Genomic DNA, 110,566 nt, shown 5'->3' with positions numbered 1-110,566 from the left:
CCGGGCGATGGCCGAAATGGAGCTGCAGCCGCTGTTCGAACAGCATGCCGGGACGCTGAACTGGTACTGCCTGGACTTCTGGAGCCGCGAGCTGCGCCTGCCGATCCGCGAGCTGAAGCGGGAGATCGCCGAGCTGATCGCCTTGAAGCCGGATGCCGACACCTTCCTCGCCGCCATCCGCAAGGCTGGCAAGCGGGTGGTGATGATCACCAATGCGCACCGCGACTCGCTGTCGCTGAAACTGGAGCGGGTGGAACTGGCGCCGTATTTCGAGCGGTTGATCAGCTCGCACGACTACGGGTATCCGAAGGAAAGCCCGCAGTTCTGGGACGCGTTGCAGGCGGACATCGGTTTTGAACCGGCGCGCAGCCTGTTCATCGATGACACTTTGGCGATTCTGCGCAGTGCCCGGCGGTTCGGGGTGGGGCACTTGCTGGCGGTGCGCCAACCGGATAGTCGGGCCGAGCCTCGGGATACCCAGGAGTTTGCGGCGGTCGAGGATTACCGGGAGTTACTGGTTGGTCTGTGAGGGCCTCTTCGCGGGTAAACCCGCTCCCACAGGATGCAGTGCAGTTACCTGTGGGAGCGGGTTTACCCGCGAAAGGGCCGGATCAGGCGATGATGATCAATCCGGAATACGCAGCACCTGCCCCGGATAGATCTTGTCCGGGTGCTTGAGCATCGGCTTGTTGGCCTCGAAGATCTTGTTGTACTTGTTGGGGTCGCCATACACCTTCTTGGAAATGGCGCTGAGGGTGTCGCCTTTCTCGACCGTGACGAACCGCGCCGCCTGGGCAATCGGCCCGGTGACGACGATCTGGTCATCCACCGACGCCACACCGGCAATGTTGCCGGCCGCCAGGATGATCTTCTCCTTCTCTTCCTGGCTGCTGACCTCGCCCTTGAGGATGACCTTGTCTCCCTCTACAGTGGCCGAGATGTTCGGGTTGCCCAGGCCAACGCTTTCGACGTGTTTCTTCAACTGCTCCTCGGCATTGGCATTGCCCGGGGTCAGCAGGTCGATCAACTTCTCACCGGCTTCCTTCACGAAACTGAACAGGCTCATGTGGCGCTCCTTTGAGGGTGAATCCGTGGAAGCAGGAGTCTAGGCCAATATCCCTCCCCCCGCCCCCGTGCGACCAATCGACGCGGTCTATCACGGCATAGACGCTAGCGATTAGACGCCACCTGCCCGGCGGCCTAGGCTTGTGGCATCAAACTGCCGCCGGTATTCGCCCCGATGAACAGCAAACCTCCGGTCTGCGCGGCGCCCTCGTCCTTCGATCTGCCCGCCGCCAGCAACACCTACGACTACCTCGAGCTCACCGATGCTGCGCGTGACAGCACGCCGCTGGCCGAGGAAGTGGCACTGGCCATCGTCTACAACGGCCTCAACCAGGCAGTGATGCTGGTCAGCCCCACCGACCTTGAAGACTTCGCGGTCGGTTTCAGCGTCGGCAGCGGCATCGTCAGCGGCACTGACGAAATCTACGATGTGAAACTCTCCGGCAGCGGCTCGGCCTTGTATGCCGACCTGGAAATTTCCAGCCGCGCCTTCTGGGACTTGAAGAACCAGCGCCGGCAGATGGCCGGCACCAGCGGCTGCGGCCTGTGCGGTGTCGAAGCCCTGGAGCAGGCGCTGCCCGAACTGAAGACACTGCCCGGGGCCCCCTTGCCCCCGGCCCATTGGCTCAAGGACCTGCGCCAGCGCATCGATGCCTTCCAACCCCTCGGCCAGCACTGCGGTGCGGTGCACGCCGCGCTGTTCATGGACCGCGACGGCCAGCTGCTGCTGGGCCGCGAGGACATCGGCCGGCACAACGCCCTGGACAAGCTGATCGGCGCCCTGCTGCGCCAGCGCATCGACACCACGGGTGGCCTGGCCATCGTCACCAGCCGTTGCAGCCTGGAACTGATCCAGAAGGTACTGCGCGCCGGCATCCAGACCCTGGTCAGCCTCTCGGCGCCCACGGGCCTTGCCCTGCAATGGGCACGCAAGCACAACCTCAACCTTATCCATCTGCCCAAACACAGCGCACCGCGGGTATTCAGCCCAGCGGCGGAGTAGTAACAGCCGTGACCTCGTACGAAAAACTCCCGGACAACGCCCCTGCCTCTTCCCCTCGCTACAAGCCTTACCCCGGCCCCGCCGGTGGCTGGGGCGCGCTGCGCAGCGTGGCCAAGGCCTGGGTCGGCAGCGACAACGCCCTGAAGAACCTGCGCGCCCTGCTCAAGACCAACCAGAACGGCGGCTTCGACTGCCCCGGTTGCGCCTGGGGCGACTCCCCCGAGAGCGGCATGGTCAAGTTCTGCGAGAACGGCGCCAAGGCGGTCAACTGGGAAGCCACCAAGCGCCGTGTCGATGCGGCTTTCTTCGCCCGCTACAGCGTCAGCGCGCTGCGCCAGCAAAGCGACTACTGGCTTGAATACCAGGGCCGGTTGACCGAACCGATGGTCTACGACCCGGTCACCGACCGCTACCAGCCGATCGAATGGGACGCGGCCTTCGCCTTGATCGCCCGCCACCTGAACAACCTGGCCAGCCCCGACCAGGCCGAGTTCTATACCTCCGGCCGGGCCAGCAACGAGGCGGCGTACCTCTACCAGTTGTTCGTGCGTGCCTACGGCACCAACAATTTCCCCGACTGCTCGAACATGTGCCACGAGGCCAGCGGCGTTGCCCTGAGCCAGAGCGTTGGCGTGGGCAAGGGCACGGTCACCTACGACGACTTCGAACACGCCGACGCGATCTTCGTCTGGGGCCAGAACCCCGGCACCAACCACCCGCGCATGCTCGACCCGTTGCGTGACGCGGTGAAGCGCGGCGCCCAGGTGGTGTGCATCAACCCGCTCAAAGAGCGTGGCCTGGAACGCTTCCAGCACCCGCAGAACCCGCTGGAGATGCTGACCAACAGCGATCGCCCGACCAACACTGCGTTCTTCCGCCCGGCCCTGGGCGGCGACATGGCACTGCTGCGCGGCATGGCCAAGTTCCTGCTGCAGTGGGAGCGCGAGGCGCAGGCCAAGGGCGAACCGGCGATCTTCGACCACGCCTTCATCGCCGAGCACGGCCATGGCGTGGACGAGTACCTGGCGGTGGTGGATGCCACGCCCTGGGAGCAGATCGAGGCGCAGTCCGGCCTTGCCCTGGCCGACATCGAACTGTCGGCGCGCATGTACTGCAAAGGCAAGCGGGTGATCATGTGCTGGGCCATGGGCATCACCCAGCACCGTCACTCGGTGCCGACCATCCAGGAAATCGTCAACCTGATGCTGCTGCGCGGCAACCTCGGCGCACCCGGCGCAGGCCTGTGCCCGGTACGCGGCCACAGCAACGTGCAGGGTGACCGCACCATGGGCATCAACGAACTCCCACCGGTGTTCCTGCTCGACGCCATCGAAAAGCGCTTCGGCTTCAGCGTGCCGCGCCACAACGGCCATAACACCGTCGAGGCGATCCACGCCATGCTCGAAGGCCGGGCCAAGGTGTTCATCGGGCTGGGCGGCAACTTCGCCCAGGCCACCCCGGACACCGAACGCACCGCCCAGGCCCTGCGCAATTGCGAGCTGACCGTGCAGATCAGCACCAAGCTCAACCGCAGCCACCTGGTCCATGGCAAGCAAGCGCTGATCCTGCCGTGCCTGGGCCGCACCGATATCGACCTGCAAAGCGATGGCCCGCAGGCGGTCACGGTGGAGGACTCGTTCAGCATGGTCCATGCCTCCAACGGCCAGCTCAAGCCGCTGTCCAGGCAGATGCGCTCCGAGCCCGCCGTGGTCGCCGGCATCGCCGCTGCCACCCTGGGCAAGCAGCCGGTGGACTGGCACTGGCTGGTGGCCGATTACGATCGCATCCGCGCGCTGATCGCCGACACCATCCCGGGCTTTGCCGACTTCAATGAGCGCCTGCGCCTGCCGGGCGGTTTCTACCTGGGCAACAGCGCCGCCAGCCGCCAGTGGAAAACCGCCACCGGCCGCGCCAACTTCAAGGCCAACCTGCTGCCCGACAGCCTGCTCGACGAGCGGGTGCGCGCCAGCGGCCAGCGGCCGGACCTGATCATGCAGTCGATGCGCTCGCACGATCAGTACAACACCACCATCTATGGCATGGACGACCGCTACCGCGGCGTGCGCGGCCAGCGCGACGTACTGTTCGCCAACGAAGCCGACATCGTCCGCCTGGGCTTCCAGCCGGGGCAGAAGGTCGACATCGTGTCGCTGTGGGGGGATGAGCATGTGCGCCGGGTGCAGGGCTTCACCCTGTTGGCGTTCGACATTCCTGCCGGGCAGGCGGCGGCCTATTACCCCGAGGTGAACCCGCTGGTGCCGCTGGAGAGCATTGGCGAAGGTAGCCATACGCCGACGTCCAAGTTCATTGCCATCAAGCTGGAGCGAGCGCGGGACGACGGGCGGATCATCTAGTGCTTGCCAGGGTGGGCCTTGTGGGAGCGGGCTCGCCCCGCGATAGGCTCTACCTGTCAACCTCGTCCAGCCGGCAGGCCCTATCGCGGGGCAAGCCCGCTCCCACGCTGGAATCTGCACTCTTAACTCTGCGCAGTCTCTTTTCACCCAGGCGACACCCACAAAAAAAGCCCTGTCCGCAACGGATCAGGGCTTTGTCATAAAGGCCTCAGACCACCGAAATTCGAGAAAGTTTCATACATAATTCAATAACTTAGAGAATTGTGTACAACTCGTGCTACTCGTCGGATTTCCATTGCCAGCCGCCTCGCCGAGCCTCAAATTCCGCCTCGTCATCCCTCTGAGGCTCTCTTGATGAAGAAGTACTCCTCGATTCTGTTGTTGTCTTTCAGCTTGCTCAGCGGCGTGGCCATGGCAGGCGGCACCACCGAGGCCGGCATTGGCGGCGCATTGGGTGGGGTACTGGGCTCCGTGGTGGGCAACTCCATCGGTGGTAGCACCGGCGGCGCCATCGGTGCCGGCCTGGGCGGCGCTGCCGGCGGTGCCCTGGGTGCCGACAAGCGCCAGCGTGGCGAAGCGGCCATCGGTGGCGCGCTGGGCGCAGCCGGCGGCAACGTGGTCGGTCGCTCCATGGGCGGCACCACCGGCAGCTACATCGGTGCGGCAGCCGGCGGCGGCGCCGGTGGCGCATTGGGTAACTACATGGGCAACAAGGCCGACGAAGACGAGCGCCACGATTCGCGCCGCTATCGCCGCGACTACGATGATCGCCGTTACTACGACCGCGGCCACCACTACGGCCACCGCAAGCACAAGCGCCACTGGCGCGACTGATCGCCAGGCTTAAGCCTTGCGCCTAGGCCCCGCCCTCATCGGCGGGGCCTTTTCGTTTGCGCCAATGCCCGAGGATTAGGGGCCGCCCCGATATGGAGGCCAGTAGCCACTAGTTATCATTCCCTGCTTCCACCTTGAACAGGACGCAGGGAATGCGCGTGATCAGCCTCCCCTTCATCTGCTCGCCTCCAGCCCCAGGAGGTTGAAGCATGCCCACCCGCACTCGCCCGCCACTGCTCAGCGAAGCCAGCTTTGCACGCATTCGCCAACGGGTTGTGCAGGCGACCGGCGTGCATCTGGCCGACGACCGCCGGGCAGTGGTTGCAGCGCGCTTGCACAAGCGCCTGAAAGCCCATCGCCTGGCAGACTTCGAGCACTATCTGGCCCTGCTCGACAGCGAACATGGCGCAACAGAACACGAGCACCTGTTACGCCTGCTGGTCGCCCGCGACAGCTACTTCTTCCGCGAACACCGCCATTTCGAATGGCTGGCCGGCTGGCTGGCTGAACATCAGCACCCTGTGCGCCTGTGGAGCGCCGCCTGCGCCACTGGCGAAGAAGCCTGGAGCCTGGCCATGGTCGCCGCCGAAAACGCCCGCCACCCAGGCTGGCAGGTGCTGGCCAGCGATTTCGATCCGCAGGTGCTGGAGCACGCAGCCGCCGGCATTTACGACATTGCCCAGGCCCGCTACTTCCCGGAAGGCTGGCTGGCCCGCCACTGCCTGTGCGGGGTAGGTGAAATGGCCGGGCGACTGCGCGTCGCCCCCGCCCTGCGCGGGCAGGTAGGCTTCGAGGCGATCAACCTGATTCAACCCCTGCCGGAGCGGCTCGGCCAGTTCGACGCCATCCTGCTGCGCAACCTGCTGTCCAGCCTCGCCCCGACCTACAAGCGCGAGGTGCTGCGCCGCGTGCTGGCACAACTGCGCCCTGGCGGCTTGCTGATCATCGGGCACAGCGAGAGCATCCACGAATTGGACCTGCCCCTGCGCCCGTTGCTGCCCTCGGTGTTCGAGCGCTTATGATCAGATGCACTGACTGCGCCCCCGGCGCCGCAGTGCCCTTGCGGATCGAGCCGGCCTGCCGCCCCCCTTTCCCTTGCGAAACAGGCCTTGACCCATGCCTTGCCGTATCCTGCTTGCCGACGATTCGCCGCTCTTTCGCGCCGGCCTGCGCGCCCTGCTTGAACAGAAAAAGGACTTCGCCGTAGTCGGCGACACCGACGATGCCATGGCCGCCGTAAACCTCGCCGAGAAGCTCAAGCCGAATATCGTGGTGCTCGACATGAGCGGTGAGCTGGACAACCAGCAAGCCCTGCAGGAACTGTTCATTCGCGCCCCGGCCAGCCGTGTGCTGATGTTTTCCGCGCGCTCCGAGCTGGAACACGTGCTCAACTGCCTGCAGCTCGGCGCCCATGGCTTCCTGCTCAAGAATGCCTCGGTGGGTGAGCTGGAGCAGGCCCTGCAGACCCTGCGCCACGGCGGCCAGTACCTGTCATCGGCGGTGCTGCCGATGGTCATCGACCAGGCCCTCAAGCACAGCCGCAAACGCCCGGCAGGTCAGGTGCAGACGCCGCTGACCACCCGCCAGCTGGAGATCCTGCGGCTGATCGCCCGTGGCGAAACCACCCGCTCCATCGCCGATGGCCTGGGCCTGAGCATCAAGACGGTGGAGGCGCACCGCTCGCAGATCATGCATCGCCTGCAGATCCACGACGTGCCGGGGCTGGTGCTGTTTGCCGTACGCGAAGGGATCATCCGCCTCAACGATTGAGCGACAGCCCGGCGAGGATCAGCTGCAGCGTCTCTGGCAATGCCGCCGGGCGCCCCGAAGCACGCTCGACGAACACCTGCACCAAGGTACCTGCCGCGCAGGCTTCGGCCTCGCCAGGGCGGAACAGCGCCAGGCGATACTCCACCGTGCTGCCCGCAAGGCGCGTGATGCCCAGGCCCACTTCGAGCACGTCGGGGAAGCCAGGCAGCGCGAAGAAGTCTGCCGCCGAACTGACCACGAAGCCGGCCAGTTCGCCGTCACGCAGGTCCAGCTCGGCCTGTTCGACGAGGAACGCCTGGATGGCCGTCTCGAAGAAGCCGTGCACGGTGGAGCCGGCGAGGTGGCCGTTGAGGTCGTTGTCCTGGGGACGGGTGAGGATGGGATGGAAATGGGAGAAGGCGGTGCGCTGAGGGGATTCGGTCATTGGACTTGCCCGGTTTCGATATTCAGATGCCCTAAGTGAAACAGAATATTCGAGCTGGAGTGTGCCTTTCTCGCCTCTTCATCGCCCGCCGTGAAAGCCAGCACAAAACTATCAGACACAAAAAAGCCGCCCTAAAGGGCGGCTTTCTCGTTCGAACCGGCAGCCGCTTACAGCTGCGGGCCAGCGCCTTTGATGGCGTCGGAAACTTCGAACTTCTTGAAGTTTTCGATGAACAGCTTGGCCAGGCCCTTGGCGGCTTCGTCGTAGGCAGCCTTGTCAGCCCAGGTGTTGCGCGGGTTGAGCAGCTCGGTCTCGACGCCCGGAACGGCCTTCGGCACGTCCAGGTTGATGATGTCCAGGTGCTCGGTCTCGGCACCCACCAGAGCGCCGCTCTGGATGGCAGCGATCACGCCACGGGTGGTCGGGATGCTGAAGCGCTTGCCAACGCCGTAGCCGCCGCCGGTCCAGCCGGTGTTGACCAGGTAGACCTTGGAGCCGAACGCCTTGATGCGCTTGATCAGCAGCTCGGCGTAAACGCCAGCCGGGCGCGGGAAGAACGGCGCGCCGAAGCAGGTGGAGAAGGTCGACTTGATGCCGCCGCCCGAACCCATTTCGGTGGAACCGACCAGCGCGGTGTAGCCGGACAGGAAGTGGTAGGCCGCCTGCTCGTTGTTGAGGATCGACACGGGCGGCAGTACGCCGGTCAGGTCGCAGGTCAGGAAGATGACCGCGTTCGGCTCGCCGCCCAGGTTCTCTGCCGAGACCTTCTCGACATGCGCCAGCGGGTAGGCGGCACGGCTGTTCTGGGTCAGGCTCACGTCGGCGTAGTCGGCGTGCTTGTTGGCGTCGATCACGACGTTTTCCAGCACCGCGCCGTGCTTGATGGCTTTCCAGATGACCGGCTCGTTCTTCTCGGAGAGGTCGATGCACTTGGCATAGCAACCGCCTTCGATGTTGAAGACCACGCCCTCACCCCAGCCGTGCTCGTCGTCACCGATCAGGTAACGGCTTTCGTCGGCCGACAGGGTGGTCTTGCCGGTGCCGGACAGGCCGAAGAACAGGGTGACGTCACCCTCTTCGCCGATGTTGGCGGCGCAGTGCATCGGCAGCACGTCGGCGGCCGGCAGCAGGAAGTTCTGCACCGAGAACATGGCTTTCTTCATTTCACCGGCGTAACGCATGCCGGCGATCAGCACCTTCTTCTGGGCGAAGTTGATGATCACGCAGCCATCGGAGTTGGTGCCGTCACGCTCAGGCACGCACTCGAAGTTGGCGACGTTGAGGATCTGCCACTCACCACGGCCAGCCGGGTTGTACTGCTCGGGGTTGATGAACAGGCAACGGCCGAACAGGTTCTGCCAGGCGGTCTGGGTGGTCATCTTGACCGGCAGGTAGTGCTCGGCCGCAGCGCCTACGTGAACGTAGGAAACGAAGTGATCCTGGGCGTTGTTGAACGCCTCCACGCGGTCCCACAGGGCATCGAACTTGTCGGCCGGGAACTTGCGGTTGATCGGGCCCCAGCCAATCTGGTCCTGGGTGGAAGGTTCTTCGACGATGAAACGGTCAGCCGGCGAACGGCCAGTACGGTGACCGGTTTCGACAACCAGCGCGCCAGTATCGGCCAGCACGCCTTCACCGCGTTGCAGCGCTTCTTCAACCAGCTTATCGACGCTCAGGTCGGTGTACACGGTGTTGTTGGCTTGCGTCATGAGATACCCCATCCGGCCCGAGGCCGAGTGCTCCAAACGTTTTGTAGTTGTCTCGAAAAAACTACTACAGCGAAAAAAGTGGCCGGATTATGCCAGAAACGCCCAAAAAAAGTAGGCCCCTCCTGTCAGAACTGCGCTTTTGCGCAATTCGACAGGAGAAAGCCCTGTAGTTAACCGTTTCAGTGCTGAGTTTCTGATGGTGCGTCGGTGCCACCACCGGCAAACAATTGCTCTACATCGCTTGCATCGAAGAAATAGCGCTCATTGCAGAACTGGCAATCGATCTCGACCTTGCCGCCGCATTCGACCACCAGCGCCTTGGCATCGGGTTCGCCGAGACTGATCAGGGCGTTGCCGGAACGCTCGCGCGAGCAGCTGCAGCGGAAGCGTAGCGGCTGGATATCGAACAGGCGAACCGCGTCCTCGTGGTACAGGCGGTGCAGCACGGTTTCGTTGTCCAGGCCGAGCAGCTCTTCGGCCTTCACGGTGCTGGCCAGCGCCTTGACGTGGGCCCAGCTTTCGTCGCGCTCCTCGCTGTCCTTGTGGATCTCGGCCGGCAGTTGCTGCACCAGCAGGCCGCGGGCGCGCACGCCATCGGCGACCAGGGAGATGCTGGTATTCACCTGCTGCGACATGACGAAGTAGTTGGTGAAGCACTCCGACAGGTTCTTGCCATCCAGCTCGACGGTGCCCTGATAGCGCTGGCCCTTGACCGGAATGATGGTCAGCACCAGGTGGCCGCCGGGCATCAGGTCGGCAAGGGTCGCATCGTCGTTGATCTGCTCGGCTTCATAGCGCGCCAGCCCGCGGATCTCGTGCTCGCTGGTGTATTCGATGGCCAGCAGCGGCACCGGGCCCTGGGACTGAGCCTGGAGCACCAGCAGCCCATCGAACTTCAACGAACCCACCAGCAGCGCAGCGGCGCCCATCAGCTCGCCCAGCAAATGCTGGACCGGGCGCGGGTACTCGTGCCTGGCCAGCACCTCGGCGTAGCTGCGTTCCAGCGCGACCATCTCGCCGCGCACGTCGCGGTCGTCGAACAGGAAGCGTTGGGTGAAATCTGTATCTGGCAAGTCGCTCATGGTTGTCTGGCTATCTGAAAATGATGTCAAAATAATTACAGGAGGCTGAGAGGCCCGTCATAGAGCGCTCAAAACGCGCTAATTCCCGCTGGAGATCGAGGTATTTTATGGATAATCGACCACTGTTCCAAGCAAGGTGGTCCTGGGGACCCTTGGCGGCCTGCACGCTGCTGCCCATCGCACTACTGTGTTTCTGGTTATGGCCCGTTGGCCAGAACCTGTGCCTGACTTTCGACGAGTGGCTGTTCCACAGCCTTAACGCCCCGCTGGCCGACCATGTGCTCTGGCGCTCCATCTGGGCCGTCGGCAGCCTTCGCCCGTTCGACCTCCTGGTCGGGGTGATCATGCTGTCGCTGCTGATCCGCGGCGACTGGGTATTCAAGGCAATTCAGGTGCGCCAGGCGTTTTTCGGCTTCCTGGTGACCCTTTTACTCTTAGTGGTGATTCGTGCGCTGTTTTCCAAGTGGGTCGCTGCAATGGGTTGGCAACACAAAAGCCCGTCGATGGTCCTCGACAACGCCATTCACCTGAGCGATCTCTACCCGCACCTGGAAGCCAAGTGGGAGCTCAAGGACCGTTCCGGCCAGAGCTTCCCGGGTGACCATGCCTCGGTGCTGCTGGTCTGGGCGCTGTTCATGAGCCTGTTCAGCCGCCGCTTGCTGCAGCACCTGGTGATCTGGGCGCTGGCCTGCCTGTTCATGCTGCCGCGCCTGGTGGCGGGTGCGCACTGGGGGCAGGACGACTACATCGGCGGGTTGCTGATGGCGGTGCTGGCATTGGGTTGGAGCTGCCACACGCCGCTGGCGGCCAAGGCCAGTGCGGCGCTGGTGCGCTGGACGGCGCCGTTGTTCAGCCTGCTGGGCAGGTTGCCGTTGGTCGGGCGAATGAGCGTGTTGCGCACCGCCTGACCTCCCGCATCGCGGGGCAAGCCCGCTCCCACGACTTGCCCCGCGAATGCATTATTCGAAACTGCCATGCAGCTGGTGAATCTGCCGGCGCTGCTTCTTGTTCGGCCGCCCGTCGGTGGTCACGCCCATCGCCCCGGCCTTGCGCAGCTCGGCCGCCTGCTCGCGGCGCTTCACGCTCTCGGCGGTTTCTTCATACAGCGTCTGCGCTTCCGGCGCGCCACGGCGTACCGCCGACAACGCCTTGACCACCACGGTGCGCTCGTCGAAGCCGGTGCGCAGCAGGAATTCGTCGCCCACCCGTGGCTCCTTGCCCGGCTTGCAACGCTCACCGCGGCAGTGCACCTTGCCGCTCTCGATGGCCGCCTTGGCCAGCGCACGGGTCTTGTAGAAGCGCGCCGCCCACAGCCATTTGTCCAGGCGGACCTTGTCATCGTCTTCAGGCTTTTGTGCCATGGTTTTTCCTCGAATTCTGTCTTTCACGGAACTGTACTACCGTGACTGACGGATGCAAAAAGTCCGTGCCGTCATTACAGTTCACCACCTTATCCGCAGGGCACGCTCCGTGAAGACATTTGACCACCTGACTGTGATCGGCCTGCGCGAGTGGGTCGCCCTGCCCGACCTCGGCCTGGCCGGCCTGCGCGCCAAGATCGACACCGGCGCCAGCACCTCGAGCCTGCACGCCACCGACGTCGAACCCTTCGAGCGCGACGGCCAGCCCTGGGTGCGTTTCACCGCGCACCTGGGCTCGGTGGTGCAACTGCGCCACCGCCGCTGCGAGGCGCCGCTGGTGACCATGAAAAGCATCAAGAGCTCCAACGGCCAGGCCCAGGCCCGCTACGTGATCCGCACCACCCTGGCACTGGGCGACCGGGTCTGGGAAGTGGAGTTCACCCTGGCCTGCCGCAAGAACATGCGTTATCGGCTGCTGCTGGGCTCCAAGGCGCTCATCCACGGCCAGTTGGTCGTCAACCCCGGCCTCAAGTACGTCCAGGACAAACCGGCCTTCCCGGCCACCCTTTCCCCTGTCACAGGTGCTGCATGAAGATCGCTGTGCTGTCGCGCAATCCGCGTCTGTATTCCACCCGCCGCCTGGTCGAGGCCGGTACCCAGCGGGGCCATGAAGTGGTGGTGGTCGACACGCTCCGGGCCTACATGAACATTGCCAGCCACAAGCCGCAGATCCACTACCGCGGCAAGCCGCTGGAAGGCTTCGATGCGGTGATTCCGCGCATCGGTGCCTCGGTCACCTTCTACGGCTGCGCGGTGCTGCGCCAGTTCGAGATGATGGGTGTCTACCCGCTCAACGAATCGGTGGCCATCGCCCGTTCGCGGGACAAGCTGCGCTCGCTGCAGCTGCTGTCACGCCGTGGCATCGGCCTGCCGATCACAGGCTTTGCCCACTCGCCGGACGACATTCCCGACCTGATCCAGATGGTCAACGGCGCACCTCTGGTGATCAAGGTGCTCGAAGGCACCCAGGGCATCGGCGTGGTGCTGTGCGAAACCACCAAGGCCGCCGAGTCGGTGATCGAGGCGTTCATGGGCCTGAAGCAGAACATCATGGTCCAGGAATACATCAAGGAGGCCGGCGGCGCCGACATCCGCTGCTTCGTGGTCGGCGACAAGGTGATCGCCTCGATGAAGCGCCAGGCCAAGCCCGGCGAATTCCGCTCCAACCTGCACCGCGGTGGCGTGGCCAGCCTGATCAAGATCACCCCCGAGGAACGCATGACGGCGATCCGCGCGGCCAAGGTGATGGGGTTGAGCGTGGCGGGTGTGGATATCCTGCGCTCCAACCACGGGCCGCTGGTGATGGAGGTGAATTCGTCACCGGGGCTGGAAGGGATCGAGGTGACCACCGGCAAGGATGTGGCCGGGATGATCATCGAGCATCTGGAGAAGAATGGCGGGCCGAATCAGACCCGGACCAAGGGCAAAGGCTGAAATCGATCGCGGGGCAAGCCCGCTCCCACGCCATCCAACTGGACGAGGGCGTGGGAGCGGGCTTGCCCCGCGATGCATTCACACAGCGTTACGCGGCAACAACAACCCCAGCGGCAAGCGCACCCGCGCCTCGATCCCGCCACCCGAGCGATTGCGCAGCTCGACATTGCCACCATGCTGCGCGGCAATCCGCTTGACGATCGCCAACCCCAGCCCGGTGCCCTTGCCACCGCGTGCCCGGTCGCCACGGATGAACGGGTTGAAGATGGTCTCCAGCTCCGACTCGTCGATGCCCGTGCCACGGTCCAGCACACTGAGCACCACGTATGGCGCGCTCTGGTCACCCGACACATAGGCCGCCACCTCCACGCCCTTGCCGGCGTGGTGCAGGGCGTTGCCGATCAGGTTGCCGAGCATGCGCTTGAGCGACACACGGCGCAGCGCGAACGGCGGGATCGGCTCCAGGCACAGTCGCACGCGCTCCTTGGGCTGGTTGTACGGCGCCACCACTTCACGGATCAGCTCATTGAGGTCGACCTCCTCCACCGGCTCGTCGCGCCCGTCACGGATGAACGCCAGGAACTGGTCGAGGATCGCATCCATGTCTTCGATGTCGCGGACCATGTCGTCGCTGAGGTCGCTGTCGTTGTCCATCAGCGACAACGACAGGCGCAACCGGGTCAAGGGCGTGCGCAAGTCATGGGACACACCGGCCAGCATCAACTCGCGCTCACGCCCGGCCTGTTCGACGTCCTCGGCCATCTGGTTGAACGCCCTGTACACCTCGGTCATCTCGCTGGGGGTGTCGCTGACCGGCAGGCGCACGCTGCGCCCCTGGCCCAGCTGGCGGGCAGCGAACACCAGGCGCTTGAGCGGCTGGTTGAGCTGGCGCACGAAGATCCACGCCGAGGCGGTGGACAACAGGCCGATGGCCAGGAACCAGCCCAGCACGTTCCAGATCTTCTGCCCGCGCAATGGGTGCGGGTACAGCGGCACCTTGAGCCAGCCCGGGCCCAGGCTCGGCGCATTCACCCACAGCGCCGGTGGTGCGTGGATACGCAGGCGCACCTCGGTGTCATCACCCAGTTCGGCCTGCATCTGGCGCTGGTAGATCTCGCTGTACGGCCAGTGCTGCTCGCCTTCCGGCACACCGGAACCGGTAACCCGGATCAGCCCGGCAGCCTCGGCGATCTTGTCACGGTTCTCTTCATCCGCCGCCCAGTAGGCGCGCAAGGTCAGGGCCACGCCATGGCTGTACTGGCGATCGACCAGCACGTCCTCGTTCATCAGCAGGTACACCAAGGTCAGTGCCTTGGAGAACAGCACGACGATCAGCACCAGCCACAGGGTGCGGGCGAAGAAACTTTGCGGGAACCAGAGAGGGGTTTTCATCGATCACTACTAATCAGCAAGGGCAACGTAAAAAAGCCGCACGCCACAGACGAAAACAGGGCGGCTCCTGCGAGCCGCCCTGCACCGTCGCAACGAGCCGGCTGGCTCATTTGCCGGCGTTTCCGTCCGGCACGAAGACGTAGCCCACGCCCCACACGGTCTGGATATAACGCGGCTTGGACGGGTCGGGCTCGATCATCCGGCGCAGGCGCGAGATCTGCACGTCGATGGAGCGCTCCAGCGCATCCCATTCGCGGCCACGGGCCAGGTTCATCAGTTTGTCGCGGGTCAGCGGCTCGCGGGCGTGCATCACCAGGGCCTTGAGCACGGCGAACTCGCCGGTGGTAAGCATGTGCGTTTCGTCGCCGCGCTTGAGTTCGCGGGTGGCCAGCGACAGTTCGTAGTCACCGAAGGTGACGGTCTCTTCCTCGCTGCCCGGCGCGCCCGGCACCGTCGGCGACTGGCGACGCAGCACAGCCTTGACCCGGGCCACCAGCTCGTCGGGGTTGAACGGCTTGGCCAGGTAGTCGTCGGCGCCCAGCTCCAGCCCTTTGATGCGGCTGAGTTCATCGCCCTTGGCGGTGAGCATGATGATCGGGATCTGGTTGTTCGATGCGCGCAGGCGCTTGCACGCGGACAGGCCGTCCTCGCCCGGCAGCATCAGGTCGAGCACCACCAGGTTGAACACCTCACGGGCCAGCAGGCGGTCCATCTGTTCGACGTTGGGCACGGTGCGCACACGGAAGCCCTTGCTGGTGAAAAAACGGTCCAGCAGGCTGCTCAGGCCTGGGTCGTCGTCGACGATGAGAATCTTGTCGCCATCTGCGGCGTTTGCGGTGCTGGTCATGAATTGCTCCTCTGAGATCGCCGCGCATTATGGCGTAGCCATTGCAGCGCGTGCCGTGTGCATTGTTAGCAGATTTTTCCCATGCTGCCACTTCCATGCCAAAGCCCCATGGCCCGGCGCCATCACCGCAAGCCCGGCACGATGGGTATAATGCGCGCCTTTCACCCAGCGCCGCCGGGCTTGAACAGCCACCCGCGGCCTTGCATTCACTATTTGTCAGGTGGTTCTCATGGACAGCATCAACAGCCGTATCGCCGAGGAACTGGGCGTGCGCCCACAACAGGTCGAAGCGGCCGTGGGCCTGTTGGACGAAGGCTCGACCGTGCCCTTCATCGCCCGTTACCGCAAGGAAGTGACCGGCAGCCTGGACGACACCCAGCTGCGCCACCTGGAAGAGCGCCTGCGCTACCTGCGCGAACTCGACGACCGGCGCGCCAGCATCCTCGCCAGCATCGAGGAACAGGGCAAGCTGACCCCGGAGCTGGCCCGCGAAATCAAGCTCGCCGACACCAAGACCCGCCTCGAAGACCTCTACCTCCCCTACAAGCAGAAGCGCCGCACCAAGGGCCAGATCGCCTTGGAAGCCGGCCTGGGCGAGCTGGCCGACGGCCTGTTCAACGACCCGCAGCTCAACCCTGAAAGCGAAGCGGCGCGCTTCGTCGACGCCGAAAAAGGCGTGGCCGACGTCAAGGCAGCCCTCGAAGGCGCCAAGTACATCCTCATGGAGCGCTTCGCCGAAGACGCCGCCCTGCTGGAAAAACTGCGCAACTTCCTCAAGCAGGAAGCCGTGCTCAGCGCCCGTCTGGTGGCCGGCAAGGAAGAGGAAGGCGCCAAGTTCCGCGACTACTTCGCCCATGACGAACTGCTGCGCAGCGCCCCGTCGCACCGCGCCCTGGCGATCTTCCGCGGGCGCAACGAAGGCGTGCTGAGCGCCTCGCTGAAAGTCGGCGAAGAGTTGCCCGGCACCCTGCACCCGTGCGAAGTGATGATCGGCAGCCACGTCGGTATCGAAAACCGCAACCGCCCGGCCGACAAGTGGCTGGGCGAAGTGGTGCGCTGGACCTGGAAGGTCAAGCTGTACACCCACCTGGAAACCGACCTGTTCGGCGAGCTGCGCGACAACGCCGAAGGCGAGGCGATCAACGTGTTCGCCCACAACCTGCACGACCTGCTGCTGGCCGCCCCGGCCGGCCCGCGCGCCACCCTGGGCTTCGACCCGGGCCTGCGCACCGGCTGCAAGATCGCCGTGGTCGACGCCACCGGCAAGCTGCTGGACCACACCACGGTGTACCCGCATGCGCCGAAGAACGACTGGGACCGCACGATCTCGATCATGGCCGCCCTGTGCGCCAAGCACTCGGTGGAGCTGGTCGCCATCGGCAACGGCACCGCCAGCCGCGAAAGCGACAAGCTGGTCGCGGAGCTGGTGAAAAAGTATCCAGCCCTGAAGATCACCAAGATCATGGTGTCCGAGGCCGGCGCCTCGGTGTACTCGGCCTCGGAACTGGCCGCCCGTGAATTCCCCGACCTGGACGTATCGATCCGTGGCGCCGTGTCGATCGCCCGCCGCCTGCAGGACCCGCTGGCGGAGCTGGTGAAGATCGACCCGAAATCCATCGGCGTCGGCCAGTACCAGCACGACGTGTCGCAGGTGAAACTGGCCCGTGGCCTGGACGCCGTGGTCGAGGACTGCGTGAACGCCGTGGGCGTGGACGTCAACACCGCTTCGGTGGCCTTGCTGACCCGCATCTCGGGCCTCAACGCGACGCTTGCGCAGAACATCGTTGCCCACCGCGACGCCAACGGCCCGTTCGCCACCCGCGCCGCGCTGAAAAAGGTCAGCCGCCTCGGTGAAAAGACCTTCGAACAGGCCGCCGGCTTCCTGCGCGTGATGAACGGCGACAACCCGCTGGACGCCTCCGCCGTGCACCCCGAGGCCTACCCGCTGGTGCAGCGCATCGCCGCCGGCACCGAGCGCGACATCCGCTCGCTGATCGGCGACAGCGGCTTCCTCAAGCGCCTGGACCCGAAAAAGTTCACCGACGAAACCTTCGGCCTGCCGACCGTCACCGACATCCTGCAAGAGCTGGACAAACCCGGCCGCGACCCACGCCCCGAGTTCAAGACCGCCACCTTCCAGGACGGCGTAGAGGACCTCAAGGACCTGGAGCCGGGCATGATCCTCGAAGGCGTGGTGACCAACGTCACCAACTTTGGCGCCTTCGTCGACATCGGCGTACACCAGGACGGCCTGGTGCACATCTCGGCGCTGTCCGAGAAGTTCATCAAGGACCCGCGTGAAGCGGTCAAGGCCGGCGACGTGGTCAAGGTCAAGGTCATGGAAGTGGACATCCCGCGCAAGCGCGTCGGCCTGTCCATGCGCATGAGCGACACCCCGGGCGAGAAGGTCGAGGGCAACCGTGGCGGTAACCGTGGCGGCAATGGCGGCAACCGCCAGCAGCAGGCAGCGCGCCCGCGTGAAACCACCGCCGCCGCACCGGCCAACAACGCCATGGCCTCGCTGTTCGCCAACGCCAAGCAGTTGAAGAAGAAGTGATGGACGTCCCCAAGGAGTACGTCGAAAGCGCCTTCAGCCAACTGCTCGGCTGCCGCCTGCAACGCCTGGACACCGGTGTTGCCGAGGTAGCCCTGGCGCTCGAGCCGCAGTTGCGCAACCGCGGCCAGAAGCTGCACGGCGGGGCGATCTTCAGCCTGGTCGATATCGCCATGGGCCTGGCCTGCTCGGCCAGCCATGGTTTCGACCAGCAGAGCGTGACCATCGAGTGCAAGATCAACTACATGCGCGCCGTCAGCGAGGGTGAGGTGCTGTGCACCGCCCGCGTGCTGCATGCCGGGCGGCGCACCCTGGTGGTCGACGCCGACGTGCTTCAGGGCGACAAGTTGGTGGCCAAGGCGCAGGGAACCTTCGCGGTTCTCTAGCTGACGTAGCATCATCTGCGGTATTTTCGGCGTAATGCTGTAAGCCATCGCGGGGCAAGCCCGCTCCCACAACCCCTGTGGGAGCGGGCTTGCCCCGCGATCAGGCTGTGCCGGAACCGCGCAACCAGGCGACAACGCCAGTTCCTTTCCCAACTACCCTTGTAGACCGTCATCTCTACCCCCATATTGGGGCGACTGACGCGTGAAGGAATCCATCTTGAGCGACCTCCTCAACCGCCGCCTGAGCCTGCTCGGCGACAACCTCGACCTGCTCAAGCAGTGCCTGCACGGCATTGAGCGCGAATGCCTGCGCGTGACCCACGACGGTCGCCTGGCCCAGACCCCGCACCCGGAAGCCCTGGGTTCGGCGCTGACCAACGAGCAGATCACCACCGACTATTCCGAGTCGCTGCTGGAGTTCATCACCCCAGCCCTGGCCGACCCGGCCAAGGTGCTCGAAAGCCTCGAACAGACCCACCGCTTCGTCTACAGCAAGCTGGGCGACGAGCTGCTGTGGAGCCCGTCGATGCCCTGCGCGCTGCCGGCCGAGGAGGACATCCCGATCGCCGAGTACGGCACCTCGAACATCGGCAAGCTCAAGCACGTGTACCGCAAGGGCCTGGCCCTGCGCTACGGCCGCACCATGCAGTGCATCGCCGGCATCCATTACAACTTCTCGCTGCCTGAAGCACTGTGGCCATTGCTGCGCGCCGAAGAAGGCAGCGCAGAGGACGACCGCGACTACCAGTCCTCGGCCTACATCGCGCTGATCCGCAATTTCCGCCGCTACAGCTGGCTGCTGATGTACCTGTTCGGTGCCTCGCCGACCCTGGACAAAGGCTTCCTGCGTGGCCGCCCGCACCAGCTCGAAGAGCTCGACGCCGACACCCTCTACCTGCCCTACGCCACCAGCCTGCGCATGAGCGACCTGGGTTACCAGAGCAACGCCCAGGCGGGCCTGACGCCCTGCTACAACAACCTCGCCAGCTACACCGACAGCCTGCGCAAGGCGGTGGGCACGCCCTACCCGCCCTACGTCGAGGTCGGCACGCACAAGGATGGCGAGTGGGTGCAGCTCAACACCAACATCCTGCAGATCGAGAACGAGTACTACTCGAACATCCGCCCCAAGCGCGTCACCTACACCGGCGAGCGGCCGATCCAGGCCCTGATCTCCCGTGGCGTGCAGTACGTCGAAGTGCGCTGCCTGGACATCAACCCGTTCCTGCCGGTGGGCATCGACCTCACCGAAGCGCGCTTCCTCGACGCCTTCCTGCTGCTCTGTGCGCTGGACGACAGCCCGCCGCTGGACAACGGCGAATGCGGCCAGTGCACCAGCAACTTCCTGACCGTGGTCAAGGAAGGCCGCCGCCCGGGCCTTGCGCTGCAGCGTAACGGCCAGCCGATCGCGCTGAAGGACTGGGCCAGCGAGCTGATCACCCGTATCGGCCAGATGGCCGAGCTGCTCGACCGCGCCCAAGGCGGCAACGAGCACGCCAAGGCCCTGCAAGCCCAGCAGGCCAAGGTCGATGACCCTGAACTGACCCCGTCGGCCCAGGTCCTGGCGCGCATGACCGAGCACGATGAAAGCTTCATCGAGTTCTCCCTGCGCCAGAGCCGCGTGCACGCCGAGACGTTCCGCCAGCAGCCGCTGGGCAGCGAACAGCAACAGGCCTTCGAAACCCTCGCCCGCGAGTCGCTCGCCAAGCAGTCCGAGCTGGAACAGGAAGAAGTCGGTGACTTCGACCTGTTCGTCGGCGCCTACCAGGCCAGCATCCTGGCCATCAGCAACTGATGAACCGCCCCGCCACCCCGCGCAAGCCGCGCGCCAGCAGCCAGGCCAGGATCGAAGCGATCCTGGCGGCGGCGCGCGAGCTGCTGGCTGGGCAAGGGGTGGCGGGGTTGTCGATCTACAGCGTCGCCGAACGGGCGCAGATCCCGCCGTCGTCGGTGTACCACTTCTTCGCCAGCGTACCGGCCCTGCTCGAAGCGCTGACCGCCGATGTGCACCGGGCCTTTCGCGAAGCCTTGAGCGCACCGATCGACAGCACGGCGTTCAGCACCTGGCATGGCCTGTCACGGTTGATCGAGCAGCGCATGCTCGACATCTACAACGAGGACGCCGCAGCGCGGCAACTGATCCTGGCCCAGCATGGCCTGAGCGAAGTGGTCCAGGCTGACCGCCAGCACGATCTGGAACTGGGCGAGTTGATGCACCAGCTGTTCGACCGGCATTTCCAGTTGCCGGCGATGCCGCAGGATGTGCATGTGTTCGCCTTGGCGATGGAGCTGAGTGATCGGGTGTATGCCCGCTCGATGCAGTTGCACGAGCAGATCACCCCGCGCATGGCGGAGGAAGGGATGCGGGTGTTCGAGGCGTACCTGGGGCTGTACCTGCCGCCGTTTCTGGCCAAGCGCTCGAGCTGAATTTATCGGGGCCCCTTCGCGGGTAAACCCGCTCCCACAGGGTCCGCGCAAGTTCTTGACCCTGCGCAGTACCTGTGGGAGCGGGTTTACCCGCGAAGGGCTGCGAAGCAGCCCCGATATCGAGCAGCAGCATCACAGCTTGGCGATGGACACCTCGGTCGATTTCACAAAGGCGATCACTTCACTGCCTACCTGCAATTCCAGCTCCTTCACGGAACGGGTGGTAATCACCGAAGTCACGATACCCGAAGCAGTCTGCACGTCGATTTCCGACAGTACCGGGCCTTCGAGGATTTCCTTCACGGTGCCTTTGAACTGGTTGCGAACGTTGATGGCTTTGATGGTCATGGCTGAGTTCCTTTGTTTGGCTTCGGGGGTTCAATGCGCCCAACGCAGTTGCGTGGGCAAAGGGGCTACAGGTTCCGGCTCGGGCGGGGTGCCCGGGGCGGACAGAACACGGTCCAGCACTTCACTTTCCAGGCTCGCCAGGCGGTGCGAACCACGCGCCCGAGGGCGCGGCAGGTCGACCAGCAGGTCGAGGCCGACGGCGCCGTCCTCGATCAGGATCACCCGGTCAGCCACGGCAACCGCTTCGCTGACATCGTGGGTGACCAGCAGCACGGTGAAGCCGTGCTGACGCCACAGGCGTTCGATCAGTTGCTGCATCTCGATACGGGTCAGGGCATCCAGCGCACCCAGCGGCTCGTCCAGCAACAGCAGGCGCGGCTGATGGATCAACGCCCGGGCCAGGGCCACCCGTTGCTTCTGGCCGCCGGACAAAGCCGCCGGCCACTCATTGGCACGGTCAGCCAGGCCGACCGCCTCCAGGGCATCCAGCGCCCGTTGGCGCCAGTCGCCGGACAGGCCCAGGCCGACGTTGTCGATCACCTTCTTCCACGGCAGCAGGCGGGCGTCCTGGAACATCAGCCGGGTGTCCTCGCGGGCCTCGGCCAGCGGCGCGGCACCGGCCAGCAATTCGCCGGCGCTGGGGTTGTCGAGCCCGGCCAGCAGGCGCAGCAAGGTGCTCTTGCCGCAGCCACTGCGACCGACGATGGCGACGAACTGGCCGGCCGGGATGTGCAGGTCGATGCCCTTCAACACTTCGCGCTGGCCAAAGGTTTTGCGCAGGCGGTCAGAGGCCAGCGGGATGCCACGCAACAGGCGTGGCAGCTGTTCCTTGAGCACGGTCATGCGCCCTCCTTCTTGGCCACTTGATAGGCCGGGTGCCAGCGCAACCACACACGCTCCAGGCCACGGGCGGCCAGGTCGGCGAGCTTGCCGAGCACGGCGTACAGCACGATCGCCAGCACCACCACGTCGGTCTGCAGGAACTCACGGGCGTTCATCGCCAGGTAACCGATGCCGGCGTTGGCCGAAATGGTCTCGGCGACGATCAGGGTCAGCCACATGAAGCCCAGGGCGAAGCGCACACCGACCAGGATCGACGGCAGCGCCCCCGGCAGGATCACCTGACGGAACAGGCCGAAGCCCGACAGCCCGTAGCTGCGCGCCATTTCCACCAGCGCCGGGTCGACGTTGCGAATGCCGTGGTAGGTGTTCAGGTAGATCGGGAACAAGGTCCCCAGCGCCACCAGGAAAATCTTTGCCGACTCGTCGATACCGAACCACAGGATCACCAGCGGGATCAGCGCCAGGTGCGGCACGTTGCGGATCATCTGCACCGAGCTGTCGAGCAGGCGCTCGCCCCACTTCGACAGGCCGGTGATGAAGCCCAGCAACAGGCCGAGGCTGCCGCCGATGGCGAAGCCCAGCCCGGCACGCCAGCCACTGATGGCCAGGTGGGTCCAGATATCGCCGCTGCGCACCAGCTCGACGCCGGCACTCACCACCGCGCTGGGCGCGGGGAGGATGCGGGTCGACAGCCAGCCACTGACCACCGCCAGTTGCCACACCGCCAGCAGCAGCACCGGCAGGGCCCAGGGCGCCAGGCGCTTGGCCCAGGAGGTTGAGGTATCAGCACGCATGGTCCGGCCCTCAGCTCTGCGACACGGCTTTGGGCAGGATGTCGTTGGCGACCATTTCGCCGAACGGGCTCACGTAGCCACCGGTTTTCGGTTGCTCCGGGCGCTGCACATCGAGGTGCGGGAACAGCAGCTCGGCGACGCGGTACGACTCTTCCAGGTGTGGATAGCCCGAGAAGATGAAGGTATCGATACCGAGGTCTGCGTACTCCTTGACCCGCGCCGCCACGGTCGGGCCATCGCCCACCAGCGCGGTGCCGGCACCGCCGCGCACCAGGCCGACGCCGGCCCACAAGTTGGGAGCGACTTCCAGGTTGTCGCGGTTGCCGTTGTGCAGCGCGGCCATGCGTTGCTGGCCGACCGAGTCGAAACGCGCCAGCGAAGCCTGGGCACGGGCGATGGTGTCGTCGTCCAGGTGCGAGATCAGCTTGTCGGCGGCAGCCCAGGCTTCTTCGTTTGTTTCCCGCACGATCACGTGCAGGCGGATGCCGAAACGCACTTCACGGCCCTGGGCGGCGGCTTTCTCGCGCACCCGGGCGATCTTCTCGGCAACGGCGGCCGGCGGCTCGCCCCAGGTCAGGTACAGCTCGACCTGTTCGGCGGCCAGGTCCTGGGCGGCCTCGGACGAGCCACCGAAGTACAGCGGCGGGCGCGGCTGCTGGATCGGCGGGTAGAGCAGCTTGGCGCCCTTTACCTGGATGTGTTTGCCGTCGTAATCGACGTTTTCGCCTTCCAGCACCTTGCGCCAGATGCGGGTGAACTCCACCGATGCCTCGTAGCGCTCCTGGTGGTTCAGGTGCAGGCCGTCACCGGCCAGTTCGTCGGGGTCGCCACCGGTCACCAGGTTGAACAGCGCACGGCCGTTGGACAGGCGATCGAGGGTGGCGGCCTGGCGCGCGGCCACGGTCGGCGAAATGATCCCCGGGCGCAGCGCGACCAGGAACTTCAGGCGTTCGGTTACCGGGATCAGCGACGCGGCGACCAGCCAGGAGTCCTCGCAGGACCGCCCGGTGGGGATCAGCACGCCGCCAAAGCCGAGGCGGTCGGCGGCCTGGGCGATCTGCGCCAGGTAGCCATGGTCGACGGCGCGGGCGCCTTCGCTGGTGCCCAGGTACTTGCCGTCACCGTGGGTGGGCAGGAACCAGAAAATGTTCAGGCTCATTGGAGTTGTCTCCTCAAGGGTGGCTCGAGCCGGGGCCTGGCCCCGGCGCTGGCGAATCGGTCAAGGCGCGCTGGCGACCTTGGCGGGGGGTGTCCAGATCACGTCCTTGATGCTCAAGGGCTTGGGAATCAGCTTCAGGGCCTGGAAGGTGTCGGCGATCTTCTGCTGCGCGGCGATCACCTCCGGGGTCAGCGGCGCGGCACCGTAGCCCTGGCGCTTCACCGAGGTCAGGGTGATGTCGGCGGGCAGGCCGAGCAGCGGCGCGACCTGGTCGGTCACTTCCTGGGGGTTGGCCTGGGACCACTGGCCCACGCTGCGCACTTCCTCGATCAGGGTGCTGATCACCGCCGGGTGCTGGGTGGCGTAGCTGCGGGTGGCCAGGTAGAACTGGTGGTTGTCTACCAGGCCCTTGCCGTCACGCAGGGTGCGGGCCTGCAACTGTTGCTCGGCGGCGGCCTGGTACGGGTCCCAGATCACCCAGGCATCGACGCTGCCACGCTCGAAGGCGGCGCGGGCGTCGGCCGGCGGCAGGTAGACCGGCTGGATATCGGTGTATTTGAGGCCGGCGTCTTCGAGGGCGCGCACCAGCAGGTAATGAACGTTCGAGCCTTTGTTCAGCGCGACTTTCTTGCCCTTGAGCTCTTTCACCGACTGGATCGTCGAGCCCTTGGGCACGAGGATCGCCTCGCTGTGCGGGGCTGGCGGTTCATAGGCGACGTAGAGCAGGTCGGCGCCTGCGGCCTGGGCGAACACCGGTGGGGTTTCGCCGGTGACACCGAAGTCGATGGAGCCGACGTTGAGCCCTTCGAGCAGCTGCGGGCCGCCGGGGAACTCGGTCCATTGCACGTCGATGCCCTGTTCCTTCAGGCGCTTCTCCAGCGAGCCCTTGGCCTTGAGCAGCACCAGGGTGCCGTATTTCTGGTAACCGATACGCAGGCTCTCGGCCTGGGCTTGGGTAATGGCGCCGAAGGACACAGCCGCCGCAAACAGGGCGACCAGACCACGACGCAAGAAGACTGTGCGCATGGCGCTCTCCTGTGCGAGTTGGGTTCGGGTAGCACCTGCTTGCCTCGTTGTCGGGCGAGTAAGGTGGGACAGCAGTGAAGCGATGGATCAGTGGCTCAGATGCTCCAGCGAGCACTGAGCAGGCGTTCGTTGAGCACACCCGGTGCGACTGGCCGAGGCCGCCGCGCCAGGGCGCCATGGAAAGTTTCCAGCGAATCCTGCAGGCGCTGCTCCAGGGCCGGGGCCAGCTGCGCAGGGCGCTTGCCTTCGCCGTAGGCGATCTGGCTGTCGTCGGCGAAGATCCCTTGCAGGGTCTCCTGCGCCTTCAAGGCAGACAGCACCGGCTTGAGCGCATAGTCCACGGCAAGCATGTGGGCGATGCTGCCGCCGGTGGCCACCGGCAGTACCACCTTGTGTTCCAGGGCACGCTCGGGGAGCAGGTCGAGCAGGGTCTTCAGCGCGCCGGCAAACGAGGCCTTGTACACCGGGGTCGCCACCACCAGGCCGTCGGCCTGGGCCACCAGCTCGATGAAGTGGCGCACCTGCGGGCTGTCGAAGCGCGCGTGCAGCAGGTCTTCGGCGTTGAACTCACGCACCTGGAAGGTCACCACTTCGACGCCGCGCTCCTGCAGCCAGTCGCGGCTGCGCTCTAGCAGCACGCCGGAGCGTGAACGAAGACTGGGGCTACCACCGACAGAAACAACCAGCATTGAAAGTGCTTCCTTCGATTCGATTGCAGGGCCGCGAGGGGATGGCCCCGCTGGATGGAAGTGACCTTAACAGTTGGTCACATATATCCATAAATCATATTTTTTCATTTGTTTATTCGTTATTTGACTATGCGGCGTGGGAGCGGGCTTGCCCCGCGATCACCGGCACAGCCGGTGCCATCCATCGCGGCGCTTGCAATCGCGGGGCAAGCCCGCTCCCACGAATAAAAAAAGGGCCATCCCCTGCCAAGGAAAATGGCCCATAAGCACTTGCCTGAAGAGGGTATGGCCGGTCAGCGCGCGGTGATCACCGCCAGCTTGGTAATGCCGGCCCGTTCGATGGCCGCCATGGCCCGGGCTACTTCGCCGTAGTTCACGCCATCGTCGGCCTGCAGCTGCACGCGCAGCTCGGCGTCCTTGCCTTTGGCGGCCTTGAGGTTGGTTTCCAGCAGGTCGGGCTGGATCTCGTCCTTGTTGATGAACAGCTTGCCGCTGCCATCGATGCTCACCACCAGCGGGTCCTTCTGCTCCACCGGGGCCACGGCCTCGGTCTTGGGCAGGTTGATGGGGATGGCGTTGGTCAAGAGCGGCGCGGTGACGATGAACACCACCAGCAGCACCAGCATGACGTCCACCAGTGGCGTGACGTTGATTTCACTCAACACTTCATCGCTGTCCTGGGTCGAGAAGGCCATGTCAGGAGGCCTCCTTCACAGGTTGGTTGAAGCCGGCCTGCTGGCGCTGCAGCGCCGGGTGCAGCAGCACGCGGAAGGCACTCTTCTGCGCCAGGCTGTAGAAGTCGTGGGCGAAGTCGTCGAGGTCGGCAGCGGTCAGCTTGAGGCGGCGCAGGAAGTAGTTGTAGACCAGCACCGCCGGCACCGCGACGGCGATACCCACGCCGGTGGCGACCAGCGCCGCGCCGATCGGGCCGGCCACGGTTTCCAGGCTCGCCGAGCCGGCCGCGCTGATGCCCTTGAGCGCCTCCATGATGCCCCACACGGTGCCGAACAGGCCGATGAAGGGCGAGGTGCTACCGATACTGGCGACTACCGCCAGGCCGGTTTCCAGCGAGCGGCGCTCGCGCACGATCTGCTGGCGCAGGGCGCGTTCCAGGCGGTCCTGATGATTGATGGCCTGGCTCAGGTCACTGGCCTGGCCGGGTTCGCCGACGGCGATGGCGGCGTAACCGGCCTGGGCGACACGGGCGGCGGGGCCGGGTTGCTGATCGCTGATTTCGGCGGCGGAGTCGAGGCTGGATGCGGCCCAGAACTGCTGGTGGAAGCGTTTGTCCTGGCGCTTGAGCCGCACGAACTGCACGACCTTGACCAGGGCCAGCGCCCACGTGGCCACGGAGAAACCGACCAACAGCCAGATGACGGCGCTTTCAACGGATTCGAGGGGGGATGCCAACAGGCTCATGGTTGTGTCCTTCCTTTGTGCGGTGGCGAATTAACGAAGCTTGAAATCGATGGGTACGCTGACCCAGCCGGCCAGGGCCATGTCGCCCTGCTTGGCGGGGACGAAGCTCCAGCGCTTGACGGCGGCCAGCGCGGCGGCGTCCAGGGCGTCACGGCCACTGCTCTGCTGCAGCTGGATCTGCCCGGGCTTGCCGCTGGGCAGCACCTCGACGCGCAGCAGCACGGTGCCTTCCCAACCGCGGCGCAGGGCCATCTGCGGGTACTCGGGGGCCGGGTTCTTCAGGTACGCGGCGTTGGCCGAAGCCGGGGTCACCGGGGCCGGCGCGGGTGGTGCGGCCGGCGCAGGCGGTGCCGGGGCAGCCACCGGCGTTGGCGGCGGCGCTTCAACCGGTTTCGGCTGCGGCTTGGGTTGCGGCTTGGCAACAGGCTTGGGCACGGGTTTCGGCTTGGGCTTGGCGGCCAGCTCGTCGACCACCGATGGTGGCGGTTCGACCACGGGCGGTGCCGGGGCCGGTGGCGGCGGCTCGACGACTGGCGGTGCGGGCGCGGCGAACTCGATGGTCATGGGCGGGATCTGCGGCGGCACCACCGGCAGCGCCGGGGTCGGCGCCTGGCTGATCCAGTAGGCGGCGGCGCCATGCAGGGCCAGCACCAGCAGGCCCAACGCCAGCTTGTCGCGGCGCTTGAGGCCGCTCACCGGCGTGCGCTGCAGGCGCAACTGGCCAAGCGGCAGGCGCAGCGTGCGTCCGAGCTCGACCAGGTGGCCCGGCGCCGGGTGCCATGGCTGCTCAAAGGCCCTGACGGCCGTCTGGACATTACCCATTGCTGAAGCTCCTGGGGTCTCGATTCAGGTGTGTGGCTGAATCATCGACGGCAGGGGCTTAGGCTATAAAGTAATGTTTGAAGTTAAAGTTATAGCTTTTTTATCTATTAATTCTGTCAGGTTCGCCGCAAGCCACAGCGCCAGCGGCCTCTAGCAGGGCCGATTGTTTGAGATGCCTGAGAGGCATGCAAAAAATGCCTGAATGGCATGTGGGCACCTATCGCAATCGCGGGGCAAGCCCGCTCCCACGCGTGTGCAGAAACATGGTGCAGAGACATGGCGTGGGAGCGGGCTTGCCCCGCGATTGCGTCCGTCCAGGCAATAAAAAACCCGGGGCCAGGCCCGGGTTTTTCATCATCAAGCGCGGCTCAGATATCAGCCACCTTCTGCCACACCTTCGGCCGGAAGAACAGCGTCTCGCCGCGCGCCAGCCCGGTCAGGCTGTCGTGGTCCTTGACCACCTCGGCCTCGATCAGCTCGCTCTGCCCTTCCACCTTCAAGGTCACCCGGGTCGTCGCGCCCAGCGGGCGAATGTCACGCACCTCGGCGGCATGGTGGCCTTCGGTTTCATGGCGTGACAGCGACACTTCGTGCGGGCGGAACAGCACATGGTGCCCTTCGCTGAGCGCCAGGCGGTTGGAATCGCCGAGGAAGTGGTAGACGAAATCGTTGGCCGGCTTCTCGTACACCTCGCCCGGCGAGCCGATCTGCTCGATCACGCCCTTGTTCATCACCACGATGCGGTCGGCCACTTCCATGGCCTCTTCCTGGTCGTGGGTGACGAACACCGAGGTCAGGTTGATGTCCTCGTGCAGGCGCGCCAGCCAGCGGCGCAGCTCCTTGCGCACCTTGGCATCCAGCGCCCCGAACGGCTCGTCGAGCAGCAGCACCTTGGGCTCCACCGCCAGGGCGCGGGCCAGGGCGATACGCTGGCGCTGGCCACCGGAGAGCTGCTCGGGATAACGGTCGGACAGCCAGTCGAGCTGGACCATGTTCAAGAGCTCATGGACCTTCTCGGCGATCTTGCTCTCGCTCGGGCGCTCGCCCTTGGGTTTCATGCGCAGGCCAAAGGCGACGTTGTCGAACACGCTCATGTGGCGGAACAGCGCGTAGTGCTGGAACACGAAGCCGACGTTACGGTCACGCACGTCGTGGCCCGAGACATCCTCGCCGTGGAACACGATGCTGCCGTCATCCGGCGTTTCCAAGCCGGCGATGATGCGCAGCAGGGTGGTCTTGCCGCAGCCGGACGGGCCGAGCAGGGCCACCAGCTCGCCGCTGTGGATATCCAGGTTGATGGCGTTCAGGGCCTGGAAGCTGTTGAAGCGCTTGCTGACATTACGAACTTCGATCGACATGAATCATTCCTCCGCGGCGCTGTGGCGCAGGCGGTTAATACGGTTCTCGCTCCACTGCTTGAGCAGCAGGATGAAGAGCGCCAGGATCAGCAGCAGGCTGGCCACGCTGAAGGCCGCGACATGGTTGTACTCGTTGTAGAGGATCTCCACGTGCAGCGGCAAGGTGTTGGTGACGCCACGGATATGCCCGGACACCACCGACACCGCGCCGAACTCACCCATCGCCCGCGCGGTGCACAGCACCACGCCGTAGATCAGGCCCCATTTGATGTTCGGCAGGGTGACGTGCCAGAACATCTGCCAGCCGTTGGCGCCGAGCAGGCGCGCGGCCTCCTCTTCCTGGGTGCCCTGCTCCTGCATCAGCGGGATCAGTTCACGGGCCACGAACGGCACGGTGACGAAGATGGTCGCCAGGACAATGCCCGGCAGGGCGAACACGATCTGTATGTCGTGGTCCTGCAGCCACGGACCGAACAGGCCCTGGGCGCCGAACATCAACACGTAGACCAGGCCAGCGATCACCGGCGACACCGAGAACGGCAGGTCGATCAGGGTCACCAGGATACTTTTGCCACGGAAGCTGTACTTGCTCACGCACCAGGCGGCACTGACCCCGAACAGCAGGTTCAGCGGCACCGAGATGGCCACCGCCAGCAGGGTGAGCTTGAGCGCCGACAGCGCATCGGCCTCGAAGATCGCTTCGAAGAAGGTACCGAAGCCGTTTTTCAGGGCCTGGGACACCACGATCACCAGCGGCAGGGCCAGGAACAGCGCGAAGACGATCCAGGCCAGGGTGATCAATACGCGGCGCGAAGTGGCGCTGCCACGCCGGGCGGCGTTGGCGGCGGCGCTTGCGCCAAGGGTCGATGAAGACATTAGCGGGCCTCCTTCAAGGGGTTTCGATGCGCCGCTGCAGCAAGTTGATCAGCAGCAGCAGGATGAACGAAACCACCAGCATCAACACGCCGATGGCGGTGGCGCCGGTGTAGTCGTACTGGTCGAGCTTGACCATGATCAGCAGCGGCAGGATCTCGGTCTTCATCGGCATGTTGCCGGCGATGAAGATTACCGAACCGTACTCGCCCACGCCGCGGGCGAAGGCCAGGGCGAAGCCGGTCAGCCAGGCCGGCAGCAGCGCCGGCGCCAGGATGTGGCGAAACACCTGCAGGGGTTTCGCGCCCAGGCAGGCGGCGGCCTCTTCCACTTCACGCGGGATGTCGGCCAGCACCGGCTGCACCGTGCGCACCACGAACGGCAGGGTGACGAAGGTCAGCGCCAGGGTGATGCCCAGTGGGGTGTAGGCGATCTTGAAGCCCAGGTCGGTGGCGAACTGGCCGACCCAGCCTGCCGGCGCGTACAGCGCGGTCAAGGCGATACCGGCCACGGCCGTGGGCAGGGCGAACGGCAGGTCGATCATCGCATCGATGATCTTGCGCCCGGGGAAGGTGTAGCGCACCAGCACCCAGGCCAGCAGGGTGCCGATCACGCCATTGATGATGGCGGCGAACAGGGCGGTGCCGAAACTCAGCTTCAGCGCGGCGATGACCCGTGGCGCGCTGACGATGTTCCAGAACTGCTCCCAGGTCAGCTGCGAGGCATGGATGAACATGGCCGCCAGCGGTATCAGCACGATCAGGCTGAGGTACACCAAGGTGTAGCCCAGCGTCAGCCCGAAGCCGGGTATGACGGGGGATATACGACGTGACATAAAGGTCCCTGGTTGAACGCACGAAGCCCGGGGTCGGTCCCGGGCACATGCAGGCTACTGAAGGGTGAAACGGTGGCAGCGCCTGTGAATTGCGTGGGAGCGGGCTTGCCCCGCGATTGCGATGGTGGACTTACCGACGCCATCGCGGGGCAAGCCCGCTCCCACGCCAAATCCAGACATTGCCGGAACTACCGATCACTGTGCCTGATAAATCTGGTCGAACACACCGCCATCATTGAAGAACTTCGGCTGCGCAGTCTTCCAGCCACCGAAGTCCTTGTCGATGGTCACCAGGTCCAGTTTCGGGAACTGCTTGGCAAACTCGGCGGCAACTTTCTCATCACGCGGACGGTAGAAGTTCTCGGCGGCGATCTTCTGGCCCGCCGGGCTGTACAGGTGCTTGAGGTATTCCTCGGCGATCTTTTCGTTGCCCTTCTTCTCGGCGTTCTTGTCGACCACGGCCACCGGCGGCTCGGCGAGGATCGACAGCGACGGCACGACGATCTCGAACTTGTCGGCGCCACCGTCTTCTTTCAGCGCCAGGAAGGCCTCGTTCTCCCAGGCCAGCAGCACGTCGCCCTGGCCATTGTTGACGAAGGTGATGGTCGAACCACGGGCGCCGGTATCCAGCACCGGTACGTGCTTGAACAGCTCCTGCACATAGGCCTTGGCCTTGTCTTCGCTACCGCCGGCTTTCAGGCCGTAGGCCCAGGCGGCGAGGAAGTTCCAGCGGGCGCCGCCGGAGGTTTTCGGGTTGGGGGTGATCACCGAGACGTCCTTCTTGATCAGGTCGCCCCAGTCCTTGATGCCTTTCGGGTTGCCCTTGCGCACCAGGAACACGATGGTCGAGGTGTACGGGGTACTGGCCTCCGGCAGGCGCTTCTGCCAGTCCTCGGGCAGGGTCTTGCCGAGCTTGGCGACTTCATCGATATCGCCGGCCAGGGCCAGGGTGACCACGTCGGCACGCAGGCCATCGATCACCGCGCGGGCCTGCTTGCCCGAACCGCCGTGGGATTGCTGGATCTTCACCTTGTCGCCCGGGTGAGCGGCTTGCCAGTGCTTGATGAACTCGGCGTTGTACTGCTGGTACAGCTCGCGGGTCGGGTCATAGGACACGTTCAACAGTTCGAAGTCCTTGGCGATCGCGGAACCGGCAAAAACGGCGCTGGCCAGGGCGGCAAGCGCATAACGGCGGATGGACATGGTGAAGCTCCCGATTGGCATTTTTTCTAATTAGGGGTTGTTGCGTGATCAGCCGGCCTTGTTGCCGGGCTGCTGCAGGCGGAACTTCTCCTTGCGTTCGATCTGCACCACCTGGGCGTTGTGCACGGTGATCTCCACGGCGCCGAAGCGCAGGTCGCGCAGGGCGCTCTGGATTTCACGCAAGATGGTGGCTTCGTCCTGACCGTCGATGCTGCGCAGTGATGCACTCATGCTCGTTCTCCTTGGAGTAAGGGTGCCGGGCAGAGGTTTGAAGGGGATATGCGCCTGGCGTGAGAGCCATAGTAGTGAGGCGGGGTTATTCTTAAAAATACTGTTTAAGAATGTTTATATAACCATTAGCGTAAACGACGAACCCTGTGGGAGCTGGCTTGCCAGCGATAGCGTCGGTGAGGCTGACGACGCCATCGCTGGCAAGCCAGCTCCCACAGGGTCCGCGTGGTTCTCAGGGAGTCTTTTGCGGCTCGCGGATCTTGTACCAGGCCACATACAGCGCCGGCAGGAACAGCAGCGTCAGCAGCGTTGCACTGATGATGCCGCCGATCATGGCGTAGGCCATCGGCCCCCAGAACACTTCGCGGGCAATCGGGATCATGCCCAGGCTGGCGGCCGCCGCCGTCAGCAGGATCGGCCGCCGGCGATGGTTGGTGGCCTCCAGCACCGCTTCCCAGGGCGACAGGCCCTGTTCCTCGAATTCGTCGATCTGGGTCACCAGGATCACCGAGTTGCGGATGATGATGCCGGCCAGGGCAAGGATCCCGAGGATCGCCACGAAGCCCATGGGCGTGCCCGTGGGCACCAACGCCACGACCACGCCGATCAGCCCCAGGGGCGCCACGCTGACCACCAGGAACAGCTTCTGCACGCTGTGCAGCTGGATCATCAGGAAGGTCGCCATGAGGAACAGCATCAACGGGATGACCTTGCGGATCGGGCCCTGAGCCTTGGCGCTCTCCTCGACCGTACCCCCGGTGGCCACCTCGTAGCCGACCGGCAGTTTGCTGGCAAAGGCGTCGATGCCCGGCTTGAGCTCGGCCACCAGGTCAGTGGGCTGGATGTCGCCGACCACCGAGGCCTTGATGGTGATGGTCGGTTTGCGGTCGCGCCGCCACACCAGCGGCTGCTCCAGCTCATAGCGCACGGTGGCGAACGCCAGCAGGGGGATCGACGCGCCGCTGGGCGTGACGATCTGCAGGTTCTGCAAGGTATCGGGCGAACCACGCTCGCTGTCCTCGGCGCGCGCGACCACGTTGACCAGGTAGATGTTGTCGTTGACCTGGGTGACCTGCACGCCGCTGACGATGCTGTTCATCACGTTGGCCACGTCCTCGGAAGACAGCCCCAGCTGACGGGCCTTGTCCTGGGCGATCTCGATGCGCAGCACCTTCCCGGGCTCGTTCCAGTCGTAGATCATCTCGCCGATGTGCTCGTTGCTGTCGAGGAAGGTGGCCAGCTCGATGGCATGCCGGCGCACCTGGTCGATGTCCTTGCCGCTGACCCGGTACTGGATCGGCCGCCCCACCGGCGGGCCCATCTCCAGCGACTGCACGTTGGTGCCCACGCCGACGAACTCCTCATGCAGCAGCTTCTGCAGGCGATCCATCATGCCCTGGCGCTCTTCGAAGCCCTTGCTGACGATCACCAGCTGGGCGTAGTAGGGGTTCTGCAACTGCTGGTCGAGGGGCAGGTAGAAACGAATCGCGCCCTGGCCGATGTAGGTGCTCCAGCGCACCAGGTCCGGGTCGTCCTTGATCCTGGCTTCCAGGCGGTCGACCACCTTGCGCGTTTCCTCGATCGAGGCATTCTGCGGCAGGTTGAGGTCGACGAGGATTTCCGGGCGGTCCGAGGACGGGAAGAACTGGTTCTGCACGAAGCGCATGCAGAACAGCGACAAGGCGAACAGCACGATGGTGCCGATGATGGTCAGCCAGCGATTGCGCATGCACCACAGCAGCCCGCCCTCGAACGCCCGGTCGACACGCCCGGGCTTGGCCTCGTGGGCCTTCACCTTGCTGTTGAGGATGTGCACGCCGAGCACCGGGGCGAAGAACACCGCCACCACCCAGGACACGATCAGGGCCACGGCGATCACCGCGAACAGGGTATAGGTGTATTCGCCCGCAGAGCTGGCGTTGAGGCCGATCGGCACGAAGCCGGCCACCGTCACCAGGGTGCCGGTCAGCATCGGGAAGGCCGTCGAGGTGTAGGCGAAGGTGGCCGCCTGCTCCTTGGTCTCGCCCATCTCCAGCCGCGTGACCATCACCTCGACGGTGATCATCGCATCGTCCACCAGCAGGCCCAGGGCGATGATCAGCGCGCCGAGCGAGATCCGCTGCATGGTGATGTCGCTGTACTCCATGAACACGAAGACCATGGCCAGCACCAGCGGAATCGAGCAGGCCACCACCAGGCCCGCGCGTATGCCAAGGCTGACGAAGCTCACGGCGAGCACGATCACCACGGCCTCGAACAGCGCGCTGGTGAAACCGCCGACCGCCTGCTTGACCACCACGGCCTGGTCGGACACGTTGTGCACGCCGACGCCCACCGGCAGGTCGCGCACCACCTTGTCCATCTTCTCCTTCAGTGCCGCGCCGAACACCTCGATGTTGCTGCCGGCCTTCATGCCGATCGCCAGGCCAATGGCGGTCTGGCCGTTGAAGCGGAACATCGGCGATGGCGGGTCGACGTAGCCGCGCTCGATGTCGGCGATGTCCGCCAGCCGGAAGAACCGGTCGTTGATGCGCAAGTTCACCGTTTCCAGGTCTTTCTCCGAGGCGAACTGCCCGGTGGTGCGCACCGAGATGCGCTCCGGCCCCGCCTCGATCACCCCAGCCGGGGTCACCGCGTTCTGTTGTTGCAGGGCCTGCATGGCCTGGCGCTGGTCGATGCCCAGGGCCGCCAGCTTGCGGGTCGAGAAGTTCAGGTAGAGCACCTCGTCCTGGGTGCCGATCAGCTCGATCTTGCCGATGTTGGGCACCTCGCGGACTTCGGCGCGAGCCACTTCCACATAATCGCGCAGCTGGCGCAGGGTCAGGCCGTCGGCGGTGAAGGCGTAGATCGAGCCGAACACGTCGCCGAACTCGTCGTTGAAGGCCGGGCCCTGGATGCCCTGGGGGAACTGCCCGCGAATGTCCTGGATCTTCTTGCGCACCTGGTACCAGATCTCGGGAATGTCCTTGGCCTTGGTGGTGTCGCGCAGGTAGACATACACCGTGGACTCGCCAGGGCGGGTGTAGCTCTTCACGTAGTCGAGCGAATCGAGTTCTTCGAGCTTTTTCTCGATGCGGTCGGTGATCTGGTAGAGGGTTTCGTCCTGGGTCGCGCCCGGCCAGCGGCTCTGGATCACCATGGTCTTGATGGTGAAGGACGGGTCTTCCTCACGGCCCAGGTTGAAGTACGAGAAAATGCCCATCAGCACGCCGACGAACATCAGGTACCAGACGAAGGACTGGTGCTTGAGGGCCCACTCCGAGAGGTTGAAGCTTCCTTTCATTGTGGGTCCTCGTCGAAGGTCACTTTCTGGCCAGGCTTGAGGCTGTTCACACCGGCCGTCACCACCCGCTCCCCGGGCTGCACGCCGGACGTCAGGACGATGCGGTCGGCGGTACGTTCGAGCAGCGCGACGTCACGGGCGGCCACGGTTTTCTGCTGCGGGTCGACGACCCATACCTGGGTCTTGCCATCGCGTTCGAGCAGCGCGGTCAGGGGCAGCTCGCTGCGCGGGCTCACCGCCGAACTCAGGGTGACGCTGATCGCGGTGCCCAGATGGAACGCATCCGGGGTGCTGGCCAGGGTCAGCCGGGCACGCCGGGTACGGGTAGTGGCGTCGGCCTGGGGCTCGAGCTCGCGCAGGGTGGCGGTGGTGTTGATGCTCGGGTCGAGCTGCGAGGCCACGGTGAAGGTCAGGCTCTTGTTCAACTGCTCGGCCAGGGGGATCGGCAGGTCGATCACCGCTTCCTTGACGTCCGGGCGTGCCAGGGTGACCACGGCCTGGCCTGCGCTGACGGTCTGCCCGGCTTCGGCCTGCCAGGCGGTGACCACGGCGGCATGGTCGGTACGCAGGGTACTGTAGTCCAACTGGTCGCGGGCCTGGCTGACCGCCGAGCGTGCCTGTTCCAGCGCCGCGCTGGTGGTCTTCAGGTCGGTCTGGGCGATGTCCAGCTGGGCCTGGGCGCCCACGCCACGGTCGTACAGCTGCTGCTGGCGGCGCGCGTCGGCCTGGGCGTTGATCCACTGCGCCTGGACCTTGGCCAAGTCACCTTCGGCGGCGCGCAGCTGGTTCTGTTGATCGGTAGGGTCGAGGGTCGCCAGGGTATCGCCGGGCTTCACCCGGGCACCGACATCCAGCCAGCGCCGGGCGATACGACCGGACACGCGAAAACCGAGGGTGCTTTCGAAACGCGCCTGGATGGTGCCGGCGAACCGCCCAAGTTGCGATTGCACTTGCGGCTCGACCAGCGTCGACAGCACGGGGCGTATCATCTCCGGCTGCATTTCTTCACCGCCGCAGGCAGCGAGCAACAGGCTGGCGCAGAGGATCGACAACGGGCGTTTCATGGCGCGGCCCCTCCGTCCTTGGCGGTGACTTTGACGACCTGCATGCCGGGGTGCAGCAACTGCCCGCCGCCCACCACCACGGTCTCGCCGCCCTTGATACCGTCGGCGATCACCACCTTGCCGGTGAGGTAGCGCGACACCTGGACCTTGCGCAGTTCGACCTTGTCGCCCTCGCCCACCACCCACACCGCGGGCTCGTGCAGCGCCTTGGTCAGCGCGGCCCAGGGCAACTCGATGCTTGGCCGGCCCTGGGCGTTGCCGGTGGCGGTCACCGGCGAGCCGAGCTGCATGCCGGCCGGCACGTTGCGCAGGGCCACCTTGACCTGCACCGTGCCGCTTTCGGCGGACACTGTCGGGGTGATCTCGCGAACCCGGCCTTCAGCCTTCACCGCAGGGTTGTCCAGCAGGCTGACCACCACGCCTTCGTCGCTGGGCGGCTTGACCAGCAGGGATTCGTAGACGTTGAACACCGCGTCGCGGTCGCCGTCCACCGCCAGGCTGAAGATCGGCATGGTCGCCTGCACCACCTGCCCCACTTCGGCTTGACGGGCGGTAATCACGCCATCGGCCTCGGACACCAGCGCCGTGTAACCAAGCTGTTCGTTGGCATTGGCCAGCTGCGCCTGGGCCGCCTTTAGCGCGCTCTGGCTGCTGCGCAGGGCGGCCTCGGCGGAATCGTATTCGCTCTGGCTGGTGTAGCCCTTGGGCAGCAGCTTTTGCTGACGGATGAACGCAGCGCTGCTCTGGGTCACCCGCGCCTGTTCGGCGAACACCTCGGCCTTGGCCGAGTCGACGGTGTTCTGCAGGTCTTTCGGGTCCAGGCGCGCGAGCACCTGGTTGGCCTTGACGTGGTCGCCCACATCGACGCTGCGGGAAATGATCTTGCCGCCCACGCGGAACGACAGGTCGGTCTGCACCCGCGCCTGCACATCGCCGGTGAGGGTGACCCGGGCAGCGAAATCGGTAGGTTGGACTTGTTGCACCGCAACTCTGGGCAATACAGGGGCGGCTTCTTCCTTGTCACAGCCCGAAAGCATCAACAACAGCCCCAGGCCACCGACCATGATCGGATGCGATACCGACATGCAGGCTCCTCGCTTGTACGAATGGTTTGTACGACGCGTGGGAGAAGCGTAGATCAGGGATCGACAAACGGCATGGGGCTGTGGGCAATTCCCCTTTGGGAGCAACTGTCTTGCTTCAACTCTGAAATCTGGCGCGGTAACTGTGGGAGCGGGTTTACCCGCGAACACCGGCTTAGCCGGTGCCAAGCACCACGTTGCCCGCTTCGCGGCTAAAGCCGCTCCCACAGGGCCGAGCTGGATCAATGGTCTACGACATGCGGCCACATTCTGAAAACATCTGCCACGCGTAGCTTCAAGACGCGCCACTAGTGTTCATGCCGAGCCCCTATTCAAGGACGACTTGCATGAGCCTGGCCCAGTCGTATCTGCTTCGCCGAGGACGGTTCTCTGAACCGGGCAGGATCTATCTACTGACCACCATCACCCACCAACGAAAACCATTGTTCATGGATTTCCATAGTGCCCGGCTCGTGATCAACGAACTGCGCAAATCCGACCAGGAACAATCTTGCCAATCGCTGGCGTGGGTAGTCATGCCAGACCATTTGCATTGGCTTGTCGAACTGCATTCGGTGACGCTTGCCACGCTGATGCGCAGATTCAAATCGCGCTCGAGCCTTGCCTTGCATAAGTCGGGAGTTGAGCAGGAGCCGGTATGGCAGTCCGGCTATCAGGACAGAGCAATACGTCGAGACCAGGATGTGAAGTGGGTTGCCAGGTATATCGTTGCCAATCCATTGCGGGCTGGGCTGGTGGGAAGTGTCAGGGATTACCCGCATTGGGATGCGGTCTGGCTTTGAACCTGTGCCGGGTCATTCGCGGGTGAACCCGCTCCCACAGGGTTAGCGCCGCACTCAAGATGGGCGCTGTACCTGTGGGAGCGAGTTTACTCGCGAATGGCGTCAGGCCTGTGCGGTGGCCTGGGCCGGGCGACGCACCTGCGGCTGCGAAACGTTGGCAGCAGCGCCTTCTTCGATCGCCTGCTGGATCGCCTTGCGGCGACGTTCTTCGGCCTGGCGGCTGAAGTACCAGACCAGGAAGGTCACCAGCGACACCGACAGCAGGATCAGGCTGGCCACGGCGTTGATCTCGGGCTTCACGCCCAGACGCACCGCCGAGAACACTTCCATCGGCAGCGTGGTCGAGCCGGGGCCGGACACGAAGCTGGCCAGCACCAGGTCGTCCAGCGACAGGGCGAACGACATCATGCCGCCCGCCGCCAACGATGGCGCGATCATCGGGATGGTGATCAGGAAGAACACCTTCCACGGCTTGGCACCCAGGTCCATGGCCGCTTCTTCGATCGACAGGTCCAGCTCACGCAGGCGCGCCGACACCACCACCGCCACGTAGGCGGCGCAGAACGTGGTGTGGGCGATCCAGATGGTGACGATGCCACGCTCCTGGGGCCAGCCGATCATCTGCGCCATGGCCACGAACAGCAGCAACAGCGACAGACCGGTAATCACCTCGGGCATCACCAGCGGCGCGGTGACCAGGCCACCGAACAGCGTGCGGCCCTTGAAGCGGGTGACCCGGGTCAGCACGAAGGCCGCCAGGGTGCCCAGCGCCACCGCAGCGACCGCCGTGTAGCAGGCGATCTCCAGCGAGCGCATCACCGAACCCATCAGCTGGCTGTTGTCGAGCAGGCCAACGTACCACTTCACCGACCAGCCGCCCCACACCGTCACCAGCTTGGAGGCGTTGAACGAGTAGATCACCAGGATCAGCATCGGCAGGTAGATGAACAGCAAGCCGATGACCAGCATCAGGTTGGAGAAACTGAAGCGTTTCATGCCCGACCCTCCATCTCTTTGGCCTGGCTGCGGTTGAACAGCAGGATGGGCACGATCAGGATCGCCAGCATCACCACTGCCAGCGCGGACGCTACCGGCCAGTCACGGTTGTTGAAGAACTCCTGCCACAGCACCTTGCCGATCATCAGGGTTTCCGGGCCGCCAAGCAGTTCAGGAATCACGAACTCGCCCACCACTGGGATGAACACCAGCATGCAGCCGGCGATGATGCCGTTCTTGGACAGCGGCACGGTGATCTTCCAGAAGCTGTTGAAGGTGCTCGAACCCAGGTCCGATGCGGCCTCGAGCAGGCTTTCGTCATGCTTCACCAGGTTGGCGTACAGCGGCAGGATCATGAACGGCAGGTACGAATAGACCACGCCGATATATACCGCCAGGTTGGTGTTGAGGATCTGCAACGGCTGGTCGATCAGCCCCAGCCACAGCAGGAAGCTGTTGAGCAGCCCGTTGTTGCTGAGGATGCCCATCCAGGCGTAGACGCGGATCAGGATCGCGGTCCAGGTCGGCATCATGATCAGCAGCAGCAGGACGGTCTGCGACTCCTTCTTGGCCTTGGAGATGGCATAGGCCATCGGGTAGCCGATCAGCAGGCACAGCAGGGTGCTGAACAGGGCGACCTTCAACGAACCGAGGTAGGCCGAGATGTACAGCTCGTCTTCGGTGAGCAGGCCATAGTTGGCCAGGTTCAGCACCAGCTGCACCTTGCCTTCGAGGTAGCTGTAGATCTCGGTGTAAGGTGGGATCGCCACGTCGGCTTCGGCGAAGCTGATCTTCAACACGATGAAGAACGGCAGCATGAAGAACAGGAACAGCCAGATGAACGGCACGCCGATCACCAGGTGCCGCCCCTCCGGGGTCAGGCGCTGGAAGGCTCGCTTGAGCTTGCGCAGTTTCATGACCGCAGTACCACGCCGCTGTCGTCTTCCCACCACACGTACACTTCGTCACCCCAGGTCGGGCGGGTGCCCTGACGCTCGGCGTTGGCGACGAACGACTGGACTACCTTGCCGCTGGGCAGCTCGACGTAGAACACCGAGTGGCCACCGAGGTAGGCGATGTCGTGAACCTTGCCACGCGACCAGTTGTGCTCGCAGGTTGGCTGCGTGGTGGTGACCAGCAGTTTCTCCGGGCGCAGGGCGTAGGTGATGTGCTTGTCTTCCACCGAGGTGGTGATGCCGTGGCCGACGTAGATCTTGCGCTCCAGCTCCGGGCTGGCAATGACCGCGTGGCCTTCGGCGTCTTCGACCACTTCACCTTCGAACAGGTTGACGTTGCCGATGAACTCGCAGACCAGGCGGCTGGTCGGGGTTTCATAGATGTCGATCGGGCTGCCGATCTGGGCGATCCAGCCCAGGTGCATGATGGCGATGCGCTGGGCCATGGTCATGGCCTCTTCCTGGTCGTGGGTCACCATCACGCAGGTCACGCCCACGCGCTCGATGATCTCCACCAGCTCCAGTTGCATCTGCGAGCGCAGCTTCTTGTCCAGCGCGCCCATCGGTTCGTCGAGCAGCAGCAGCTTGGGGCGCTTGGCCAGCGAACGGGCCAGGGCCACACGCTGGCGCTGGCCACCGGACAGCTGGTGCGGCTTGCGCTTGGCATATTGGGTCATGTGCACCAGCTTGAGCATCTCGGCCACGCGGGCGTCGATCTCGGCCTTGGGCATCTTGTCCTGCTGCAGGCCGAAGGCGATGTTCTGCGCCACGGTCATGTGCGGGAACAGCGCGTAGGACTGGAACATCATGTTGATCGGCCGCTCGTAGGGCGGCATGTCGGTGATGTCGACACCGTCGAGGAAGATCCGTCCCTCGGTCGGGCGCTCGAAGCCGGCGAGCATGCGCAGCAGGGTCGATTTACCGGAACCGGAGCCACCCAGCAGGGCGAAGATCTCGCCTTTGCGGATTTCCAGGGACACATCGTCCACGGCTATGGTTTCGTCGAACTTCTTCGTGACCCGGTCGATCTTGACCAGCACCTGCTTGGGTTGCTGGCCACCCTCGAGGGCTTTCTTATAGGCACCGGAGGCAACTGCCATGAGTGAAACTCCCAACAAGATTTATATGCCCACACGGCCTGTTGCTACAGGGGCCGTGGCGGGCCTGGATTGTTGTTACTTGCCCGACTTGACCTTGGTCCAGCTGCGGGTCATCAGACGCTGCACCTTGGGTGGCAACTCTGCGTTGACGAACATCTTGTCCAGCACTTCCTGCGGTGGGTAAACCGCGGCGTCAGTCCTCACGGCCTGGTCCATCAGGTCGCCAGCCTTGGGGTTCGGGTTGGCGTAACCGACGTAATCACTGACCTGGGCGATAACCTCAGGCTTCAGCAAATAGTTGATGAAGGCGTGGGCCTCTTTGAGGTTCTTGGCATCCTTGGGGATCGCCAGCACATCGAACCAGAGGTTGCCGCCTTCTTTGGGGATTGCGTAGGCCAGGCTCACGCCTTTCTTCGCTTCAGCAGCGCGGGCCTTGGCCTGGAACACGTCACCGGAGAAGCCTGCCGCGACGCAGATGTCGCCGTTGGCCAGGTCGGTGATGTATTTCGAAGAGTGGAAGTAGGTCACGTAGGGGCGCACGGCCAACAGCTTGGCCTCGGCCTTCTTGTAGTCTTCAGGGTCGGTGCTGTTGGGGCTCAGGCCCATGTAGTTGAGCACCGCCGGGAGCATCTCGTCGGCCGAGTCGAGGAAGGCCACGCCGCACTTGCTGAGCTTCTTCATGTTCTCGGGCTCGAACAGCACGGCCCAGGAGTCGATCTTGTCGGTGCCCAGCACCGCCTTGACCTTCTCGACGTTGTAGCCGATGCCGTTGGTACCCCACAGGTAGGGCACGGCGTACTGATTGCCCGGGTCGTTCTTCTCGAGGCGCTTCATCAGCGCCGGGTCGAGGTTGGCATAGTTGGGCAACAGACCCTTGTCGAGCTTCTGGAACGCGCCCGCCTTGATCTGCTTGCCGAGGAAATGGTTGGACGGCACCACTACGTCATAGCCGGTCTTGCCGGCCAGCAGCTTGCCTTCCAGGGTTTCGTTGGAATCGAACACGTCCTGCACCGGCTTGATACCGGTTTCTTTCTCGAAATCCGCGAGGGTGGTCGGCCCGATGTAGTCGGACCAGTTGTAAATATGCACCGTGGGCGCCGCTTGGACGCTGCAAGCCAGCGTCAGGCCCGCTCCAGCCATCAAGGCCTTGCGCAATACAGAAATAGACAAGTGGGGGCTCCTTACAATCAGTGCCTTTGCGGGCGGAAAACCTGGCCGCTCACGCAAAACCGGCGCGCAACTTACCTTCACGGCTACGATGCCGCAAACTTATTTGCCTAAAGCTGCCTCTGGGCCGCAAAGGCCCGGCCCAGAGGGTCCCGCATCGGGCTTACTTGCCCGACTTGATCTTGGTCCAGCTACGGGTGATGTCGCGCTGGGCGGCCTTCTCCGGCGCCTTGATGGCGTACAGCTGTGCCTTCACTTCATCGGACGGGTAGATAGCCGGGTCGCTGGTGATGTCCTTGTCCACGAACTGGGTAGCCGCCTTGTTGCCGTTCGGGAAGCGCACGGCATTGGTGATGCCGGCCATGACTTCCGGTTGCATCAGGTAGTCCATGAACTTGTAGGCCGCTTCGACGTTCTCGGCGTCCTTCGGAATGGCGACCATGTCGTAGAAGGTGCCGGCACCCTCTTTAGGAATGGTGTAGCTCAGCTTGACCTTGTCGCCGGCCTCGTGGGCACGGGCCTTGGACTGCTCCAGGTCACCCGAGTAACCCACGGCCACGCAGATGTTGCCGTTGGCCAGGTCCGAGATGTACTTGGAGGAGTGGAAGTAGGTGATCGAAGGACGGATCTTGAGGAACAGGTCTTCGGCGGCCTTCAGGTCTTCCTTCTTGGTGCTGTCGCTTGGCTTGCCCAGGTAGTGCAGCGCGGCCGGGATCATCTCGGTCGGTGCATCGAGGAAGCTCACGCCGCAGCTCTTGAGCTTGGCGATGTTCTCAGGCTTGAACACGGCGTCCCACGAATCGATCTTGTCCACGCCCAGCGCGGCCTTGACCTTCTCCGGGTTGTAGCCGATGCCGATGGAGCCCCACATGTACGGGAAGGCGAACTTGTTGCCCGGGTCGCTGGCATCGCCGACGGCCTTGAGCAGGGCCGGGTCGAGGTTTTTCCAGTTGGGCAGCTTGGAACGGTCCAGCTCCTGGTAGACGCCAGCCTTGATCTGCTTGGCCAGGAAGTTGTTGGACGGCACGACGATGTCGTAGCCCGACTTGCCCGCCAGCAGCTTGGCTTCGAGGGTTTCGTTGCTGTCGAAGACGTCGTAGACGACCTTGATGCCAGTCTGCTTCTCGAAGTTGGCCACGGTGTCCGGGGCGATGTAGTCCGACCAGTTGTAGACGTGCAGCACTTTGTCATCAGCCTGAACAGCGGTCGCCACGGCACCCATCAGGGCGGCGGCCAGCAGCGTCTTGCCCAATTTCTTCATGCGTAATGCTCCAGAATTTATTATCAAGCCATCTGTTCAGCAGCCAGGGCCCACGGTGCACGCGCTGGGCGACTAAACAGCCGTTAGTCTGGCAAGTTACAAGGCGCTGTTTCAACACAACCAGGGCCTTGTAATGACTTAATGTCACCTCGCCAGCCTAGCAGACCGTCATTTGATCGCTTCGTAGGTCAAATCCAGGCACTTGCGCGCCTTTTCCACCAGCTCGTCCACCTCGGCATGGGTAATCACCAGCGGCGGGGCGATGATCATGGTGTCACCCACGGCGCGCATGATCAGGCCGTTTTCAAAGCAGAAGTTGCGGCAGACCATGCCCACGCCCTTGCCCTCGTAACGGCTGCGAGTCGCCTTGTCCTTGACCAGCTCGATCGCGCCGAGCAGGCCCAGGCCGCGCACTTCGCCCACCAGTGGGTGGTCCTGCAGCTCACGCAGTCGTTTTTGCAAGTAGGGTGCCACTTCCGTGCGGGCGTGCTCGATGATCTTCTCGTCACGCAGGATGCGCAGGTTTTCCAAGCCCACCGCCGCCGCCACCGGGTGGCCGGAGTAGGTGAAGCCGTGGTTGAAGTCGCCACCTTCGCTGATCACCTTGGCCACCTTGTCACGCACGATCACACCGCCCATGGGGATGTAACCGGAGGTCAGGCCCTTGGCGATGGTCATCAGGTCGGGCTTGAGGTCGTAGTAGTCGGAGCCGAACCACTCGCCGGTGCGGCCGAAGCCACAGATCACTTCGTCGGCGACGAACAGGATGTCGTACTTGGCCAGGATCTCCTTGACCTTCGGCCAGTAGGTCTCTGGCGGGATGATCACGCCGCCGGCGCCCTGGATCGGCTCGGCGATGAAGGCGGCGACGTTGTCTTCGCCGACCTCGAGGATTTTCTTCTCCAACTGCTCGGCGGCCCATACCCCGAATTCGTCCGGGGTCATGTCGCCACCTTCACCGAACCAGTACGGCTGCGGGATGTGCACGATGCCTGGGATCGGGAGGCCGCCCTGCTCGTGCATGCCGCTCATGCCGCCCAGGCACGCGCCGGCAAAAGTGGAGCCGTGGTAGCCGTTGATGCGGCCGATGATGGTCTGCTTGTGCGGCTTGCCCTTGAGCGCCCAGTAGTGGCGGACCATGCGCAGCACGGTGTCGTTGCCTTCGGAGCCGGAGCCGGTGAAGAACACATGGGTCATGCCCGCAGGGGCCACGTCGGTGATCGCCTTGGCCAGCTCCAGCGCGGGCGGGTGGGCGGTCTGGAAGAACAGGTTGTAGTACGGCAGCTCGCGCATCTGCTTTTCTGCCGCCTGCACCAGTTCTTCACGGCCATAGCCCACCGCCACGCACCACAGGCCGGCCATGCCGTCGAGGATCTTGTGGCCCTCGCTGTCCCACAAATGCACACCCTGCGCCTTGGTGATGATGCGCGGCCCCTTCTCCTTCAGCTGCTTGTAGTCGCTGAAAGGTGCAAGGTGGTGCTCGCCGCTCAGGGTCTGCCATTCACGGGTTTGCGGGTTGTTGACGCTCATGTGCTTCTCCATGGTCCGGTGGCCGCGCCTTGGGCGGCCTCAGGGTTGATCACACAGCAAACAGCAGGAACTCTCGCTCCCAGGAGCTGATGACGCGCTTGAAGTTTTCATGCTCGGCGCGCTTGGTGGCGACGTAGCCGGTAATGAATTTCTTGCCCAGGTACTGCTCCAGTGCCCGGCTGATTTCCATGCGTTCGAGGGCATCCTCGATGGTCAGCGGCAGGCGCAGGTTACGGCGCTCGTAGCCACGGCCCTGTACCGGCGCGCTGGCCTCGATGCCTTCGACCATGCCGATGTAGCCGCACAGCAGGCTGGCGGCGATGGCCAGGTACGGGTTGGCGTCGGCGCCCGGCAGGCGGTTCTCGACTCGGCGGTTCTGCGGGCCGGCATCCGGTACGCGCAAGCCGACGGTGCGGTTCTCTTCACCCCACTCGACGTTCACCGGCGCCGAGGTGTCCGGCAGGAAGCGGCGGAACGAGTTGACGTTGGGGGCGAACAGCGGCAGCGCCTCGGGGATGAACTTCTGCAGGCCACCGATGTGGTTGAGGAACAGCTCGCTCATGCTGCCGTCGGCATTGGAGAAGATGTTCTTGCCGGTGGCGGCATCGACCACGCTCTGGTGCAGGTGCATGGCACTGCCTGGCTCGCCGGTCATCGGCTTGGCCATGAAGGTGGCGGCCACGTTGTGCTTGAGCGCCGCCTCGCGCATGGTGCGCTTGAACACCAGGATCTGGTCGGCCAGGTGCAGGGCATCGCCGTGACGGAAGTTGATTTCCATCTGCGCGGTGCCGTCTTCGTGGATCAGCGTGTCGAGGTCCAGCTGCTGCAGTTCGCACCAGTCATAGACGTCCTCGAACAGCGGGTCGAATTCGTTGGCGGCCTCGATCGAGAACGACTGGCGGCCAGTTTCCGGGCGGCCGGAACGGCCCACCGGCGGCTGCAGCGGGAAGTCCGGGTCTTCGCTGCGCTTGGTCAGGTAGAACTCCATCTCTGGCGCGACGATCGGCTGCCAGCCCTTGTCGGCGTAGAGCTTGAGGACTTTCTTGAGCACGTTGCGCGGCGACAGTTCGACCGGGTTGCCCTTCTTGTCGTAGGTGTCGTGGATCACCTGGGCAGTCGGCTCGATGGCCCAGGGCACGAGAAACACCGCGTTCTCGTCGGGGCGGCAGATCATGTCGATGTCGGCCGGGTCGAGCAGTTCGTAATAGATGTCGTCGTCGACGTAATCGCCGGTCACGGTCTGCAGCAGCACGCTCTCGGGCAGGCGCATGCCTTTTTCGGCGATGAACTTGTTGGTGGGCGAGATCTTGCCTCGGGTGATGCCGGTCAGGTCGCTGATCAGGCATTCCACTTCGGTGATCTTGTGCTCTTTCAACCAATCGGTGAGCTGGTCGAGGTTGTTACTCATAAATACCTCAGGAGGTAATGTGGCCCGGTTGCAGGGAACCGGCTGCCATTGACGCCTGGCGTCGGTCAAAGTCGGCGCACACAGCGCCGAGGGGCCTGGACAGGCCCGCGCCTTGATTCTGGATGGAGTGCCTGGCTAAAGCAAAAACCTGCGCGCAGGCCGCCAGTGGATACACTCCATAAGAGTGGCTCCGTGGTGAAAGCAAAGGGCAGATAGAAAGGAAGACGTGCAGTAACGCATTACGAGGCATGGTTTTTTTGTGCGAACCGTCAATTATTGCGGCCACTGCGGCCACCCACTGTTGCAGGCGTGCAATGATCGGACGGTAACCGGGAGATGTACCTGAGCGCACCGTGCATGCGGCGCTGGCAGGTCTCGACAGGCGGACCATGTGACCCTCGTATTATTGTGTTCTGGGTTGTGACCGAGCTTAGCCTTGTTCATTTTTTTACACAACTCCTCCGTAAAAAATAAAACACGGCCCGCTCTGGATAACCCTTCAGCACGAAAATAGCGGATAATGGCACGCCCCGATATGCAGCAAATCTGCCGTAGACGTGCCATTTCAGGGCATCATGGGGCTGGCTTGACTTAGCCCGGTCTTTCCGATTGACTGGGGTTGCAAGCCCCCCTTGATTGATATTTTTAACAACAAAGGTGTTGCATCATGTCGGTACCCCCGCGTGCCGTTCAGCTTAACGAAGCGAACGCGTTCCTTAAGGAACATCCTGAGGTTCTCTACGTTGACCTTCTGATTGCAGATATGAATGGTGTGGTTCGTGGCAAGCGCATCGAGCGCACGAGCCTGCACAAGGTTTACGAGAAAGGCATCAACCTGCCGGCCTCCCTCTTCGCCCTCGACATCAACGGTTCGACCGTCGAAAGCACGGGCCTCGGTCTGGACATCGGCGATGCCGACCGCATCTGCTACCCGATCCCCGACACCCTGTGCAACGAGCCCTGGCAGAAGCGCCCTACCGCGCAATTGCTGATGACCATGCACGAACTCGAAGGCGAGCCGTTCTTCGCCGACCCGCGTGAAGTGCTGCGCCAGGTGGTGAGCAAGTTCACCGACATGGGCCTGACCATCTGCGCCGCGTTCGAGCTGGAGTTCTACCTGATCGACCAGGAGAACGTGAACGGCCGCCCGCAGCCGCCACGCTCGCCGATTTCGGGCAAGCGCCCGCAGTCGACCCAGGTGTACCTGATCGACGACCTCGACGAATACGCCGACTGCCTGCAGGACATCCTCGAAGGCGCGAAAGAGCAGGGCATCCCGGCCGACGCGATCGTCAAGGAAAGCGCCCCGGCCCAGTTCGAAGTCAACCTGCATCACGTTGCCGACCCACTCAAGGCCTGTGACTACGCGGTGCTGCTCAAGCGGCTGATCAAGAACATCGCCTACGACCATGAAATGGACACCACCTTCATGGCCAAGCCCTACCCGGGCCAGGCAGGCAACGGCCTGCATGTACACATCTCCGTGCTGGACAAAGATGGCAACAACATCTTCACCAGCGAGGATCCCGAGCAGAACGCCGCGCTACGTCACGCTGTCGGCGGTGTGCTCGAGACCCTGCCCGCCTCCATGGCGTTCCTCTGCCCCAACGTCAACTCGTACCGCCGCTTCGGCGCGCAGTTCTACGTGCCCAATGCGCCGAGCTGGGGCCTGGACAACCGCACCGTGGCCCTGCGTGTACCCACAGGTTCGCCGGACTCGGTGCGCATCGAACACCGCGTCGCCGGTGCCGATGCCAACCCGTACCTGATGATGGCGGCCGTGCTGGCCGGCGTGCACCACGGCCTGACCAACAAGGTCGAACCGGGTGAGCCGATCGAAGGCAACTCGTACGAGCAGCTGGAGCAGAGCCTGCCGAACAACCTGCGCGATGCCCTGCGCGAGCTGGACGACAGCGAGATCCTCAACAAGTACATCGATCCGAAGTACATCGACATCTTCGTCGCGTGCAAGGAGAGCGAGCTGGAGGAGTTCGAGCATTCGATCTCCGACCTCGAGTACAACTGGTATCTGCATACCGTGTAACTGAAAACGCCGCCCTCAGGGGCGGCGTTTTTGTTTAGCTGCGGCGACGTCTTCTTCGCGGGTAAACCCGCTCCCACAGGCTTTGCACATAACCTGTGGGAGCGGGTTTACCCGCGAAAAGGCCCCCAACAAGCATGCGTCAGAGCGGCTTCTCGAAAATCTTCGAATTACGCTGGAAGTTGTACAGCGACGCCCGCGCCGCCGGCAGCTGCTCCACGCCACAGGGCGCAAAGCCACGCTCGCGGAACCAGTGCGCGGTCCGGGTCGTCAGCACGAACAAGGTCTTCAACCCCAACTGCCGAGCCCGCGCCTCGATGCGTTCGAGCAGCTCGTCGCCACGCCCGCCATGCCGGTACTCGGGGTTCACCGCCAGGCACGCCAGCTCCCCCGCCTCGGAATCGGCAATCGGGTACAGCGCCGCACAGGCGATGATCATGCCCTCGCGCTCGACCACGCTGAACTGCTCGATCTCCCGCTCCAGCACCTCGCGCGAACGGCGCACCAGGATACCCTGCTCTTCCAGCGGGCTGATCAGGTCCAGCAGGCCACCGACATCGTCGATGGTCGCCTCGCGCACCACTTCGAACTGCTCCTGGGACACCAGCGTGCCGCCACCACCACGGGTGAACAGCTCGGTCAGCAGCGCGCCATCTTCGGCGTAACTGACGATATGGCTGCGCGCCACCCCGCCCTTGCAGGCCTCGGCGGCCGCGTCCAGCAATTCCGCCTGGTAATCGCTGCCCAGGCGCTGCAGGTGCGGCGCAATCTGTTGCGGGCGCAGTTCGCGTACCAGTTGCCCCTGGTCATCCAGCAGGCCGGGCTCGGCGCCGAACAGCAGCAGCTTGTCGGCACCCAGCTCGATCGCGGCGCGGGTGGCCACGTCTTCGCAGGCCAGGTTGAAGATCTCGCCGGTCGGCGAGTAGCCCAGCGGCGACAGCAGCACGATGGAGCGCTCGTCGAGCAGGCGGTTGATGCCCTTGCGGTCGACTCGGCGCACTTCGCCGGTGTGGTGGTAATCGACCCCCTCCAGCACGCCGATCGGCCGCGCGGTGACCAGGTTGCCGGACGCTACGCGCAGGCGCGAGCCCTGCATCGGTGACGCCGCCATGTCCATCGACAGGCGCGCCTCGATGGCCAGGCGCAGGGCGCCGACCGCATCGATCACGCAGTCGAGGGTAGCCGCGTCGGTGATCCGCAGGCCATGGTGGTAGTGCGGGGTCAGGCCGCGGGCGGCCAGGCGGCTTTCGATCTGCGGGCGCGAGCCGTGCACCAGCACCAGCCGCACGCCGAGGCTGTGCAACAGCACCAGGTCGTGGACGATATTGCCGAAGTTCGGGTGTTCCACACCGTCGCCCGGGAGCATGACCACGAAGGTGCAGTCGCGGTGGGCGTTGATGTAGGGAGAAGCATGGCGCAGCCAGTTGACGTAATCGGGCATGACGAGGCCTGTGGATAAGTGAACGGAGAACGAAAAGGCGCACAACGTTCGAAAGTCATCGTCGGAACAGGCTTGCGGTCACGCGCGGTCTCCTCTAGGCAGGAACGAATCAGCTCAATGGACGTTTAGCTCAGGCAATAGTGCCGGATCAGGTCACGCAATAGACGCACGGTAGGCTCGATACGTGACATTTCAAGGTACTCGCCAGGCTGGTGGGCGCAGGCGATGTCGCCCGGGCCAAGCACGATGGTCTGGCAGCCGAGCTGCTGAAGATAAGGCGCTTCGGTGCCAAAGGCCACCGCTTCGGCGCGATGGCCGGTCAGGCGTTCGGCCAGTTGCACCAGTTCGCAGTCGGCGGCCTGCTCGAAGGGCGGCACCTCGGGGAACAGCGGCGCGTAGTCGATGCGCACCTCGTGGCGCTCGGCCAGCGGCGCCAGTTTGCCGCGAATGGCCGCGCGCAGCTGCTCGACATCCATGCCCGGCAACGGGCGCAGGTCGAACTCCAGCGCGCACTGGCCACAGATCCGGTTGGGGTTGTCGCCGCCGTGGATGCAGCCGAAATTCAGGGTTGGCGTGGGCACCGTGAACTGCGGATTGCGGTACTTTTCCTGCCAGCCGCGGCGCAGGTCCATCAACTCGCCCATCACCGCATGCATGGCCTCCAGAGCGCTGTGGCCGAGCGATGGGTCCGACGAATGGCCGCTGCGCCCGAGGATGTCGATGCGGTCCATGAGGATGCCCTTGTGCATGCGGATCGGCTTGAGCCCGGTGGGCTCGCCGATCACCGCCGCGCGGCCGAGCGGCTGGCCGGCTTCGGCCAGGGCGCGGGCGCCGGACATCGAGCTCTCCTCGTCGCAGGTGGCGAGGATCAGCAGCGGTTGCTTGAAGTCGTGCTCCAGCAGCGGAATCACCGCGTCGATGACCAGGGCGAAAAAGCCCTTCATGTCGCAACTGCCCAGCCCGACCCAGCGGCCATCGACTTCGGTCAGCTTCAGCGGGTCGCTTTTCCACAGCTGCGGGTCGTAGGGCACGGTGTCGCTGTGCCCCGCCAGCACCAGCCCGCCCGGGCCGGTGCCGCGGCTGGCCAGCAGGTTGTACTTGCCGGGGCTGACCTGCTGGATCTCGCATTTGAAACCCAGGTCGCCCAGCCAACCGGCCAGCAGGTCGATGACCGGGCGGTTGGACTGGTCCAGCGCAGGCTGGGTGCAACTGACCGACGGGGCGGCGATCAGGGCGGCGAACTGGTCTTTCAGCGACGGCAACGGCATGCGCGGACTCCTCGACGGCATCGAAACTCATCATAACAATGCCATCCCTGCGCAGAGCAAGCGATTGCCGGGTACCACGCAATCCCTGTGGGAGCGGGTTTACCCGCGATGGGCCGCAAAGCGGCCCCAAAACCGGCAGGCCACAGCCGACTCCTGTAGACTGCCCGGCAACGATGTCCCCTCCTTCCGAGCCCGCGATGCACACAGAAACCGAACTCAAACTCCGCGCCAGCCCCGAGACCCTTGCCGCCCTGCGCGAGCACCCGCTGCTGAAAAAGCGCAACAAGTCCGGCTGGCAGACCCGCGAACTGCTCAATCAGTATTTCGACACCCCCGAGCGTGAGCTGTCCGCCGCCCGTGTCGCCCTGCGCCTGCGCCGTGACGGCGAGGTGATCATCCAGACCCTCAAGTGCCGCGGCAAGAGCGTGGCCGGCCTGTCCGAGCGCAACGAGCACGAGTGGCAGTTGGACAAGGTCAAGCTCGACCTGAAGAAGCTCGACGCCAGCTGCTGGCCCGAGCAACTGGCCGAGCTCGACAAGAAAACCATCAAGCCGTTGTTCACCACTGATTTCACCCGCGAGTACGCGGAGATTTCCTGGGGCCGCGGCAAGGCCAAGGTGGTGATCGAGGCTGCGCTGGACCAAGGCTTCGTGATCGCCGGCAAACGCAAGGAAGCCATCTGCGAGCTGGAGCTCGAGCTGCGCGAAGGCGCGCCTGAAGCGCTGCTGGAGCTGGCCGCCGAACTGGCCGCCACGCTGCCACTGATGCCCTGTGACATCAGCAAGGCCGAACGCGGCTACCGCCTGCTCGACGAAGGCAGCTACGAGCTGGACCTGCCGAGCGCCGAGCTGGATGCCGAAATGCCGGTGGACGACGCCTTCGCCGCCCTCGCCTGGCAATTGCTCGGCAGCAGCCAGCGCCTGGCCGAGCAGTACCGCCACACCGGCCATTGGCGCCTGCTGCAGGACTGGGTGCGCTGCCTGGCCGAGCTGCGCGCGCTCACTGGCAGCCTTGGCCAGGCCGCGCCGCGCGCTGCCACCCGCGAGCTGCGCGCCAGCCTCGACGCCCTGCTGGAAGACTGGCGCCCGCTGGTGCTGGCCGGCAACGAGGACGAAGACATCCGCCGCGCCGCACCCGAGCAGTTCACTGAAGAGCTGGAAGACCCGCGTTGGGGCCAGTTCTCCCTGGAAACTGCGCGCTGGCTGAGTGCCCGTGCCTGGACCGTCGAACGCAAAGGCCGTGGCGAACGCCAGGGCAAGGCGCAACTGGCCAGCTGGCTGCAGCACCTGCTCGGCGAGGAAGCCCGCGCCCTCAAGCTGCCGCTGTACGTACAGCGCCCGGAAGACCTGGCCGAGCAGCTGCCGCGCATCGAGTCCGTACAGGCCTGGATGCACCATGCCCGCCAGGTGCTCGACCTGCCCCAGCAGGACCGTCTGTACGGTGAGCTGAACAAGCTGCACGAACTGGCCGAGCAACCGCTGGTCGATGAGCACAAGGACGAACTGCTGGAAGCGCGCATCGAGCAGGCCCGCGCCATCGAACAGAATCGCGCCTGGAAGTACCTGCTCAAGTCGCCTTCAGCGCGTTAAGGGCAGGCTGGTCGTGGACTTGATCTCGGACAAGGCCACGATCGAATTGACCTCCTGGATCCCCGGCACATTCGACAGCTTTTCGAAGAAGAACCGTTCGTAGGCTTCGATGTCCGGGGTGACAATACGCAGCAGGAAATCCACCGAGCCCATCAGCACGTAGCACTCCAGCACCTCGGGGAAGCCGCGGATCGCCTCGGTGAACTCGGCGAAGTTCGAACGGCCGTGGGCATTGAGCTTCACCTCGGCGAAGATCTGCGTATTCAGCCCCACCTTCTTGCGATCCAGCAGGGTCACCTGGCCACGGATCACCCCCTCCTCTTTCAGACGCTGGATACGGCGCCAACAGGGCGATTGCGACAGGCCGACCCGCTCGGCTACCTGCGCACTGGACAATGAAGCATCCGCCTGCAGCACCTCGAGAATGCGCCGGTCATAGGCGTCCAGTTCGCTTTGCATGATTGATTCTCCAATACGCCATAAAACGAATTATCTAATTCGCAAAAACGGTGAATTGCCGAATCATAGCGAAAATATGCCCCGCCGAACGTGCAAGAATTTCTGCACTTTCGCGGAGACCCAGCATGAACGCACTCGAACACCTCCTCACTTCGCCCCGCACCGACGCCTGGGCCGCCACGGCCGCACACAGCACCGTGCACTACCACCTGCAGGCCGAAGCCGAGCCGGACACCCTGTGCCGGGTACTGAACCTGTTCGCGCTGCAATTTCTCACCCCGCACAGCGTGCAGGTGAGCCAGTGCGACGACCTGCTCGACGTGCAGATCGGTATCGGCGGCCTGAGCTGGCACCGCGCCGAAGTGATCGCGCAAAAGTTGCGCAACCTGGTCTGTGTCGCCGACGTCAGCCTGAACAACCTGCCGCGCCTGGCGCACGCGGCCGTGAGCTGAAGGCCGCCGGCGGCAAGATCCGGAAACCCTTTGCCGCACCGCGGCAGGACCACCCGGGCTAGCCTTTCCAGGCCTTCGTTCACCTGGCCAGGACGCCGCCATGCTCGCCAAGGACAGCCATGACCTCGACCTCAACCGCCTGCTAGATGCCCTGCTGGCCGAGCAACGCATCACCGCCAGCGATGCCCTGCAGGCACTCGAACGGGCAAGGTCCCACCCCACCGACCATCCTCTGGAACTGATTGCAGCCCTGGCCCTGCCAGACCCACTGCACCCAGGCCAGGCCCTCGGGCTGGATAGCCTCTGCCGCTGGCTGGCGCACCAGGCCGGCCAGCCGTTCCTGCACATCGACCCGCTACAGATCGACCTGGCCCGCCTTGGCAACCTGGTCTCTGCGGCATTCGCCCAGCGCCACGGCATCCTTGCGGTGGCCATGGACGACAGCAGCATTACCGTGGCCAGCGCCCAGCCCTACCAGCGCGAGTGGGAAGCCGACCTGGCCCTGAGCCTTGGCAAGCGGGTGCGCCGGGTACTGGCCAGCCCCAGGCAACTGCGCCAGCTGGCACCGACCTTCTACGGGCTGGCCCACTCGGTCCGGGGTGCCGGCCAGCAGCAGTCGCCGCGCCTGGGCGAGCTGGAACAACTCCTGGAACTGGGCGCCAGCCATCAGCAAGCCAGTGCCGACGACGCCCACATCGTGCACATCGTCGACTGGATGCTGCAGTACGCCATCGAACAAGGCGCCAGCGATATCCACCTGGAACCGCGCCAAGCCCAGGGCCACCTGCGCCTGCGCATCGACGGCCTGCTGCACGCGGTCTACGCCTTCCCTGCGGCGGTTGCGCTGGCCATGGTCAGCCGCCTGAAACACCTGGGGCGGATGAACGTGGCGGAGAAACGCCGGCCCCAGGATGGCCGGCTCAAAAGTCGTCTGCCGGGCGGCGCGGACATCGAGTTGCGGCTCTCCACCCTGCCCACGCCGTTCGGCGAAAAGCTGGTGCTACGCCTGTTCGACCCCCGGCAACGGCATGACACCCTCGAACGCCTCGGCTTGGGCGGCTCGCTTCTGCAGCAGTGGCAGGCGCTGCTGCAACAGCGCCAGGGCATCCTGCTGGTCACCGGGCCCACCGGCTCGGGCAAGACCAGTACGCTGTATGCCAGCCTCAGGCACCTGGCCACACCACAGGTGAACCTGTGCAGCATCGAAGACCCCATCGAACGCCTGGAGCCCGCCATCAATCAGCTGCAGGTCCAGCCGGGCCTGGACCTGAACTTTGCCGACGGCGTGCGCGCCCTGCTGCGCCAGGACCCGGACATCATCATGATCGGTGAGATCCGTGACCCCGAGACCGCGCAGGTAGCCGTGCAAGCGGCGCTGACCGGGCACCTGGTGCTGTCCACCCTGCACACCAACGATGCCTGCGGCGCCATCACCCGCCTGCAGGAGCTGGGTGTGGCCGACTACCTGATCAAGGCCACGCTGATCGGCGTTCTGGCCCAGCGCCTGGTACGCACGCTGTGCCCGGCCTGCCGCGACAGCGCCCCGCAGGGACAGCCCTGCGGCCAGTGCCGGGGCAGCGGTTTCCAGGGCCGCACAGGGTTGTTCGAGTTGCTCAGGGTCAGCGCCAGCCTGCGTGAACGGATCACCCCGGGCGCCGACCTGGCCGCCCTGCGCCGGCAAGCACAGGCCGACGGCCTGCGTGACCTGCAACGCTGCGGCCAGGACCGCGTCGAGCAGGGGCTGACCACCCTGGAGGAGGTGCTACGGGTCTGTGGATAAGTGATAAATCCCCTGTGTGTACGGGAACTTGGCGTGGGCAGGCATGATCCAACCAGCATCTCAAACAGCCCTCAAAGACCGAGGTGATTCATCATGCGTTTCAAAACAGCCATCGCAGCCACCGTCCTGTTCGCGCTGCCCATTGGCTCCGCCATGGCCGACACGTTCTGGCGTAACGTCATCTCCTCGGGTGCCACCACTGCCTCGACCTACCTGACCTTCAAGGACCACAAGCTGATCGTCGCCGCCCAGGATGACGCCGGCAGCTTTGTCGCCAGTGACGGTGCGATTCGCGGGCCGTTCCTGGAAGCTGCCATCAACCAGGTTCGCGCCGACAACCCGGGCGTGCAGGCCAGCGACATGGAACTGGCCAACGCAATCCTGGCCAAAAATGCCGTAGCCGAGTAATCCAGGGGGGCTGCTTTGCAGCCCAATCGCCGGCAAGCCGGCTCCCACTCCGACCGCATCAGCCCAGGCTTGTGGGAGCTGGCTTGCCAGCGATGACGCCAGTACAAGCGACACAAAATTGCTGCTTCCACAGGGCATGGGCAATTTCAGCGATACGCCTCCACCGGCACACACGAACAGAACAGGTTCCGGTCCCCATACACATTGTCGACCCGGTTCACCGCCGGCCAGTATTTATGCTGGCGCGCGTGAGCGCTGGGGGCGATGCCCTGCTCGATGCTGTAGGGCCGGTTCCACGGCGCCAGCACGTCGGCCAGAGTGTGCGGGGCATGCTTGAGCGGGTTGTCCTCGGCGGGCCAGTTGCCGTCCTGCACCTGCGCGATCTCGGCGCGGATCGCCAGCATTGCTTCGACAAAACGGTCCAGTTCGGCCTTCGACTCGCTCTCGGTAGGCTCGACCATCAAGGTTCCCGGCACCGGGAACGACATGGTCGGGGCATGGAAGCCGTAGTCCATCAGGCGCTTGGCCACGTCCTCCTCGCTGATGCCGGTCAGCGCCTTGAGCGGGCGCAGGTCGAGGATGCACTCGTGGGCCACCCGCTGGTTGCGCCCGCGGTAGAGCACCGGGAAGGCATCGCGCAACTGGCTGGCCAGGTAGTTGGCCGACAGGATCGCCACCTCGCTGGCATCGGCCAGCTGTGGCCCCATCATGGCGATGTACATCCAACTGATCGGCAGGATGCTGGCGCTGCCCCATGGCGCGGCACTGACCGCGGTGTTGTTCGGGTCCAGCCCGGGCACCGGCACGACAGGGTGGCTGGCAACGAACGGCTTGAGGTGTGCACGGATGCCGATCGGCCCCATGCCCGGACCACCCCCTCCATGGGGGATGCAGAAGGTCTTGTGCAGGTTCATGTGCGAAACATCGGCACCGATGTCCGCCGGGCGTGCCAGCCCCACCTGGGCGTTGAGGTTGGCGCCATCCATGTACACCTGTCCGCCGTGCTGGTGGATCACCTCGCAGATCTCGCGGATGCCCTCCTCGTACACGCCATGGGTCGAGGGGTAGGTGATCATCAGGCAGGACAGCCGCTCGCCGGCGGCCTGGGCCTTGGCCTTGAGGTCGTCGAGGTCGACGTTGCCTTGCTCGTCGCACTCGACGATCACCACCTCCATGCCGGCCATCTGCGCCGACGCCGGGTTGGTGCCGTGGGCCGATGACGGGATCAGGCACAGGGTGCGCCTGGGCTGATGGCGGCTCTGGTGGTAGCGGGTGATCGCCATCAACCCCGCGTACTCGCCCTGGGCGCCGGAGTTGGGCTGCATGCAGATGGCGTCGAAACCGGTGATGGCGCACAACCAGCTTTCCAACTCGTCGATCATTGCCTTGTAGCCCAGCACCTGGGCGGCCGGGGCGAACGGGTGCGGCAGGGCGAACTCGGGCCAGGTGATCGGGATCATCTCGCTGGTAGCATTGAGCTTCATGGTGCAGGAGCCCAGCGGAATCATCGACTGGTTGAGCGCCAGGTCCTTGTTCTCCAGCTGCTTGAGGTAGCGCAGCATCTCGGTTTCGCTGTGGTGCAGGTTGAACACAGGGTGCTGCAGAATCGGCGTGCGCCGCACCAGGGCGCCGGGGATGCCCTCGGGCAGGGCTTGCTGGTCGAGGGTAGCGATGTCCAGGCCGTGGTCGACGCCGAGGAAGATGTCGAACAGCTTGAGCACCGTGGCTTCGTCGCAGGTTTCGTCCAGGCTCACGCCCAGATGCCCACGGCCAAGGATGCGCAGGTTGATGCGGGCAGCCTCGGCGCTTTCGATGATCGCCGCCTGGGTGCCGCCGACGTCGAGCGTGAGGGTGTCGAAGAAGTGCTGGTTGAGGCGCTTGATGCCTTTGCTCTCAAGCCCGGCGGCCAGAATGAAGGTCAGCCGGTGCACCCGCTGGGCGATGCGTTGCAGGCCTTCGGGGCCGTGGTAGACGGCGTAGCAGCTGGCAATGTTGGCCAGCAGCACCTGCGCGGTGCAGATGTTGGAGTTGGCCTTCTCGCGGCGGATGTGCTGCTCGCGGGTTTGCAGGGCCATGCGCAGCGCAGTGTTGCCACGGGCATCGCGGGACACCCCGATGATGCGCCCGGGCATGGCCCGCTTGTAGTCGTCACGACAGGCGAAATAGGCCGCGTGCGGGCCTCCGAAGCCCATGGGCACGCCAAACCGCTGGGTGGAGCCGAGCACCACGTCGGCGCCCAGCTCGCCCGGCGGGGTGAGCACCACCAGGCTGAGGATATCCGCAGCGACGCAGGCCAGGGCCTGCTGGCCGTGCAACTGGTCGATCAGCGGGCGCAAGTCACGCACTTCGCCATGGGTGTCGGGATATTGCAGCAACGCGCCGAACACCTGGTGGCTGGCGAGGTTATCCACAGAGTCGATGATCAGGTCGAAGCCGAAGCCTTCAGCGCGGGTCTTGAGCACCGACAGGGTTTGCGGATGGCAGTGCTCGTCGGCGAAGAACGCGTTGCTCTTGCTGCGCGCCACGCGCTTGGCCAGGGCCATGGCCTCGGCGGCGGCCGTGGCCTCGTCCAGCAGCGAGGCATTGGCCAGGGCCAGGCCGGTGAGGTCGATCACCATCTGCTGGTAGTTCAGCAACGCTTCCAGGCGCCCTTGGGCGATCTCGGGCTGGTAGGGCGTGTAGGCGGTGTACCAACCCGGGTTCTCCAGCACGTTGCGCAGGATGACGGTGGGCGTGATGGTGGCGTGATAGCCCATGCCGATCAGGCTGGTCCACAGCTGGTTCTGCGCGGCGTAGCCGGCGAGCTTGGCCAGGGCGGCCTGTTCATCGAGGGCCGGCGGCAGGTCGAGCGGGCGGTTGAAGCGGATGCCTGGCGGCACGGTCTGTTCGATCAGTTCGCCGCGGCTGGCGACGCCAAGGGCGTCGAGCATGGCCTGCTGCTCCTGGGCATCGGGCCCCAGGTGGCGACTGAGGAATGGGTTGGGTGCGTGCAGTTGATGCAGGGACGGCGACTGTGACATGGCGACAATCTCTTCCTGGACCAGTTCTCATGGAGACTTACAAGTCTAGGAAGGGATCGGCGATGGTGCGGGAAAACTTGTGCTTGCCTGCGGCTGCTTCGCAGCCCTTTCGCGGCACAAGGCCGCTCCTACAGGAGAATGCGATCCCCTGTAGGAGCGGCCTTGTGTCGCGATAGGGGCGCAAGGCGCCCCCAGAGGCTTACTCGCCGATAGCAGCCTTGTAGCCAGCAGCATCCAGCAGCTTGTCCAGCTCAGACTTGTCGCTCGGCTTGAGCTTGAAGATCCACGATTCGTAGGGCTCTTCGTTGAGCAGCTCCGGGCTGTCGGCCAGCTCTTCGTTGACCGCGATCACTTCGCCACCGATCGGGGCATAGATATCGGAGGCCGCTTTCACCGACTCGACCACGCCGGCAGCGTCGCCTGCGGCGAACACCTTGCCGACTTCGGCCAGCTCGACGAACACCACGTCACCCAAGGCTTGCTGGGCGTGGTCGCTGATGCCCACGGTCACTGTGCCGTCGGCTTCCAGACGGGCCCATTCATGGCTATCGGCAAAGCGCAGGTCGGCGGGGATTTGGCTCATAGTCTTGTATTCCTCGATTGGGTCAGCGGTTGGCCCGCCGTTTAAGTAGTCAGATCAGGATCTTGCCGTGGCGCACGAAGGTCGGTTTGACCACCCGCACCGGGTACCATTTGCCGCGGATCTCCACCTCGGCGCGTTCGCCGGTAGCAATGGGCACGCGGGCCAGGGCAATGGACTTGCTCAGCGTAGGAGAGAAACTACCACTGGTGATCTCCCCTTCGCCAATCCCGGACACGCGGACCACCTGATGGGCGCGCAGCACGCCGCGCTCTTCCAGCACCAGGCCGACCAGTTTTTCCTGCACACCTTGCTCGATTTCCGCCAGCAAGCCAGCCCGGCCGATGAATTCACGGCCGGCCGGCTCCCAGGCAACGCTCCAGCCCAGGTTGGAAGTCAGCGGGGTGTGGGCTTCGTCGATGTCCTGGCCATAAAGGTTCATGCCGGCCTCCAGCCGCAGGGTGTCGCGGGCACCCAGCCCGCTCGGGGCAATACCGGCACCGACCAGGTCGTTGAAGAACGCCGGGGCCTGGGCGCCGGGCAGGATGATCTCCAGGCCGTCTTCGCCGGTGTAGCCGGTGCGGGCGATGAACCAGTCACCTTCGGCAACGCCTTCGAACGGGCGCAGTTCGCGGATCAGGGCCGCACGTGCGGGGCTGAGCAGGGCTGCGACCTTTTCGCGGGCATGCGGGCCCTGGATGGCGAGGATCGCCAACTCCGGGCGCAGTTTGAAACTGATGGCGAACCCGGCGCTGTGCGCCTGCAGCCAGGCGTGCACCTTGTCGCGGGTGGCCGCGTTGGCCACCAGGCGATAGCCGTCCTCGGTGCGGTAGGCGATCAGGTCGTCGATCACCCCGCCGTCGGCGTTCAGCAGCGGGCTGTAGAGGGCCTTGCCGGGGGCGTCGAGGCGGGTCACGTCATTGGCCAGCAGATGTTGCAGCCAAGGGGTGGCGGCACAGCCATCGATGTCGATGACGGTCATATGGGAGACATCGAAGACCCCGCAGTCACTGCGCACCTGATGGTGCTCCTCGACTTGCGAGCCGTAGTGCAGGGGCATGTCCCAACCGCCAAAATCGACCGTCTTGGCGCCGAGCGCCAGGTGCAGGTCATACAGAGGCGTACGCTGTCCCATGGGTTTCTCCTTCCGGGCGTGGCGAGGCGGCGGCAGTCGGCGATGTTCAGTCATCACCTGTTCTTGTAGGAGCCGCCGCTGCGAATGCCGCGCATTGTAGCCGCAAGCTGTCAGCCTGGCACCCTCAGCGCGGTTGCCCCGGACGATGGGCCGAACGGCGGATCAGACCGATGACCGGCAGCAGGCCGACCAGCACCAGGCTCAGCGCCGGCAACGAGGCGCGCGCCCATTCGCCTTCGCTGGTCATCTCGAACACCCGCACGGCCAGGGTGTCCCAGCCGAACGGGCGCATCAGCAGGGTGGCCGGCATTTCCTTGAGCACATCGACGAACACCAGCAACGCAGCGCTCAGGGCACCCGGCACCAGCAACGGCAGATACACCTTGAAAAACAATCTCGGCCCGGCGACCCCAAGGCTGCGTGAAGCCTCCGGCAGCGACGGGCGGATGCGCTCCAGGCTGCTTTCCAGCGGGCCGTAGGCGACGGCGACGAAGCGCACCAGGTAGGCCAGCAGCAACGCCGACAGGCTGCCCAGCAGCAGCGGTTTACCCGCCCCGCCCAGCCATTGCGAGAAGGGAATCACCAGTTGATTGTCGAGGTAACTGAACGCCAGCATGATCGACACCGCCAGCACCGAGCCTGGCAAGGCATAGCCCAGGTTCGCCAGGCCGACCCCGGCGCGGATGCCGGTGGTCGGCGCCTGGCGCCGGGCAAAGGCCAGCAGCAAGGCGGCGCAGACGGTGATCAACGCCGCCATGCCACCCAGGTAGAGGGTGTGCAGCACCAGCCCGAGATAACGCTCGTCCAGGTCATGCCGGCCCCGCTGCCAGCACCACACCAGCAGTTGCAGCAGCGGGATGACGAAGGCGCAGGCGAACACCAGCAGGCACCAGCTGCTGGCGGCGAACGCCTTGATGCCGCGCAGGTGGTAGAGCGCCTGCCCCCGTGGCCGTTCGTTGCCGCTGCGGCTGGCGCCGCGTGAACGACGCTCGCCGTACAGCACCAGCATCACCGCCAGCAGCAGCAGGCTGGCCAACTGCGCCGCGCTGGACAGACTGAAGAAGCCGTACCAGGTCTTGTAGATGGCGGTAGTGAAGGTGTCGAAGTTGAACACCGACACCGCGCCGAAATCGGCCAGGGTCTCCATCAGCGCCAGGGCGATACCCGCACCGATGGCCGGCCGCGCCATGGGCAATGCCACCCGCCAGAACGCCTGCAACGGCGACAGCCCAAGCACCCGCGCCGCCTCCATCAGGCCCTTGCCCTGAGCCATGAACGCTGTGCGCGCCAGCAGGTAGACGTAGGGGTAGAACACCAGCACCAGCACGGTGATCACCCCGCCGGTGGAGCGTACCCGGGGCAGGCGCATCGGCCCGAAGACTTCGCGCAGGGCACTCTGCACGGGGCCGGCGAAATCCAGCAGGCCAACGAACACGAACGCCAGGACATAGGCCGGAATGGCGAAAGGCAGCATCAACGCCCAATCCAGCCAGCGCCGCCCGGGGAACTCGCAAAGGCTGGTGAGCCAGGCCAGGCTCACGCCCACCACGGTCACGCCGACACCGACGCCCAGCACCAGGGTCAGGGTGTTGCCCAGCAGGCGGCTCATCTGAGTGTCGAGCAGGTGCGACCAGATCTGCAGGTCGACCGTCTGCCAGGACAGCAGCAGGACGCTCAGCGGCAGCAGCACCAGCGCGGCGATGAGGAAGACCGGGGGATACCAGCGGCGTTGGGGGGCGTGGGGCAAGGCGGGGGTCTCTTTTGCAGTGAGATAGCATCGCGGGGCAAGCCCGCTCCCACGGGCCACGTGGGAGCGGGCTTGCCCCGCGATGAATGCTCAAGAATAAGGCGCTGGACTCAGTTCCAGCCAGCCCGATCCATCAAGCGAACAGCTTCGGCCTGGCGCTTGCCGGCCACTTCCACCGGAATGCTGTCAGCCTTGAAGCTGCCCCAGGCCGCCACTTCTTCCGAAGGCTTCACCTTCGGGTTGGCCGGGAACTCCTGGTTGATGTCGGCGAACAGTTTCTGCGCCTCCTCGCCGGTCATCCACTCCACCAGCTTCTTCGCCGCTTCCGGGTGCGGCGCATGCTTGGTCAGGCCGATGCCCGACAGGTTGACGTGCACGCCACGGTCGCCCTGGTTGGGCCAGAACAGCTTCACCGGCAGGTCTGGCTTCTCTTTGTGCAGGCGGCCGTAGTAGTAGGTGTTGACGATGCCCACGTCGCACTGGCCGGCGGCGATGGCATTGAGCAGCGCGGTGTCGTCGGAGAACACGTCGGTGGACAGATTGTTGACCCAGCCTTTGACCAGCTTCTCGGTTTCAGCCTCGCCGTGGTTCTGGATCAGGGTGGCGGTCAGCGACTGGTTGTAGACCTTCTTCGCCGTACGCAGGCACAGGCGGCCTTCCCACTGCTTGTCGGCCAGGGCTTCGTAGGTGCTCAGCTCCGAGGGTTTGACGCGCTCGGTGGAGTAGACGATGGTCCGCGCACGCAGGCTCAGGCCGGTCCAGTCGTGGGACGAGGCGCGGTATTGCGCGGGGATGTTGTTGTCGATGATGTCCGACTTGATCGGCTGCAGGATGCCCATCTGCTCGGCCTGCCAGAGGTTGCCGGCATCGACGGTGAGCAGCAGGTCGGCCACGCCGTTCTGGCCCTCGGCCTTGATGCGCTGCATCAGCGGCGCTTCCTTGTCGGTGATGAACTTGACCTTGACGCCGGTCTTGGCGGTGTAGGCGTCGAACACCGGCTTGATCAGCTCGTCGATGCGCGAGGAGTACACCACCACTTCGTCCGCTGCCTGGGCGGTGCCGCCGAACAGCGTGAGGGCCAGGGCGGCCAGTAGGGGTTTGCGGGGCAACATGGGGGGCACTCCTCGCTGAGTTTGAGAGGTGCAAATGGTAGTGTTTCCCATTTTGCGACTCACCTGCGCAGCAGTTACCAGATGTTGCAAACAATCGCGGGGCAAGCCCGCTCCCACGTGTTTGTGGGAGCGGGCTTGCCCCGCGATTGGGCCTCAAGCCCTGGCCAGCTCCGGCAGGTCCCCGGACAACCCCAGCGCCTGGCGCACGAACATCGCCTTGGCCTCAGGCATCTGCTCCACCAGCTTCAAGCCACTGTTGCGCAACCAGCGCAACGGCAACGGGTTGGCCTGGAACAACCGTTCGAAGCCCTCCATCGCCGCCATCAGCGCCAGGTTGTGTGGCATGCGCCGGCGCTCGTAGCGGCTCAACACCTTCACATCGGCCAGACGCTCGCCACGCTCAGTGGCGCGCACCAGCTCCTCGGCCAGCACCGCAGCATCGAGGAAGCCCAGGTTGACCCCCTGCCCCGCCAGCGGGTGAATGGTGTGGGCGGCATCGCCGATCAGCGCCAGGCCTTCCTCCACATAGCGTTTGGCATGGCGCTGGCGCAGCGGTACACACACCCGTGGGTCCGCTTCAAGCACGTCGCCCAGACGCCCCTCGAAAGCCCGCTCCAGCGCAGCGCGGAACGCCGCGTCGTCCATCGCCATGGCCTGCTCGGCCTGCTCCGGAGTGGTCGACCAGACGATCGAGCACCAGTCCTGCTTACCATCGCGATCCAGCGGCAGGAAGGCCAGCGGGCCTTCGTCGGTGAAACGCTGCCAGGCCGTGGTGCGGTGCGCTTCGCTGCAACGCACGCTGGTGACGATGGCGTGGTGCAGGTAATCCCATTCACGGGTTTCGCAACCGGCCAGGCGGCGCACCGCCGAATTGGCGCCATCGGCGGCGATCACCAGCGGCGCGCGCAGTGTGCGGCCATCGGCGAGGGTCAGCAGCCACTCGTCGCCGGAGCGGCGCAGCTGCTCCAGGCGAGCATTGGCCAGCAGGCCGACATCGCTGTCGTGCAGGCGCTCCAGCAGGCCATCCTGGATGACCCGGTTCTCGACGATGTGACCGAGCACCTGGGCGTGCACGCTGGCCGCCGAGAAGTGGATCTGCCCGGTGCCGCTGCCATCCCAGACATGCATGTCCGAGTACGGCGATACCCGCCGCCGGGCGATGCCGTCCCAGGCCCCAAGGCGCTCGAGGATGCGCTGGCTGGCCGCCGACAGCGCGCTGACGCGCGGCTCGAACGGTGCCTGGCCATCGAAAGGCTTGACCGACAGCGGGCCGCCATCGAGCAGGAGAATTTCCAGGCCACTGTGGCGCAGGGCCAGGGCCAGGGCGCTGCCGACCATACCGGCACCGACAATCAACAGATCTGCGCGCATTTCCATGCCTTACGCCTGCCTCGCTTGCGGCTTGAGCCGCACATATAGGGTTTTGTCGACCCGCGCCACCAGCTCACCGGCGCCATCGCGGATCTCCACCTGCAACCTGGGCAGGTATTTCTTGCCGCTGGCGGTCTGCTGGCGAATCTCGTCCAGCAGCGCGTCGTCGACGTGGAATTCGGCGTACACCGGGCCCTTGCCCGGCGAGATGAAATCGATGCTGGCGGCCTTGTCCCAGACGATGTATTCGCGCCCCAACTGCTCGATCAGCAGCAGCATGTAGAACGGGTCGACCATCGAGTACAGGCTGCCGCCGAACTGGGTACCGACGTAGTTGCGGTTCCACCGCGTCAGCTTCATGCGCACCTTGACGCTGCGCATGTCCGGGCTGATGGCCTGGACGCGGATGCCGGCCCCCAGGTAGGGCGGGTAGCAGTTGAGCAGCCAGCGCAGCAGGCGGGCCTTGCGCGCGAGCTTGCGGGGATCGCTCATGGGCGACCCCGCGGGTCAGGGCGGGTGCCCAGGCCCATGGCCTGGCGGGCGAACCAGCTTTTTGCCGGTGGCAACAGATCGAGGCCCAGCAGGCCGAGGTTGCGCCCGGTGGTGATCAGTGGCTGGTTGCTGCCAAACACGCGGGTGACCTGGTCGGAGAAGCCGATGGTCAGCGCCTGGTCGAGGCGCTGACGCTGCTGGTAGGCCTGCAACGTGGCCAGGTCGCCCGGTTGTTGCGGGCCGGCCAGCAGCGCGTCGGCCAGCGACTGCACGTCGCGCAGCGACAGGTTGAAGCCCTGGCCGGCAATCGGGTGCAGGCTGTGGGCGGCGTTGCCGAGCACCACCAGGTGCGGGCGCACCTGCTCCTGGGCCTCGACCAGCGCCAGCGGGTACAGGTGCCGCGCGCCCACCTGGCGCAAGGCGCCGAGGCGGTAGCCGAAGGCGTCCTGCAGCTCACGCAGGAAGCTGCGCTCGTCAACCTCGGCCAGGCGTCGGGCGTCCATGCCCTGGCGGGTCCAGACCAGCGCACAGCGGTTTTCCGGCAACGGCAGCAATGCCATCGGGCCTTGCTCGGTAAAGCGCTCGAACGCCTGGCCACGGTGGGCCTCGCCTGGGGTGATGTTGGCAATCAACGCGCTCTGGTCATAGGGCGTGCTGCGCACGTGAATGCCCAACTGTTCGCGCAAGCCCGAGCGGCCGCCGTCGGCCAGTACCGCCAGGTCGCATTCCAGCGAGGTATCGTCGTCCAGTTGCAGGCGGTAGCCGCCGGCGATGGCCTGCATCGCCTTGACCTCGGCCGGGCAGCGCCAGCTCACCACTTCGTTGTCGATGGCCTGCCACAGGCACTGGCCGAGCCAGGCGTTCTCGACCACGTAACCCAGCGCCGGCACGCCTTCTTCGAGCGCATCCAGGCGGGTGGCGCCAAATCGGCCACGGTCGGACACCTGGATCTGGCTGATCGGCTCGGCGCGGCGGCTGATGGCCTGCCACAGGCCCAACTGCTCGTAGATCTGCCGGGTGCCGTAGGACAGCGCCGAGGAGCGCGCATCGTAGCTGGGCTGGAAGCTGTCGCCCGGGGCGAACGGCTCGATCAGCAGGATTTTCCAGCCGCGGGCCTTGGCCCCGGCCTGGAGCGTGAGGGCAAGGCTGGCGCCAACCAGCCCGCCACCGATGATCGCCAGGTTGACCCGATTCATGCCACAGCCTTGCGGGCATCGAGCATCAACGCTTCGATCTCGGCGATGGTTCTCGGTACGCCCGAGGTGAGGATTTCACAACCTTGCCTGGTGACTACCACGTCGTCCTCGATCCTTACGCCGATGCCGCGCCATTTCTTGGCGACGTTCTGGTTGTCGGCGGCAATGTAGATGCCCGGCTCGACGGTCAGGGCCATGCCCGGTTCGAGCACGCGCCACTGGCCACCGACCTTGTATTCGCCCACGTCGTGCACATCCATGCCCAGCCAGTGCCCGGCGCGGTGCATGTAGAAGGCGCGGTAAGCCTCGCTGTCGATCAACGCCTGCACCTCGCCCTTGAGCAGGCCCAGCTCCACCAGGCCTTCGGTGATCACCCGCACGGTGGCCTCGTGTGCATGGTTCCAGTGCTTGCCGGGGGCGATCACCGCAAAGGCCGCGGCCTGGGCCGCGAGCACCAGTTCGTAGATCGCCTTCTGCTCCGGCGAGAAACGCCCGCTGACCGGGAAGGTGCGGGTGATGTCGCTGGCGTAGCAGTCGATCTCGCAACCGGCGTCGATCAGTACCAGGTCACCGTCCTTGAGCGGCGCGTCGTTCTGCTGGTAATGCAGGATGCAGCTGTTGCGCCCGGCCGCGACGATCGAGCCGTAGGCCGGCATCTTCGCCCCACCCTTGCGGAACTCGTAGTCCAGCTCGGCTTCCAGGCTGTATTCGTGCAGCCCGGCGCGGCAGGCCTGCATGGCCCGCACATGGGCCCGCGCCGAGATCGCCGCGGCCTCGCGCATCACTTTCACTTCCGCCGCCGATTTATACAGGCGCATGTCGTGCAGCAGATGATCCAGGGCAACGAATTCGTTCGGCGGCTGCGCGCCCAGGCGGGCCTTGGAACGGATCACGTTGATCCAGTCCATCAACCGGCGGTCGAACTCGGGGTTGCTGCCCATGGCGCTGTAGACCCGCTCGCGGCCTTCGATCAGGCCGGGCAGGATCTCGTCGATGTCGGTGATGGGGAAGGCGTCGTCGGCACCGAAGTCGCGCATCGCCCCGTCCTGGCCGGCGCGCAGGCCGTCCCACAGCTCGCGCTCAGGGTTGCGTTCGCGGCAGAACAGTACGTACTCGCCGTGCTCGCGGCCGGGGATCAGGGCGATCACCGCCTCGGGCTCGGGGAAGCCGCTGAGGTACTGGAAGTCGCTGTCCTGGCGATAGACGTGCTCGACGTCGCGGTTGCGGATGGCAACCGCGGCGGCGGGCAGGATGGCGATGCTGTTGGGGACCATCTGCGCCATCAGCGCCTTGCGCCGACGGGCGTACTCCGCCTTGGGTATGTGGCTCATGGGCAAACGACCCCGAATCGATCAGTGCAGCGATGGCTTGGGCGCGGGCGCGGCCGGTGCGGCCAGCTCGGTGTACAGCAGCAGCGGGGCGACGCGCAGGTACTCCATGACTTCCATGTAGTCGCTCTCGCCGTCCTCGGACTCTTCCAGCGCTTCCTGGACTTGCGAGATGGCTACCAGGTCCTGGAGCACTTCCTTGGCATCGGTGGACAGGTCCTTGCCGCCGGCGTTCAAACCGAAACCGGTGATGAAGCCCTGGCACCACTGGCCCAGCGCGGTGGCGCGGTCGCTCAGTGCGGCATCGTCGGAAGGCAACAGCAGCACGATGGCGACGTCTTCGCCGGTCAGCTCGGCCTTGACCATCTCCTGCAGGCCGACCAGGGCATTGCGTACCGTGTCGCCGGGTTCGGTTTCCAGCAATTGGGCCGCGTCCGCCAGCCAGGCATCGGCATCGAAGCCGGCACCGGCGCAGCTGCGGCCGATCAGCAGGCCATGCAGCTCGGCCGGGGTGACAGGGTGGCCATTGCTCGACAGCAGCATGGCGAAGGCGATGTAGGGCGATTGGGTATTGGGCATGGGCAGCTAGGCGCCAGACGGCGCAATGACTAGAATGAAGGCCTTGTATCCTAGCACCGGCAGGCGCGCCAAGACCATCAGCACTGGCCGCGTGGCGACTGTGCGGGCATGATCGCAAGGTGAGCCGACGATGGAGCGAATCGAGTGCAACCCATGCAAGAGAACGACCTGCAAGCGCTGATGAGCCGGTTCGAGTCGCTGATCGAGCGGGTCGAGCAACTAAAACGGCAAAACGCACTCTTAGTAGCGCAGGAAAAAACCTGGCGCGAGGAGCGCGCCCACCTCATCGAAAAGAACGAGATCGCCAAGCGCAAGATCGAATCGATGATCCTGCGCCTCAAGGCCCTGGAGCAAGACTCATGAGTTCAAGCAATAGCGTCACCGTCCAGATCCTCGACAAGGAATATTCGATCATCTGCCCGCCCGAGGAGCGCAACAACCTGGTCGGTGCCGCCCGTTACCTCGACGGCAAGATGCGCGAGATCCGCAGCAGCGGCAAAGTGATCGGCGCCGACCGCATCGCAGTCATGGCCGCCCTGAACATCACCCACGAGCTGTTGCACCGCCAGGACCGACCGGAAGCGCCGGCCAGTGGCGGCACCACCCGCGAGCAGGTGCGCGACCTGCTGGAACGGGTCGATCAGGCGCTGGCCGACGATCCGGTTAGCAAAAACGACTGAGATTGGTATACTGGCGCCACTCCCTGGGGGATGCGCCAGTCGGTTATGTCCCTGAGCCGATACGCACAACCACGGGGGTTGCACGCTGGGGCCGGTGTGCATGTCCGCCCGACGGAAAGCCTTAACGCCCCCTGCAATCTCCACCTTGAACTTTCGGGTTCAAGGGCTACACCGATAGCGGTCTTGTCGGGGAGCCTGCTTCAGAACTGCCCGCCTCACACGGCGGGCATTTCGTTTTCTCTGGGAACGCCCGTGCCATGACCGACACCGCGCCGCTCACCCGCCCCCAGCTTCGCCGCCTGCTGCGCAATGCGCGCCGCGCCCTTACACCCGCCCAGCAAAGCCAGGCCGCCCTTGGCCTGTACCGCCAGCTGGCGCAGGATCCGTTGTTCCGCCGCGCCCGCCACATTGCCCTGTACCTGCCCAATGACGGCGAGATCGACCCGCGCCTGTTGCTGCGCGAGGCACACAAGCGCGGCAAGCGCGTCTACCTGCCGGTGCTGCACGCCTGGCCACGCACGCGCATGGTGTTCCAGCGTTTCGAGCAGGGCGAAAAACTAAGGCTTAATCGCTTCCGGATCTCGGAACCGATCATCGAGCGCAAGCGCCAACGACCCGTCTGGGCGCTGGACCTGATCCTGCTGCCGCTGGTTGGTTTCGATGAGGTGGGGGGGCGTCTGGGTATGGGCGGTGGCTTCTACGACCGCAGCCTGGCTTACCTGGGGCGGCGCAAGGGCTGGAAAAAACCGCTGTTGCTGGGGCTGGCGCACGAATGCCAGAAAGTCGAACGCCTTGATCAGGCAAGCTGGGATGTACCGCTGCAGGGGACGGTCTCGGACCGTGACAGGTACCTGGCGCCGAGGTGATCAGGCGCGAGAATAATGTGGATCAGCGCTGCTGTTGCGCCGGGTCGATCGGCATCTGCTGGCTGGCGGCGTCCAGCTTGCGCTCCCACAGGCCCTGCGCATAACCGGTAGTCACCACGCCCAGGCCGAAAATGAAGGCGAGGATCCAGAGCAGGTCCGGTTTACGTTGTTTCATCGAATGCCCCCCTAGGCAAACTGTCCATGCTCGGCGCCTTTATGGGTGGCGGCCGGAGCGTCTGTCTTTAAAATCGGCGCATTTTCCGCCAACGTGAGCCCACACGCAAACGTTGACGCCAACCGGCTGTCGGTTTGATGCAACGAGTTATTTCAAACCCTTTCAGGAGCAGTATCCATGGCCTACTGGCTGATGAAATCCGAGCCCGACGAGCTCTCCATCGAAGGCTTGGCAAAGCTCGGCAACGCCCGCTGGGACGGGGTACGCAACTACCAGGCGCGCAACTTTCTGCGGGCCATGAGCGTCGGTGACGAGTTTTTCTTCTATCACTCCAGCTGCCCGCAACCGGGCGTGGCCGGCATTGCCCGAATCAGCGCCGCCGCCTACCCGGACCCGACCGCGCTGGACCCTGCAAGCCACTATCACGACCCCAAGGCCAGCGCCGACAAGAACCCCTGGAGCGCCGTGGACGTGGAGCATGTGCAGACCTTCCGCCAGGTACTCGGCCTGGGCCTGCTCAAACAGCAGGCCGCCCTCGAGGAGCTGCCGCTGGTACAGAAGGGCAGCCGCCTGTCGGTGATGCCGGTAACCGCAGCCCAGTGGGCGGCGATCATCGCCCTGGGCCGTTGATTACTGCACGATAAGGTTGTTGAACAGCAGGTCCTCGACGATCGGCTTGCCCTCTTCGGCTTCCATCACCTGCTGTACCTGCTTGAGCGCGTCCTGGCGCAGTTTTTCCTTGGCTTCGACGTTGCTCATGTTGTCCACACCTTGCTGGGTGAACAGCGCCACCAGCTGGTTGCGGATCAGCGGCTCGTGGTGCTTGACCGCGGCGGCGGCGGCATCGCCGGTCACACGCAGGGCAACGTCGGCCTTGAACACCCGCAGCTTGGGGCTGCCGTCGAGGGCATAGTTGCCGACGAAGGGCGGGCTGAGGCTGATATAGCTCACCTTGGGCGCCCCTTCCTTGGCCTCCTCGGCCATCGCCGCGGCTGGCAGCATCAGGGCCAGCACCATCAAGATCCACGCTTTCACCAATTACGCTCCTCAATACAGTTGGCGCCAGCTTACCCAGCGCGCCGGGCAAACCCAAGCCCGGGCTTATGCCGGCACATCAGGGCGGGCCATGCTCGTTGACCGGCCAAACGGCCCTCCTACACTTATCGGCCACCACACGCAAAGGAATAGCCCTGATGAAAGCCTTGTTGTGCAAAGCCCTGGGCCCGGCGCGGGACCTGGTTCTGGAAGATGTCGCCAGCCCCTCGCCGAAGAAGAACGAGATCCTGCTGGAGGTACATGCTGCCGGGGTCAACTTTCCCGACACCCTGATCATCGAAGGCAAGTACCAGTTCCAGCCGCCCCTGCCGTTCTCGCCCGGTGGTGAAGCGGCCGGCGTGGTCGCAGCGGTCGGCGAGAAGGCCGGTGCATTCAAGGTCGGTGACCGGGTCATGGCCCTGACCGGCTGGGGCGCCTTCGCCGAGCAGGTGGCGGTGCCGTTCTACAATGTGTTGCCGATCCCTGCGGGCATGGACTTCACCACCGCCGCCGCCTTCGGCATGACCTACGGCACCTCGATGCACGCGCTGACCCAGCGCGGCCAGCTCAAGGCCGGCGAGACCCTGTTGGTACTGGGCGCATCCGGGGGCGTGGGCCTGGCTGCGGTGGAAATCGGCAAGGCCCTGGGTGCTCGGGTGATCGCTGCCGCCAGCAGCGCCGACAAGCTGGCGGTGGCCAAGGCAGCCGGCGCCGATGAGCTGATCGACTACAGCCAGGCCAGCCTCAAGGACGAGATCAAGCGCCTGACCGGCGGCCAGGGGGTGGATGTGGTCTACGACCCGGTGGGCGGTGCGCTGTTCGACCAGGCCGTACGCGGCTTGGCGTGGAACGGGCGGCTGCTGGTGGTGGGCTTTGCCAGCGGCACGATCCCGCAGCTGCCGGTGAACCTGGCGCTGCTCAAGGGCGCGGCAGTGACCGGGGTGTTCTGGGGCGCGTTCGCTCAACGCCAGCCGGAGGACAACGCAGCCAACTTCCGCCAGCTGTTTGCCTGGCATGCCGAGGGCAAGCTGAAGCCGTTGGTGTCGCAGACCTATGCATTGGCTGAAGGGGGTGCGGCGATTGAGCGGTTGGCGCAGCGCCAGGCGGTGGGCAAGTTGGTGGTGACCGCCCGGTAGAATTGCTTGACTGTTACGGCCTCATCGCTGGCAAGCCAGCTCCCACAGGGTTGCGCGCCCCTCTGTGGGAGCTGGCTTGCCAGCGATGAGGCCCGCTCAGTCAGCCAAAAGCTCAGACCTCGCGCAGGTTATGGCAGCGCCGGAACCGCGCCTCGAGGTTGCGATCCGGCATCTGGTGGCTGCGCAGGGCATTGAGCGTCTGCTCCACATATTCGCGCGTGGTGCCATAGCGCCCCGCAGCGCTGGCCAGGATCTGGCTCAACAGGGTGTCTGGGAGGTTACCCGCGTAGCACGGCAGGTGCCTTTCCAGCACAAAACCCAGGGCCTGCACTTTGCTTCCGTCACCCAGGCGGCAACTGAGCCAGTGCGGGCGATAAGCCGGATACGGCATCTCGCGTTGCCACAGGGCCATCAGCGAATCGTCCAGGTTGCTCTCGTCCAGGCGATAGGCGAAACCGCTGCACGAACCGCCACGATCAAGGCCGAACACCAGCCCAGGGCATTCCGGGGTGCCGCGATGCTCGTGGGACCAGAGGTAAAGGCCACGGTGATAACCATGCACCCGCGCCCGCTGGCGCTCGACCGAATTGCACTCAGGACGCCAGATCAGCGAGCCATAGGCGAACAGCCACACCGGGCCACCCGTGTGCTGGGCCATTGTTTGCTGCATCGAGTGCTGCAGTTGTTCGCGGGTCAATTGTTGCCCGAAATCGAGCGACGGGGGATATGAGATTTGCCAGGACAAACTTTCAAGTGTCGACATGAGCTGCCGCCATTATTTCCTGTGAACTACTGAAGTGCGCGTTCTATCGCGATTACTGCAGAGCTTGAGCCAACGTATTCGCGGGTAAACCCGCTCCCACAAAAGCAACGGCGGCCCTGTGGGAGCGGGTTTACCCGCGAATGCCACTACGCCTAACCTAAAGTAGATCGCACGTCGGCCTCAAGCCTGGATGGAAGATTTCATTCAATCTTCCGCCGAACGGGAAGTAATGTTTCGAGTATAGCGAAAGTTATTAACCGTCTCGGCAATAATCCACGCCATATAATCAACGGAAAAAAATTGGTTATTAATAACGGCACGCCCTTGCGGCGTGCCATGCTGTTTTAACCGCGCGGCGCGTAGGCGAACACGTCGGCGCGCATGCGATGCGGGTCCATGCCGGCTTCTACCAGGGCATCGAGGGTGGCGTAGACCATGTTCGGCGAGCCACTGGCGTAGACGTGGACCTGGTTGAGGTCGCCGATGTCTTCGCAGACCGCTTCGTGCAGCAGGCCGCAACGCCCTTCCCAACCGCACAGGTCACTGACCACCTTGTGCAGGAACAGGTTGGGCAGGCGCTCCCACTCGGCCCAGTGCTCGATCTGGTAGAAGTCCTCGGGCCGCCGCACGCCCCAGTACAGGTGCACCGGGTGCTTGAAGCCCTGGGCGCGGCAGTGCTCGACCAGGCTGTGCATCTGGCCCATGCCGGTACCGGCGGCAATCAGCACCAGCGGGCCATCGGGCAGCTCGGCCAGATGCGCATCACCGAAGGGCAGCTCGATGCGCGCCAGGCCATTGCGTCGCAACTGCTCAATCAACTGCACGGCGCTGCTTTCGCGCGCCAGCACATGCAGCTCCAGCTCACGCCCGCCATGGGGCGCGGAGGCCAGCGAGAAAGCGGCCTTGTCCGCCCCTTCACGCTCGATCATCAGGTATTGCCCGGCGTGGTAACGCGGCGGCTTGCCAGCGGGTGCGCGCAGGCGCACGCGCCAGACATCGCCACCGACGTCGACGCATTCGCTGACGGTGCAGGCCAGTTTGCGCACCGGCAGCTCGCCCAGGGCCAGCACACCGTCCCACAGCAAGACACAGTCCTCCAGCGGCTCGGCGATGCAGGTGAACAGCTCACCGTGATCGCGAATGACGCCTTCCTGGCGGATACGCCCTTCCACCAACAGCGCGGCGCAGACATGGCAGTTGCCGTTACGGCAGCTGTTCGGGCAGTCGTAGCCCAGGCGCCGCGCCGCATCCAGAATCCTTTCGCCCGGTTCCACCGCCAGCACCGCACCGGACGGCTGCAAGGTTACCTGCATCAATCTATTCCCAACTGATCCCACAGCTCATCGATACGGCGGGTGACGGCCTCGTCCTTGACGATGACCCGGCCCCATTCGCGTGTAGTCTCGCCCGGCCATTTGTGCGTGGCATCCAGGCCCATCTTCGACCCCAGCCCCGACACCGGCGACGCGAAGTCGAGGTAATCGATGGGAGTGTTGTCGATCATCACCGTATCACGCTTGGGGTCCATGCGCGTGGTGATGGCCCAGATCACATCGTTCCAGTCGCGGGCGTTGATATCGTCGTCGGTGACGATAACGAACTTGGTGTACATGAACTGTCGCAGGAACGACCACACTCCCAGCATCACGCGCTTGGCGTGGCCTGGGTACTGCTTTTTCATGGTCACCACCGCCATCCGGTACGAGCAGCCTTCCGGCGGCAGGTAGAAGTCGACGATCTCGGGAAACTGCTTCTGCAGGATCGGCACGAACACCTCGTTCAGTGCCACGCCAAGGATCGCCGGCTCATCCGGTGGTCGGCCGGTGTAGGTGCTGTGGTAGATCGGTTTTTGCCGATGGGTGATGCGCTCGACGGTGAACACCGGGAAGCTGTCCACCTCGTTGTAGTAACCGGTGTGGTCACCGTACGGCCCTTCCGGGGCCATTTCGCCCGGGTGGATCACACCTTCGAGGATGATCTCGGCGGTGGCCGGCACCTGCAGGTCGCTGCCTCGGCATTTCACCAGCTCGGTGCGGTTGCCACGCAGCAGGCCGGCGAAGGCGTATTCGGACAGGGTGTCCGGGACCGGGGTCACGGCACCTAGGATAGTCGCCGGGTCCGCCCCCAGGGCCACGGCCACCGGGAAGGGTTGGCCGGGGTGTTTCTCGCACCACTCGCGGTAGTCCAGGGCACCGCCGCGGTGGCTCAGCCAGCGCATGATGACCTTGTTGCGGCCGATTACCTGCTGGCGATAGATGCCGAGGTTCTGCCGGTCCTTGTTCGGGCCGCGGGTGACGGTCAGGCCCCAGGTGATCAGCGGCGCCACGTCGCCCGGCCAGCAGTGCTGGATCGGCAGTTGCCCGAGGTCGACGTCATCGCCCTCGACCACCACCTCCTGGCACACCGCGTCCTTGACCACCTTAGGCGCCATCGACACGACCTTCTTGAAGATCGGCAGTTTCGACCAGGCGTCCTTCAAGCCTTTCGGCGGCTCGGGTTCCTTGAGGAACGCCAGCAGCTTGCCGATCTCGCGCAGCTCGCTGACCGACTCGGCGCCCATGCCCATGGCCACGCGCTCGGGGGTGCCGAACAGGTTGCCCAGTACCGGAATGTCGAAGCCGGTGGGCTTTTCGAACAGCAACGCCGGGCCCTTGGCGCGCAGGGTGCGGTCGCAGACTTCGGTCATTTCCAGGACGGGGGAGATGGGAACCTGGATGCGCTTGAGTTCACCGCGCTGTTCCAGGCCACGGATGAAGTCGCGCAAATCGCGATACTGCATGCATGAGCCTCGTGTTGGCCGTATCGGTCGGGGGTGCAGAGTGTAGCGCCGTTCAGCCGTTTTTTGGGGGCAAAAATACGTTGGGGCCGCTTCGCGCCCCTTCGCGGGTAAACCCGCTCCCACAGGGATCACTCGAAACCTGTGGGAGCGGGTTTACCCGCGAAGGGGCGCGAAGCGGCCCCAATTACTTCCTGGTCGGCAGCGCTTACTTGCGCTTCATCGACAGGAAGAACTCGTCGTTGGTCTTGGTCTGCTTGAGCTTGTCGACCAGGAACTCGATGGCGGCGATTTCGTCCATCGGGTGCAGCAGCTTGCGCAGGATCCACATGCGCTGCAGTTCGTCGTCGGCGGTCAGCAACTCTTCGCGGCGGGTGCCGGACTTGTTGATGTTGATGGCCGGGAACACACGCTTCTCGGCGATGCGGCGGTCCAGCGGCAGCTCCATGTTGCCGGTACCCTTGAACTCTTCGTAGATCACTTCGTCCATCTTCGAGCCGGTCTCGACCAGCGCGGTGGCGATGATGGTGAGCGAGCCGCCTTCTTCGATGTTACGCGCGGCACCGAAGAAGCGCTTCGGCTTCTCCAGGGCGTGGGCATCGACACCACCGGTCAGCACCTTGCCGGAGCTCGGAATCACGGTGTTGTAGGCACGGGCCAGACGAGTAATGGAGTCGAGCAGGATGACCACATCTTTCTTGTGCTCGACCAGGCGCTTGGCCTTCTCGATGACCATTTCGGCAACCTGCACGTGGCGGGTTGGTGGCTCGTCGAAGGTGGAGGCGACCACTTCGCCGCGCACGGTGCGCTGCATCTCGGTCACTTCTTCCGGGCGCTCGTCGATCAGCAGGACGATCAGGTGGCACTCGGGGTTGTTGCGGGTGATGTTGGCCGCGATGTTCTGCAGCATGATCGTCTTACCGGCTTTTGGCGGCGCGACGATCAGGCCACGCTGGCCTTTGCCGATTGGAGCGCACAGGTCGATGACGCGACCAGTGAGGTCTTCGGTGGAGCCGTTACCGGCTTCCATCTTCAGACGCTTGTTCGGGAACAGCGGCGTCAGGTTTTCGAACAGGATCTTGTTCTTCGCGTTTTCCGGACGATCGAAGTTGATCGTGTCGACCTTCAACAGGGCGAAGTAACGCTCCCCTTCCTTCGGCGGGCGGATCTTGCCGACGATGGTGTCGCCGGTGCGCAGGTTGAAGCGACGGATCTGGCTGGGCGAAACGTAGATATCGTCGGGGCCGGCCAGGTAAGAGGCATCAGCGGAACGCAGGAAACCGAAACCATCCTGGAGAATCTCCAGCACGCCGTCACCCGAGATCTCTTCGCCGCTTTTCGCGTGCTTCTTCAACAGGGCGAAAATCACGTCCTGTTTGCGCGAACGGGCCATGTTTTCGATGCCCATCTGTTCGGCCATTTCCAAAAGATCGGTAATCGGCTTTTGCTTGAGTTCAGTCAGGTTCATAAGGGGAGTGACGTAATCATGTAAGAAGGGAGAGAGTTAAGCTTTGGCTTAATGAGGCCGCGCCGCTAGATGGCGACAGGATCGCGTACTGATTCGAATTGGGATGCTTCGGCGACGGCGTGCAGAGGGCACTGAAAGAAGCAGTGCGAGGCCGAATGTAACACTTGCTTTTTTCGACGTCTAGTGGTTTTGACCACACGTATCGACAGGTTTTTATCTGGGCTGGCGCCATCGCGGGGCAAGCCCGCTCCCACGCCGATCAACGGCGGCAGATAAAAAAAGCCCCGCATTTGCGGGGCTTTTTTACATCACAGGTGGGCGTCGATGAACGCGGTCAGCTGCGATTTGGACAGGGCGCCGACCTTGGTGGCCTCGACGTTGCCGTTCTTGAACAGCATCAGGGTCGGGATGCCACGCACGCCGTGCTTGGCCGGGGTTTCCTGGTTTTCGTCGATGTTCAGCTTGGCGACGACCAGCTTGCCTGCGTAGTCTTCGGCGATGGCGTCCAGTACCGGAGCGATCATCTTGCATGGGCCGCACCATTCAGCCCAGTAGTCGACCAGCACCGCACCTTCGGCCTTGAGTACGTCGGCTTCGAAGCTGGCGTCGGTGACGTGTTTGATTTTGTCGCTCATGGAAATCTCCAAGGTCGTAAGCAATAAAAAAACGTGGCCCATGATAGCGGCACCGGCTGGCTACAGGAAGCCACGGACGATTGACTGTATCTATAGTTGTGCAAGACCCCACGAATCGAAACTGTCATATCACCGTCATAACATCGCTATCACATTGCCATGCATCAAAGCCTTGCAGTGCTGCGCGTTGGCGGATGGCCACGATCGTGGCACGATTGCCAGGTTAACGACCGAGAACCCCCAGACCATGCCGCATACCACCGCGAAGAACCTGTCTCTGATCGCCGCCATCGACCTGGGCTCCAACAGCTTCCATATGGTCGTGGCCAAGGCCCATCACACGGAAATCCGCATTCTTGAGCGGCTCGGAGAAAAGGTTCAGCTCGCTGCCGGCATCGACGAGGAGCGCAAGCTCAGCGAAGAAGCCATGCAACGGGGCCTGGAGTGCCTCAAGCGCTTCGCCCAACTGATCAACGGCATGCCGGCCGGCGCGGTGCGCATCGTCGGCACCAACGCCCTGCGCGAAGCGCGTAACCGCAATGAATTCATCCTGCGCGCCGAAGCCATTCTCGGCCACCCGGTCGAGGTCATCTCTGGCCGTGAAGAAGCGCGCCTGATCTACCTGGGGGTTTCCCACACCCTCGCCGACACCCCCGGCAAGCGCCTGGTCGCCGACATCGGCGGCGGCAGCACCGAGTTCATCATCGGCCAGCGCTTCGAGCCACTGCTGCGCGAAAGCCTGCAGATGGGCTGCGTAAGCTTCACCCAGCGCTACTTCCGCGATGGCAAGGTCACCCCGGCGCGCTATGCCCAGGCCTACACCGCCGCACGCCTGGAGCTGATGAGCATCGAGAACGCCCTGCACCGCCTGACCTGGGACGAGGCCATCGGCTCGTCCGGTACCATCCGGGCCATCGGCGCGGCGATCAAGGCCGGCGGTCTGGGCAACGGCGAGGTCAACGCCGAGGGCCTGGCCTGGGTCAAGCGCAAGCTGTTCAAGCTGGGCGAAACCGACAAGATCGACTTCGAAGGGGTCAAGCCCGACCGCCGGGCGATCTTCCCGGCGGGCCTGGCAATCCTCGAGGCCATCTTCGACGCCCTGGAGCTGGCACGCATGGACCACTGCGACGGCGCCCTGCGTGAAGGCGTGCTGTTCGACCTGCTGGGCCGCCACCACCATGAAGACGTGCGCGAACGCACCCTGAACTCGCTGATGGAGCGCTACCACGTCGACCAGGGCCAGGCCGCGCGCGTCGAGCGCAAGGCCTTGCACGCCTTCGACCAGGTAGCCGCGGCATGGGACCTTGAAGAGGGTAATTGGCGCGATCTGCTGGGTTGGGCTGCGAAAGTGCACGAAGTGGGGCTGGACATCGCCCACTATCACTACCACAAGCACGGCGCCTACCTGCTCGAGCACTCCGACCTGTCGGGCTTCTCCCGCGAGGACCAGCAGATGATGGCGCTGCTGGTGCGTGGCCACCGCCGCAACATCCCCAAGGACAAGTTCGCCGAATTCGGCGACGAAGGCGTCAAGCTGATTCGCCTGTGCGTGCTGCTGCGCTTCGCCATCCTGTTCCACCACATCCGCGGCACCCAGCAGATGCCACAGGTGGTACTGCAAGCGGCTGATGACAGCCTGGAGGTTGTGTTCCCTGACGGCTGGCTGGAGCAGAACCAGCTGACCCAGGCCGACTTCGCCAACGAGGCGGAGTGGCTGGCTCGGGTTGGGTTCGTGCTGAGCGTCAGGTAAGCCTGAGCACGACCATCATGGGAGCGGGCTTGCCCCGCGATAGCAATGCCAACCTCAGCATCGCTATCGCGGGACAAGTCGCATCGGCGCACCGCCGCTCCCACGCATTGACCTGACCTGCCATCCACCGCGTCGCCTGCTTCGCGGCTAAAGCCGCTCCCACAGGGAAAGCGGCTCGCCATCACACCTAGCGAACGTTCAGCACCGGGTTGCTCAAGCGCTCCAGCAGCGCCGCCTGGGCACTGCGCGGGTTCTGGTTGCCGGTCGGCGAGCTGCGCACGTAGCGCCCGTCCGGCTGCAGGGTCCAGGCCTGGGTGTTGTCGGTCAGGTAGCCTTCCAGTTCCTTCTTCACCCGCAGCAGCAACTTCTTGCCTTCCACCGGGAAGCAGGTCTCCACACGCTTGTCGAGGTTGCGCTCCATCCAGTCGGCACTGGACAGGTAGATCTGCTCCTCACCGCCATTGAGGAAGTAGAACACCCGCGTGTGCTCGAGGAAGCGGCCGATGATCGAGCGCACGTTGATGTTGTGCGATACCCCCGGGATGCCCGGGCGCAGGCAGCACATGCCACGCACCACCAGGTCGATGCGCACGCCCGACTGGCTGGCCTTGTACAGTGCCTTGATGATCTTGGCGTCGGTCAACGAGTTGAACTTGGCAATGATGTGCGCAGGCTTCCCGTCCAGGGCGAACTGGGTCTCCCGGGCGATCATGTCGAGCATGCCCTTCTTCAGGGTGAACGGCGCGTGCAGGAGTTTCTTCATGCGCAGGGTCTTGCCCATGCCGATCAGCTGGCTGAACAGTTTGCCGACGTCCTCGGTGAGGGCGTCGTCGGAGGTCAGCAGGCTGTAGTCGGTGTACAGGCGGGCGTTGCCGGCGTGGTAGTTGCCGGTACCCAGGTGCGCATAACGCACGATCTCACCCTGCTCGCGGCGCAGGATCAGCATCATCTTGGCGTGGGTCTTGAAGCCCACCACCCCGTAGATCACCACCGCGCCGGCGGCCTGCAGGCGGCTGGCCATCTGCAGGTTGGACTCTTCGTCGAAGCGTGCGCGCAATTCGATCACCGCAGTGACCTCCTTGCCGTTACGCGCCGCGTCCACCAGAGCGTCGACAATCTCCGAGTTGGCGCCCGAACGGTACAGGGTTTGGCGCACGGCCAGCACGTGCGGGTCCTTGGCGGCCTGGCGCAGCAGGTCGATCACCGGGGTGAAAGACTCGAACGGGTGCATCAGCAGGATGTCCTGCTTGCCGATCACGCTGAAGATGTTGTCGGCGTTCTGCAGCAGCTTGGGGATCGCCGGGGTGAACGGCGTGTACTGCAGCTCGGGGTGGCTGTCGAGGCCGGTGATGCTGAACAGGCGGGTCAGGTTGACCGGGCCGTTGACCTGGTACAGCTCGCTCTCGCTCAGGCTGAACTGCTTGAGCAGGTAGTCGGACAGGTGTTTCGGGCAGGTGTCGGCCACCTCGAGGCGTACCGCGTCGCCATAGCGGCGCGAGAACAGCTCGCCGCGCAGGGCGCGCGCCAGGTCGTCGACCTCTTCGGAGTCCAGCGCCAGGTCGGCGTTACGGGTCAGCCGGAACTGGTAGCAGCCCTTGACCTTCATGCCCTGGAACAGATCATCGGCGTGAGCGTGGATCATCGACGACAGGAACACATAGTTGTCGCCAGGGCCACCGACCTCTTCCGGCACACGGATCACGCGCGGCAGCAGGCGTGGCGCCGGGATGATCGCCAGGCCCGAGTCGCGACCGAAGGCATCGACGCCTTCGAGCTCGACGATGAAGTTCAGGCTCTTGTTCACCAACAGCGGGAATGGGTGGGTCGGGTCGAGGCCGATCGGGGTGATGATCGGGGCGATCTCGTCGCGGAAGTAGCGGCGCACCCAGGCCTTGAGCTTGGTCGTCCAGTAACGGCGGCGGATGAAGCGGATCTGGTGTTTTTCCAGTTCCGGCAGCAGCACGTCGTTGAGGATCGCGTACTGGCGCTCCACCTCGAAATGCACCAGCTCGCTGATCCGCGCCAGCGCCTGATGCGGCTGCAGGCCGTCGGCCCCGGCCTGCTCACGGGCGAAGTTGATCTGCTTCTTCAGGCCCGCCACGCGGATCTCGAAGAACTCGTCCAGGTTGCTGGAGAAGATCAGCAGGAACTTCAGCCGCTCAAGCAGCGGGTACGACTCATCCAGCGCCTGCTCCAGCACGCGGATGTTGAACTGCAGCTGGGAAAGCTCGCGATGAATGTACAGGCTGCTGTCGTCCAGGCTCGGCACGGCGATTGCCGGGGCCGGCGCCGGCGCGGGGGCCACGCTTTCGACCACGGGCGCAGGCTCGGCCTCTGCTGCCGGCGGCAGGTCTGGCGGGGTCTGCACCATCTCTTCGGGCACGGCCTGGGCATCCTTGATCGCGACAGGTGTGAGCACTTCGTTATTCATCTGAGGTTCCTGTGAGGGCGTTATTGCCCTCTCAACATTTGAGCGGCGCGCACGGCGAAATAAGTCAGGATGCCATCGGCACCTGCCCGTTTGAATGCGGTAAGGGATTCGAGGATCACGGCTTCACTCAGCCAGCCGTTCTGGATCGCGGCCATGTGCATGGCGTACTCGCCACTGACCTGGTAGGCGAAGGTCGGCACCTTGAACTCGGCTTTTACCCGCTGGACGATGTCCAGGTACGGCATGCCCGGCTTGACCATGACCATGTCGGCGCCTTCGGCCAGGTCCAGGGCCACTTCGTGCAGGGCTTCGTTGCTGTTGGCCGGGTCCATCTGGTAGGACGCTTTGTTGGCCTTGCCCAGGTTCAGCGCCGAACCGACCGCGTCGCGGAACGGGCCGTAATAGGCGCTGGCGTACTTGGCCGAGTAGGCCATGATGCGCACGTTGACGTGACCGGCCAGTTCCAGGGCCTCGCGGATCGCTCCGAGACGGCCGTCCATCATGTCGGACGGGGCGACGACCTGGGCGCCGGCGTCGGCGTGGGACAGGGCCTGGCGCACCAGGGCATCGACGGTGATGTCGTTCTGAACGTAACCCTCTTCATCGAGGATGCCGTCCTGGCCGTGGGTGGTGAACGGGTCCAGCGCCACGTCGGTGATCACCCCCAGCTCCGGGAAGCGCGCGCGCAGGGCGCGGGTGGCACGCTGGGCGATACCGTCCGGGTTCCAGGCTTCGGCGCCATCGAGGGATTTCTTCTCGGTCGGGGTTACCGGGAACAGCGCCAGCGCCGGAATGCCCAGCTCAACCCAGCCCTGTGCGGCTTCGAGCAGCAGGTCGATCGACAGACGTTCGACGCCCGGCATCGAGGGGACTTCTTCACGGCGGTTCTCGCCGTCCAGTACGAATACCGGCAGGATCAGGTCATCGACGGTCAGGGTGTTTTCGCGAACCAGGCGACGGGAAAAGTCGTCCCGGCGGTTGCGACGCAGGCGGGTGGCAGGAAACAGACGGTTGGCGGGGGTAAAGCTCACGGCAGACTCCTGAGCCCGCGCAGGCGGGCGAGCGCGACAGTTATAAGCGGCCATTATGACGCCTGTGTTACACCCTAGGGCAACCCTGCGACTTGTGGCCGCAGGCATTGTCCTTGTAGGAAATGTTCACGTCGAGACACATTTGGACACTTTCCCGAACGGGCACGAAGGGGTAGGCTGCGCGTTCATTTCGCCAGCACGTCAGAAAATGCTTCAACAATTCCTGAACGATTTCGGCTATTTCGCCCTGTTTCTCGGCACGTTCTTCGAAGGCGAGACCATTCTCGTGCTCGCAGGTTTTCTGGCGTTCCGCGAATACATGGACATCAAGCTGGTGGTGCTGGTGGCGTTCTGCGGCAGCTATGCAGGCGATCAACTGTGGTACTTCATGGGCCGCCGCCACGGGCGCAAGATCCTCGCCCGCAAGCCGCGCTGGCAGGCCATGGGTGACCGGGCGCTGGAACACATCCGCCGCCACCCCGACCTGTGGGTCCTGAGTTTTCGCTTCGTCTACGGCCTGCGCACGGTGATGCCGGTGGCCATCGGCCTGTCCGGCTACCCGCCACGCCGCTACCTGCTGCTCAATGGCATTGGCGCCGCCGTCTGGGCCCTGGCCCTGGGGCTTGCCGCCTACCACTTCGGCGCCATCCTCGAAGGCATGCTGGGCAGCATCAAGAAGTACGAGCTATGGGTGCTCGGCACCCTGCTGGGCCTGGGCCTGCTGCTCTGGCTGCGCCGGCGCTTCCGTACCCAGCGCGCCGAGCGCCGCGCGGCGGCACAAGGCCAGGAAGCCCAAGCTGAGCAAGCTGTAAGCCAGGAGCAGTCCCCAGGCCAGGGGCGTGACCAGCACTAACCCCGAAGCGCCGGCCAGATACAGTGCCGGCGCATTCAGCAGCAGCCGCAGCAACTCCATGCGCCCTGCCCAGGGCCGATCTTCCAGCGCCGCGCCCAACGCGAACAAACCGAACGCCATCACCGCCCAGCCCAGCAGCAGCGCGGCGAACGGCACCCGCTCGGCCACGTCCATCAAGTAACTGCCCAGCGCCACGTAGACCGCGAACTGCACAACCACGTACAGCTGCTGCATGCCGTGCAGCGCGATGGCGAACTTGCGAAAGCGCGCCAGGTCCTGCTTGGGGTGCGGGTCAGCCGCCGCCACATCTGCCGGGCGCCAACCGGTGGGCATGAACCAGATGCGCAGCTTGTCCCACAGGCGGCCGGTGCGCCGGGCATCCGCCCAGAGCTGCGCATAGAACTGCAGGTTGGCCCACAGCGGGTTCCAGCTGGCCAGCGGCGTGGTCACGCCGAAGATCACCGGCTCATCGTCGTCCTCCTCCTGGAAGGTGCCGAACAGCCGGTCCCAGAAGATGAACACACCGCCGTAGTTGCAATCCAAGTAGCGAGGATTCTGCGCATGGTGGACACGATGGTTGGACGGCGTGATCAGCACCCATTCGAGCCAGCCCAGCTTGGGCACATGGCGGGTGTGCACCCAGAACTGATACAGCAGGTTCAGCGACGCCACGGTGATGAACACCACCGGCGGCACGCCGAGCAGCGCCAGCGGCAGGTAGAAGATCCACGAGAAGATGAAGCCGCTGCTGGTCTGGCGCAGCGCCGTGGTGAGGTTGTATTCCTCGCTCTGGTGATGCACCGAATGCGCCGCCCACAGCACGTTGCGCTCGTGGCCCAGGCGGTGCAGCCAGTAATAGCAGAAGTCATAGAGCACGAAGGCGCCCACCCACACCCACCAGGCCTCGGCCGGCAGGCGCAGCAGCGCCAGGTGTTCCCAGGCCAGGGCATAGCTGAGCAGCCCGACGCCCTTGGTCAAAAGGCCGGTACTGGTCGACAGCACGCCGGTGCTCAAGCTGTTGATCGAATCGGCCAGTTGGTAGTTGCGCTGGCCGCGCACGCGGTCGGCGACCAGCTCCACGGCGATCAGCACAAAGAACATCGGCACAGCCAGCAGAATCAGGTCCATCGGCGGCAGTCTCCAAGGGTGTCGCAAGAGATTAGGCCGCGCCTGCCCTAACCCCTATGGCCACATCTGCCAAACTAGAGGACATTTAGCGCCTCGACACTGGAGTAATGAGCATGACGAAGAAAGTTGCGGTGATCCTTTCCGGCTGTGGCGTGTATGACGGCGCCGAAATCCACGAGAGCGTGATCACCTTGCTGCGCCTCGACCAGCGCGGCGCCCAGGTGCAGTGCTTCGCACCGAACATCGCGCAGATGCATGTGATCGATCACCTGACCGGCGAACAGATGCCCGAGTCGCGCAACGTGCTGGTCGAGTCGGCACGCATTGCCCGGGGCGAGGTGAAGGACATTCGCGAGGCCAAGGTCGAAGACTTCGATGCACTGATCGTACCCGGCGGTTTCGGCGCCGCGAAGAACCTCTCCAACTTCGCCGTCGAAGGCACCAATTGCAGCGTGAACCCCGACGTGCTGGCCCTGGCCGAAGCCTTCGCCGATGCCTGCAAGCCGGTCGGCCTGATGTGCATCTCGCCAGCCCTGGCCGCCAAGATCTATGGCCCGGGCGTGGTCTGCACCATCGGTAACGATGCGGGCACCAGCGCAGCCGTGGTGAAGATGGGCGGCACCCACCAGGAGTGCGATGTGCATGACATCGTCGAAGACACCCAGCGCAAGTTGGTGACCACCCCGGCCTACATGCTGGCCAAGTCGATCAGCGAAGCCGCCGGCGGCATCTACAAGCTGGTGGATCGGGTGCTGGAGCTGACCCACGAGGGTGACAAGTAAACCCCGTAGTGAACGGGAAGAGCCGCAAGTGGCTAATGCCTGTCAGTTAGCACTTCATCGCACTTATTGGGGCTGCTTTGCAGCCCTTCGCGGGTAAACCCGCTCCCACAGGCTCAGTGCAATCTGTGTGGGAGCGGGTTTACCCGCGAAGGGCCGCAAAGCGGCCCTTTTCATGGCCTCAGCCTTTGCGAGTAGTCCGGCTCAGTTGCCCATCCACCCCCACCGGCACCTCACCCGCCAGGGTGACCCGGCGCACCACGCGCGGCTGGGTGCCATAGTCGTCCACCGCGTAGTGCTGGGTCGCGCGGTTATCCCAGATCGCCACATCCCCCGCCTGCCAGCGCCAGCGCACGGTGTTCTCCAGGCGCGTCACATGCCCCTGCAGCACCGCGAACAGGTGCTGCGAATCGGCCAGTGAATAGCCCTTGATGCGTTTGACGAAATGCCCCAGCTGCAGCGCCCGCTCGCCGCTGATCGGGTGCACCCGCACCACCGGGTGCTCGGTTTCGTACACCGTCGAGGTGAACACCTTGCGGTAGCGCTCGAGCTTGGCTGGGTCCACGTCCGGCTTCACGCTGGCGTAGTCGTACTCGTTGCTGTGCACCGCCCATAGCTGGTCGGCCAGTGCGCGCAGGGGTTCCGGCAACTCCTGGTAGGCGGCGGCGGTGTTGGCCCATACCGTGTCGCCACCCGATGCCGGGGCCACCACGCTGCGCAGGATCGAGGCCTTGGGGTAGGCGTCGACGAAGGTCACGTCGGTGTGCCAGGAATTGGCCCGCTGGCCCTCGGCGCCATCGAGCTGGAGCAGATAACTGGTGCCGTCCACCACTGGTACCGTGGGGTGGGCGATCGGCTCGCCCAGCAGCTGGGCGAAGGCCTCCTGGCCGATGTCATCGAGGTGGTCCTGGCCGCGGAAGAAGATCACCTTGTGCTGCACCAGCGCCGCCTGAATCGCGTCGATGGTGGCCGGGTCGAGGTCGGCGGACAGTTTGACGCCACGGATCTCGGCGCCGATGCGCCCGGCGACGGGGTGGATATCCAGCTCAAGGGTGTGTGGCGCGTTAGCCAGTGCGGCGTTGCTCATGGTCGTGGTCCTCAGGGTTTTTGTCGGGGTTTGAAATTCAGCGGGCGGCCTGCACGGCCTGGTCCTGTTGCAGGGCGGCATCGAGGAAGCGCGGTTCTACCCAGTCGCTTACCTGGAAATCCCGGCGGATCAGGCGCTCCTTGGCGGCCAGGTCCACGCCCTGTTGCAGCAGGCCGACGAAGCCGGCGTCCAGGCGCGGGTCGAAATAGGCGGCCAGGTTTTCCTCGGCCAGGTCATCGCGCAGGATGCTCTTCGGCCAGTTGGCGGTGTTGGCCACGAGGTCGATGTAGGCGTCGCGGTTGTGCTCGTCGCGCAGCCACTTCACCGCCTGCAGCTGGGCATTGACCAGGCGCTGCACCAGTTCGGGGTGCTGGCGGATGAAGTCGCCGGTACCCAGCAGCACCGCCTGGGTGCTGCCGGCGCCCTTGAGGTCGCGGGAGTTGACCGGCAGCTCGACCAGGCCGCGTTCGCGCAGCGACAACAGGTTGGACAGGCCCCAGGTGGCGTCGATCTGCTTGGCCGCCAGCGCAGCGTTGGCGGCGTTGAAGTCCAGGTTGATGACTTTCAGCTCACGCTCGGTCAGCCCCTGGCTGGCCAGGGCGCTGGCGAACGACAGCTGGTTGGCGGTACCGCGGAACACCGCCACGCGCTTGCCCTTGAGGTCCGCCAGGCTGTGGATGCCCGAGCCCGGCACCACGCCGAGGTAGCTCTTCACCCCGCGCACCCCGGCCGACAGCACGCGGGTGTCCAGGCCATTGGCCTTGCCGATGATCGCGGCCAGGTCACCCAGGTAGGCGAAGTCGGCCTGGCCGTTGGCCAACGCCTCGTTGACCACGGGGCCGGCGCCCTTGAAGAAGCGCCAGTCGATACGGATGCCGTCCTTGGCAAACTCTTTTTCCAGCAACTGCTGGTCGCGCAACACATCGACCACGCCACCGGCGCTGGGCTTGCTGCCGGCGCTGAGGTCGGGCACGGCAATCCGGATCACGTCGGGCTGCGCGGCCAGCGCCGCCAGCGGCAAGGCGCTCAGCAAGCCGGCGAGCAGCGGAGTGAGCAGATGGCGAAAGGGGGTTTTCATGGCAAGGCTCCTTGGCAAGCTGCCACCGGCGATGGCCGGCGCTTTGGCCAGAAGCTAGGCGGGTTGGGTTAGAACCTACAAAGATCAATACGTCATTCTTCAGTAACCAGAAGGCATAAATCAGCGGCCATGCGGGTCTTGGGGCGGCTTGCAGACAGCGCATGGAAAATATGAGGAAAACGCAACGGATCAGGGCTTCCCGATGCAGGGGGCGCATGCTCTTATCTCTTGAATGTTATTTGTGTGAATTTTTAATTCCATAAATGAATAAACAAGGAACGGTTTGGGAGATGGCCTGATGAGCGGAGTTTTGAGCAAGCCCGGATGGCTTCTGGGGCCACTGAACGGCCCTTTCGCCACGCACAGCCATGCCGCCCTGCCTTGGGTCGTGCCGTTGCTGTTGGCGGCGTTGTGGGGGGTGGCCAGCCACGAGCACTGGATGAGCGAGCAGATCCTGCCGGCGCCGTCGCTGGTCTGGCAGAGCGCCTTGGAGTTTGGCTCCGGGGAGTTGTGGAGCCATCTGTGGATAAGCTTGCAACGCCTGCTGTGGGGTTTGCTGGCGGGCATCGCCAGTGGCCTGCTGCTGGGCACCTGGCTGGGTGCTTCGCGGCGGGCGCAGACACTGGTGCTGCCGACCTTCGTGGCCCTGGCGCAAATCCCCACGCTGGCCTGGATCCCGCTGTTCATGCTGTTCTTCGGCATTGGCGAAGTGCTCAAGCTGGTGGTGCTGGTCAAGGCGGTGGTGGTACCGGTCACCCTGCACACCCTGGTCGGCGTGCGCGACGCACAACCCAAGCTGCGCGAAGCCGCCGCCACCTTGCGCCTGCCAGCGCACCTGTTGTTCCTGCGCCTGCTGCTGCCGGCTGCCCTGCCCGCCTTTCTCGCCGGCGTACGCCTGGCCCTGGCCACCGGCTGGACCTCGCTGCTGGCGGTCGAGCTGCTGGCCTCCAGTGAAGGCATCGGCTACCTGATGGTCTGGGGCCGCCAGCTGTTCATGCTCGACCTGGTGTTCCTCTGCATCCTGCTGATCGGCCTGGTCGGCGCGCTGATGGATCGGGGCTTCTCGCGCCTGGAGCGCAGCCTGCTGTACTGGCCGCAACCGGCCACCGGCGAGCAGCTGCGTGGCGGCATTACCAAGGGCTGGCAGAGCCTGCTGCTGCCAGCGGCGTTGTTGGCCCTGTGGCAGGCTGCCAACAGTTTCGGCTGGGTAGACGCCAACATCCTCGCCTCACCGCTGGATGTGCTGCGCAGCCTGTACGCCGGGCTGCAGGATGGCTCGCTGAGCGAAGCCTTGCTTCTTAGCCTGCAACGCACCCTGGTCGGGTTGCTGCTCGGTGGCGGCGCGGGCTTTGCCCTGGGGCTGCTGCTGGGCTTGTCGCAATACAGCGAGCGCCTGCTCGGCCCGAGCCTGTCGGCGCTGCGCCAGGTGGCGCTGTTTGCCTGGGTCCCGTTGCTTACCGCCTGGTTCGGCCTGGGGGAAGGCGCCAAGCTGGTGTTCGTCGCCCTCGCGGCGTTCTTCCCGCTGCTGATCGCCACCCAGCGCGGCATCGCCAGCCTGTCGCCGCAGCTGGGCGAGGCGGCCCAGGCGCTGCGCCTGGGCTTGGTACAACGCCTGCGCCTGCTGGTGCTGCCGGGCGCTGCGCCGGCGATCTTCGCCGGCCTGCGGCTGTCGCTGATCTACGCCTGGCTGGGCACCATCGGCGCCGAATACTTCATGCCCTCGGACGGCGGCATCGCCAGCCTGATGATCGGTGCCCAGCAATTGTTCCGCATGGACCAGGTGATGGCCGCCATGGTCCTGATCGGCCTGGTCGGCGCCCTGCTCGGCCACCTTGGCCAACGCCTCGAATCGCGCGCCACGCGCTGGAGATCCGCATGAACGCCTTCATCACCCCGGCCCTGCACGCGGCCAACCAAGCTGATGCCACACCGCCGCTGGTCAGCTTCGAAAAAGTCGGCAAGACCTTCAGCGTGGACGGCCAGCCGTTCGAAGCCATTCGCGACTTCGACCTGTCGATCGAGCAAGGCGAATTCATCGCCATCGTCGGCTCGTCGGGCTGCGGCAAGTCCACCCTGCTGCGCCTGCTGGTGGGCCTGGACAACGACTACAGCGGCCAGATCCGCGTCGATGGCAAGCCCGTCAGTGGTATCGGCGGCGAGCGCGGCATCGTGTTCCAGGAGCACCGGCTGTTCCCCTGGCTGACGGTGGAGCAGAACATCGCCCTTGGGTTGGTCAACGACAAGCTCACCCAGGGCGAGCGCGCCCGTCGGGTGCATGAGTTCGTGCAACTGGTGGGGCTGGTCGGTTTCGAATCGGCCTACCCGCACCAGCTCTCCGGTGGCATGGCCCAGCGCGTGGCGATCGCCCGGGGGCTGGTGGCCAGCCCGCGCATCCTGCTGCTCGACGAACCGTTCGGCGCCCTGGATGCACTGACCCGCCAGCAGTTGCAGGACGAGTTGCTGGCGATACGTGAGCGTTCGGGGGTGACCATTCTGCTGGTGACCCACGATGCCGAAGAGGCGACCTACCTGGCCGACCGGGTGGTGGTGCTGGAACCGCGGCCGGGGCGGATCAAGGCGGTGGTGGAGATTGGGCTGCCGCATCCGCGCCAACGCACCGGGGTGGCGCTGCATGGCTTGCGCGAGAAGGTGCTGCACCAGATAACCGGGGATGGCGGGTATCTGCGGCCGGTGGTGCAAAGGGTGGAAGGGTTGCGGCCGGAGTTGATTGCCCTTTAAGCCTGTTCCGGCCCTATCGCGGGGCAAGCCCGCTCCCACGACAGGCCCATGGAAGCCGGCTTGCCCCGCGACAGGCCCGTGGGAGCGGGCTTGCCCCGCGATTGATTTCAGCCCAGCTCACGAAGATAGGCCCAAGGATAAATCCCCCGCTCATGCCCATCGCTGAACACCAGCTGCACCCCATACCCCTGGGCCTCGATCCGCGCCACCCGCACATCCTCGCCCACCAGCGAAATCGCGCCCTTCAGCCGCGCCGCCCGGCACTGTGAGCAGGGGCAGGCACCGCGCAGCCGGGCGTGGCTGATCACCTGCTCAACCTCGCCCCACTGCAGCAGCAATTCACCGCGTTCGCGGCGGTTGCGCAAGGCGCTGGGCACGTCCATCACGCCGCCCCCTGCAACTGCGCCAAGGCGATGCGCACCGCCTTGCGCACTTCCGGATCGCTGTCGGCCTCGGCCGCCTGCAACGCCGGCAAGGCCCGGGCTTCACCCAGCTCCCCCAGCGCCAGCGCCGCCTCCTTGCGCAGGTTGGCGATGCCATGGCCAAGCAACTGCGCCAGCCCATCCAGCGCGGCCCCATGGCGCAGCCGGCCCAAGGCCCGCGCCGCGCGCAAGCGGACCTGCCAGTAGCTGTCGGCCAGCGCCGCGATCAAGGCCTGGCCCGCTTCAGCCTGGCCGACCTTCCCCAGAGTGGTCGCCGCCTCTTCACGCACCTGCCAGGCCTCATCGGCCAAGGCACCGATCAGCGCCGGCAGCACACGGGCATTCCGGGCCAGGCCCAACGCGCCAATGGCGGCGCGCCGCACCTCGGTATCCGGCTCTTCGGCCGCCAGTTGCGCCAGCGCGGGCAAGGCCGGCGCATGCTTGAGCCAGCCCAGGATGCCCACCGCTTCACGGCGCACGCTGGCATCCACATCCGCCAACGCCTTCAACGCAGGCACAGCGGCGTCCTCCAGGCGCAGTTCGCGCAGGGCGCGCAGCGCGCTGGCCCGCACGAAGGCATCGGCATGGGTGGCCCAGGGCAGGATCAGCTGCCCGGCCTCCTGGGTCTTGAGCTCGCTCAGGCTTTGGGCGGCCGCCAGGCGCACCGGCTCGGCGGGGTCGGCCAATGCGGCGCACAGGCCCTGCACCACTTCCGGCGCCTCCCAGGCTTCGAGCAAGCGCGCGGCTTCGGCGCGCACGTCGGCGTCGGCATCGACCAGCAGCGCATCGGTGAGCCAGGGCAGGCCGTCCGGGGCTTCCAGGTCGGCCAGTTCGATCAGGGCGATGCGTCGCACGCCGGCATCGAGGTCGTTCAGGCGTGGCAGCAGGTCGATGATGTCGGGGTTGTCGGTGATTCGTTCGGTCATAGCGCAATCCGCAGCGGAGGATGGTCGGTGTCGGGTAGGCCCAACGGTGTCAGGCGCGGCAGTTCGCGGCCTTCTTCATGGCGCAGCAGCGCCAGGCAATGGCGTTTGAGGTGGGTGAATTCGGGGCTGGTCAGCAGGCTCGCTCGCCGCGGGCGGGCGAAGTCCAGCCGCTGGTCTTCGATAAAGCGCCCAGGCCGGGGGCTCATCACCAGGATGCGGTCGGCAAGGAACAGCGCCTCGTCGATGTCATGGGTGACGAACACCACCGTGGTGCGGATGCGCGCCCAGATATCCAGCAGCAGTTCCTGCATGCGCGCACGGGTCTGTGCGTCGAGGGCGCCAAAGGGTTCGTCCATCAGCAGCAGGCGCGGGCGGTTGATCAGCACCCGGGCGATCTCGGCGCGCTGCTGCATGCCGCCGGACAACTGGCTGGGCCAGCGTTGGGCGAAGTCAGCCAGGCCGACCAGTTGCAGCATCTCGGCGGCCTGATGCTGGCGCTCGGCCTTGCCCTGCCCCTGCATCTTCAAGCCGAAGGCCACGTTGTCGAGCACGCTGCGCCACGGCAGCAGGGTGTGATGCTGGAACACCATGCCCCGTTGCGGCGAAGGGCCCTCGACCGCTTGCCCGTCCACCCGCAATTGGCCGGCGGCCGGCGTCAGGTGCCCGGCCAAGGCGCCGAGCAACGTGGACTTGCCGCAGCCGGACGGCCCGAGGATGCACACGAACTCGCCCGGGGCGATGGCAAAGTCCAGCGCCTGCACCGCTTCGAACGCGTCACGCCCATGGCCCAGGCGAATCGACAACCCCTGCGCTTCGATACGCCCAGGCACTTGTTGATGGCTGCTCATCAAGCGCTCCTCCGTATCCAGGGCGTGGCCAGCGCACCCAGGCGTTTGACCAGCGCGCTGCTGCCCATGCCCAGCACGCCGATCAGCAGCATGCCGACGATGATGTCGGGGTAGTTCTGCAAGGTGTAGGACTCCCAGGTGTAGTAACCGATACCGAACTGCCCGGCGATCATCTCGGCGGTCACCAGGCAGAACCACGAGGTGCCCATGCCGATGGCAAGCCCCGTGACGATGCTCGGCAGCGCGCCCGGCAGCACCACTTCGCGCAGGATCGCCCAGCGCCCGGCGCCCAGGCTGCGCGCCGAGGCCACCAGGCGCGGGTCGATCGCCTCGACGCCGTGCACGGTGTTGAGCAGGATCGGGAACACTGCGCCGGTGAAGGTGATGAACACCATGGACAGCTCCGATGAGGGGAACATCAGGATCGCCAGCGGGATCCAGGCCACCGCCGGGATCGGCCGCAGCACTTCCAGCGGCGGCATCAGCGTGTCCTCAAGCCACTTCGAGCGGCCGATCAACAGGCCCAGGCTCACTCCCAGCAGCGCCGCCACGCCGTAGCCGGCGAACACCCGCGCCAGGCTGCTGCCCAGGTGCGCCAGCAGGGCGTTGGAGGCCAGCAGTTGCCAGGCGGCGTCGAGCACCGCGCCGGGTGTAGGCACGTAGGTGAAGGTGAACAGCAGCAGGTCCAGCTTGTGGCGCGCGGCCAGTTGCCAGAACAGCAGGCAGGCCAGCAGCGAAGCCAGGCGCAGGGGCCAGCGCGCAAGGTCACGGGTCATGGCGGCGGCTCCCGGTCAGCGCTGGGCCAGTAGCTTTTGGTTGGCCTGGACGAAGTCCAGCGCCTCGCCGCCATGGGCCTTGGCGTACTGCTCGGCCTGGTCCTTGAGCAGGAAGGCCGCCAGTTGGCCCTGGCCGTTGCGCACGAACCAGGCCTGGTTGGCCAGCAGCTTGATGCCGCTGTCGGCGGCCTGGGCGTAGATCGCGCGGATGTCCTTGCCCTCCTGCTCCAGCTGGGCCAGGGCGGCGAGCGCGGCCTCCGGGGAGGCGTAGTGGCGTACCTTGGCCTCGCCGCGCACCCAGATCTGCGCCAGGCGGCTGAAGTCGGTGATGGCTTTGCCGGTGGCGGCATCAACGGCCTTGAGGGGCAACGGGTCGTAGTTTTTCAGCGCCTTGTCGTAGTCCTGCCCGGCCTGCTTGTAAGCGCTGCGGATGTACTGGTCGTCGATGAACTGCGCGGTGTCCAGGCCACGGTCGGTCTTCTTCAACAGCTTGAGGGTGTCGAAGGAGGTGGCCACGGCCTGGCGGTACTCAGGCTTCCAGGTGAGGTCGCGGGTCTGCAGGCCGAGCGGGCCGTGGAACAGGTAGTTCACCTCGGCCTCGATACCGGTGACCTTTTCGATAAGCTCGCTGTACTTCTCGGGCTCGGCGGCGAGCAGGCGGTCGGCTTCGAGGCTGGCACGCAGGTAGGCGGTGACCACTTCCGGGTACTTTTTCGCGTAGTCGGCGTCCACCAGCGCGCCATGGAAGGTCGGCGCGTTGGCCTGGGCACCGTCGTAGATCTTGCGGGCGAAGCCGCGGTTGGGGAACAGCTCGGCGAAGGGCACGAAGTCGGCGTGGGCCTCGATGCGGTTGCTGCGCAGGGCGGAGCCGGCGATCTCCGGGGCCTGGGCAATGATCTTCACGTCCTTCTGCGGGTCCCAGCCTTGGGCGGCGACGGCGCGCAGCAGCATGCCGTGGGCGGTGGAGGCGAACGGCACGGAGATGGTCTTGCCCTTGAGTTCGGCCAGCGACTGCACGCTGGAGGCGGCCGGCACCACGATGCCGTTGCCGCTGCCGTGCACGCTGCCGGACAGCACGCTGATGAACAGGCTGCGCTTGCCGGCGTCGAGGTGGGCGACGCCATTGAACGAGCCGGGGAAGTCGGCCATGGCGCCGAAGTCGAGCTTGCCGGCGACCATCTCGTTGGTCAGCGGCGCGCCGCTGGTGAAGTTCTTCCACTCGACCTGGTACTGGGCGTCCTTGTACTTGCCGTCATGGGGCAGGTATTTGTCGAGCAGGCCCAGCTCGCGGATCAACAGGCCGCCGGTGGCGCAGTTGATGGTGGTGTCCTGGGTGCCGATGGCGATACGGATGGTTTCGGCGCTGGCGTTCAGGCCGGTGATTGCCAGCGCAAGGCCGGCCACGGTTGCTACAAGGCGCATGGGTATTCCCCTCGAATCGTTCTAGGTATTGGAGTCGTCTCCGCCGCCCGGCATGGGTGGTGGGAAACGAGGGGCATTGCAGGTGGGCGTCCGGTGGTTCGGCCGGATGGCGGTTGGTTCGGGTTCAGCGCAGCAGGTACGGGATATCGACCTTCACCGCGCCGGTGGGGCAGTCTTTTTCGCAGGGCATGCAGTACCAGCATTCGTCGAAGGCCATGTAGGCCTTCTGCGTGGCCGGGTTGATGGCCAAAAGGTCCATGGGGCAGACCTCGACGCAGACCGTGCAGCCTTTTTCGGCGATGCACTTGTCTTCGTCGATGGTCACCGGGGCGCTGCTGCGAAAGAAGATTTCCTGGGGTTGGTAGGCCATTTTCACGGGGTCCTTGGGGCCTTCTTGGGCGCCCTTTATCTAGAAACTTGCACATGTCCCTGTGGGAGCGGGTTTACCCGCGAACACCGGCGAAGCCGGTGCCATGCACCGCGTCGCCTGTTTCGCGGGTAAACCCGCTCCCACAGGGTTCGGTGTCGCCTAGGCGGCATCGGCCTTTACACGCAGCCGGTCGTACGCGGTCTGTTCCTCGGCATCCAGCGGGATCAGGTACGGCTCCACCGCTTTCTTGAAGCTGGTCATCTCACCGTCCTCGCCCTTCTTCAGATGGCAATGCACGAACCACTCGCCATCGTTGCGCTCGGGGTAATCGACCCGGTGGTGGTACAGCCCCCAGCGGCTCTCCTTGCGGAACAAGGACGCGCGCGCAGCCATCTCGGCGCAGTCGCGGATTACCGAAACTTCCATGGCACGCATCAGCTCATGGGGGTTGTTGGCCTTCATCTGCTCAAGATCGCGTTCGATCTCAGCGACGCGCGCCAGGCCGATTTCCATCTTCTTGGTCACCTTGGGCGGCTGCAGGTAGTCGTTGACCATGCGTCGCAGCTTGTACTCGACCTGGGCCGGCGGCAGGCCATGCTCACGCTGCAAGGGTGCGAACACCCGCGCCTGTTCGCGTTCGACCTGCTGCGTATCGACCTCGGCGAATTCACGCCCGGCCACGTACTGCGCGGCATTCACTCCGGCGAACCAGCCATAGGTGAAAGCGCCGAGCATGTAGTTGTGCGGTACCGCAGCCATGTCGCCGGCGGCGTACAGGCCCTTGACGCTGGTTTCGGCCTTCTCGTTGACCCACACCCCCGAGGCCGAATGCCCGGAGCAGAAGCCGATCTCGGAGATGTGCATCTCGACCATGTGCTGGCGGTAGTCGGTGCCGCGCCCGGCGTGGAACTGGCCTCGACTCGGCCGCTCGTTGCTGTGCAGGATTTCCTCGATGTTCTGGATGGTCTCCTCGGCCAGATGGTCGAGCTTGAGAAACACCGGGCCGTTGCCGCCTTCGAGCTCCTGGTGGAACTCCCACATCATCTGCCCGCTCCAGTAGTCGCACTCGATGAAGCGCTCGCCCTTGCTGTTGGCGGTGTAGCCGCCCAGGGGGCCGGTGACGTAGGCGCAGGCCGGGCCGTTGTAGTCCTTGATCAGCGGGTTGATCTGGAAGCACTCCAGGTTCGCCAGCTCCGCCCCGGCGTGGTAGGCCATGGCATAGCCGTCACCGGCATTGGTGGGGTTCTCGTAGGTGCCCATCAGGTAGCCCGACGACGGCAAGCCCAAGCGCCCGGCGGCGCCGCAGGCGAGCACAACCGCCTTGGCGCGGATCACCCGGAACTCACCGCTGCGGCAGTCGAAACCGAGCACCCCGGCTGCGGCACCTACCTCATCGAGCAGCACGCGGGTGCACACCATGCGGTTGCTGATTTCCACCCGGGCGCGCTTGAGCTGGCGGTACAGCACCTTCTTGATGTCGTGGCCCTCGGGCATGGGCAGCACATAAGCGCCCATGTGGTGAACCTTCTTCACCGCGTAGTCGCCGGTTTCGTCCTTCTCGAACTTCACGCCCCAGCGGTCGAGCTGCTCGATGGTCTCGAAGCTCTTGGTGGCATAGGCATGCACCGCTGCCTGGTTGACGATGCCGTCATTGGCGACGGTGATTTCCTTGGTGTACTGCTCGGGCGTGGCATGCCCGGGAATAATGGCGTTGTTCAGGCCGTCCATGCCCATGCTGATGGCGCCGCTGCGCTTGACGTTGGCCTTATCCAGCAACAGCACGCGCAAGGTCTTGTCCTGCTCCTTGGCCTTGATCGCGGCCATGGGCCCGGCGGTGCCGCCACCGATGACGACGATGTCGTAGTCCTGGGTCTGGATGGTCATGCCTTGCCCCCCTTCTGGCGGTCGATACGCAGGCGGTACTGGAACGCATCGCCACGGTAATAGAGGTGTTCGAAGTCCAGCGGGGCGCCGTCGGCGGTGTGGGTGAGGCGCTCGATGCGCATGATCGGCGAGCCCTCTTCCACCTCCAGCGCCTGGGTCAGGTCGCTGTCGGCGAGCACCGCGTCAATGGCCAGGTCGGCATGACCGAGGGCGAGGCCGCAGTCGTTCTCCAGCAACAGGAAGATGTCGCGGGTGACCAGGTCGGCCTTCTCCAGCTTCTCGCCGACGTTGTGCGGCAGCCAGGTGATTTCCAGCGACACCGGCTCGCGGTTGATCAGGCGCACCCGACGGATCTCGGTGACCAGGCTGCCCTCCTCGACCTGCAGCCGTTGCGCCACCAGCGCACTGGCCGGTACATGGCGGAAACTGCGCAGGCGGTTGAGCACTTCATAGCCCATCTGCGTCATCGACTCGGCCAGGCCCTGCAGGGTGCTGACGTTCTGGAACGCCTTGGGCTTGGCGACGAAGGTGCCTTTGCCATGGATCTTGAAGATCAGCCCTTCTTTCTGCAGGTCGCCCAGGGCCTGGCGCACGGTGATGCGGCTGACGTCGAAGACCTTGCCCAGCTCGCTTTCCGAAGGCATGCGGCTGTGCGGTGGGTAGCTGCCGTCGAGGATGCGTTCGCGCAGCAATTCCTTGAGCTGGGTGTAGAGCGGTACGGGAGAAAGCGGGAGCAGTTCGGCCATGGTCTTCTCTGTCGGCTGACTTGTTATAACAAGTTGTAACCAGAAGATAGCGGGCATAACAGCGCCGTGAGAAATACCAAGATTGCATATGGATAGATCAGGTTCCCTGCGTGGGAGCGGGCTTGTCCCGCGATCGGGCGCCCTGGAAAAACACCCTCATATCAAGGCGATGGACGCCACCTGCGCAGATGGGTATCATTCGGCCCGTTGCACTCGTAGCTCAGCTGGATAGAGTACTGCCCTCCGAAGGCAGGGGTCGTGGGTTCGAATCCCGCCGAGTGCGCCATGAATTTCACGCTGTCAGCGGCACCCCTGCATTACTGACAGCGCGCAAAGAAGCCCCGCCCGGTTCACACCGGCGGGGCTTTTTTTGTGCCTGCCGATTTGCGACTGAGTGCACATTGCCACCTCTCCCCCGCAGGCAGTCTTTGGTGTTAGCGTGGGCATCTTCCGTTTGCGTAAACGGGCACCCTCCAACACTTGCAAAGGAATGCGCACAACCATGCCATTTACCAAGCTATCCGCCGCGTCGCTGCTGTTGGCCAGCGTGGCCATGTTCTCGATCCCGGCCCAGGCCAACCTGTCCCAGCAACAGTCCGCCGCCATCATCAAGGCCTACGACGGCAGCGACCCGGCCGACTTCAAGCAATTCCTCGGCAAGCTGGCCGGCAGTGACCTGGCCAAGGCCGACAAGCTCGACGAAACCCTCAAGCAGTACCTGGCCGGCAAGCCGCTGGCCGCCGAACAACAGGACGAGATCAACCGCCTGCTCGGCCTGTACACCCGCATCAAGTACGGCAAGGCCGCCACCGAAACCCTGCGCGAGCTGGTGGAGATCCCCACCTACCGCAAAGAGGGCGTGGCGCAGCACGAGAACCCCGAGTTCCTCAAGATCGCCGACAAGATCAAGGCCCTGGCCGAGGGCTTCGGCCTGACCTTCCGCAACATCGACAACCGTGTCTACGAGATCTCCCTCGGCGAAGGCAAGGAAGTCATCGGCATCCACGCCCACGCCGACGTGGTACCGGTCACCCCGGCCAACTGGAAGCTGGCCGACGGCACCAAGCTCGACCCGTTCAAGGTCACCCTGGTGGGCGACCGCATGTACGGCCGTGGCACCGAGGATGACAAGAACGGCATCGTCGTCGCGCTCTATGCGCTGAAAGTGGCCAAGGACGAGAAGCTGCCGCTGGCCCGCCAGTTCAAGCTGCTGGTGGACACCACCGAGGAAACCACCGGCGACGCCATCCCCTACTACTTCGAACGCAATGCCACGCCCGACTACAACCTGGCACTGGACGGCGGCTACCCGGTGGTGATCGCCGAGAAAGGCTACGGCACGGTCATGGCCACCTTCGCCAAGCGTGCCGGTAGCGGCAAGGGCGCCGAGGTGGTGAACCTGACCGGTGGCCTGGCCACCAACCAGATCCCCGGCAACTCGGTGGCGACCCTGCTCAGCGACAAGCCGGCCGACCTGGCCAAGGCCCTGAACAAGGCCGGTGCTGCTTTCGTCAAACACAACGGTGGCAACTTCAGCATCGACGCCAAGGTCGACGGCAAGCAGGTGCTGCTGACCGTGACCGGCGTGTCGGCGCACTCCTCCGAGCCCGAGTCGGGGGTCAACCCGGTGGCGCGCATGCTGGTGTTCCTCAATGGCCTGGGCAAAGAGGTGCCGCTCAAGCACAACCACATCACCGACGCCGCCCGCTACGCCGCCGACAACTGGGGCCTGGACTACCTGGGCAACAAGCTCGGCGTGGGCTTCAGGGACGCGTTCATGGGCCCGCTGACCACCTCGCTGACTTTCGTCGGCCTGGATGACAAGGCGCTGAAGCTGGCGGTGAACCTGCGTATCCCCAAAGGCAAGACGCTGGACACGCTCAAGGGCGAGATCTCCGGCAAGCTCGACAGCTGGACGGCCAAGAGCAAGACCGCTGTGGCGTTCGACTACAGCCTGGACGAGCCGATGTACCGCAACCCGCAGGGCGAATGGGTCAAGGCCCTGCTTGCGGTGGCCAGCGAGAACCTGGGCATGAAGCACGAGTTCGGCACCTCCGCCGGCGCCACCTCGGTACATGACCTGCCCAACGGCGTGCAGTTCGGCCTGGCCATGCCGGACGTGAAGTACACCGGGCACAACGACAACGAGTTCAAGACCGTGGAGCAGTTCATGCTCGATTTGCAGATCGTCAGCGAGATGGTGGCGCGGATCGGGCAGATGCCGAAGCTCTGAGCCTCGGGGTTAAAACCGGAAGGCGCCTGCAGGCGCCTTTTTTCGTTGCTACGGGGTGGATCGCGAATTTTCTGACGCCACTATTTCGCCACTCATGAAATATATAGTAACCTCTGCGCCGGCCACCCGGACGGGTGACACGGTATGCGAACAGGGATGCGTTCGGCGAACGCCACAAAGGGATTTGCGATGGCAATGGTTATTGCCGCGGCTGTGCCATGCAGCTGCACAAGACGGCACCTGCCTGCCCCCCAATGCGTTGCTCCACAGCACGCAACATCCTCCACGAAACCTGCCCGCAGCGAATCGCCGTGGATGGGTAGCGTTTCCCTGATGCTTGGCATTCTGTGTTTCATGACCCTGTTCGATGATTTCGACCGGGAGGGCGAAACCCTCCTGGGCCCAGGCCTGCTCGCAAGCGCAAGCCTGGTCCTCGGTGTCGTCAGCATCAACCAGAACAAACCCGGCAACGGCCTGGCAATCGCCGGCGTTGTCATGGCAGGCATCTCGCTGCTGCGCCTGGTCGGCCTGAAATCCGCAAGCTAATCCAAATGTGAGGGAAAACAAATGAGCATGGTGTTCTGCCGTGGCTGCGCCAAACAGATCCATCAATCGGCCGCGAGCTGCCCAGGCTGCGGCGCATCCCAGGCCGCCACTGCCACCAACGGTGGCTTCGCGGGTAGCGTCGGAGTGAGCAACGGCATTCCCTACCTCGAAGTCCTGAAGAAGTACGCAGTGTTCAAAGGCCGTGCACGCCGCAAGGAATACTGGTTGTTCGTGCTGATCAACTTCCTGATCACGATCGCCTTCGGCTACCTCGATAACGTCCTCGGCACCAACCCGCTGCTGAGCCTGGTGTACGCCCTGGTGCTGATGCTGCCGAGCATTGCCGTGGCAGTGCGCCGCCTGCACGACAGCGATCACCGCGGCTGGTGGCTGCTGGTGCCGATCGTTGGCCTGGTATTCCTGTTCTTTGACGGCACCCCTGGCAACAACCGCTTCGGCCCGAGCCCCAAAGGCCTGGTCTGAGTGCAGACTGCGCAGGAATGCTAAGGCGGCCTATGGGCTAATGCCGGTCAGATAACGTTTCATCGCTACTAATGGGGCTGCTTTGCAGCCCTTCGCGGGTAAACCCGCTCCCACAGGTTTCGCGTAATCCTGTGGGAGCGGGTTTACCCGCGAAGGGCCGCAAAGCGGCCCCAATTGCATTAGCCTTCTGGCCGCCTTTTTTCATGGGCCTGCAACCATGACGTTTTTCAATCGTCTCGATGCCGTTTCCTGCATTGCCGTGCAGAGCGCCGTGCCGGATGCTTTATTTACTCCGACACAGCGCTTTTTCACCCACCGAGGCTCGCATGAAAAACGTCGAACAAATCCTCAAGACCAAGGCCCAGCATCAGACCGTCTACACCATTGGCCCTGATGACTCGGTACTGGATGCCTTGAAAATGCTGGCGGAGAAAAACGTCGGCGCACTGCCGGTGGTGGAGGACAACCGGGTGGTGGGGATCGTCAGCGAACGCGACTATGCCCGCAAGCTGGTGCTCAAAGGGCGCTCTTCAGCCGCCACGCCCGTGCGCGAAATCATGAGCGCGCCGGTGGTCACTGTAGGGCCGAAGGAAAAACTCGATCACTGCATGCAACTGATGACCGATCGCCACCTGCGCCACCTGCCGGTAGTGGATGGCAGCGCGCTGTTGGGGCTGCTGTCGATCGGTGACCTGGTGAAGGAAACCATCGCCGAGCAGGCCAACCTGATCCAGCAACTGGAGCAGTACATCCGCGGCGAATGACCCCCTCTCTAGTGATAGGCGCGCTCCAGCTCGTCCAGCTGATGGTCGAAGCTGCGCAGGCGCGCCGACCAGGTGTAAACCAGCACTTCCAGATCGCGATTGAGCACGGCGGTATTGCCGCCATCACGTATCGGCGCGTCGCACAGGTCCAGCTGATAGCGCTCGCGGGCCATGGCCGTGGCTACGCTGGACAGGTCGCGGGCATTGGCCAGCCAGTGATGCTGGTGATCGTGAATTTCCCGGTCGAGCTCACGGCACTGCAATTTGAGGGCGTCGAGGCTCTGCTCCAGCGGCGTGCCCTTGAGCTCGCCCATGACCTCTTCGAAGGTCCGCCCGGAATGCCAGTAGCTGCCCCAGAAGTAACGGTCGAACACGGTTTCGACCCGGCGCAGGGCGACCTTGGTGTTCCAGATGGTCAGCAACGTTCGGCCCTGGGCGACTTCCCGTTTGTTCAGGTGCAGGTGTTCCCAGGCGATCCATGCCAGCCCGCACAAGGCAACCGCCGCGGTGACGGCAGCAGCGGCATACAGGAACTGCACGGCCTGGTTCATCTGCTGGGTGTGCCGGATACCGTAGAAGTAACCGGCGGTCAGGGTGCCCAGGATCGTCACGGTGCACCAGAAACCCGGTGCGTAGGGATCTTTCATCGCGCCATCCCCTTGTTGTTTTCCTGAGCATAGCAACGGCCCCGTCACCCATCAGGTGCCGCTCGGCGCTTTATTTACGGGGGCGACGCAAGGCTTCATTGAGTTGGTCGAACAGCTCCGCCCAATCGGCATCCTCATTGATGCTGTCCCTCAGAAAGCCTCGCTGGGCATCGTTCCAGAAGGGTGCGTCGACCAGCTTCACATCACCCTTGAGGGGCGAGTGGCTGGTGATGAACTGGTCGATACCGACAGGGTCGTCGGGCAGGCCAAGTTGCTTGAACAGTTCGGAAAACTTGTGGATCGGCGCTTCCATGGTTCACTCCTCGGGCCGGGCCGATCGTCCACGACGCCAGCCCGGCGTTGGTTGCGAGCATCAGCTCAGTTCGCGCACTTCGGCGTGCGGCACCAGTTTCAAGTATTGCTCCATGCTCATGTGAATCAGGTGATCGTGGTCACCCGCCTCAAGGTAGACATCGCCTTGGCGGGTAAGGCTCGAATCGAGCAGCATTTTCATGCCATAGGCATCGCCCAGTGCCGGCACGGCGCCACGTTCGCAATCACCGAACAACATCGGTAGCGCACTTTCACGGGTCAGCTGCCAGGCGCCGGTCATCCGCACCTCGGTCATGTCCAGGTGCCGGTTGGCCGGCAGCACGGCCATGATGTAGTTGCCATGGCGGTCATCGAGCATCACCGACTTGGCGACCCGTTCGGCAGGTACGCCTGCCGTGCGGGCTGACTCAAGGCTGGTGGCCGAATGTGGATGGGGAACAATGTCGTAGTCGCAGTTGGCCTGGTCCAGGCGCTGCTGAAGGGTCTTGGCCATACGCATGATGCACCTCCGGTTTCGCCCCCACCTTGAAGTTTAGGCCGCAGGCAAGCGGCCACAGCTAAACTTCAATCACAGGCCCCCATGAGGTGACGACAGGTGATCGCTCACGGCTGGCGCGTGCTGCTGTTGCTGCTGATGCTCGGCTTTGCCCCGGGCGGGCACGCCGCGCCCGGGGGCAGCGTGTGGCTGCTGAGCATCGACGACGCCATCGGCCCGGCCAGCGCCGACTATCTGCTGCGCGGGCTTGAACAGGCACAGGCGCAGGGAGCGCAATTGCTGGTAATCCGCCTCGACACCCCCGGTGGGCTCGACAGCGCCATGCGCCAGATCATCAAGGCCATCCTTGCCAGCCCCGTGCCGGTGGCCACCTACGTGGCCCCCAGCGGCGCCCGGGCGGCCAGCGCCGGCACCTACATCCTGTACGCCAGCCATATCGCAGCCATGGCCCCCGGCACCAACCTGGGCGCCGCCACGCCGGTGCATATCGGCATGCCTGGCAAACCCGAGAAGGCCGCCGACAACAACGAAGACACCCTCGCCCGCAAGCAGGTCAACGACGCCGCGGCCTACATCCGTGGCCTGGCCCAACTGCGTGGGCGCAATGCCGACTGGGCGGAAAAGGCCGTGCGCGAGGCGGTCAGCCTGTCGGCCAGCGAGGCCCTGCGCCTAAAAGTGATCGACCAGGTGGCCAGCGACCTGCCGGAGCTGCTGCGCCAGCTCGATGGCCAGAGCCTGGTTGCCGCCGGCCAGACCGTACAGCTGAAAACCGTCGGCGCCAGTGTGGTCGAGCACCTGCCGGACTGGCGCACGCGCCTGCTGGCCGTGATCACCAACCCCAGCGTGGCGCTGATCCTGATCATGATCGGGGTGTACGGCCTGCTGTTCGAATTCATCAACCCCGGCACCGGGGTCGGCGGGGTGGTCGGCGGCATCTGCCTGCTGCTGGCGCTGTATGCGCTGCAGCTGCTGCCGGTGAGCCATGCCGGCGTGGCGCTGATCCTGCTCGGGCTGGCGTTCATGGTCGCCGAGGCGTTCCTGCCCAGCTTCGGCGTGGTCGGTTTCGGCGGCATCGTCGCGTTCGTTGCCGGCGCCGTCATCCTGATGGACACCGACGCCCCCGGCTTCGGCATTCCGCTGGCGCTGATCGCCAGCCTGGCCGTGCTCTCGGCATTGTTGCTCGGTGGCGTGCTGGGCATGGCGATCAAGGCACGCCGCAGGGCCCTGGTCAGTGGTGACGCCGGGCTGGTGGGCAGCCTGGTCACAGTGACCTTGGTGCAGTCGGACAACCCGTTCCGCGGCTCGGTACAGGCCCAGGGCGAACAATGGCAGGCGCGGTGCGCCACACCGCTTTCACCCGGCCAGCATGTGCGGGTGACCGCACGCAACGGCCTGACGCTGGAAGTCAGCGCCACCGCGCCAACGGCGCCAGGAGAGTGACGATGTTCATGCAATTCGGTTTCGGCACACTGCTCGTGCTGGTGGCGCTACTGCTGCTGTCGGCGCTGCGCATCCTGCGCGAATACGAGCGCGGCGTGGTGTTCCAGCTGGGGCGCTTCTGGCAGGTCAAAGGCCCGGGGCTGATCATCCTGATTCCGGGGATCCAGCAGATGGTGCGGGTCGACCTGCGCACGGTGGTGCTCGACGTGCCGCCGCAGGACGTGATCACCCGCGACAACGTCTCGGTCAAGGTCAACGCGGTGCTGTACTTCCGTGTGCTCGACCCACAGAAGGCGATCATCCAGGTCGAGGACTTCCTCGCGGCCACCAGCCAGCTGGCCCAGACCACTCTGCGTGCGGTGCTTGGCAAGCACGAGCTGGACGAACTGCTGGCCGAGCGCGAGCAGCTCAACGGCGATATCCGCGAAGTGCTCGACGCGCAGACCGATGCCTGGGGCATCAAGGTGGCCAACGTCGAGATCAAGCATGTCGACCTGAACGAATCGATGATCCGCGCCATCGCCCGCCAGGCAGAAGCCGAACGCGAGCGGCGGGCCAAGGTGATCCACGCGGAGGGTGAGCTGCAGGCCTCGGAGAAGCTGATGCAGGCGGCGCAGATGCTGGGCAAGGAGCCTGGGGCGATGCAGCTGCGTTACATGCAGACGCTGGGCACCATCGCCGGGGACAAAAGCTCGACCATCGTCTTCCCGTTGCCGATCGACCTGCTCAAGGGGCTGGTCGACCGGCCACCGCAAAAATGACTCAGATCGGTGCGCGGCGCAGGGTGGCGAGGAAGGTCGCGGCGCCGATGAACAAGCCGGCGAAGGTACGGTTCATACGCTTTTGCTGCTTAGGCGTACGCAGCAGGCGCAGAACCCGCGAAGCCAGCCCGGTGTAGCCGGCCATCACCAGCAGGTCGACACTGATCATGGTCACGGTGATCGCCAGGTACTGCGGCAGCAGCGCTGCATGGGGGTCGATGAACTGCGGCAGCACCGCGAGCATGAACACCAGTGCCTTGGGGTTGCTGACGTTGACCAGGAAACCGCGGAACACCAGGCTCAGCGGCTTGCCGATCGGCCGCACGCCGGACTCGTCGCTCATGTCCATCGGCAGTGCGCGCCATTGTTTGTAGGCGAGGAAAACCAGGTAGGCGACGCCGAACCATTTGATGAGCTGGAAGGCCGTGGCCGAGGCGGCGAGGACGGCGCCGACACCGGCGGCAATGATGGCGATCTGCAGGATCAGGCCCAGTTGCAGGCCCAGGGCGTTCCAGTAGCCACGCCAGAAACCGTACTGCAGGCCACTGGACATCGAGGCAATGGCCCCGGCACCCGGCGACAGGCTGATGACCCAGCACGCGGCAAAGAAGGCCAACCAGGTTTCCATCGACATCACACACCTCGCTCGAACGTTTGTTGCAAAACGTTAAGCTACGGTTTTGGCGAAAAAATAACCAGTGGTTTTTGCGGTGTCTGTGCGGGCCTCTTCGCGGGTAAACCCGCTCCCACAGGATATGCGCTGTACCTGTGGGAGCGGGTTTACCCGCGAAGGCGGCCGAACAGGCATCAACAATGCCTCAGTCAGCTTCGATGACAGAATCCTTGGCCACGGTCGCAACCTCAGCCCCCCGCCAACGCCGCACGGCCTTCTGAAAGAACTGGCTGTTCGGCACCTGCACCAGCGCACCACCCGCCTCAGGAGTTTCCATCAGCGTGGTGTACAGCAGGTTGATGGCGATCACCCGGCCCTTCACCCCTGGCTTGTCGGTGGTGTCGACCAGCTCGACCACATCGCCGATGCGAAATGGCCCGACAGTGAAGATCAGCACCGCGCACAGCAGGTTGGACAGCACGCTCCAGATGGCGAAGAAGGCCACCGCCGCCACCGCGACAAAGCCCGACAAGGCCGTCCACAGCACCGTGGCGGACACGCCCATGCGCTCCAGCACGAACAGCAGGCCGCTGCCCATGATCAGCCAGCGCAGGGCGCCGCGCACCGGTACCATCAGCTCGTGCGGCAAGGGATAGCGTTCGCCCAGGCTCTTCAACCCACGGGCGACCATGCGCTGCAGGACGAACGCAACGATCAGGATCAGCAGGATCTGCAACCCCAGCCAGAACGTGTCCATCCATTGCCCTGGCAGCAAGGAACGCAGCTCCTCCATCAGGACAGCGCCTCGAGCTCGGACTGCATGCTTTCCAGGGTTTCCAGCGCCTCCATCCAGGCCTCTTCCAGCTCGCCTTCGCGTTGCTTGAGCTTGGTCTGGCGGGCCAGCAGGTCGCGCAGCTCGTCCTTGCGTGCGGCCTCGTAGAGCCCGCTGTCGCCCAGCGCCGCCTCGATTTCCGCCAGCTGTGCATGCACCTGGTTGAGCTCGGCTTCGAGCTTGTCGGCGGCCTTCTTGTGCGGCGCCAACTGCTGACGCAGGGCGGCAGCGGCCTGGCGCTGAGCCTTCTTGTCGGTCTTGTCCGGGTTGACCGGCGCAGTACTGACGGGCGCGTTGCGCTGGCGGTACTCGACCAGCCAGCGGCTGTAGTCGTCGAGATCGCCGTCGAAGGTGTCGACCTTGCCGTCGGCCACCAGCAGGAAGTCGTCGGTGGTGCTCTTGAGCAGGTGACGGTCGTGGGAGACCACCACCACGGCACCTTCGAACTCCTGCAGGGCCATGGTCAGGGCCAGGCGCATCTCGAGATCGAGGTGGTTGGTGGGTTCGTCGAGCAGCAGCAGGTTGGGCCGTTCCCAGGCAATCAGCGCCAGGGCCAGGCGGGCCTTCTCGCCGCCGGAGAAATTGACCACCGGCTCGTCGACGCGGTTGCCGTGGAAGTCGAAACCACCGAGGAAGTCGCGCAGCGTCTGCTCACGTTCAGCGGGAGCGATGCGTTGCAGGTGCAGCAGCGGGCTGGCCTTGTCGTCCAACGAGTCGAGCTGGTGCTGGGCGAAGTAGCCGACGGCGAGGTTCTCGCCGCGCACCAGGCGACCGGCCAACGGCTGCAGCTCACCGGCCAGGTTCTTGATCAGCGTCGACTTGCCCGCGCCGTTGGGCCCGAGCAGGCCGATGCGCGCGCCTGGCACCAGCTGTAACTTGACCTTCTCGAGGATGGCCTTGTCGCCATAGCCCAGGCGGGCTTCGGACAGGTCGAGCAACGGGCTGGAGATTTTCTCCGACTCGCGGAAGACGAAGTCGAACGGCGAATCGACATGCGCCGCCGTCAGCTCTTCCATGCGCTCCAGGGCTTTTATCCGGCTCTGCGCCTGACGTGCCTTGGTGGCCTGGGCCTTGAAGCGGGCAATGTACTTTTCCATGTGCGCGCGCTGCGCCTGCTGCTTCTCGTAGGCCTGCTGCTGCTGCGCCAGGCGTTCGGCGCGGGTGCGCTCGAAGGCGCTGTAGCCGCCCTTGTAGAGATTGAGCTTGCGCTGCTCGACGTGCAGCACATGGTCGACCACGGCGTCGAGGAAGTCGCGGTCGTGGGAGATCAGCAGCAGCGTGCCCGGGTAGCCTTTGAGCCAGTCTTCCAGCCACAGGATGGCATCGAGGTCGAGGTGGTTGGTCGGTTCGTCGAGCAGCAGCAGGTCGGACGGGCACATCAGTGCCTGGGCCAGGTTCAGGCGCATCCGCCAGCCACCGGAGAAGTCACCGACGCGGCGGTCCATCTGCTCGTTGGTGAAACCAAGGCCGGCCAGCAGCTTGCGCGCACGGGCGTCGGCGGTGTAGCCGTCGGCGCTGTCCAGCTCACTGTGCAGGCGTGCCAGCGCGGTACCGTCGTGCGCCTGTTCGGCAGCCGCCAGCTCGGCCTGGACCTTGCGCAGGCGCACGTCGCCATCGAGCACATAGTCCACGGCGATGCGCTCGAGGGTATCGACTTCCTGGCGCATGTGGGCGATGCGCCAGTCGCCCGGCAGCAGGCAGTCGCCGCCATCGGGCGACAGCTCACCGCGCAGCAAGGCGAACAGGCTGGATTTACCGGCGCCGTTGGCGCCGATCAGGCCGGCCTTGTGACCGGTGTGCAGGGTCATCTCGGCGCCTTCTAGCAGGCGCTGCGGACCACGCTGTAAAGTGAGGTTGGATAGTCTGATCATGATGGTCGCGGAGTCTACCAGCTTCGCTGACCACTGGCGCGAGTGAAACCATGCACACCGACCTGTGGAAACATGCCCTGGCGCTGTATGCGCGGCCGGGCGTCGAAGCGGCCTGCCTGACCCTGCAGGAGTTGGGCGGCGATGTTTGCCTGCTGCTCTGCGGCACCTGGCTGCAGGCCCGGGCCGTGGCCGTTGACGAAACACGCATCCAGGCGCTGCAGGCCGTCGCAGCCCCCTGGCAGCGGGACGTGGTCATGCCGCTGCGAACACTGCGCCGGCAATGGCGCGAACACGCACTGGCCGACCCGCAATTGGCCGTGCTGCGCGAACAAGTGAAGGCGCTGGAGTTACAGGCTGAACGCACGCTGCTGGAGCGTTTGGCGTTGGTGGCGCAGGCCTGGCCTGCCGTAGCAGGTGACAGCGAAGGATGGTTGGCCCGGCTTGCACCGGCCCAGGCCCGCGACCACGACGCGCTGCAACAGCTGCGCGTCGCGGCCCGGGAGCTTCAGGAGGCCGTGGACGGCGACTGAGCCGGGGTGCTGGCGGGTGCTGCTGGTGTAGCCGGGCTGGCCGCTGCGGCAGGTGCTGCGTTGCCGGCAGGCGCTGCTGGCTTGCTGGCGACAGGTTTGGCAGCAGCGGGCTTGGCCGGGGCTTTGGCGGCAGCGGGCTTGGCGGCAGGTTTGGCTGGCGCCTTGGCAACGGCAGGCTTGGCTGCGGCAGGTTTCGCGGCCGGCTTGGCTGCGGCAGCTTTGGCCGGGGCTTTGGCGGCAGCAGGTTTCGCGGCCGGCTTGGC

The 110,566-nt window shown here is 64.8% G+C and carries 106 protein-coding genes, 1 tRNA gene, 1 other RNA gene and 1 pseudogene (1 of these 109 cut by a window edge); 38 read left to right on the top strand and 71 right to left on the bottom strand.

What is annotated here, in order from left to right; translation table 11 throughout:
- Nucleotides 1-529, top strand: the 3' portion of a protein-coding gene (gene yrfG, locus F6X61_RS04880) for a GMP/IMP nucleotidase (protein ID WP_153785639.1). Its footprint begins 134 nt before the window's first position; 529 of the gene's 663 nt are visible here — the last part of the coding sequence; its start codon lies off the left edge, out of view; its stop codon occupies nt 527-529.
- Nucleotides 530-625: 96 nt separating this feature from the next.
- Here yrfG and lysM read toward each other — a convergent pair whose 3' ends face one another.
- Nucleotides 626-1,066: a peptidoglycan-binding protein LysM gene (gene lysM / locus F6X61_RS04875; RefSeq protein ID WP_153785638.1), complete on the bottom strand. Its 441-nt coding sequence runs from the start codon at nt 1,064-1,066 to the stop codon at nt 626-628.
- Nucleotides 1,067-1,240: 174 nt separating this feature from the next.
- On the opposite strand from lysM, the gene fdhD reads away from it, so the two are divergent.
- From fdhD to F6X61_RS04850, 5 genes are all read left to right on the top strand, one after another.
- Nucleotides 1,241-2,068, top strand: coding sequence for a formate dehydrogenase accessory sulfurtransferase FdhD (gene fdhD, locus F6X61_RS04870; RefSeq protein WP_153785637.1), 828 nt, complete (start codon nt 1,241-1,243; stop codon nt 2,066-2,068).
- 8 nt (nt 2,069-2,076) lie between these two features.
- On the top strand, nt 2,077-4,422 hold the full coding sequence (locus F6X61_RS04865; protein WP_153785636.1) for an FdhF/YdeP family oxidoreductase: 2,346 nt from the start codon (nt 2,077-2,079) through the stop codon (nt 4,420-4,422).
- Nucleotides 4,423-4,776: 354 nt separating this feature from the next.
- A complete protein-coding gene (locus F6X61_RS04860; RefSeq protein WP_125462220.1) occupies nt 4,777-5,256 on the top strand; it encodes a glycine zipper domain-containing protein in 480 nt (159 codons plus the stop codon).
- Between the two features lie 209 nt (nt 5,257-5,465).
- Entirely contained in the window at nt 5,466-6,278 is an 813-nt protein-coding gene (locus F6X61_RS04855; protein WP_153785635.1) for a protein-glutamate O-methyltransferase CheR, read from the top strand.
- Nucleotides 6,279-6,372: 94 nt separating this feature from the next.
- A complete protein-coding gene (locus F6X61_RS04850; RefSeq protein WP_153785634.1) occupies nt 6,373-7,026 on the top strand; it encodes a response regulator transcription factor in 654 nt (217 codons plus the stop codon).
- Here the strand turns inward: F6X61_RS04850 and F6X61_RS04845 are convergent.
- The 3 genes from F6X61_RS04845 to hslO all read right to left on the bottom strand — a co-directional run bounded on the left by F6X61_RS04845 (nt 7,016) and on the right by hslO (nt 10,241).
- Nucleotides 7,016-7,450 (bottom strand): thioesterase family protein, encoded by a 435-nt coding sequence (locus F6X61_RS04845; RefSeq protein WP_125857109.1) that lies wholly within the window; start codon nt 7,448-7,450, stop codon nt 7,016-7,018. The genes F6X61_RS04850 and F6X61_RS04845 overlap by 11 nt on opposite strands.
- A 167-nt stretch (nt 7,451-7,617) precedes the next feature.
- A complete protein-coding gene (locus tag F6X61_RS04840) occupies nt 7,618-9,159 on the bottom strand; it encodes a phosphoenolpyruvate carboxykinase (protein ID WP_153785633.1) in 1,542 nt (513 codons plus the stop codon).
- Between the two features lie 179 nt (nt 9,160-9,338).
- Nucleotides 9,339-10,241 (bottom strand): Hsp33 family molecular chaperone HslO, encoded by a 903-nt coding sequence (hslO, locus tag F6X61_RS04835; protein ID WP_153785632.1) that lies wholly within the window; start codon nt 10,239-10,241, stop codon nt 9,339-9,341.
- 107 nt (nt 10,242-10,348) lie between these two features.
- Between hslO and F6X61_RS04830 the strand changes: the two genes are divergently transcribed.
- On the top strand, nt 10,349-11,149 hold the full coding sequence (locus F6X61_RS04830; RefSeq protein WP_153785631.1) for a phosphatase PAP2 family protein: 801 nt from the start codon (nt 10,349-10,351) through the stop codon (nt 11,147-11,149).
- A 51-nt stretch (nt 11,150-11,200) separates the two neighbouring features.
- On the opposite strand, the gene F6X61_RS04825 is transcribed toward F6X61_RS04830, so the two are convergent.
- Nucleotides 11,201-11,602: an RNA-binding S4 domain-containing protein gene (locus tag F6X61_RS04825; RefSeq protein ID WP_153785630.1), complete on the bottom strand. Its 402-nt coding sequence runs from the start codon at nt 11,600-11,602 to the stop codon at nt 11,201-11,203.
- Between the two features lie 109 nt (nt 11,603-11,711).
- Here F6X61_RS04825 and F6X61_RS04820 point away from each other — a divergent pair, with 109 nt between their 5' ends.
- Nucleotides 11,712-12,194: an ATP-dependent zinc protease gene (locus F6X61_RS04820; RefSeq protein ID WP_110992193.1), complete on the top strand. Its 483-nt coding sequence runs from the start codon at nt 11,712-11,714 to the stop codon at nt 12,192-12,194.
- Nucleotides 12,191-13,096: a 30S ribosomal protein S6--L-glutamate ligase gene (gene rimK / locus F6X61_RS04815; RefSeq protein ID WP_110992192.1), complete on the top strand. Its 906-nt coding sequence runs from the start codon at nt 12,191-12,193 to the stop codon at nt 13,094-13,096. Before F6X61_RS04820 ends, rimK begins: the two co-directional genes overlap by 4 nt.
- A gap of 78 nt (nt 13,097-13,174) precedes the next feature.
- Here the strand turns inward: rimK and F6X61_RS04810 are convergent, their stop codons facing one another.
- Together F6X61_RS04810 and ompR are read right to left on the bottom strand one after the other, a co-directional pair.
- Complete coding sequence (locus F6X61_RS04810) at nt 13,175-14,488, bottom strand: ATP-binding protein (protein WP_153785629.1); 1,314 nt, start codon at nt 14,486-14,488, stop codon at nt 13,175-13,177.
- 106 nt (nt 14,489-14,594) lie between these two features.
- Entirely contained in the window at nt 14,595-15,335 is a 741-nt protein-coding gene (ompR, locus tag F6X61_RS04805; protein ID WP_110992190.1) for a two-component system response regulator OmpR, read from the bottom strand.
- Nucleotides 15,336-15,564: 229 nt separating this feature from the next.
- Here ompR and F6X61_RS04800 point away from each other — a divergent pair, with 229 nt between their 5' ends.
- From F6X61_RS04800 to F6X61_RS04785, 4 genes are all read left to right on the top strand, one after another.
- On the top strand, nt 15,565-17,892 hold the full coding sequence (locus tag F6X61_RS04800) for a Tex family protein (RefSeq protein ID WP_153785628.1): 2,328 nt from the start codon (nt 15,565-15,567) through the stop codon (nt 17,890-17,892).
- Nucleotides 17,892-18,275 (top strand): PaaI family thioesterase, encoded by a 384-nt coding sequence (locus F6X61_RS04795; RefSeq protein ID WP_110992188.1) that lies wholly within the window; start codon nt 17,892-17,894, stop codon nt 18,273-18,275. Before F6X61_RS04800 ends, F6X61_RS04795 begins: the two co-directional genes overlap by 1 nt.
- Before the next feature lie 217 nt (nt 18,276-18,492).
- Nucleotides 18,493-20,070, top strand: coding sequence for a glutamate--cysteine ligase (gshA, locus tag F6X61_RS04790; RefSeq protein ID WP_178125768.1), 1,578 nt, complete (start codon nt 18,493-18,495; stop codon nt 20,068-20,070).
- Complete coding sequence (locus tag F6X61_RS04785) at nt 20,070-20,702, top strand: TetR/AcrR family transcriptional regulator (RefSeq protein WP_153785626.1); 633 nt, start codon at nt 20,070-20,072, stop codon at nt 20,700-20,702. Before gshA ends, F6X61_RS04785 begins: the two co-directional genes overlap by 1 nt.
- 132 nt (nt 20,703-20,834) lie before the next feature.
- Here the strand turns inward: F6X61_RS04785 and F6X61_RS04780 are convergent, their stop codons facing one another.
- The 17 genes from F6X61_RS04780 to F6X61_RS04700 all read right to left on the bottom strand — a co-directional run bounded on the left by F6X61_RS04780 (nt 20,835) and on the right by F6X61_RS04700 (nt 37,734).
- Nucleotides 20,835-21,050, bottom strand: a complete 216-nt coding sequence (locus F6X61_RS04780) for a molybdopterin-binding protein (protein ID WP_008095172.1) — start codon at nt 21,048-21,050, stop codon at nt 20,835-20,837.
- Between the two features lie 30 nt (nt 21,051-21,080).
- Nucleotides 21,081-21,893 (bottom strand): aliphatic sulfonates ABC transporter ATP-binding protein, encoded by an 813-nt coding sequence (ssuB, locus tag F6X61_RS04775; protein ID WP_153785625.1) that lies wholly within the window; start codon nt 21,891-21,893, stop codon nt 21,081-21,083.
- Complete coding sequence (gene ssuC, locus F6X61_RS04770; protein ID WP_153785624.1) at nt 21,890-22,687, bottom strand: aliphatic sulfonate ABC transporter permease SsuC; 798 nt, start codon at nt 22,685-22,687, stop codon at nt 21,890-21,892. The genes ssuB and ssuC overlap by 4 nt, the downstream gene beginning before the upstream one ends.
- A gap of 10 nt (nt 22,688-22,697) precedes the next feature.
- The gene (gene ssuD / locus F6X61_RS04765) at nt 22,698-23,846 is read right to left on the bottom strand and encodes an FMNH2-dependent alkanesulfonate monooxygenase (RefSeq protein WP_153785623.1); all 1,149 of its coding nucleotides are present in this window, start codon (nt 23,844-23,846) and stop codon (nt 22,698-22,700) included.
- Nucleotides 23,847-23,906: 60 nt separating this feature from the next.
- A complete protein-coding gene (locus tag F6X61_RS04760; RefSeq protein ID WP_153785622.1) occupies nt 23,907-24,872 on the bottom strand; it encodes a sulfonate ABC transporter substrate-binding protein in 966 nt (321 codons plus the stop codon).
- 95 nt (nt 24,873-24,967) lie between these two features.
- Nucleotides 24,968-25,561: an NADPH-dependent FMN reductase gene (ssuE, locus tag F6X61_RS04755; RefSeq protein ID WP_153785621.1), complete on the bottom strand. Its 594-nt coding sequence runs from the start codon at nt 25,559-25,561 to the stop codon at nt 24,968-24,970.
- A gap of 293 nt (nt 25,562-25,854) precedes the next feature.
- Entirely contained in the window at nt 25,855-26,256 is a 402-nt protein-coding gene (locus tag F6X61_RS04750; RefSeq protein ID WP_110992180.1) for a biopolymer transporter ExbD, read from the bottom strand.
- A 1-nt stretch (nt 26,257) separates the two neighbouring features.
- Complete coding sequence (locus F6X61_RS04745) at nt 26,258-26,980, bottom strand: MotA/TolQ/ExbB proton channel family protein (RefSeq protein WP_153785620.1); 723 nt, start codon at nt 26,978-26,980, stop codon at nt 26,258-26,260.
- A gap of 30 nt (nt 26,981-27,010) precedes the next feature.
- On the bottom strand, nt 27,011-27,802 hold the full coding sequence (locus F6X61_RS04740; protein ID WP_153785619.1) for an energy transducer TonB: 792 nt from the start codon (nt 27,800-27,802) through the stop codon (nt 27,011-27,013).
- Nucleotides 27,803-28,170: 368 nt separating this feature from the next.
- Entirely contained in the window at nt 28,171-29,160 is a 990-nt protein-coding gene (locus F6X61_RS04735; RefSeq protein ID WP_110992176.1) for a sulfate/molybdate ABC transporter ATP-binding protein, read from the bottom strand.
- A 3-nt stretch (nt 29,161-29,163) separates the two neighbouring features.
- Nucleotides 29,164-30,036: a sulfate ABC transporter permease subunit CysW gene (gene cysW / locus F6X61_RS04730; RefSeq protein ID WP_153785618.1), complete on the bottom strand. Its 873-nt coding sequence runs from the start codon at nt 30,034-30,036 to the stop codon at nt 29,164-29,166.
- Between the two features lie 13 nt (nt 30,037-30,049).
- Nucleotides 30,050-30,868, bottom strand: a complete 819-nt coding sequence (gene cysT / locus F6X61_RS04725; protein ID WP_110992174.1) for a sulfate ABC transporter permease subunit CysT — start codon at nt 30,866-30,868, stop codon at nt 30,050-30,052.
- 195 nt (nt 30,869-31,063) lie between these two features.
- The gene (locus F6X61_RS04720) at nt 31,064-32,071 is read right to left on the bottom strand and encodes a sulfate ABC transporter substrate-binding protein (RefSeq protein WP_153785617.1); all 1,008 of its coding nucleotides are present in this window, start codon (nt 32,069-32,071) and stop codon (nt 31,064-31,066) included.
- 48 nt (nt 32,072-32,119) lie between these two features.
- Nucleotides 32,120-32,302, bottom strand: a complete 183-nt coding sequence (oscA, locus tag F6X61_RS04715; RefSeq protein WP_016712582.1) for a sulfur starvation response protein OscA — start codon at nt 32,300-32,302, stop codon at nt 32,120-32,122.
- 232 nt (nt 32,303-32,534) lie between these two features.
- Entirely contained in the window at nt 32,535-35,585 is a 3,051-nt protein-coding gene (locus F6X61_RS04710) for an efflux RND transporter permease subunit (RefSeq protein WP_153785616.1), read from the bottom strand.
- Nucleotides 35,582-36,649: an efflux RND transporter periplasmic adaptor subunit gene (locus F6X61_RS04705; protein WP_153785615.1), complete on the bottom strand. Its 1,068-nt coding sequence runs from the start codon at nt 36,647-36,649 to the stop codon at nt 35,582-35,584. The genes F6X61_RS04710 and F6X61_RS04705 overlap by 4 nt, the downstream gene beginning before the upstream one ends.
- The gene (locus F6X61_RS04700; protein ID WP_153785614.1) at nt 36,646-37,734 is read right to left on the bottom strand and encodes an efflux RND transporter periplasmic adaptor subunit; all 1,089 of its coding nucleotides are present in this window, start codon (nt 37,732-37,734) and stop codon (nt 36,646-36,648) included. Before F6X61_RS04700 ends, F6X61_RS04705 begins: the two co-directional genes overlap by 4 nt.
- Before the next feature lie 344 nt (nt 37,735-38,078).
- Between F6X61_RS04700 and F6X61_RS04695 the strand changes: the two genes are divergently transcribed.
- Nucleotides 38,079-38,534, top strand: a complete 456-nt coding sequence (locus F6X61_RS04695; RefSeq protein WP_153785613.1) for a transposase — start codon at nt 38,079-38,081, stop codon at nt 38,532-38,534.
- A 102-nt stretch (nt 38,535-38,636) separates the two neighbouring features.
- Here F6X61_RS04695 and F6X61_RS04690 read toward each other — a convergent pair whose 3' ends face one another.
- The 7 genes from F6X61_RS04690 to F6X61_RS04660 all read right to left on the bottom strand — a co-directional run bounded on the left by F6X61_RS04690 (nt 38,637) and on the right by F6X61_RS04660 (nt 46,952).
- On the bottom strand, nt 38,637-39,530 hold the full coding sequence (locus F6X61_RS04690; RefSeq protein ID WP_153785612.1) for an ABC transporter permease subunit: 894 nt from the start codon (nt 39,528-39,530) through the stop codon (nt 38,637-38,639).
- Complete coding sequence (locus tag F6X61_RS04685; protein WP_178125767.1) at nt 39,527-40,447, bottom strand: ABC transporter permease subunit; 921 nt, start codon at nt 40,445-40,447, stop codon at nt 39,527-39,529. Before F6X61_RS04685 ends, F6X61_RS04690 begins: the two co-directional genes overlap by 4 nt.
- The gene (potA, locus tag F6X61_RS04680) at nt 40,444-41,586 is read right to left on the bottom strand and encodes a polyamine ABC transporter ATP-binding protein (protein WP_110992168.1); all 1,143 of its coding nucleotides are present in this window, start codon (nt 41,584-41,586) and stop codon (nt 40,444-40,446) included. Before potA ends, F6X61_RS04685 begins: the two co-directional genes overlap by 4 nt.
- Before the next feature lie 75 nt (nt 41,587-41,661).
- Complete coding sequence (locus F6X61_RS04675) at nt 41,662-42,756, bottom strand: polyamine ABC transporter substrate-binding protein (protein ID WP_153785610.1); 1,095 nt, start codon at nt 42,754-42,756, stop codon at nt 41,662-41,664.
- Between the two features lie 160 nt (nt 42,757-42,916).
- A complete protein-coding gene (locus F6X61_RS04670) occupies nt 42,917-44,014 on the bottom strand; it encodes a polyamine ABC transporter substrate-binding protein (RefSeq protein ID WP_153785609.1) in 1,098 nt (365 codons plus the stop codon).
- 168 nt (nt 44,015-44,182) lie between these two features.
- Complete coding sequence (locus tag F6X61_RS04665) at nt 44,183-45,544, bottom strand: aspartate aminotransferase family protein (RefSeq protein ID WP_153785608.1); 1,362 nt, start codon at nt 45,542-45,544, stop codon at nt 44,183-44,185.
- 49 nt (nt 45,545-45,593) lie between these two features.
- Nucleotides 45,594-46,952, bottom strand: a complete 1,359-nt coding sequence (locus F6X61_RS04660) for a glutamine synthetase family protein (protein WP_153785607.1) — start codon at nt 46,950-46,952, stop codon at nt 45,594-45,596.
- Nucleotides 46,953-47,619: 667 nt separating this feature from the next.
- Here F6X61_RS04660 and F6X61_RS04655 point away from each other — a divergent pair.
- Nucleotides 47,620-48,996 (top strand): glutamine synthetase family protein, encoded by a 1,377-nt coding sequence (locus F6X61_RS04655; protein ID WP_110992163.1) that lies wholly within the window; start codon nt 47,620-47,622, stop codon nt 48,994-48,996.
- A 139-nt stretch (nt 48,997-49,135) separates the two neighbouring features.
- On the opposite strand, the gene argA is transcribed toward F6X61_RS04655, so the two are convergent.
- Both argA and argE read right to left on the bottom strand, forming a co-directional pair.
- A complete protein-coding gene (gene argA / locus F6X61_RS04650) occupies nt 49,136-50,434 on the bottom strand; it encodes an amino-acid N-acetyltransferase (RefSeq protein ID WP_153785606.1) in 1,299 nt (432 codons plus the stop codon).
- A 125-nt stretch (nt 50,435-50,559) separates the two neighbouring features.
- A complete protein-coding gene (argE, locus tag F6X61_RS04645; RefSeq protein WP_153785605.1) occupies nt 50,560-51,702 on the bottom strand; it encodes an acetylornithine deacetylase in 1,143 nt (380 codons plus the stop codon).
- Nucleotides 51,703-51,899: 197 nt separating this feature from the next.
- Here argE and F6X61_RS04640 point away from each other — a divergent pair, with 197 nt between their 5' ends.
- Entirely contained in the window at nt 51,900-53,291 is a 1,392-nt protein-coding gene (locus F6X61_RS04640; RefSeq protein ID WP_153785604.1) for an inorganic triphosphatase, read from the top strand.
- Here F6X61_RS04640 and F6X61_RS04635 read toward each other — a convergent pair.
- Nucleotides 53,280-53,750 (bottom strand): Lrp/AsnC family transcriptional regulator, encoded by a 471-nt coding sequence (locus tag F6X61_RS04635; RefSeq protein WP_110992159.1) that lies wholly within the window; start codon nt 53,748-53,750, stop codon nt 53,280-53,282. The two genes, F6X61_RS04640 and F6X61_RS04635, sit on opposite strands and share 12 nt — an antisense overlap.
- 125 nt (nt 53,751-53,875) lie before the next feature.
- Between F6X61_RS04635 and F6X61_RS04630 the strand changes: the two genes are divergently transcribed.
- The 3 genes from F6X61_RS04630 to F6X61_RS04620 all read left to right on the top strand — a co-directional run bounded on the left by F6X61_RS04630 (nt 53,876) and on the right by F6X61_RS04620 (nt 56,390).
- Entirely contained in the window at nt 53,876-54,202 is a 327-nt protein-coding gene (locus tag F6X61_RS04630; RefSeq protein ID WP_153785603.1) for a hypothetical protein, read from the top strand.
- Nucleotides 54,203-54,302: 100 nt separating this feature from the next.
- Nucleotides 54,303-55,982 (top strand): GspE/PulE family protein, encoded by a 1,680-nt coding sequence (locus F6X61_RS04625; RefSeq protein WP_153785602.1) that lies wholly within the window; start codon nt 54,303-54,305, stop codon nt 55,980-55,982.
- A gap of 93 nt (nt 55,983-56,075) precedes the next feature.
- The gene (locus F6X61_RS04620; protein WP_125462185.1) at nt 56,076-56,390 is read left to right on the top strand and encodes a DUF2388 domain-containing protein; all 315 of its coding nucleotides are present in this window, start codon (nt 56,076-56,078) and stop codon (nt 56,388-56,390) included.
- A gap of 146 nt (nt 56,391-56,536) precedes the next feature.
- Here the strand turns inward: F6X61_RS04620 and gcvP are convergent, their stop codons facing one another.
- From gcvP to F6X61_RS04570, 10 genes are all read right to left on the bottom strand, one after another.
- The gene (gene gcvP, locus F6X61_RS04615) at nt 56,537-59,410 is read right to left on the bottom strand and encodes an aminomethyl-transferring glycine dehydrogenase (protein WP_153785601.1); all 2,874 of its coding nucleotides are present in this window, start codon (nt 59,408-59,410) and stop codon (nt 56,537-56,539) included.
- A gap of 199 nt (nt 59,411-59,609) precedes the next feature.
- Entirely contained in the window at nt 59,610-59,993 is a 384-nt protein-coding gene (gcvH, locus tag F6X61_RS04610; protein ID WP_153785600.1) for a glycine cleavage system protein GcvH, read from the bottom strand.
- 49 nt (nt 59,994-60,042) lie between these two features.
- The gene (gcvT, locus tag F6X61_RS04605) at nt 60,043-61,125 is read right to left on the bottom strand and encodes a glycine cleavage system aminomethyltransferase GcvT (RefSeq protein ID WP_153785599.1); all 1,083 of its coding nucleotides are present in this window, start codon (nt 61,123-61,125) and stop codon (nt 60,043-60,045) included.
- Between the two features lie 124 nt (nt 61,126-61,249).
- Complete coding sequence (locus F6X61_RS04600; RefSeq protein WP_153785598.1) at nt 61,250-62,872, bottom strand: iron ABC transporter permease; 1,623 nt, start codon at nt 62,870-62,872, stop codon at nt 61,250-61,252.
- Between the two features lie 110 nt (nt 62,873-62,982).
- Nucleotides 62,983-63,984 (bottom strand): extracellular solute-binding protein, encoded by a 1,002-nt coding sequence (locus F6X61_RS04595; protein WP_153785597.1) that lies wholly within the window; start codon nt 63,982-63,984, stop codon nt 62,983-62,985.
- A gap of 153 nt (nt 63,985-64,137) precedes the next feature.
- A complete protein-coding gene (locus F6X61_RS04590; RefSeq protein ID WP_178125771.1) occupies nt 64,138-65,355 on the bottom strand; it encodes a 2-octaprenyl-3-methyl-6-methoxy-1,4-benzoquinol hydroxylase in 1,218 nt (405 codons plus the stop codon).
- A 9-nt stretch (nt 65,356-65,364) separates the two neighbouring features.
- Nucleotides 65,365-65,847 carry a DUF4442 domain-containing protein gene (locus F6X61_RS04585; RefSeq protein WP_110992150.1) on the bottom strand — a complete coding sequence of 161 codons (483 nt, stop codon included), beginning with the start codon at nt 65,845-65,847 and terminating at the stop codon, nt 65,365-65,367.
- Nucleotides 65,844-67,043 carry a 2-octaprenyl-6-methoxyphenyl hydroxylase gene (ubiH, locus tag F6X61_RS04580; RefSeq protein WP_153785595.1) on the bottom strand — a complete coding sequence of 400 codons (1,200 nt, stop codon included), beginning with the start codon at nt 67,041-67,043 and terminating at the stop codon, nt 65,844-65,846. Before ubiH ends, F6X61_RS04585 begins: the two co-directional genes overlap by 4 nt.
- Nucleotides 67,040-68,374, bottom strand: a complete 1,335-nt coding sequence (gene pepP / locus F6X61_RS04575; RefSeq protein WP_125462174.1) for a Xaa-Pro aminopeptidase — start codon at nt 68,372-68,374, stop codon at nt 67,040-67,042. Before pepP ends, ubiH begins: the two co-directional genes overlap by 4 nt.
- A 21-nt stretch (nt 68,375-68,395) precedes the next feature.
- Nucleotides 68,396-68,950: a YecA family protein gene (locus tag F6X61_RS04570; RefSeq protein ID WP_153785594.1), complete on the bottom strand. Its 555-nt coding sequence runs from the start codon at nt 68,948-68,950 to the stop codon at nt 68,396-68,398.
- A 153-nt stretch (nt 68,951-69,103) separates the two neighbouring features.
- Between F6X61_RS04570 and F6X61_RS04565 the strand changes: the two genes are divergently transcribed.
- The 4 genes from F6X61_RS04565 to F6X61_RS04550 all read left to right on the top strand — a co-directional run bounded on the left by F6X61_RS04565 (nt 69,104) and on the right by F6X61_RS04550 (nt 70,496).
- A complete protein-coding gene (locus F6X61_RS04565; RefSeq protein ID WP_110992146.1) occupies nt 69,104-69,313 on the top strand; it encodes a TIGR02449 family protein in 210 nt (69 codons plus the stop codon).
- A complete protein-coding gene (locus tag F6X61_RS04560) occupies nt 69,310-69,630 on the top strand; it encodes a cell division protein ZapA (RefSeq protein ID WP_153785593.1) in 321 nt (106 codons plus the stop codon). Before F6X61_RS04565 ends, F6X61_RS04560 begins: the two co-directional genes overlap by 4 nt.
- A gap of 17 nt (nt 69,631-69,647) precedes the next feature.
- A non-coding RNA gene (ssrS, locus tag F6X61_RS04555) (6S RNA) lies at nt 69,648-69,827 on the top strand.
- A gap of 60 nt (nt 69,828-69,887) precedes the next feature.
- Nucleotides 69,888-70,496 carry a 5-formyltetrahydrofolate cyclo-ligase gene (locus tag F6X61_RS04550; protein ID WP_153785592.1) on the top strand — a complete coding sequence of 203 codons (609 nt, stop codon included), beginning with the start codon at nt 69,888-69,890 and terminating at the stop codon, nt 70,494-70,496.
- A 22-nt stretch (nt 70,497-70,518) separates the two neighbouring features.
- On the opposite strand, the gene F6X61_RS26935 is transcribed toward F6X61_RS04550, so the two are convergent.
- Nucleotides 70,519-70,671, bottom strand: a complete 153-nt coding sequence (locus tag F6X61_RS26935; protein ID WP_178125766.1) for a hypothetical protein — start codon at nt 70,669-70,671, stop codon at nt 70,519-70,521.
- 177 nt (nt 70,672-70,848) lie between these two features.
- On the opposite strand from F6X61_RS26935, the gene F6X61_RS04545 reads away from it, so the two are divergent.
- Entirely contained in the window at nt 70,849-71,301 is a 453-nt protein-coding gene (locus F6X61_RS04545) for an EVE domain-containing protein (protein ID WP_153785591.1), read from the top strand.
- On the opposite strand, the gene F6X61_RS04540 is transcribed toward F6X61_RS04545, so the two are convergent.
- Nucleotides 71,302-71,706: a flagellar basal body-associated protein FliL gene (locus F6X61_RS04540; RefSeq protein ID WP_125462169.1), complete on the bottom strand. Its 405-nt coding sequence runs from the start codon at nt 71,704-71,706 to the stop codon at nt 71,302-71,304.
- Nucleotides 71,707-71,864: 158 nt separating this feature from the next.
- On the opposite strand from F6X61_RS04540, the gene F6X61_RS04535 reads away from it, so the two are divergent.
- The gene (locus F6X61_RS04535; protein ID WP_153785590.1) at nt 71,865-72,842 is read left to right on the top strand and encodes an NADPH:quinone oxidoreductase family protein; all 978 of its coding nucleotides are present in this window, start codon (nt 71,865-71,867) and stop codon (nt 72,840-72,842) included.
- Between the two features lie 112 nt (nt 72,843-72,954).
- Here the strand turns inward: F6X61_RS04535 and F6X61_RS04530 are convergent, their stop codons facing one another.
- The 5 genes from F6X61_RS04530 to trxA all read right to left on the bottom strand — a co-directional run bounded on the left by F6X61_RS04530 (nt 72,955) and on the right by trxA (nt 78,484).
- Nucleotides 72,955-73,605, bottom strand: coding sequence for a gamma-glutamylcyclotransferase (locus F6X61_RS04530; protein WP_153785589.1), 651 nt, complete (start codon nt 73,603-73,605; stop codon nt 72,955-72,957).
- Between the two features lie 344 nt (nt 73,606-73,949).
- Nucleotides 73,950-74,918, bottom strand: a complete 969-nt coding sequence (locus tag F6X61_RS04525) for a CDP-6-deoxy-delta-3,4-glucoseen reductase (protein ID WP_125462166.1) — start codon at nt 74,916-74,918, stop codon at nt 73,950-73,952.
- Entirely contained in the window at nt 74,918-76,384 is a 1,467-nt protein-coding gene (ubiD, locus tag F6X61_RS04520; protein ID WP_110995705.1) for a 4-hydroxy-3-polyprenylbenzoate decarboxylase, read from the bottom strand. The genes F6X61_RS04525 and ubiD overlap by 1 nt, the downstream gene beginning before the upstream one ends.
- A 205-nt stretch (nt 76,385-76,589) precedes the next feature.
- Nucleotides 76,590-77,849 carry a transcription termination factor Rho gene (gene rho, locus F6X61_RS04515; protein WP_011536308.1) on the bottom strand — a complete coding sequence of 420 codons (1,260 nt, stop codon included), beginning with the start codon at nt 77,847-77,849 and terminating at the stop codon, nt 76,590-76,592.
- A 308-nt stretch (nt 77,850-78,157) separates the two neighbouring features.
- Nucleotides 78,158-78,484 carry a thioredoxin TrxA gene (gene trxA, locus F6X61_RS04510; protein ID WP_153785588.1) on the bottom strand — a complete coding sequence of 109 codons (327 nt, stop codon included), beginning with the start codon at nt 78,482-78,484 and terminating at the stop codon, nt 78,158-78,160.
- Between the two features lie 247 nt (nt 78,485-78,731).
- On the opposite strand from trxA, the gene ppx reads away from it, so the two are divergent.
- Nucleotides 78,732-80,234 (top strand): exopolyphosphatase, encoded by a 1,503-nt coding sequence (gene ppx / locus F6X61_RS04505; protein WP_153785587.1) that lies wholly within the window; start codon nt 78,732-78,734, stop codon nt 80,232-80,234.
- A 187-nt stretch (nt 80,235-80,421) separates the two neighbouring features.
- Here the strand turns inward: ppx and ppk1 are convergent, their stop codons facing one another.
- Both ppk1 and hemB read right to left on the bottom strand, forming a co-directional pair.
- Nucleotides 80,422-82,665 carry a polyphosphate kinase 1 gene (gene ppk1, locus F6X61_RS04500; RefSeq protein WP_153785586.1) on the bottom strand — a complete coding sequence of 748 codons (2,244 nt, stop codon included), beginning with the start codon at nt 82,663-82,665 and terminating at the stop codon, nt 80,422-80,424.
- A gap of 20 nt (nt 82,666-82,685) precedes the next feature.
- Entirely contained in the window at nt 82,686-83,696 is a 1,011-nt protein-coding gene (gene hemB, locus F6X61_RS04495; RefSeq protein WP_110995709.1) for a porphobilinogen synthase, read from the bottom strand.
- Nucleotides 83,697-83,904: 208 nt separating this feature from the next.
- On the opposite strand from hemB, the gene F6X61_RS04490 reads away from it, so the two are divergent.
- Nucleotides 83,905-84,549: a DedA family protein gene (locus F6X61_RS04490; protein WP_178125765.1), complete on the top strand. Its 645-nt coding sequence runs from the start codon at nt 83,905-83,907 to the stop codon at nt 84,547-84,549.
- Nucleotides 84,550-85,050: 501 nt separating this feature from the next.
- Here F6X61_RS04490 and F6X61_RS27195 read toward each other — a convergent pair.
- A pseudogene (locus F6X61_RS27195) lies at nt 85,051-85,650 on the bottom strand (sterol desaturase family protein); the annotation flags it as partial.
- 140 nt (nt 85,651-85,790) lie between these two features.
- On the opposite strand from F6X61_RS27195, the gene elbB reads away from it, so the two are divergent.
- A complete protein-coding gene (elbB, locus tag F6X61_RS04480) occupies nt 85,791-86,459 on the top strand; it encodes an isoprenoid biosynthesis glyoxalase ElbB (RefSeq protein WP_153785584.1) in 669 nt (222 codons plus the stop codon).
- Between the two features lie 178 nt (nt 86,460-86,637).
- On the opposite strand, the gene F6X61_RS04475 is transcribed toward elbB, so the two are convergent.
- Complete coding sequence (locus tag F6X61_RS04475; RefSeq protein WP_153785583.1) at nt 86,638-87,543, bottom strand: TauD/TfdA family dioxygenase; 906 nt, start codon at nt 87,541-87,543, stop codon at nt 86,638-86,640.
- Nucleotides 87,544-87,580: 37 nt separating this feature from the next.
- Nucleotides 87,581-88,621 carry an ABC transporter substrate-binding protein gene (locus F6X61_RS04470; RefSeq protein WP_153785582.1) on the bottom strand — a complete coding sequence of 347 codons (1,041 nt, stop codon included), beginning with the start codon at nt 88,619-88,621 and terminating at the stop codon, nt 87,581-87,583.
- A 298-nt stretch (nt 88,622-88,919) separates the two neighbouring features.
- Here F6X61_RS04470 and F6X61_RS04465 point away from each other — a divergent pair, with 298 nt between their 5' ends.
- Both F6X61_RS04465 and F6X61_RS04460 read left to right on the top strand, forming a co-directional pair.
- Nucleotides 88,920-90,500 (top strand): ABC transporter permease, encoded by a 1,581-nt coding sequence (locus F6X61_RS04465; RefSeq protein WP_153785581.1) that lies wholly within the window; start codon nt 88,920-88,922, stop codon nt 90,498-90,500.
- Nucleotides 90,497-91,360 (top strand): ABC transporter ATP-binding protein, encoded by an 864-nt coding sequence (locus F6X61_RS04460; protein WP_153785580.1) that lies wholly within the window; start codon nt 90,497-90,499, stop codon nt 91,358-91,360. Before F6X61_RS04465 ends, F6X61_RS04460 begins: the two co-directional genes overlap by 4 nt.
- Before the next feature lie 107 nt (nt 91,361-91,467).
- Here F6X61_RS04460 and F6X61_RS04455 read toward each other — a convergent pair whose 3' ends face one another.
- From F6X61_RS04455 to F6X61_RS04420, 8 genes are all read right to left on the bottom strand, one after another.
- Nucleotides 91,468-91,743: a gamma-butyrobetaine hydroxylase-like domain-containing protein gene (locus F6X61_RS04455; RefSeq protein WP_153785579.1), complete on the bottom strand. Its 276-nt coding sequence runs from the start codon at nt 91,741-91,743 to the stop codon at nt 91,468-91,470.
- Complete coding sequence (locus F6X61_RS04450) at nt 91,743-92,708, bottom strand: HEAT repeat domain-containing protein (RefSeq protein ID WP_153785578.1); 966 nt, start codon at nt 92,706-92,708, stop codon at nt 91,743-91,745. Before F6X61_RS04450 ends, F6X61_RS04455 begins: the two co-directional genes overlap by 1 nt.
- A complete protein-coding gene (locus F6X61_RS04445; protein ID WP_153785577.1) occupies nt 92,705-93,556 on the bottom strand; it encodes an ABC transporter ATP-binding protein in 852 nt (283 codons plus the stop codon). Before F6X61_RS04445 ends, F6X61_RS04450 begins: the two co-directional genes overlap by 4 nt.
- A complete protein-coding gene (locus F6X61_RS04440) occupies nt 93,556-94,332 on the bottom strand; it encodes an ABC transporter permease (RefSeq protein WP_153785576.1) in 777 nt (258 codons plus the stop codon). Before F6X61_RS04440 ends, F6X61_RS04445 begins: the two co-directional genes overlap by 1 nt.
- Nucleotides 94,333-94,347: 15 nt before the next feature.
- Nucleotides 94,348-95,754 (bottom strand): ABC transporter substrate-binding protein, encoded by a 1,407-nt coding sequence (locus F6X61_RS04435; RefSeq protein ID WP_153785575.1) that lies wholly within the window; start codon nt 95,752-95,754, stop codon nt 94,348-94,350.
- A 124-nt stretch (nt 95,755-95,878) separates the two neighbouring features.
- The gene (locus F6X61_RS04430) at nt 95,879-96,124 is read right to left on the bottom strand and encodes a ferredoxin family protein (RefSeq protein WP_008096634.1); all 246 of its coding nucleotides are present in this window, start codon (nt 96,122-96,124) and stop codon (nt 95,879-95,881) included.
- Between the two features lie 159 nt (nt 96,125-96,283).
- Nucleotides 96,284-98,008 carry a fumarate reductase/succinate dehydrogenase flavoprotein subunit gene (locus F6X61_RS04425; RefSeq protein ID WP_153785574.1) on the bottom strand — a complete coding sequence of 575 codons (1,725 nt, stop codon included), beginning with the start codon at nt 98,006-98,008 and terminating at the stop codon, nt 96,284-96,286.
- Entirely contained in the window at nt 98,005-98,754 is a 750-nt protein-coding gene (locus F6X61_RS04420; protein WP_153785573.1) for a GntR family transcriptional regulator, read from the bottom strand. Before F6X61_RS04420 ends, F6X61_RS04425 begins: the two co-directional genes overlap by 4 nt.
- A gap of 209 nt (nt 98,755-98,963) precedes the next feature.
- Here F6X61_RS04420 and F6X61_RS04415 point away from each other — a divergent pair.
- From F6X61_RS04415 to F6X61_RS04390, 5 genes are all read left to right on the top strand, one after another.
- Nucleotides 98,964-99,040 (top strand) — tRNA-Arg (locus tag F6X61_RS04415).
- 216 nt (nt 99,041-99,256) lie between these two features.
- Entirely contained in the window at nt 99,257-100,987 is a 1,731-nt protein-coding gene (locus F6X61_RS04410; RefSeq protein WP_153785572.1) for a dipeptidase, read from the top strand.
- Nucleotides 100,988-101,302: 315 nt separating this feature from the next.
- The gene (locus F6X61_RS04400; protein ID WP_256671288.1) at nt 101,303-101,533 is read left to right on the top strand and encodes a hypothetical protein; all 231 of its coding nucleotides are present in this window, start codon (nt 101,303-101,305) and stop codon (nt 101,531-101,533) included.
- Between the two features lie 21 nt (nt 101,534-101,554).
- A complete protein-coding gene (locus F6X61_RS04395) occupies nt 101,555-102,016 on the top strand; it encodes a DUF805 domain-containing protein (RefSeq protein WP_153785571.1) in 462 nt (153 codons plus the stop codon).
- Nucleotides 102,017-102,342: 326 nt separating this feature from the next.
- Nucleotides 102,343-102,780, top strand: a complete 438-nt coding sequence (locus tag F6X61_RS04390) for a CBS domain-containing protein (protein ID WP_125462146.1) — start codon at nt 102,343-102,345, stop codon at nt 102,778-102,780.
- Between the two features lie 8 nt (nt 102,781-102,788).
- On the opposite strand, the gene F6X61_RS04385 is transcribed toward F6X61_RS04390, so the two are convergent.
- The 3 genes from F6X61_RS04385 to F6X61_RS04375 all read right to left on the bottom strand — a co-directional run bounded on the left by F6X61_RS04385 (nt 102,789) and on the right by F6X61_RS04375 (nt 104,259).
- Nucleotides 102,789-103,427: an NADH:ubiquinone oxidoreductase subunit N gene (locus F6X61_RS04385; RefSeq protein ID WP_153785570.1), complete on the bottom strand. Its 639-nt coding sequence runs from the start codon at nt 103,425-103,427 to the stop codon at nt 102,789-102,791.
- 70 nt (nt 103,428-103,497) lie between these two features.
- The gene (locus F6X61_RS04380) at nt 103,498-103,740 is read right to left on the bottom strand and encodes a DUF2789 domain-containing protein (RefSeq protein WP_110995726.1); all 243 of its coding nucleotides are present in this window, start codon (nt 103,738-103,740) and stop codon (nt 103,498-103,500) included.
- 60 nt (nt 103,741-103,800) lie between these two features.
- Nucleotides 103,801-104,259, bottom strand: a complete 459-nt coding sequence (locus F6X61_RS04375) for an aminoacyl-tRNA deacylase (RefSeq protein ID WP_110995727.1) — start codon at nt 104,257-104,259, stop codon at nt 103,801-103,803.
- Between the two features lie 96 nt (nt 104,260-104,355).
- Between F6X61_RS04375 and F6X61_RS04370 the strand changes: the two genes are divergently transcribed.
- Complete coding sequence (locus tag F6X61_RS04370) at nt 104,356-105,696, top strand: nodulation protein NfeD (RefSeq protein WP_153785569.1); 1,341 nt, start codon at nt 104,356-104,358, stop codon at nt 105,694-105,696.
- A 2-nt stretch (nt 105,697-105,698) separates the two neighbouring features.
- Nucleotides 105,699-106,457: a slipin family protein gene (locus F6X61_RS04365; RefSeq protein ID WP_153785568.1), complete on the top strand. Its 759-nt coding sequence runs from the start codon at nt 105,699-105,701 to the stop codon at nt 106,455-106,457.
- Nucleotide 106,458: 1 nt separating this feature from the next.
- Here the strand turns inward: F6X61_RS04365 and F6X61_RS04360 are convergent, their stop codons facing one another.
- From F6X61_RS04360 to F6X61_RS04350, 3 genes are all read right to left on the bottom strand, one after another.
- Nucleotides 106,459-107,091 carry a LysE family transporter gene (locus tag F6X61_RS04360; RefSeq protein ID WP_153785567.1) on the bottom strand — a complete coding sequence of 211 codons (633 nt, stop codon included), beginning with the start codon at nt 107,089-107,091 and terminating at the stop codon, nt 106,459-106,461.
- Between the two features lie 184 nt (nt 107,092-107,275).
- Nucleotides 107,276-107,863, bottom strand: a complete 588-nt coding sequence (locus F6X61_RS04355) for a mechanosensitive ion channel family protein (RefSeq protein ID WP_153785566.1) — start codon at nt 107,861-107,863, stop codon at nt 107,276-107,278.
- Complete coding sequence (locus F6X61_RS04350; RefSeq protein WP_153785565.1) at nt 107,863-109,773, bottom strand: ATP-binding cassette domain-containing protein; 1,911 nt, start codon at nt 109,771-109,773, stop codon at nt 107,863-107,865. The genes F6X61_RS04355 and F6X61_RS04350 overlap by 1 nt, the downstream gene beginning before the upstream one ends.
- 50 nt (nt 109,774-109,823) lie before the next feature.
- Between F6X61_RS04350 and F6X61_RS04345 the strand changes: the two genes are divergently transcribed.
- Nucleotides 109,824-110,303: a TIGR02444 family protein gene (locus F6X61_RS04345; RefSeq protein WP_153785564.1), complete on the top strand. Its 480-nt coding sequence runs from the start codon at nt 109,824-109,826 to the stop codon at nt 110,301-110,303.
- On the opposite strand, the gene F6X61_RS27100 is transcribed toward F6X61_RS04345, so the two are convergent.
- The coding region (locus F6X61_RS27100; protein WP_218575529.1) for a hypothetical protein at nt 110,279-110,566 on the bottom strand (288 nt) is incomplete at its 5' end. The genes F6X61_RS04345 and F6X61_RS27100 overlap by 25 nt on opposite strands.

Source organism: Pseudomonas sp. EMN2 (assembly GCF_009650555.1).
Taxonomy (GTDB): domain Bacteria; phylum Pseudomonadota; class Gammaproteobacteria; order Pseudomonadales; family Pseudomonadaceae; genus Aquipseudomonas; species Aquipseudomonas sichuanensis.
Note: the sequence above shows the minus strand (reverse complement) of the source record. Positions and strands in the feature narration are given on the sequence as shown.

What these genes read in the sequence shown, in the direction of transcription:
- ssuC (WP_153785624.1), bottom strand. Translation starts at nt 22,687, where the DNA reads ATGCGTGCTGATACCTCAACCTCCTGGGCCAAGCGCCTGGCGCCCTGG.
- F6X61_RS04375 (WP_110995727.1), bottom strand. Translation starts at nt 104,259, where the DNA reads ATGCGTATGGCCAAGACCCTTCAGCAGCGCCTGGACCAGGCCAACTGC.
- F6X61_RS04565 (WP_110992146.1), top strand. Translation starts at nt 69,104, where the DNA reads ATGCAAGAGAACGACCTGCAAGCGCTGATGAGCCGGTTCGAGTCGCTG.
- F6X61_RS04825 (WP_153785630.1), bottom strand. Translation starts at nt 11,602, where the DNA reads ATGGCACAAAAGCCTGAAGACGATGACAAGGTCCGCCTGGACAAATGG.
- F6X61_RS04450 (WP_153785578.1), bottom strand. Translation starts at nt 92,708, where the DNA reads ATGACCGAACGAATCACCGACAACCCCGACATCATCGACCTGCTGCCA.
- F6X61_RS04750 (WP_110992180.1), bottom strand. Translation starts at nt 26,256, where the DNA reads ATGGCCTTCTCGACCCAGGACAGCGATGAAGTGTTGAGTGAAATCAAC.
- pepP (WP_125462174.1), bottom strand. Translation starts at nt 68,374, where the DNA reads ATGAGCCACATACCCAAGGCGGAGTACGCCCGTCGGCGCAAGGCGCTG.
- F6X61_RS04810 (WP_153785629.1), bottom strand. Translation starts at nt 14,488, where the DNA reads ATGAAAACCCCTCTCTGGTTCCCGCAAAGTTTCTTCGCCCGCACCCTG.
- F6X61_RS04655 (WP_110992163.1), top strand. Translation starts at nt 47,620, where the DNA reads ATGTCGGTACCCCCGCGTGCCGTTCAGCTTAACGAAGCGAACGCGTTC.
- F6X61_RS04595 (WP_153785597.1), bottom strand. Translation starts at nt 63,984, where the DNA reads ATGTTGCCCCGCAAACCCCTACTGGCCGCCCTGGCCCTCACGCTGTTC.
- rimK (WP_110992192.1), top strand. Translation starts at nt 12,191, where the DNA reads ATGAAGATCGCTGTGCTGTCGCGCAATCCGCGTCTGTATTCCACCCGC.
- F6X61_RS04850 (WP_153785634.1), top strand. Translation starts at nt 6,373, where the DNA reads ATGCCTTGCCGTATCCTGCTTGCCGACGATTCGCCGCTCTTTCGCGCC.
- ompR (WP_110992190.1), bottom strand. Translation starts at nt 15,335, where the DNA reads ATGACCAGCACCGCAAACGCCGCAGATGGCGACAAGATTCTCATCGTC.
- F6X61_RS04455 (WP_153785579.1), bottom strand. Translation starts at nt 91,743, where the DNA reads ATGGACGTGCCCAGCGCCTTGCGCAACCGCCGCGAACGCGGTGAATTG.
- F6X61_RS04625 (WP_153785602.1), top strand. Translation starts at nt 54,303, where the DNA reads ATGCTCGCCAAGGACAGCCATGACCTCGACCTCAACCGCCTGCTAGAT.
- F6X61_RS04635 (WP_110992159.1), bottom strand. Translation starts at nt 53,750, where the DNA reads ATGCAAAGCGAACTGGACGCCTATGACCGGCGCATTCTCGAGGTGCTG.
- F6X61_RS04545 (WP_153785591.1), top strand. Translation starts at nt 70,849, where the DNA reads ATGGCCTACTGGCTGATGAAATCCGAGCCCGACGAGCTCTCCATCGAA.
- F6X61_RS04800 (WP_153785628.1), top strand. Translation starts at nt 15,565, where the DNA reads ATGGACAGCATCAACAGCCGTATCGCCGAGGAACTGGGCGTGCGCCCA.
- F6X61_RS04685 (WP_178125767.1), bottom strand. Translation starts at nt 40,447, where the DNA reads ATGAAACTGCGCAAGCTCAAGCGAGCCTTCCAGCGCCTGACCCCGGAG.
- gcvP (WP_153785601.1), bottom strand. Translation starts at nt 59,410, where the DNA reads ATGTCACAGTCGCCGTCCCTGCATCAACTGCACGCACCCAACCCATTC.
- fdhD (WP_153785637.1), top strand. Translation starts at nt 1,241, where the DNA reads ATGAACAGCAAACCTCCGGTCTGCGCGGCGCCCTCGTCCTTCGATCTG.
- F6X61_RS04360 (WP_153785567.1), bottom strand. Translation starts at nt 107,091, where the DNA reads ATGTCGATGGAAACCTGGTTGGCCTTCTTTGCCGCGTGCTGGGTCATC.
- cysT (WP_110992174.1), bottom strand. Translation starts at nt 30,868, where the DNA reads ATGTCACGTCGTATATCCCCCGTCATACCCGGCTTCGGGCTGACGCTG.
- F6X61_RS04840 (WP_153785633.1), bottom strand. Translation starts at nt 9,159, where the DNA reads ATGACGCAAGCCAACAACACCGTGTACACCGACCTGAGCGTCGATAAG.
- F6X61_RS04745 (WP_153785620.1), bottom strand. Translation starts at nt 26,980, where the DNA reads ATGAGCCTGTTGGCATCCCCCCTCGAATCCGTTGAAAGCGCCGTCATC.
- F6X61_RS04385 (WP_153785570.1), bottom strand. Translation starts at nt 103,427, where the DNA reads ATGAAAGATCCCTACGCACCGGGTTTCTGGTGCACCGTGACGATCCTG.
- F6X61_RS04380 (WP_110995726.1), bottom strand. Translation starts at nt 103,740, where the DNA reads ATGGAAGCGCCGATCCACAAGTTTTCCGAACTGTTCAAGCAACTTGGC.
- F6X61_RS04550 (WP_153785592.1), top strand. Translation starts at nt 69,888, where the DNA reads ATGACCGACACCGCGCCGCTCACCCGCCCCCAGCTTCGCCGCCTGCTG.
- F6X61_RS04695 (WP_153785613.1), top strand. Translation starts at nt 38,079, where the DNA reads ATGAGCCTGGCCCAGTCGTATCTGCTTCGCCGAGGACGGTTCTCTGAA.
- F6X61_RS26935 (WP_178125766.1), bottom strand. Translation starts at nt 70,671, where the DNA reads ATGAAACAACGTAAACCGGACCTGCTCTGGATCCTCGCCTTCATTTTC.
- F6X61_RS04475 (WP_153785583.1), bottom strand. Translation starts at nt 87,543, where the DNA reads ATGAGCAACGCCGCACTGGCTAACGCGCCACACACCCTTGAGCTGGAT.
- F6X61_RS04760 (WP_153785622.1), bottom strand. Translation starts at nt 24,872, where the DNA reads ATGCGCACAGTCTTCTTGCGTCGTGGTCTGGTCGCCCTGTTTGCGGCG.
- F6X61_RS04395 (WP_153785571.1), top strand. Translation starts at nt 101,555, where the DNA reads ATGAGCATGGTGTTCTGCCGTGGCTGCGCCAAACAGATCCATCAATCG.
- F6X61_RS04740 (WP_153785619.1), bottom strand. Translation starts at nt 27,802, where the DNA reads ATGGGTAATGTCCAGACGGCCGTCAGGGCCTTTGAGCAGCCATGGCAC.
- argE (WP_153785605.1), bottom strand. Translation starts at nt 51,702, where the DNA reads ATGCCGTTGCCGTCGCTGAAAGACCAGTTCGCCGCCCTGATCGCCGCC.
- F6X61_RS04845 (WP_125857109.1), bottom strand. Translation starts at nt 7,450, where the DNA reads ATGACCGAATCCCCTCAGCGCACCGCCTTCTCCCATTTCCATCCCATC.
- F6X61_RS04860 (WP_125462220.1), top strand. Translation starts at nt 4,777, where the DNA reads ATGAAGAAGTACTCCTCGATTCTGTTGTTGTCTTTCAGCTTGCTCAGC.
- F6X61_RS04530 (WP_153785589.1), bottom strand. Translation starts at nt 73,605, where the DNA reads ATGTCGACACTTGAAAGTTTGTCCTGGCAAATCTCATATCCCCCGTCG.
- potA (WP_110992168.1), bottom strand. Translation starts at nt 41,586, where the DNA reads ATGGCAGTTGCCTCCGGTGCCTATAAGAAAGCCCTCGAGGGTGGCCAG.
- F6X61_RS04720 (WP_153785617.1), bottom strand. Translation starts at nt 32,071, where the DNA reads ATGTCCATCCGCCGTTATGCGCTTGCCGCCCTGGCCAGCGCCGTTTTT.
- F6X61_RS04830 (WP_153785631.1), top strand. Translation starts at nt 10,349, where the DNA reads ATGGATAATCGACCACTGTTCCAAGCAAGGTGGTCCTGGGGACCCTTG.
- F6X61_RS04365 (WP_153785568.1), top strand. Translation starts at nt 105,699, where the DNA reads ATGTTCATGCAATTCGGTTTCGGCACACTGCTCGTGCTGGTGGCGCTA.
- F6X61_RS04440 (WP_153785576.1), bottom strand. Translation starts at nt 94,332, where the DNA reads ATGACCCGTGACCTTGCGCGCTGGCCCCTGCGCCTGGCTTCGCTGCTG.
- F6X61_RS04410 (WP_153785572.1), top strand. Translation starts at nt 99,257, where the DNA reads ATGCCATTTACCAAGCTATCCGCCGCGTCGCTGCTGTTGGCCAGCGTG.
- F6X61_RS04390 (WP_125462146.1), top strand. Translation starts at nt 102,343, where the DNA reads ATGAAAAACGTCGAACAAATCCTCAAGACCAAGGCCCAGCATCAGACC.
- F6X61_RS04700 (WP_153785614.1), bottom strand. Translation starts at nt 37,734, where the DNA reads ATGTCGGTATCGCATCCGATCATGGTCGGTGGCCTGGGGCTGTTGTTG.
- F6X61_RS04420 (WP_153785573.1), bottom strand. Translation starts at nt 98,754, where the DNA reads ATGGCCGAACTGCTCCCGCTTTCTCCCGTACCGCTCTACACCCAGCTC.
- F6X61_RS04525 (WP_125462166.1), bottom strand. Translation starts at nt 74,918, where the DNA reads ATGCAGGTAACCTTGCAGCCGTCCGGTGCGGTGCTGGCGGTGGAACCG.
- trxA (WP_153785588.1), bottom strand. Translation starts at nt 78,484, where the DNA reads ATGAGCGACAAAATCAAACACGTCACCGACGCCAGCTTCGAAGCCGAC.
- F6X61_RS04435 (WP_153785575.1), bottom strand. Translation starts at nt 95,754, where the DNA reads ATGCGCCTTGTAGCAACCGTGGCCGGCCTTGCGCTGGCAATCACCGGC.
- ubiH (WP_153785595.1), bottom strand. Translation starts at nt 67,043, where the DNA reads ATGAATCGGGTCAACCTGGCGATCATCGGTGGCGGGCTGGTTGGCGCC.
- F6X61_RS04710 (WP_153785616.1), bottom strand. Translation starts at nt 35,585, where the DNA reads ATGAAAGGAAGCTTCAACCTCTCGGAGTGGGCCCTCAAGCACCAGTCC.
- F6X61_RS04425 (WP_153785574.1), bottom strand. Translation starts at nt 98,008, where the DNA reads ATGACCATCCAGACCCAGGACTACGACATCGTCGTCATCGGTGGCGGC.
- ssuD (WP_153785623.1), bottom strand. Translation starts at nt 23,846, where the DNA reads ATGAGCCTGAACATTTTCTGGTTCCTGCCCACCCACGGTGACGGCAAG.
- F6X61_RS04490 (WP_178125765.1), top strand. Translation starts at nt 83,905, where the DNA reads ATGCTTCAACAATTCCTGAACGATTTCGGCTATTTCGCCCTGTTTCTC.
- F6X61_RS04640 (WP_153785604.1), top strand. Translation starts at nt 51,900, where the DNA reads ATGCACACAGAAACCGAACTCAAACTCCGCGCCAGCCCCGAGACCCTT.
- oscA (WP_016712582.1), bottom strand. Translation starts at nt 32,302, where the DNA reads ATGAGTGCATCACTGCGCAGCATCGACGGTCAGGACGAAGCCACCATC.
- hslO (WP_153785632.1), bottom strand. Translation starts at nt 10,241, where the DNA reads ATGAGCGACTTGCCAGATACAGATTTCACCCAACGCTTCCTGTTCGAC.
- ssuE (WP_153785621.1), bottom strand. Translation starts at nt 25,561, where the DNA reads ATGCTGGTTGTTTCTGTCGGTGGTAGCCCCAGTCTTCGTTCACGCTCC.
- F6X61_RS04620 (WP_125462185.1), top strand. Translation starts at nt 56,076, where the DNA reads ATGCGTTTCAAAACAGCCATCGCAGCCACCGTCCTGTTCGCGCTGCCC.
- ppk1 (WP_153785586.1), bottom strand. Translation starts at nt 82,665, where the DNA reads ATGAATAACGAAGTGCTCACACCTGTCGCGATCAAGGATGCCCAGGCC.
- ssuB (WP_153785625.1), bottom strand. Translation starts at nt 21,893, where the DNA reads ATGACCGTGCTCAAGGAACAGCTGCCACGCCTGTTGCGTGGCATCCCG.
- F6X61_RS04660 (WP_153785607.1), bottom strand. Translation starts at nt 46,952, where the DNA reads ATGAGTAACAACCTCGACCAGCTCACCGATTGGTTGAAAGAGCACAAG.
- F6X61_RS04570 (WP_153785594.1), bottom strand. Translation starts at nt 68,950, where the DNA reads ATGCCCAATACCCAATCGCCCTACATCGCCTTCGCCATGCTGCTGTCG.
- F6X61_RS04560 (WP_153785593.1), top strand. Translation starts at nt 69,310, where the DNA reads ATGAGTTCAAGCAATAGCGTCACCGTCCAGATCCTCGACAAGGAATAT.
- cysW (WP_153785618.1), bottom strand. Translation starts at nt 30,036, where the DNA reads ATGTCTTCATCGACCCTTGGCGCAAGCGCCGCCGCCAACGCCGCCCGG.
- F6X61_RS04535 (WP_153785590.1), top strand. Translation starts at nt 71,865, where the DNA reads ATGAAAGCCTTGTTGTGCAAAGCCCTGGGCCCGGCGCGGGACCTGGTT.
- F6X61_RS04465 (WP_153785581.1), top strand. Translation starts at nt 88,920, where the DNA reads ATGAGCGGAGTTTTGAGCAAGCCCGGATGGCTTCTGGGGCCACTGAAC.
- F6X61_RS04670 (WP_153785609.1), bottom strand. Translation starts at nt 44,014, where the DNA reads ATGAAGAAATTGGGCAAGACGCTGCTGGCCGCCGCCCTGATGGGTGCC.
- F6X61_RS04445 (WP_153785577.1), bottom strand. Translation starts at nt 93,556, where the DNA reads ATGAGCAGCCATCAACAAGTGCCTGGGCGTATCGAAGCGCAGGGGTTG.
- ubiD (WP_110995705.1), bottom strand. Translation starts at nt 76,384, where the DNA reads ATGCAGTATCGCGATTTGCGCGACTTCATCCGTGGCCTGGAACAGCGC.
- F6X61_RS04690 (WP_153785612.1), bottom strand. Translation starts at nt 39,530, where the DNA reads ATGAAACGCTTCAGTTTCTCCAACCTGATGCTGGTCATCGGCTTGCTG.
- F6X61_RS04855 (WP_153785635.1), top strand. Translation starts at nt 5,466, where the DNA reads ATGCCCACCCGCACTCGCCCGCCACTGCTCAGCGAAGCCAGCTTTGCA.
- ppx (WP_153785587.1), top strand. Translation starts at nt 78,732, where the DNA reads ATGCCGCATACCACCGCGAAGAACCTGTCTCTGATCGCCGCCATCGAC.
- F6X61_RS04350 (WP_153785565.1), bottom strand. Translation starts at nt 109,773, where the DNA reads ATGATCAGACTATCCAACCTCACTTTACAGCGTGGTCCGCAGCGCCTG.
- F6X61_RS04585 (WP_110992150.1), bottom strand. Translation starts at nt 65,847, where the DNA reads ATGAGCGATCCCCGCAAGCTCGCGCGCAAGGCCCGCCTGCTGCGCTGG.
- F6X61_RS04705 (WP_153785615.1), bottom strand. Translation starts at nt 36,649, where the DNA reads ATGAAACGCCCGTTGTCGATCCTCTGCGCCAGCCTGTTGCTCGCTGCC.
- F6X61_RS04785 (WP_153785626.1), top strand. Translation starts at nt 20,070, where the DNA reads ATGAACCGCCCCGCCACCCCGCGCAAGCCGCGCGCCAGCAGCCAGGCC.
- F6X61_RS04665 (WP_153785608.1), bottom strand. Translation starts at nt 45,544, where the DNA reads ATGAGCGTCAACAACCCGCAAACCCGTGAATGGCAGACCCTGAGCGGC.
- F6X61_RS04470 (WP_153785582.1), bottom strand. Translation starts at nt 88,621, where the DNA reads ATGAAAACCCCCTTTCGCCATCTGCTCACTCCGCTGCTCGCCGGCTTG.
- F6X61_RS04345 (WP_153785564.1), top strand. Translation starts at nt 109,824, where the DNA reads ATGCACACCGACCTGTGGAAACATGCCCTGGCGCTGTATGCGCGGCCG.
- argA (WP_153785606.1), bottom strand. Translation starts at nt 50,434, where the DNA reads ATGCCCGATTACGTCAACTGGCTGCGCCATGCTTCTCCCTACATCAAC.
- F6X61_RS04460 (WP_153785580.1), top strand. Translation starts at nt 90,497, where the DNA reads ATGAACGCCTTCATCACCCCGGCCCTGCACGCGGCCAACCAAGCTGAT.
- F6X61_RS04355 (WP_153785566.1), bottom strand. Translation starts at nt 107,863, where the DNA reads ATGGAGGAGCTGCGTTCCTTGCTGCCAGGGCAATGGATGGACACGTTC.
- F6X61_RS04630 (WP_153785603.1), top strand. Translation starts at nt 53,876, where the DNA reads ATGAACGCACTCGAACACCTCCTCACTTCGCCCCGCACCGACGCCTGG.
- elbB (WP_153785584.1), top strand. Translation starts at nt 85,791, where the DNA reads ATGACGAAGAAAGTTGCGGTGATCCTTTCCGGCTGTGGCGTGTATGAC.
- gcvT (WP_153785599.1), bottom strand. Translation starts at nt 61,125, where the DNA reads ATGGGACAGCGTACGCCTCTGTATGACCTGCACCTGGCGCTCGGCGCC.
- F6X61_RS04735 (WP_110992176.1), bottom strand. Translation starts at nt 29,160, where the DNA reads ATGTCGATCGAAGTTCGTAATGTCAGCAAGCGCTTCAACAGCTTCCAG.
- F6X61_RS04590 (WP_178125771.1), bottom strand. Translation starts at nt 65,355, where the DNA reads ATGCGCGCAGATCTGTTGATTGTCGGTGCCGGTATGGTCGGCAGCGCC.
- F6X61_RS04400 (WP_256671288.1), top strand. Translation starts at nt 101,303, where the DNA reads ATGGGTAGCGTTTCCCTGATGCTTGGCATTCTGTGTTTCATGACCCTG.
- gcvH (WP_153785600.1), bottom strand. Translation starts at nt 59,993, where the DNA reads ATGAGCCAAATCCCCGCCGACCTGCGCTTTGCCGATAGCCATGAATGG.
- F6X61_RS04780 (WP_008095172.1), bottom strand. Translation starts at nt 21,050, where the DNA reads ATGACCATCAAAGCCATCAACGTTCGCAACCAGTTCAAAGGCACCGTG.
- F6X61_RS04795 (WP_110992188.1), top strand. Translation starts at nt 17,892, where the DNA reads ATGGACGTCCCCAAGGAGTACGTCGAAAGCGCCTTCAGCCAACTGCTC.
- rho (WP_011536308.1), bottom strand. Translation starts at nt 77,849, where the DNA reads ATGAACCTGACTGAACTCAAGCAAAAGCCGATTACCGATCTTTTGGAA.
- F6X61_RS04430 (WP_008096634.1), bottom strand. Translation starts at nt 96,124, where the DNA reads ATGGCCTACCAACCCCAGGAAATCTTCTTTCGCAGCAGCGCCCCGGTG.
- lysM (WP_153785638.1), bottom strand. Translation starts at nt 1,066, where the DNA reads ATGAGCCTGTTCAGTTTCGTGAAGGAAGCCGGTGAGAAGTTGATCGAC.